Genomic DNA, 115,343 nt, shown 5'->3' on the forward strand with positions numbered 1-115,343 from the left:
TTAACCAGTTGATGGCCTGCTGCCACGACAATCTGGTTTACCTGGTCCAGTATTTCGGGCGTGAACAGGCTGATATTATCCTGCAATGTCTGGATATGATAAGAGTGCGTGCAGTAAGGACCGTGCCCAAGCATTTTCCGTAGCGTGCCGTGTTCATTGGCCAGCTCCTGAAGACGGTCATAATCACAGTTAGTGACCAGCCGCAGGGTGCCAAACACCAGTATGTTCCAGAGATCCATACCGGGACGACCATTATTACTGCTGGCAGGAATCATACTTTCAAGAACTTGAAAGACCTGCTCTCTCAGATCAGGTGTAACCCATATGTGCTGCAAGCCCCGCAAAAGCCGGGGAATATCATCTCTGGACTTGGGGTTGAATGTGATGGCGGAGATATCAACCTCGCCCAACTGCATTTGTGGATTAATGGTTTGACGCATAAACTCGAAAACAGCCTGTCTGGGAAAATCTTCGAGTATTATATTTGGCCTCAGGCTGTGTTTTTCAAGGGCTTGAGGGTTTTCGGACAGGCACTACTTATTGAGTTTTAAAGGGATTTTTAAGGAAGTATATGATTACTCATTCATCCTCACCTATTTCTACTGAAAGCAACTTCAGTCCTGAAACAGAACCGCAAGCTGGCTTGTCTGAGACCAGCAGTATTGCTCAGGTCCCACCCGGGAGTGCCTACATAGAGCAAAACCGTGATGGAGTGTCGTTGCCGACAATACCTCTCGGTGAGAGGTCACTAAAATCACTTGGCACAGGCCGGGAGCCTGCCTATCACTGCGGCACGGCTCAATTTTTCGAAGTGACTCAATCCCTTGTGCATCGCTTCCTGCAAAAACCACTGCCTGGTCAGACCGTTCTCCCGGATGAAATCGCCCGACCCGTACATGGTGCCATGCATGGAGCCAGGGCGGCTTTGTGGATCCCCATACTGCTTAACATCCGGCAGTCAATGAATGATCCTGAGGCAAAAGCCGTTTCTCCGGAGCAGGTTCACTGGCTGATGACCGCCAGTCTTTTTCACGATTCCGGACGGGAAGGAGAGGGGGAGGATACTCCTGAATGGGAAAGAACCAGTGCTGAGCAGTGTGAGGATCACCTGTTAGCCATGGGCTGCCCGCATTCTATGGTGGCGGCCTGTAAAAGCAGCATTATTAACAAGGATCGGTCCGACCGTTCCGCTAAGACTCTGGTTGAGAAACTTATCCACGACGCTGATTGCCTGGAGATTATGAGGACAAGCAGTGGTAACCGGTTCGATCTTGCCGAGCTGGACCTGTACCATGATTTTTCCGCTGAACCGGATATCGACTCACAGCTTTACAATCTGGCCAGTCAGGTCAGGGACGTTATTGCGCAACAGGGGGATTTATCCGGTACCACCCAGATCATTAACTCAAAATCCGGTTTTTCTGAGCAGAAGGAAAAGGCTGTCAGGCATCACTTTTCAACGGCCATTAAAGAGCGTGCTGAATTTGCGGATAATGCGCTGCTTTATCAGGTTGATTTCCTGAAAGAAAAAGCGCCGGAACTTTTTAAAATGTATCAGGATACTACCCCGCCTTTGCCTGACAGCGAGGAGTTATTGAGTCCGGTTAAGGCTGTTGAACTGAATAAAAACGGGAAAGCAGACAATGGTAAATACCTTGTCAGGGAGCGGAAAAACCCAGACAGCGCCCGGAATGAGGTGTTAATGGCTAATCTTGCCCGCGAGCTGGGACTGAGCGTGCCTGAAACCCGGCTGGTCAGAAAAGAGGGAAGGTTCTTTGTGGTTTCGTCTGAGGTTACCGGCAGCCCGATGACAAAAGAACTTGCGCAGGAAGCAGACCCGGCTGAGCTGGCAAAGCTTTATCTGGTAGCAGCCGTCACCGGCAACAGCAATATAATTGGCGCTGACCATGACCAAACAATAATGGACGAGAACGGTCAGTTAATACCGCTGTATTGGCAAGAGGCAGGAGAGTTTGGGTCAGCTGGTGGCGAGCAGCGCAAGGCAGGCACCTTTTGCAGTACGGTCTTTGAACTGGATACCCTGCTGAATCCCGGACATTCCCGGACAGAAAGCACTGTGCCCGAAGACTCTCGTGCCGCTCACCATAATGCAGCCACTCTGTTCAGCCAGCGTCTCAGTGAAGCGGACATCAAAAATGCGGTTCGTGATCTCCTGTCGAAAGATGTCACTGCCATCGCGCGACTGGTGGAAACAATGGGGCCGGATACTGCCATTGACCGGCAGCGGCTCAGCCGAACGCTGATGTTCCGGCTGGCCTGTCTTGCCCGCAGGTTTCCGGAATGCTGTCCTGAGCCGATTACTGCCGCCGAGCAAGGAGCCATTGCCGCTTCTGGTATGCAGGGCTATTCAAGGCCGGTGGCTGACTCAGGTATTGAAAATGGCGATTTACGCATTTATCAATTCATGGATGTTCAAAAAACGCCAGTGACCGCCTGCTGGCTGAAACTTGAGCCTCAGGCAGCCCGTCAACTGGCTGACCGGCTCGGTCTGCCTGATACCGGCATGAATGATCTCCACTACCTGCGTACCTGCCTTGATGAACTCAGTCAAAAGCCTGCCATGAACCCCTATTGGCGGGTAAAGCTTCAAACTATGGATCGACGTTGTCAGCACCTTATACAGACTGTTGAGGCGGGCCTGGTGCGCTACCGTCTTCCACAGGATCGCCGCCGTGCAGAGCAGGCGCTTGAATCGTTAAACGGGCTTCGTTGTCAGATAGCCGATGCCCTGGAGTGCGAAGATAAAAAAACTCTGGCTATTCGCCAGCAACTCCCTGCACAGCTGCCTGAAGGGTTGCCAATCCGGGTAACATCCATCGCTTTTACACCCGTTGAGGGAAGTACTCTGCCAGCCAGAGAGTTTCGGAATGGCCGTGGCTGGGAAAATGGCAAAGAGGTGGTGATAGACAGGGCGCATCATTATCAACTGGATCCTGAAGCGTTTCTGCCTCATGAGTGCCTGAAGGAACGTCCCGGCATTGAAATTGACTGGTTCAGTGATGACCTGGCCGATAATTTTTCCATGGCGGGTACGCTGCATTTACGTACCAGTGGTAATGATTGTCAGGCAACGAAGACACTCCTTGATGCCGTCGCTCAGCTTGGCATTGATATCGAGAGGCCGGACAGTGAGGCTATGCAGGCGCAATACGTTGATTCGCTCATAAACCATTATCAGCTCAACCTGCTGTGGGAGCAGACAGAACCGGAATCTTTGGTCTCAGAAAGTCTTGAAGAAAACAAATCCAACTGGTTGAAATCTCAACTGAAATGGCCAGAGACTCCCCGTTGGGAAGACCATCACCGCATTCTGAACGGGCAGTGCATTTTTTATCTGCCCAATCATGTGCAAAAAAAGAGCAAGGATGGAAAAACTGAGCCTGCTTACGAGATCCTCCACGAATTAAATTTTCTGGCTTCAGGTTCTCAAGAGCGCGAGAGCGTTATAGAACGAATCATTCATAGTGGTGGCAACTGTGTCTCCATTACTGAAAGATTCCGGCTCGGTGTGAACCAGGATGCCTATGCCTCAAAGCTTCCTGACCTGAAATCCGGAAGTGGTGCGCAGGTTTTCGCTGCGGTCAGGGAGTCCGGAGGTCACAAACCTGACAATTTTCTAAAACTCAAACAGGATCACCTGCTGAGAACCGATATTAACAGCAAGGGGCTGGATATGTTTGGTGAGCCAATTCCTGAACTTCAGCATCATGGTCTTCCTGCTCAAAGTCCATCGGCATTAGAGGCTGGTTTTGCTTCTGCCGAAATCAGCAGTCGGTTTATCAGCCTTGAAGAGGTGGAAGAAATCGCTGTTCCGGAGGGTGAAAAGATAACCGGGAAAATGAAAGCGACGTTCGATGGTGGAGAAATAGCGCAGTTCATACGCTGTGGAAATGACTTTCCGGATATGGCTAAGAATAAACTGCCTGGTGTCGCTGTATTCGGGACGAACATGGAGATAACTGACGGTTCAGGTATACACACCCTGAAGCTCCCGGAGGAGCTGCGCTTTGTCTATGAAGCCGAGGTAACGATTGACTCAGACTCAGTGCTTGTAAGGGCCTTTAACTATGACCGTAATGAATATGTGTCCGCTACCTTCGTTAAAGGTGTTGAAGGCTGGAAGCAGGAGACCTGATCACAACAAGTCTCACTTCCTGCTTCTACTCTCCCACCACCAGGTATCCAGCCCGCTGGCGTAATCCGGTGCAGTCTTTGGGTGTTTTAATCCCTTCTTATAGATGAAGGGCCAGTAAGGCAGATACCACTGGGGAATAACGGCGTGGTGCCACAACACCACGCGGTCAAGGGCTCGGGCAATATCCACCAGTTCAGATCGGGACTGAGTCTTCACGGATTTCTCTATGAGTGCGTCCAGTACCGGCAGGCTGATCCCGGAGATGTTTTTACCGGACCGGGCTCTCGCGCTCTCGCTGCCCCAGAAACTTTTTAACTCGGTACTGGGTGAGATTCCGGGGTAGAAGCCGTGAATGACCATGTCGAAATCAAACTCTCTCAAACGGTTGATGTATTGAGAGGTGTCAATAGTGCTGACCCGGGCATGGATACCCAGAGCTTTCAGATTGTTAGCAAAGGGAAGCACAAAACGTTCGAATTCAGGTTGAGACAGCAGTATTTCAAACTCCATCGGTTCGCCCGTTTTCTGGTGAACCAGTTTGCCATTTCGCAACTGCCAGCCAGCTTCTTTTAAGAGTTTCAGTGCCTGACGTTGATTGTTGCGCCAGTTGCCGCTGCCGTCCGTGGTCGGGGGCTGGTAGACCCGTGTGAACACCTCTTCAGGCAGATCTTTACGCCAGGGGGATAACAGCTCGATTTCTTTTGCAGAGGGCAGGGTATCGGCAGCCAGTTCAGAGTTAGAGAACAGGCTGTAGGCCTGTTTGTAAATATCAAAGAACAGGTGTTTGTTAATCCACTGAAAATCCAGTGCCAGGCTGATGGCCTGACGCAACCGCCTGTCTGCAAACCTGGCTTTACGCAGGTTGAAAACAAAGGCACGCATACCAAGCGTTTTATTAGGCACCGCTTCCTGAATAATATCGCCGTTTTTCAGGCGATTGCCCTTATAGCCTTCCGCCCAGTTTTTTGGATTGCCATCCACTCTGAGGTCATAGGCTCCCTGCTTGAAAGCTTCCAGCGCGATCTGGCCATCACGGTAATAATCAACACGTATTTCATCGAAGTTGTGCCGGCCTTTGTTGACGGGTAAATCTTTTGCCCAGTAATGTTTCACGCGTTCATAAGTAACATGACGTCCTGCTTCAAAGTCTTTGATTTTAAAGGGGCCACTGGCCAGAGGAACGGTCAGGTCGGCGTTGCCAATATCATGCTTTGGTCTAGTCCAGAAATGTTTGGGTAGCACTCTTAGCTGGGAAAGTCTCAGGAGAAGATGTTTGCCCTGGGGACGTGAAAAACGGAATTCGACTCTCAGGCGGCTGGTGGCTTTGACAGAAGTGACATCCGCATACAGATGACGGTAATGAGGAGGGCCTTTTTCTTTCAGAGCCTTAAAGGTGTAAACAACGTCTTCTGCTGTTATAGGGGCATTGTCGTGAAATCGGGCTTCAGGGTGAATGTTGTAGGCCACCCATGTCAGATCCTTTGGGTACTCAATGGACTGGGCGATCAGTCCGTAAACGGTGTAGGGCTCATCACCCGCCCTGACCATCAGGGTATCGTAAAGGATGTAGCTCTCTGCTGCCCAGTTGCCTTTGGGCGCAAAGGTATTGAAGGTGTCGAATGAGCCGGTAGCGGCCTTGCGGAGAGTTCCGCCTTTAGGTGCCTGGGGGTTGGCATAGTCAAAATGAGTAAAGTGTTCAGGGTGCTTGAACTGGTCATAAACACTCAGGGCGTGGGAGCGGGTCACACTGTCATCTGCTCTTAGTGGGGTAAATAGTGGGGTAGATAGTGGGGTAAATAGTGGGTTGGACAGAAACAGGGTACTGGCGCATAAGATACACAGGTAACAGAGAGCCGTTTTCATTGAGAAAGTCCTGACTTGGCAGCATTCAGGCATTACATCGGCTTCTTGCAGTGAATCTTGTGATGCGCAGGAATAAGGGTTATTGCGAAATTATTGGAGAGGGAAATGTTCATTCCGAAGTTGGAGAGGGACATGTTCATCACCGACTTTACTGGCTCGCTTTAGCCACAATGGGGAAGTGGCTAACACAATAATAATGCCTGCAAAGACAGTCGCTCCTATACCTATTCCTGCTTTCTGACCCGTTCCTAAACCACTTTTTTGGTCCTGGTATTGTTTGTCGCTGGATGAATTCAGGTGGATTATCTGAGAAACCGTTGATGAAATAATCGTAAGGTTGCCGGTTTGTTGTGGTGTTGAAGAAGGTGGTAGCAGCACCGGAGTTACGGTTTTCTGGACTGAGTACTCTGTACTTTTCCGGATACTCGTTCGAAGTGACGGGCTATTAATGGCGACCAGTGTAGAGGATGGGCCAACACTGTTTTTGAGCGTTGGTGTGCCAGGAAGCACTGTCGTCGCTTCAGACTCAGACAATTTTAATGGTGAAGCGAGCCTGAGTGTGGTGTGGGAGAGTGTGGTGTGGGAAGGTGTAGCCTGACTTGAACGGAAAGACTCGAACTGTTTTGTCAGCGAAGAGGTTGGTGCAGGCAATGAGAACGGTCTGGTACTGGTGGACTCAGGCATTGTCTGATGAAGCGTTGAAGAAAACTCCGTTGTTACCGGCACAGATGAAGTGCCAGGTTCAGGCGTTATCTGAAGTGTTGATGACGACTCCGGTGTAGACGACTCCGGTATAGACGACACAGGCGATGAGGTGAGTGCAGGTGTCGTCGGGAGAGTCGGTGTCCAGCCAGACGGGCAGTGGGTGCCATCAGAAAATACGATACCGCCCTGAATATTCCCCTGGTCAAGGTTGCCACAGGGAAAGTCTGCAGACGGTAAGTATTCGTTGTTCTGATCTCCGGCCAGTGTGACAGGGTAAGTCTGTAGTTGATTGAGCTCAATAGGGGCCGATGTACCAAGAAGCCGGTTCGACGTAAGCTGAAGTACCAGTTTGGCGTTTAATGCCAAAGCGACCCGAACGTTGTTGATCTGATTATCAGCCAGACTGAATGAGGCGGTTACGGAGGATAATGCGGCCCTGTTGGTGTCGGTAATGCCGGTCAGCATGATGCCGTATAAACTGTTGCTGGAATCGGTAGTATTGAGTTGAGTGGTATCGAGCTGGTTGTTATTAATGGTTCCTCTGGCATTTGAGGACAGTTTAATGTTGACCGCCATGTTGCCGTCGGTTAAAAAATGGTTCTGTTGCAACGATAGCGCCTGGACTGGCTCTGGGCTGGATGACGCGTCATGAAAATCAATGTTAACCCGTAGCGCTGGCTCCATTGTTTTCTCTACACCTGAAACCTGACAGGCATAAAAACGATTGTCATGGATGCCCGCCAGTGTTTTTTCAGCGAGTCGATCTGAGACGATCTCTCCCTGAGCTGTTCCCTCCTCGCTGGCTTTGATAGAAATATCAATCACGGGCTTTTCATACTGGAAAAACTGGTTGTTAAAGATGTCAATGATGTTGCTGTTGGTATTGACTGGCAAGACCATAGGGTTGAACCGGGCTTTTATCACTTCAAAGTGGACTTCTTGTGGATTGAGTGTTTTTTTGTGGGTTTTTTTTGACCAGGTTCCACAGATCTTTGTAAAAGTTTTTATCTGATTGGAGTGGCCAATATTCGTCAGCCCGGTGATGGTATTTCCAGCCCCTTCGAGAGTGATCAGACTGTCCCGGGTATGATTAAAAGAGGCCGATTCTCCCCGACACTTTGCGGTTGCCGTGATACGTCTTTGAAGATTCACATAGTAACCGTCGGCGAATTGTGAATGGTTGCCATCCAGCGGTATACCGACCAGCTTCTGTCCGGACTCAAGGTTAATGGTATTCCTGATCCAGAATGTGTCTTCCCAGTTTGCCGGTAAAGCGTCCCCTGGCGTTTTTTCTGCTTCCCAGTCACAGGTTTTCTGCGGGTCTTTGCGATGCGGTCTGATGCCTTTTCCAAACAATAAGAAGGCGGTGTTGTATTTTTCCTCCCAATGCTTGTCTGCATTGAACCGTTTGATTTGTTCATCAAGGTTGCCTCCCCCGGGTACGCTGATGACACACCGGGAAATGGTTTCATTCGGATTGTTTCTGGCCAGAGTTTCCAGTACTTCAACCGCTGCTGATTTCATGTGAACGGTTAAAGCGATATCCCCCGTGAGGGGGGGATTCTGGCCGCACAGTCGATTTAACGCATCATCAGGGGTTTCGGTTGAGTGGAGAGTCGTCACTCTGTCTGTTGGGCCGGTGGAAATCCCTTTTATTGTTGTCGTGGATGACATAGTGGAAGGTGTAGAGGGAAACGCCATGGAAAGGGATGGCACTGTACAGACAGTTAACATTGCCGTAATCACTATGGAATGCAGGTTGATTGATTGAATCATAAAAAAACTCTCAGGCCGCCTGTCAGAAATGGTTTTTATGGTGCGTCGCAGTTACTGGATAAAGCCAACAGTTACAGTCATCCGCCTCAATGATAATCGGGCAGTCGTGTCGTGGATGGTGTGGGGTCGTTGCCTGTGTCAGGACACGAAGTGCCATCCTGGAAGGTAATGCTGCCTGTTACAGCCTCACTATCGAGATTCTGGCAGGGATGCTGAACGCCTTTTTGATAGGTGTTATGGCTGTCACCGGACAGGGCTACGGGGTAAAGTTTCCATTCGCCACGCTCAATAGCCCGTTGTAACCCCAGCAAGTCATTGGAGTTCAGGGCTAGACGGAGGCTGCCATTGAGCAAAAGAGCGGTTCGGAAGCCTGATACCGTGTTGTCTTCAAGACGAAATGTGCGAGCAGGCGTGCCATCATGAGTTCCTCCGGTCAGGGCTACGCCGTACAAACTATCGCCAATAGCCTGCAGGTGGTTGCCTGTCAGTGTTGCATCAGCATGAGTCGAAAGCGTTATGTCAGCAGCGCTGTTCTTGTGAGTAATAATCAGGTTGTTCTGCAAATCCAGGGTATGGACCTTTCCTGGTTCTGGTGCATAGTCCACATAAGTAAAATCAGCAACAAACGCAGGCGCCAGAGGCTCTTTTCCGGCGACTGAGCGACAGGAATAAATGTGGTTGCCTTTGGTGCGCACAAAAGTCTGGTCAAAAAGCCAGTCGGACTGAATAGCTGCCGTTTCACCGTCTGATTTTTTCAGCGCAATGCTGATGGCGGGCTGTTGGATTTGAAACAGCTCATTATTGGAAATATCAATCATTGCTGTGCTGGTTGGGGTATGTAAAGAGGTCGGATCAATCTCTACCCGAATGATTTGCTGGTGTGCTTCCTGAGCGGTGACATCCCGAACTTTCTCTTTGAAGTACCCGCCACAGGTTTCGTAAACAGACAGGCTGTCATTGACGCCAAAGGCGTTGGTGATACCTGTAACAAAAATACCTTTGCCCTTCAGCGTGATAAAACTGTCTTTGGTAATTTTCATGCTCTTGTAGCGATAATTAAAGCAATTAATCTTGGTTGTGATCTTGCGTTTGATGCTGACATAGTAGCCTTCCGCCAGCCTTGAATGGCTGACATCAACGGGTACTCCGATGAGTTTTTGCCCCGGCTCAAGAACAATGGAGTGTTTAATGTTAAAGCTGTCCTGCCATGTAGCGGGAGGGGGGAGGACGGGCGGATTGTCTGATCCTGCAAACACAGGCTTTACCGTCGGGCAGGACTCGGGCTGCATAGGGTCAACCGGTGTTTTGACTCCTTTGCCGAGCAGCAGAAAAATGGTGTGAGTCTTGTTGTATGACGAAGTTTTGGTGTTGTAGGTTTTGATTTGCTCATCTACATTGCCACCTTCCGGTGTCAGCACAACACAGCGTTCAATTTTTTTCTCTTCGGGGTGTTTCTTTATAAAACGATCCAGCAACGTAGCCGCCGCTTTTGCCATGGAATAATCGATGTGTAAATTACCATGGGCTATTACGTGGCTACACTGCCTCTGCAGTGTTTGATTGGGTAACTCCAGTTCATCATCAACGCAGTCCGGCTTTACGGGCTGGCTGGTGGTCGGGGGTTCGGGCTGAGTCTTAGTCTCAAACATGCCCGGAGTAACCGGTGCTGCCGAAACGGAAGAACCAGCCATTAACAGGCAAAAATACAGCCAAAGACGTTTTTTTTGAAAGGGATATGAAAGGTTCATACATTACCTGTGCCTGATAGAATGTGGCCCATTATTATTTTGAAGGTGATGAGGTAGCAGGCGATGTTGACGCCTCTGTCGGAGAAGTAGCCGGAATGTAGTCTGCCGGGCAGGGAATGCCATCAGCCAATGTCAGACCACCTATGATCCAGCTGCTCTCAAGCGTTGCGCAGGCTTTCAACCCCATGTACAGATTCTGTTCATCGCCGGACAATTCAACAGGAAAGCCCCGCTGTTCCCCCACTCGTTTCAGGGCGTAATCCGTTCCCAGCAACTGGTTTGAGTTCAGCTTCAGCTTCATCGCTCCCTCAAATGCAATGGCGGATTTAAACCCTTTCATCTGGTTGTTGTTAAACAGAAAGGAAGGGGCGTCCTTTGCACTGTCTTTTTCGGTGGTAATTCCCGCGATGGTTATCCCTGCCGAGTCTTCAGCGGATGGATTGGTCACAATGCGGTTATTAGCAATAACAGAGCGGGAGCCCGGAGAGACATTCAGGCTAACAGCCGATTTATAGCGGGTATCAAACTGGTTTTCTTCCAGTTCAAGGACATGACTTATTTCAGGGTCAGGGGCGGCATCGTGATAACGGAGGTCGATATTGAGGGCTACCTCATTGCTGCTTTTACGCTCCCGGGTAAAACAGGAATAAATGTGGTTTTTGTGGAGACGGACGAAGGTTCTGCCCTGAATCCACTGAGAAAACAGCCCATGTCCGACCAGAGTGATATCAATGGCGCTGTTTTCATACTGGTAGAATTCATTATTGGAAATATCCACCATTCGTGAGCCATTCGGTAGATTAAACGACATGACATCAAGTTCAATGTTGAGCAGTGTCGTGTACATCTGGTCCGTATAAATTCTTGGGTAGTGTGTTCGGTAAGAACAGCGCTTGGTGTAGCCCCGACTGTCGTTAATCCCGTCAACATTGGTGATGCCGGAAACAACGGAGCCGGGCTGGCGAATAGTGATCAAATGGTCACGGGTATAGCTGACAGAACCGAGGTTGCTAAAATGACAGCCGTAACTGGCCTGAAGCTTCCGCTTAATGTTCGCATGGTAACCACTGGCTAATGCGGCAGTGCGTGTATCGAGTGGTATGCCAATCAGCTTTTGTCCCAGTTCAAGCTCTATAGGCTCTTCTATGAGGAAGCTGTTTTGCCAGGTTGAAGGCAGTTGTGATGGAAGCTCTTTGTTACTGTCATCAACGCCTGCAACAATGGGTACCAGGGATTCACAGGGGGCGGCATCGTTAATGGATGACATTTTTATTCCCCTGGCGAGCAATAGAAAAGCCGTATGCTGTTTCTGACTGTTCGATTTGTTTTCGTTATAGCGTTTAATCTCAGCATCCAGCTCGTTCCCATCCGGCACTTTTACCACGCAATGCTCTATGGGGTTGTTGGGATGCTCTGCTTTAAACTGCTCAAGCCCCGCAGCGATGCTGCTTATAAGAACATCATCCAGAGGTGTGTTTTTGGGGTATTCAACATCGTGGTTACAGAGCGTGCTTAATTGCTCCATAACCTGTGAGGGTTTTGCCGTTGTTGATAGCGTCGTTGATAGCGTCGTGCTGGACAGGGTGCTGTTTAGCAGGGTCGCGGAAGTTGTTGAGTTAACGGGTGTCGCTGTAGCTGATTGAAAGCCCATCCACACATGGCAGAACAATATCAGGGGCGTTGCAGAATAAAAATTTGTTTTGCTCACGGACAACCTCATTATTCAATGTATACGCTGAACGAATCCCTGCATGCAGGAAAAACAGGAGGCAGGCTCTGGCTGATCAGGGTGAGGTTCCTGGAGGGGAGTCGTCACCCGGAGAGTCGTCACCTGGAGAGTCGCCATCTGGAGAGTAGCTAGCCGGGCAGGGCGTCCCGTCGGAAAAAAGAAAGCCGCCTTCAATGGTCGATAAATCAAGACCTGCACAGGGCGATGTCACGCTGCCTGAATAGGTGTTTTTTTGATTACCGGATAACTGAATGGGGTCAGTTAGCTGACCGGGGGCTCGGGCGATGGCACTTTTCTTTCCGGTCAGGCGGTTTGAGTTGAGTGTCAGGCTAAGGGTGCCATCCAGTAATAAGCCATCCTGAAAGCCTGTAATCGAATTATCTTCAAGCGTAAATTCAGGTCTGGGTCTCGCTGTGTCTTTCAGATGGTTGGTGCCGGTAAGGCTGATACCCCGGGAGTCACTGAGGGACTGTGCGGAGGTGGTGAGCTTATTCTTTTTAATGACCGAGCTGGTGTTGGGCGTTGCTACGAACCGGACAGCCGTATCGCCTTTGGTCATCAACTGGTTGTCGGTGAGTTCCAGTGCATGGACTAAGCCGGGGTTTTGTGCGTTGTCGTTGTAGTATGTATTGATGTTCAGAACCGGCTCTACTCTTGCCATGCTGACCCCGTCAATGTCTGCATGGCAAGAGTAGAGCCGGTTGTTGCTGATACGAACAAAGGTCATGTTGTCCATTCGGTTTGAATCAATGGTGTCACTGCCTTGTTTGAACGAGATATGGATCGCAGATTCCTGAGCCTGAAAGAGTTCGTTATCGCTAATGTCATAGAGATGAGCGTCATCAGGAGACAGTGACCTGGGATCTATTTCTGCCTTGATCAAATTCTGATACCCCATATAAGAAGGCTTCTGTCTTGTATATGATTTAAGAAAATATCGGTACGGTTCGTAGGTTTCGCACTTGCCAGTAAAGGTAGCCTTCTGGTTTATATCAAGGGCATTAGTCACCCCGGATACAACAACACCCGGTTGAGACAGCCTGATCAAACTATTTTTTTCAACCAAAAAATCGTCTAACCCTTCGCTATCAGGCTTACAACGGATTTTTGCGGAAATAAGACGCCTGAGGTTGACATAAAAGCCCTCAGCCAGAGTGTCATTGTTAATATTGAGTGGGATTCCAATCAGCTTCTGACCTGCTGCCAGGGTAATGGACTCTGTTACCTGATAGGAATTCTCCCAGTTATCCTGAACAGCGGACAGCTGCGAAGTCGTATCTCCGGCAAAACGATAGGGTCTTAAATGGCAGGATTCTGCCGGGTTTTTATCAGATATTCTGATGCCTTTGCCCAGTAGTAAAAAGGCGGTGTTGTACACTGCGCTTTGCAGCTTGCCCTCATTAAACGACAAAATGGCTTCATCAACAGGGTGACCGTCAGGTGTTTTGATGATGCATCGTGATATCTTGTCAGCAGGGTGTTTTTTTTGGTACTGCTCCAGTGCCGAGCTAATAGAAGCCAAAATGGTGTCGTTTAGATTAAGACCGCCATAATCAACCTCACCACCACAGAAACGGGATACATCGTTTTGTGTGGTTGGCTGTGTTACTGGTTGTGTTGTTGCGGATGCAACAGTGGCAGGGGCAGCGGTTGAAGAAATATTTTGCGATGGCTCGTTGAATGAAGAGTGTGAGGGAGCTGCATTGCCTGCACCCGGATACAGATGCATGAGTAACAAGGCTGGCAGAAAAAGAGCAAGACAGGATTTCAGACCCAGGTGTTTTTTAGCTGTTATTTTCTGGTTTTGGTCTGCCCGGGTCCAACTGGCAACCCTGAACGAATAGTGTTTCAGTAAGACATTTATGACCTGCTTCACCCGATACCTCACATCATGATAACGATTTAGGTTGAGTAGGACGCATACCGTTATGTAAATAGTAACGATTATTAATTAGATTAAAGTTAATAGTACAAGGTTGTGTCTGGTGCAAGAAAACAACCACAAGAACAGCGGAGCAAGCCGATAATAACTCTGGTTTATTTATGAACTTATTAAGAATCCGAATTACTTTTTATCTGATACCAGCCAGATCAAAAAACAAGATGACCTGGCTGAACTGAGTCGGCAACGCTTCCTACCGTTAAATTACTGATTAATTAACAGCCTTTTTCTGAGCCTCATCAAGCCACCAGGTGCTGATATCCAGCGCGTAGGGCGGTGTCTGCTGCGGGTGCTTCAGGTAGGCCCGGTGTACGAGAGGCCAGTCGGGCTGGTACCACAATGGCATGCTGTAATGTTCCCACAGCAGTATCCGGTCCAGCGCATGCAGCAGAGACAGAAGCTGTTGACGGCTGGTGGCTGTCGGTATACGCCCGACAATATCATCCACCGCCGGGTTCTTTATACCGGCAAGATTGCGGCTGCCATGCAGGTCGGCAACAGCTGAACTGAAATGATCTTTTTGTTCGGTTCCGGGTGAAGGTGTGTGCCGGAACACGTTTGTGACCATATCAAAGTCAAGATTACGAATCCGTTCTATGTACTGTGCCCTGTCTACTGTACGTATAGACAGTTCTACCCCCAATGCTTTTAAGCTTCTTCGATAATCCAGGGTATAACGTTCATTCTCCGGGTTGGTAAGGAGCAGCGTCAGCGTCAGGGGCTTGCCTTTGCTGTTTACCTGCTGGTTATCCTTGATACGCCAGCCTGCCTCTTTCAGCAGTTCCAGTGCTTTGGCTCGTTGAGATCGTTCATTGTTATCGTTATGACCGGGCGGAATATAGATCTGTGTAAATAATGGTTTGGGTAGCTGGTTGCGCCAGGGTTCCAGCCATTTGAGTTCCTCTGGAGAGGGCAGGCCTTTTGCACCCAGGTCGGTGCCGGAGAAATAGCTGTCTGCCCGGCGAAGCAAGTCATGGAAATAGTTTCGATTGAGTCGGTCAAAATCCATTGCTGAGCCCAAGGCTTCCCTGACCCGGCGATCTTTCAGGAATGCCTTGCGGGTGTTGTAAGTCAGCATGACAGTCTGGGGGTTACTGTTAGGCAGGGTTTCAGTCACCAGTCCTGTTTTTTTCAAAAGCGTCTGACTTTTACGGGAAAACAGTTTTTGCCAGTGCTTTGGGTCGGATACCATTAACCAGTCGTATTCACCGGCCAGCAAAGCCTGTAGGGCAACGCTGGTATCCAGAAAGTAGATGTAGTGAAGCTGGTCAAAATTAAACCGTCCCCGGCAGACGGGCAGGTCTTTTGCCCAGTAATTCGGATCACGCTGATAGGTAATAGTACGGCCCGGTTGTATTTCACTGACTTTATAAGGGCCACTGGTGACTGGGATTGTCAATCCGGGAGAGCTGAAATCACGGTCTTTCCAGTAGTGTTTGGGAACTATTGGCATCTGTCCGAGATTAGTCACCAGCTCGCGGTTTTTATTGTGTTTGAACTTGAATAGTGCTCTGTCTGGTGAGGTCACGGTCACCTTGTCGACATCCACATAAAAGTTACGATAGAAGGTGGAACCTTTTTCCCTCAGCAGGTCAAATGAAAACTTGATATCTTCAGCCGTTACCGGTTTGCCATCATTGAATCGTGCTTTGGGATTGACGTAGAAAGCTACCCAGTAGTTATCCGGGTCCCGTTCAATTTTTTCTGCGATCAGCCCGTATTTGGTGAGCGGTTCATCCCATGAACGAGCCAGCAGTGAGTCGTATTGCAAATCGGCTCCTGCTGCTGCCACCCCCCGGTCGACATAAGGGTTGAGACTGTCAAAGTGGCCGAGTGCCGATTGCCGGAGTGTTCCGCCCTTGGGGGCGTTGGGATTAACGTAGTTAAAGTGGCTGAAACCTTCCGGGTAGGCGGGTTTGCCAAACAAACTGACGGCGTGTTCAAGAGGAGCCGCTGAAGTGGTAGCACAGAGAGCAGTCAGAGTGAACAGAAGGAGTAGTGTCGGTATTGCAGGGTGATTAGTCATTTTGCGGCTTCTCCCACCATGTGGTGAAATCCAGGTAACCGTTTAATGCAGTTCCGGAGGGATAGCCTAGTCTACTTCTGTGCGCAACGCGCCATTGTCCGGCCTGCAGTTGTGGAATAACGTAGTATTCCCATAACAGAATACGATCAAGGGCTCGTGTGACGGTTATCAGTTCTTCCAGTGTTTTGGCGGTGCGAACATAAGGCAGTATGGCATCAACGACCGGGTTGCTGACATTGGCGACATTCTGTGACCCCTGTTCATTGGCATACTGGCTGTGCCAGTACTGCTGCAGCTCATTACCGGGTGTTGTTCCGTGACTTATGGTGCGTAACAACATATCGTAATCCTTATTTCTTACCCGCTGGATATACTGGGCAAGATCAACCGTTTTCACCCGCATCTCTATCCCCAGCTGTTCCAGGTTTCGCTGAAAAGGCAGTACGATACGTTCCTGCTCAGGTGTGGTGAGCAGCAGCTCAAAGCTCAGCACCTGACCGTTTTCCCTGTTGACGCGCTGCTGCTTTTTCACGACCCAGCCAGACTGCTGCAGGAGGGAATGTGCCAGTTGCAGCTTTGCCCGGATATTTCCGTCGCCTGATGTTTTAACGGGTTGCCACTGCTGTGTGAACAGTTCAACAGGGAGCTTGTGCCGAAAAGGTTGGAGCAGTTTAAGTTCCCCGGAGTTTGGAGCTGAACGCTGCCCGAACTCTGAGTTCGCAAACAGGCTGTGGGGTTGCTGGTAGTTGCTATACATCAGTGTCCGGTTCGTCCACTGGAAATCATAGCCCTGGCTGACGGCCTGACGAACCCGTCTGTCTTTGAAGACAGCACTTGAAGTATTGAATACAAATGCCTGAATCTGATTGGTTTTTCTGGGTAAAAGGGTCTGGATGATTTTGCCGCTTTCAACGGCTTTGCCGGTGTAACCGTGGCTCCAGTTTTTAGCGATGGTTTCCAGCCGTATATCATAACCGCCGGCAAGGAATGCCTGTAGGGAAACCGTGGCGTTACGAAAATAGTCGTACTGGATCTGGCGAAAATTATTATGCCCCACTCTGACCGGATGATTTTTTGCCCAGTAGTTTTCCACCTCCCTGAGAATGACTTGTTTTCCCGGTTCATAGCTTTTGATGGTGTAAGCCCCTGAGCTTAATGGCAGGGTGAAATCAGCCCGGCTGAAGTCGTAACGTTCCCGGTCATGGGAGGGCAGAATGGGCAGTTGGGCAATCTGGAAGGGCAGCAGGCGGTTCTCTTCATGGCTGGCATTCAGGTAAAAGATAATCTGCTGTGCCGATTCCACTTTAACCGATTCCACATTGTCCAGTGCTGAGCGGTAGATGGGGGCATCCTTGCTGTTGAACTGATCGAATGTGAATTTGACATCTGCCGCTGTAATGGGCTTGCCATCAGCGAACCGTGCTTTGGGGTTGAGGTAGAACCTGACCCAGCGGTTGCTGGCGGGGTACTCAACGGCTTCAGCAATCAGCCCATAAAGGGTGTAAGGTTCATCCCTGCTCCGTACCATCAGACTGTCATAAAGATGTCCACTGAGACTGGCAGGCACACCTTTCGTGGTAAAGGCATTGAATGTATCGAACGTTCCCTGCGCCCCGAGTCGAAGCGTACCACTGTCGGGTGCATTCGGGTTGATGTAATTAAAATGCTTAAAGTCCGCCGGATAGAAGGGTTGACCATACAGTGCGCGGGCATGGCTTCTGGTAATCTGCCCGTCAGGGGCTGGGGAGTCCGCAGCATGAGACTGAGAAGCAGTCAATAACACAGTCAATAACACAGTCAGTAACGAGCCCCCGGCTAACAGCCAGTGGGCAATTCGGTTGAAGGGGCGACTCACAGCTTTTTTTTCCTTTTTGTCAATGAGTCCGGGTCATACCACCAACTGCTCAGCCGAAAACCGAACTGGTTCGGGGTAGCCGGTGGTACCAGGTGTTTCCAGTGTGCCACGCGGATAACGCTGTTGTGCCAGGTGGGAATCGTGTAATGCTGCCAGAGCAGAACCCGGTCAAGTGCGCTGATATGGGTGCGGATCTGGTCAGGATCGTCGCTGGTGGCAATGGTTTCTATCAGTTTATCGACAGCCGGGTCCTGAATACCAGCCATATTATGGCTGCCTTCGCGGTCTGCGCTTTCAGAGTGGAAATAGTCGTAGAGCCGCTCATCCGGAAACGCCATCAGGGGAACGGATGTCAGAATCATATCGAACTGGTGTTGCTTGATACGGCGCTGGTACTGGCTCATATCAATGGGCTTGAAGTCCATTTGAATGCCCACCGTCGACAGGTTTTTAGCAAAGGGCATAATAAAGCGCTCGATGACCCTGGAATAATGCAGGAACTCAAACCGGAAGGGTTCACCTTTGTCGTTTACCAGCTGGTTGTTTTGGTATTTCCAGCCAGCCTGTTTCAGAAGGGGCAATGCCATCCGGCGTTCTCTGTCTACGGAGCCGTTACCTTTTGGCTCAGTGTGTGCAAATGCCTTATAAAACAAGTCACTGGGAAGGTTTTTTGAGAAAGGTTCGAGAATTTTTGTCTCGGCGGGTGTAATGACTCCAGCGGATTCAGAACCCGCAGCCGGAAAGAAGCTGCGGTTCCTGACGTAGGCACTGTGAAAGAGAATCCGGTTGGTCCATTTCCAGTCGAACAGCATGCTGATGGCTTGCCGGGTTTTTCGGTTCCTGAACAAAGGGTTTCGCTGGTTGAAGGCATAGAAGAGCCTGTGACCCGGTAAAGTGTAAGGCACTTCACGTTTAATGATCTCGCCGGAATGGAAGGCTGGCAGGTCGTAGCCTTTTGCCCAGTTCTTGGCTTCTGTTTCAATAAAGGCGTCGGCGTCTTTTGAGCGGAAAGACTCAAAGGCAACCCGCCGGTCCCGGAAAAAATTCAGGGTGACTCTGTCAAAGTTATAAAAGCCACGGCTGACGGGAAGGTCTTTGCCCCAGTAATCGTTTACCCGTTCAAAAGTGACTGAGGTGCCGGGCTTAACTTTTGTGATTCGGTAGGGGCCACTGAGCAGGGGCGGCTCCAGTGTTGTCTGTGAGAAATTATGTTTTTCCCAGTAGTGTTTGGGCAACACGGGCAGTTCAGCGATATGCAGGGGCAGGGTTCTGGATACCGGGGGCTTCAGGGTATAACGCACATGGTGTGGCGTGGGGGCTTCCAGCTTGTCTACCTGTTCCAGCAACATCTGGTATTGAGGCGCGCCGTGTTCTTTTAACAATTTGAAGGTGTACAGAACATCGTCGCTGGTGATCGGCTGCCGGTCATGGAAACGGGCTTCAGGGCGCAGCCTGAACTCAAGGGTTTGTCTGTCTCTGGACAGGGCAACGGAGTGGGCGATCAGGCCGTAGAGTGTCCCCAGTTCTTCCCGGGCGGGCGCATAGGCATTCATTCCAACCATCAACGGCTCATTCAGCTCCAGCGCACCATATCGAAAGACATTCGGCGCAGCAGAGGGTGTTGAGCCCTTGATGATGTATGGGTTCAGGCTGTCAAAGCTGCCATGGATAGCAAAGTTTACATGGCCGCCTTTAGGGGCGTCAGGATTGACGGATTTGAACCAGGGAAAGTCCTTTGAATAGAAGGGTTTGTCGCCAAGGCTGAGAGCGTGTTGCCAGTCCGGCTCCTGAGAAGTAACAGAATTCTGAGCCTGAATGAACAGAGGTGCAAAGGCCAGTAGCAGAACCAGGGAAAACGAACAGCCTTTATTGTTCTTTCTAAAAATGTTCTTTCTATAAATGTTCTGTTTATAAAACAAGGGAGGAATCCGCAGAACCAGTCAAAATAGTTATAGCACTGATTCTGCGAACAAACAGCTTAATCGTAAGCGCGGGTAACGTCCACATAGAGGGTCAGAAGCTGACCGGGGTGGATGTATTTGCTTTCAAAGCTGTTCCAGTTTTCAATCTGCTGTACCTGAACATTAAAGCGGTCAGCAATACGGGACAGGGAGTCACCGGAACGAACGGTATAGTTCACCTTGCGGATAATGCTGTCACTGTTGCCGGAGCCTTTGCTCCATACGGCCAGTTTCTGACCAACCCGCAGAGTGTCCCGTGGCGCCATATTGTTCCAGCGGGCCAGCTCGTTGATGCCGACTTTGAACTGGCGGGAGATGGTCCAGAAGCTGTCACCGGATTTAACGGTATAGCTGACCTTGTAGCGACCGGATACACTGCTGTTCTGCTGAGCCTTACGACGCTGGCTGGCAGTCAGAGTGTAGTTTTCCTTGCCGTTGGCAGGTACCGGAATCAACAGGCTCTGACCAATGCGTATCATGTCGCCATTCATCTTGTTGACTTCACGGATCAGTTGGCTGCGGGTATCGTAGCGTCTGGCGATGGTACTGAGGCTGTCACCGGACTTAACGGTGTAGCGTTTCCAGCGCAGTCGGTCTTCTGTGGGTAATTTGGCCAGTTTTTTCCGGAACGGCTCCGCTTTGGCCAGCGGCACCAACAGATGGTTCGGACCTTCTGGCGGAGTAGACCAGCGGTTCAGGCCGGGGTTCAGGCGATAGAGTTCGTTCAGAGGAACTCCGGACAGTTCTGCGGCTTTTGCCATATCGAGTTGTCCACCGGTTTTCACCCTGGCGAAATAAGGCTTGTTGGGGACAGGTTTCAGGCTGATGCCGTATTTTTCAGGATTGCGGACAATCTTGCCCAGTGCAATCAGCTTGGGAACGTAGGCTGTGGTCTCCCTGGGGAGTCCCAGATGCCAGAATGTGGTTGGCTTGCCTTTTTTGCGGTTTTTGTCAATTGCTCGCTGTACCCGGCCCGGACCAGAGTTAAAGGCAGCCAGTGCCAGCTCCCAGTCGCCAAATGATTTATGCAGGCGAGCCATGTAATCCAGTGCAGCACGGGTAGCGGCAACCACATCACGACGACCGTCGTACCACCAGTTCTGCTCAAGACCATAGTCAGCACCTGTCGCGGGCATAAACTGCCACAGTCCGGACGCGCCGGCATGGGAGTAGGCAAAAGGGTCATAAGCACTTTCCACCACAGGCATCAGAGCCAGTTCCAGCGGCATACCACGTTCTTCTGCTTCTTTGATGATGAAATAGAGGTAAGGTGCTGAACGGTCAGCTACACGGTTAAAGTAACCCTGATTTTTGGCATACCAGCGTAACTCGGTCATCACCCAGGGGTGATTATTGTCCAGTTCCAGGGCCAGCCCCCGGCGAATGCGTTCCCACAGATCCTGTGGTCGCTTATCTACCACGCGTTTTACGGTGGGAACTTTGGTTTTTTTGGCTCTGGCAGCGGGTTGATGAACCGCTTTTTTCTGCACCACCGGAGTACTGCCTGTCTCCATTTTATTAACGCTCTGGCAGCCGGTTAATACGAGCATCATGGCAGCAGTGCCTGCCAGTCTGGCGATCGATTTTTTTTCCGGCCTGGAATCTGTCTGATTAACAGGCATATTTTTGTTGCAGCTCGATTGCGATAGAGACATAAATCAGGTTCTGAAATCCGGGTAGTTCATCATTGTACCATTACTGGAAATTATCCTTCCATTCACGGATTACCCTTAGTACTTCGGGTTCGGGTATTTTCTGGTCAGGTGCATTAACGTTCAGTCGGTTTCCTGCACAGAGAATAACGGTGTTATCGCTGGTTCTCAGGAAAGGGTTAATGCGTTTTTCCAGTCCAATAGAAGTCGGTATCGTCGGGATGTCCTGACGCCTGAGCTGTTCAACACGGACGATATAATCGGCAATATCCTGATTATCGGGCTCTACTGCAATAGCAAACTTGAGGTTGCTGGCTGTGTATTCATGAGCACAGAACACCCGGGTAGAATCAGGTAGCTGTCTGAACTTGTGAAGTGAATCGTACATTTGCTGCGGCGTTCCTTCAAAAAGTCGCCCGCATCCGCCTGAAAACAGTGTGTCGCCACAAAACAGGGTAAACTGCTGCGGACTGAAGTAGGCAATGTGATCGAGAGTGTGGCCGGGAACGCTGAGTACCTGAAACGGGTGACCGAGTACATCGGCAGCGTCACCGTCCTTCAAAATATCAGTAAGAAAACGGATTGAAGAGTTGGCTGGTCCATAGATTCTGGCGTCGAAGTGCTGCAGCAGTTCAGGAATACCGCCAGTATGGTCGGCGTGATGATGCGTGACAAGAATGCCGGCAAGGTTCAGGTTTCTGGCTTCAAGGGTTTCCATTACAGGGCTGGCGTCACCGGGATCAACCACGAAGCAGTCATTATTCCCGGCGGCAGTAATGAGCCAGATATAATTGTCTGAAAATGCTTTTATGGCTTCTATCTGAAGTGGAGAATCTGTCATTTACAACCATGCTTTATGTTTGTCAGAAAATTGCAATTTTACTCTTGACCATGACCGGGAGCATTTATTTTTTACCAAAAAAATGTAATTTTTCATCACCGTGGACGACGGAAATCGCATTTTTCGCTCAGGGCTGTTTGCTGTAATAATGTAAATTTTGTGATCTGGTCGATATGATGGTCTCAGGATGCATTAGTGGTAATGGATCACTTCTCTGTATGGATAATGGATAATGCCTGATGCTTAGGTTTAAACGTGCAGAAAAAACAAGCTTTATTGAACGGTTACTGGCACTGCATCGTTGGCTGCAAAGTGGTGAAGGGGATTATCTGCTCAAGGCGGAAAGACGACAACTTGAACAGGAACTCCACTATATCTTCGGGTATCATGCCTGCCAGATGACCATAGCGCCCGGCGCAGGCCTGCTCAATACCAGTCAGGTCAGTCATATCAGCCTGTTGAATCCTTCCATGGCATTAACCCGGGTTCTGGACAATGTCAGCTGTCGTGATTGTGACAGCCTTGTAATTACTGACCCGTTTCATTGGCCTGTAAGCCCCGGAACTCTGGATCTGGTGTTATTGCATCATGTGGTGGAGTTTTCCGAACGGCCACACCGGCTGCTCAGTGAAGCGGCACGCACCATTATTCCCGGTGGAAAACTGCTGGTTATCGGTTTCAACCCCAAAAGCCTGCTCAACTACTGGCGCTGGGTTTCACCAAAACATCGTCAGCTGTTTCAGGGTTCACACCTTATCAGCCCCGGGCGAATGCGGGACTGGCTGACTCTGCTGGGTTTCAATGTAGAGAAAATCAACTACGGTGCTTATATGCACCCACTGGACCGGCACTCCAAAGGGTTGACCCGGGAGCTGGTTGAACAGCGCTGCCGACAGTGGAACCTGTCTATGGGTGGGTTTTATATGATGGTAGCGACTCAGGAAACGCCTGGTATGACGCCGGTTCGTCCGGCCTGGGCAGAAGTGAAACGTCGTTTTGCCAGTAACCCGATTGCCGGTACCAGCTCCTGTGTTGGTGGGAGTGCAGGTAGAGAACGCAGTAGAGAATAACAGCTGCATCAGCCGTTGTTTTCCGGTAAATTCGGAACAGCGCCTTGCCTGTTACCCAGTAGTCTGTGTATTGCCTCGGCAGCTGAAAAGCCAAGGCCAAAACCGAACATACTGCTGGCAGTCGTTTGTGATAAAGCAATCAAAGGGCGATCCGGTATCGCCTGTCTCTGATGTGCCACATCCAAAAGAGCCCCCATGCCAGCATACCCCGTAGCCAGTCTGGACAGGAGCTCAACATGCGGAAGAACTCTGATAACGGGCAAATGATTAAGCCTGAGCACTCCTCCCACAATGGAACCTGCAGTAGCAGCATTAAACACGGTAGTTAAGGTATCAGTATCTTCTTCTGACATACCTGAAGCCATCATCAACGACCAGGCAGACCCTCCAAAAAGGACAATATTCACCAAGGGGTCCCTCAAGGCGGTCTCCAGGCTATCAAAGATACTAAGACCAGCATTGGTAGCTGCGTCGATTATTCTTTGATAAAAGCTTCTATTTTCTACTCTGTTGCTCACGCCTGCAGCAAACTCATCCGATACTCTTTGTCGGCATATAGGACACGTCTGATGTCGTCCATTGTCAAACCACAGAGCAAGGCAGGACCTTCCGAAGACATGCGTTTCGAAGCAAGGTAGAGTAATTTTCTCATGCGCCAACCCCTCCACGACTTCGTTATTAAAAGGTTCTTGACAAATTACACATACATCATCACTCATAAATCAGTACTCCTGTATGCAGGTGACAAAGCACAAACCTGACTTTTCGAGTGCATACTCTGGAAGTAAACAGAGCAAGTCTAGTATATGGTTTCAATAAGCGTGATAAGGCTGATCAGAAGACCCTGAGGTTGCCGTTGAGAGTAAAACTGAAAAACATGTTCAAGAATCATTGCCTTGGGCGATTCATTTGGTGAAGATAGGCTCGTGGTTTGCGTCCTGAGAAGTCGGAAGCCCCCACGTTGGTGTGGAGAGCAGTCACTGCTGGTCATATTCTGTTAATTAATCTGGAGAGATAGTTTGAGTAAGCTCGTTGAGCTGTTTACCGATGGAGCCTGTAAGGGTAATCCCGGTCCGGGTGGCTGGGGAGTGGTATTGCGCTATGGCAGTGCAGAAAAAGGCTTATACGGTGGTGAAGACAATACCACGAATAACCGTATGGAATTAATGGCAGCCATTGTGGGTCTGGAAACCCTGACCCGTCCCTGCAAAGTGCGTATTACCACCGACTCGATTTATGTCCGGGATGGTATTACCAAATGGATAGATGGCTGGAAACGCAAGAACTGGAAAACCGCTGCGGGCAAGCCGGTAAAAAATCAGGATCTGTGGCAGCGGCTTGATGCCCAGAATCAGCGCCACGACGTAGACTGGCAGTGGGTTAAAGGGCATGCCGGTCACCGTGAAAACGAAATGGCCGATGAGCTGGCGTGTCGTGGTGCTGAGGAAATAAAGAATCAGACGGGTTCCTGAACGAGGGTTATTGAGGAGTTTCAGAATTGTGATGATGAACGATATAGTTATTGAAGGCTGTTGAGACTCGCTCATTACACGATAGTTCATTAAACAATGGAAACTCCTTATGGATATCGACCCTAAAGGTCAGCCGACCCCACCTCAGCCACAATCCGATACTACCGATACTACCGAACCTGCATCCACGGCTAAAGAAACGGCTACAAGCCTGAACCGGCAGCTTGAAAAGACATCGGAAACAACGGTTTCAACAAGCCTTTCCCCGTCAGACCCCGACCGTCCGGACTCCCCTGCCATAGAGGCTCGACTGGTTGCAGTTTATCCATCCACTTCCGGGATACCACAAGAGACTGTCGTGCAATTCATGGATTTTATTCGTGAACAGGCGAAGCGCTGTTTAAGACCCGATGTAGATGCGCTGATGAATCGCCTGTTTGAGTGGTTTAAGCCTGAGCTTTCGATCCACGATGATCTTACCGATTCGGCGATAGACAGTTTTATTCAGCAGAGCCCGGAACACGCCAGGGCTCTGCTCTTTCTGGCAACCACGATATTGCCTGATGATGAGGAAAAAGCCCTCCGGCTGGTGACGAGAGTGGCTGAGTCTGCTCCTGAAGCGGTCAGCGAATTACTGTTTCGCTGGCAGACCATACAGGGGGTGGTTAATGCTGGCAGTGATGAAAATGTCGATGTGCTTCGCATTTTTGATGACAGCATGAAGCTTGCAGCTCTGGATGATGATATGGGTGTCTGGTTGTTGCATCTGATAAGACAGGGTTTCGTAAAAGGCATGGAATATTCGGTAAACCCAATCCAGCTGACGGATAGTGACGGACAATACATTCTGATCTACAGAATGTGCCGGGGGCCTTATCTGGATGAAAAAAACTCGACAATTGAAGAAAAAGCCAGAGACTGCATATTGCTGATGATGTGTGACCCGCTTTCTTTCGGGTTACTGGACCTGCTTCCGAAACTGAAAGAGCCTACACCTGAACTTATTCAGATAACCAGAAATATAAGTAGCGACCGTGATGATGAGTTTCGGTACCTCCTGCTGCCCTGGTTTATAACGAAGTGCAGCAGCCTTTTTTCTGCCGATTCTGGTTATGACACTTCCTTCCCTTCCTTTGTCAGCCGTCTGGGAGGAGATTGTACCGCCACTGATCTGATTAAACCCTTATGGGGGGTCTATGAGGCTGTAGTGGTTGATATTATAAAATCCATCGTCAGGCGCGGCAACATTCATGAGGCCACAACAGAAATCAGGGAGCATGCCAAAGTCAAGCCGAAAAACGTTTCCGACAGAATTCATGAGCTTCGGACCCGTAGAAAAATAGCGGCTGAGATAAAGCGCATTAATGAAGAAGAAACGAATTACGATGAACAGTGGTTAGAAAAGATCAAAGTGTTAAAGAAGACGCTGACTGAGCTGCTTGCTTCTGAAACATCTTTTTCACCCTATTATCAGGGATTGCTGTGGTACTACAAAGGCCTCATGCATAAGATACAGCTTTTTTCCGATATTTTCCCCGGAGATCAGGCAACCGAGTGTTACCTGGAAGCCGCCAGCCGGTCAACAGGCGATTTTTATATGCTCTTTCATTTTGTTGCTGACGCTTATTGTGCAAGGGGTAACTATGCTGCAGCCGCTGAAGCAGCCTCCCATTTGGTTGAGTTTTTTCGTACTTTTCCACCGAACGAAGCTCTGGACATCGCAGAAGCGTCCCTGCGCGCCTATCAGGCTAAAAGTGAAGAGATAAAAAATTTAGAGACCCTGTCTTTACTTCCCCCTGAGGTGACAGCCAGACTTAACGCTCAGGGGGTTGACCCTGACTGGCTGCCGGAAGGGCAGTTGAAACCGACAAAGGAGCCGGTGAAAACAAAAAAGAAAACCAGAAAAAAATCTCATAAAACTCATCGAAGTAAACAGACTGTCCCTACTGCTACCACTCCTGTTAAGACAACTAAAGAACCGTCAAGCCTTGCAGAAATATCCACTCCTTCCACTGCGGAAGTGGCTGCAACACCACAATCATCCCCACGTCCGTCGTCTGAATCCCGTAAACAGGCAGAAGAAAGCGCTGTCAGGGCACCAGGACGCCTGACTGCATTGCTGCCCCAATACTGGCCTGATGAAATTCATAGAGAGATGAAGAATATTGCAATGTCTCTCTATGATCCTTTTGAAGAGCTGGAGATACTGGAAAAACTGCAAATTAAGTACGATAAACAGGCTGGGATTGAGCGAATTTATGAAGAGTCTGCATGGTCGTTGATCCGGATACAGAAACAACCTGATACAGCTTGCGTCTACACCGGGCATGATATCTATGCCAGAGCATCACTGGAGATAATGGATGAAGCTGAGAGTTTTTTAAACCGGGCGTTATGCAGGAAGCTGGGAGTTGGTTTATCAGAACTTCCGAAAGAGCCTGCCGCCTGTACGATACTGGCTGATCAGCGTGCCAGTCTTTTTGATAATGAGAAAGACCGAACCAGTTATCTGACCGGGTTCAGCTGCATTATGCAGTCACTTGGGCATGTTCGTTATCAGAGGGAAGAATTCGTCAGTCGGGGAGGGCGTCATGCCGTTCAGTCATTAACCCGGGCTTCCTATGGGCAGAAAATTTCGATTCGATCCAGAGGGAATCCTACATAGATGCCGGGTCAGGAAGTGGTTTTCCCGCCATCCTCAGAAATCCTGAGACAAACACTGACGAATTCTATGGCGTTGGTTGATATAATCAGAACACTTATATTCAGGGAGCTATCGCTCACAGGACTTTATCGTGGCAGCAAGACAGATTGTTATGGATACGGAAACCACGGGTATTGATCCCAAAAGTGGTCACCGGATCGTTGAAATCGGTTGTGTCGAAATGATCGACCGTAAACTGACGGGCAATACTTTCCATGTTTACATCAACCCTGAAAGAGAGATGGATGCGGAAGTTATTGCCGTACACGGTATCACCAATGAGTTTGTAAAAGACAAACCCTTGTTCAATGAAGTGGCGGATGACTTTTTGGCCTTCATCAAAGACTCAGAGATGATCGCCCATAACGCCACCTTTGACGTTAACTTCCTCAACCATGAATTCAAACGGCTCAGGCGGGGTCTGGGCAAGGTTGAAGACTACTGCACTATTACTGACAGTCTGGAACTGGCGCGCAAAAAACACCCGGGGCAGAAGAACAACCTGGATGCCCTGTGCAAACGTTATTTTATTGATAACTCTTCCCGGGTATTTCATGGGGCATTGCTTGACTCCGAGATTCTTGCGGAAGTCTATCTTGCCATGACCGGCGGACAGACATCGCTGTTGCTGGGAGGAATCGGTGGTGAAGACGTCGATGGGTCGACCATTCGCCGTCTGCCGGAAGGACGACCTCTGACCCGGGTGATCAGACCAACGGCTGATGAGATGCAGCTGCACCGGGAGAAACAGGAAAAAATTGGTCAGGACACCTCTTTGCTATAACTGCCCCTTTCTGCTCTGCTCCCGTACTCATTGCAACCTGGTACGGGATGCTTCCTCTGCTCAGGATAATCACCATTAAACCAATCAGGCCCACTTCGGCGAGATGCAGCGACAGGGAAATAACCAGTCTACATTCTCCGGCTGCCACGCACTGCAAACATACCAGCAAGCCTCCCTGGGTAGTACTAGTCTGTTAGAGCTGCATCCTGATAGTTCTGAATACTCAATAACCCCACCCTTTGAACAAGGGAATATTCATTCTTTCTGATTAGTGATGGTTTTCATGATCGATTTAATTAAAATCCAATATTTTTTGCCCTTAAAAACGCTGACTACTTTGATTGTGTTGTTCACTTGTGCAGCAAGGGCTGATGTGAGTCCTGAATGCAAGCGCTACGATAGCAAGTCAGAATATTATAAAATCTGTGCCAGTTATGCGCCGGAAAAGGTTAAGGTGGAAAAGTCTGGTATTGATTTAAACCAGAGTGTTTCTGAAATGCAGGACGGTGATTTACTGCTGGTTCATGGCGGCTCTTATCTGGTGGATAAGCCGGTCAAATTGACAAACGGCAAAGGTCTGATTCCTGCCAGCCAGAATGCGTTTATTGAACTGTCTCCTGATAAAGGGTTTGATACTTCTGGTGAAAAGGTTTCCTGCCTGGTCTTCCTTGGTAATAAAAGCGCGCTATCAGGGCTGAAGGTGGATGGTGCCAAACTGGCAGACAGTGACTTTCTTTCTGACAGTGATGGCTTAAAAAAAGTTCTGGTTTATTCATCGGGTACTCATGGCTTCCGATTATCCTGGTCTGACTTGACGGGCGTGGATGGGCTGTATGCTCTGATTCTGTCTGAGTCAGGCAGCGAAGGGGAGGGCATTGAAGACGATACCTATTATCAGGTTCATAAAAACTGGATGGAAACCAATGGTTCAGCCTTCGGAATGTCATTGACAGCAAGACCAGATGATTCAGGCAATGGGGTAAATGAATATTTTAATGTACACAATAACACCATAATCCTTAATGGCGGAGAAGCTAAAGGCAGTCCTGATCAGTGCGGTGTGAGTGTGACAAATGGTGACGGCAATATCCATAATAATTACCTGGTTTTCCGGGGGCAGAATCCGCCATCAATGCAAAAACGATTTGGTGTCAGGCTGAACTGGGTAGAAGGCACTGTCGTTGAAGCAAACAGCTTTATTTCAGAGATGCCCAAAAAACGCATCCGGGATATTCATTTTAATCTGTATGAGTGGCAGCCATTCGGGGGCTTATTGCAGGCAGAAATCCTGAGTAACTCACTGGACAGCAAGGCGACACTATGGACAGGTGATTTTGGTGGCTCCAGGATTGAGTCAAGAAACCTCTATGAATCAAATCGTATTCCGTATTTCCAGACCCGAGAACAGTTTTTTGGGCTGGGAGCGTTAGGCGGCACCTGCCTTGTGAATCGCTACCTGCTGGATAATATAGGCAAAACACAGCATAAGCTGCCAGTTAACAGCAGTTTGAGCCAACAGGTTTGCGGTACTGAAACGGAACTTGCTTTTTTGAAACCTTTTGAGCGCTGCCCTGTTTGTGACCCTTTTGAAGTAGAAGGTGACGGTAAGGCGATTTCGATAATTTTGGGGACTTTTTTGGCTATTTCTGTAGTAATAAACATTGCTCAATCTTTTATAGCTCGACTAGGGCGTCACTCCACAGGTGGTAGAAACATTCCGATGGGAAACCTTCCGCTGAGCGGTACAGCTGATGGGTATACATCTCTGTAGCATGGCGGGGCAATGAACATAAGGCTCCTGCTTTGAGTAAAAACTGGTTTATCATCGAAGTTGATAAACCAGTTTGAAAGAATCATGGCTAGTTATGACGCAAATGTATAAACCCCTTATGGGTCGCAACCCTGACCTGCAACCTGAACTGTGGCTGGTGGTGGGCAAAGGTTGTGTGTTTCATCCCGAACCTGACCAGTGGCTCTGGCGCGATAACCAGCGTTTCAGTGAATGTCATGATGCAGTGATCGGGCATTATGACGGTAAGCCAGTGGCAGTAACGTTTCAAAAAGATGTTCCTGAAGCCGACCAGACGCCGGTCAGATCGGTACTTGCTCTGCAGGATGAGGGGCTGACACTTTTACTCAGTCACGGCCTGCAGATTCTTACCGCCGAAAGGGATCATCGCTATTGTGGCCGCTGCGGAAGCTCTTGCGAAGGCAAGACAGGGGAGTGGGCAATGGTCTGCAGTCGTTGCAGAGCCCATTACTATCCAAGAATCTCCCCTTGCATTATTGTGCTTGTCCATCGTGAGACAGAAGTACTACTGGTCATGCATAACCGCCATGTCCGTGAAAATCCTGTGTTTACCACCGTTGCTGGTTTTATTGAGCCTGGTGAGAGTGCAGAAGAGGGGGTGATCAGGGAGGTTCTGGAAGAGACGGGAATCAAGGTTAAGAATCCTGAATACTGTTTCAGCCAGAACTGGCCATTCCCGCACTCCCTGATGCTGGGGTTCCATGCAGAGTACGAATCGGGTGAGATTCAGCTCGACAGTAAAGAGTTGTGCGAAGGCGACTGGTTTGAACTCGACAAGCTGCCTCCTATCCCGCCAGGGTTTACCATTGCCCGAAAACTAATCAATAAATTTATACAATCATAATTAGTAACTACGAAAATTCCCAGGCTTACTTCCGAGTCAGCTGACAGTTCAAAAATATTGTTGGCTGCTAACGCAGCCGCTTTCAGTGTTTCAGAAATTTAATAGCTGCAGGCGTCATTCTTTACATCTGCCGTTAATTATCAGGAAGACAGCGGTTAAATCGGTTATGCTATGCCCCTGTAACTGCTTTTATTGAATGGAGGCTCACTTGGAGTATCTGGCAGAGTACGGTTTGTTTCTGGCTAAAGCATTAACGGTCATTGCAGCACTGGTGATTCTGATTGTAATTGTCACGGCCGTTGGCTCAAAGGCCAAAAAGGCCAGAAAGGGACATCTTGAAATTGACAAACTTAATGATCACTACAATGAACTCAGAGAGGGACTTGAGCACTCTCTGCTAACTGCCGAACAGCTGAAACAGCAGGAAAAAGATAAAAAGAAGAAAGCCAAAGCTGAAAAAGCTGCTGAAAAGAAATCCAGGCAGAAAGAAGAGAAAGAAGTGGCCAGGCCACGACTGTTTGTTCTGGATTTTCATGGAGATATTAAAGCAAGCGCCACCTCTTCGCTGCGCGAAGAAATCACCGCTGTGCTTGGCATTGCCAGAGCGGAAGATGAAGTATTAATTCGTCTCGAAAGCGGAGGAGGGATGGTCCATTCCTATGGCCTTGCCGCTTCTCAGCTTCAGCGAATTCGCGACAAAGGCATCAGGTTGACCATTGCTGTCGATAAAGTCGCCGCGAGTGGTGGCTATATGATGGCATGCACAGCTGATAAAATTCTGGCTGCCCCATTCGCCGTTATTGGCTCCATTGGCGTAATGGCTCAACTGCCCAATGTTCACCGGCTTCTCAAAAAGCACGATGTCGATATTGAACTTCATACTGCCGGTGAGTACAAACGCACACTGACCGTTCTGGGTGAAAACACAGAAAAGGGCAGGCAAAAGTTCAAACAGGACATGGAAGACACCCATGAACTGTTCAAGGATTTTGTTAAGTCTGCCCGGGATCAGGTCACTATTGAAGAGGTAGCGACCGGTGAAATCTGGTACGGCCAGAAGGCCATCGATAAAAATCTGGTCGATGATATCAAAACCAGTGATCAGTATATTTATGACCAGGTTGACAGTGCAGATATTATCCATGTTGCTTACAGCATGAAGAAAGGCTTAACGGAAAAGTTCGGACTTGCTGCTCATCATGCGCTGGACAATACCCTGCTGAAATGGTGGGAGCGCCTCTCTTCTGAACGGTTCCACTGATCGTGTTGTCGTTCATTTCGAGCCATTTTAGCAATGGCTCGTTTTCCTTTTCAGAAAATTTTAACGATCACCGGGTCATCAGTCTCTTCTCAGTTTTTCATTGATCGCTATGGGCGACTCAAAGCGTAATACGACGACATAAGAAGATAAGATCAACGTCAGAATGGCAGTCGCCTGAATAACATGAGAAGCAATTTCCCCCAGTAGCAGTTGTCCTGTGGCCAATACAGCGATAAGAATCGAAAATTCACTGGTTTGCCCCAGCCGGAACCCCACTTCCCAGGCGGTGGATTTCTTTTCACTGACCCGCTTGAGAAGCAGGCCGAAGACCCCCGGTTTCATCAGCATACAGATCAGACTCATCGCCAGTGCCGGTATAAACACATCGCCCAGAAGGCTCAGGTTGAAGCTGGCACCGATGGAGAAAAAGAACAGAACAAGAAAGAAGTCCCGAAGGGGTTTAAGGTTAATGGCAATGTATTGAGCAATAGGGCTGGTTGCAATACTGATTCCGGCAATAAATGCACCAATTTCGTAAGACAGATTAAGGACATGAGCCAGTTCTGCAAAGCCAAGACACCAGCCGATTGCCAGCAGAAAAAGGTACTCGTGGAAACGATCAAATTTTGCCATCAAGGGCAACAGTATCAGCTTCACTGCAAGAAATGCCGAAACAATCAGAAGGGGCAGGGCAGCCAGTGCTATCAAAATATCGAGTCGACTGTTACTGAATCCACTATCAAAGTTATAAAGCAGCAGTAACACCAAAATTGCTATCAAGTCCTGCAACAGCAACAGACTAACCAGCAGTTCACCGGTATGTTTATGGTGCAGCACCGTGGTGGGTAACAGCTTAATACCGATAATGGTGCTGGAAAACATCATCGTGGCACCACAGATAATTGCTTCTGTCTGATTAAAGCCAAACAGACATCCCATAAAATACCCGACGGCGGCAAAAACCACCGAACTGATCAAGCCAACGGTGGCGGTCTTTTTCAATAAGTGTCCAAGATGGCTGGGTTGCATATCCAGTCCCAGCAGGAACAGAAGAAAGATAATGCCAACATGAGATATATCATTCAGCAGGCCTGTATCGGTAACCAGTTTGGCACCATAAGGGCCAAAAACTGCACCAAGTACTATGTAAGCTACAATCAGTGGCTGTCGTGTAAACAACGCAGCAGAGGCAAGGACAGCAGCGCCACTGAAAATCAGAAAAAAGGAAAAGAGCAGAGAACCACTTTCCATCTATACTTGCCCGCAAAAACTATGATCAAACTATTACTTATACAAGCAGTGTCGGATAAATGACTGCCACGAATAAGCCGAAATAATTTGCAGTATACACGTACGCCGGCATACGTGAGATAAAAATCACCTTTGTAACCTATTTATCAGCAATTAAAAACCCGCAAGCCGGAGAAGCCCAACCGCCGCTACCTGCACTAACGACTCTGGCAATAGCTCAGTAAACGCCATTACCCTTAAAGACACTTCCGGATATGGTGCAGCGGCATCTGTGAATCACTGCCTTGCTGGTAGCTGAACTGGAAGGTGTTAAGCGCTTTCACAGCGGCATCAGGGTTCTGCCCCGGTTTCAATACAAAGCTGCTGAAACCGCAGCGCTTCATAAAAAACAGCTGATCCACCAGCACATCACCGACAGCCCTGATTTCTCCACGGTAATTCAGATGGTCGCGCAGGGTTCTGGCATGGGAATACCCCCTACCATCAAGGAAACCGGGGAATTCGATGGCTATACCGTTGAACTCACTTAAATCCGCTTCTGTCTCTGTCAGTTCGTCATCCGGCAATATATACAGCAGCTTCCGTAAACTTAGAGGACGGATGTCTTCTTTGTGTGACAGCCAGAGAGAGAGTGGTACCAGAATGTCCTGCACATCGTCAGTTATAATCAGATCCGGGTGCCAAACAATACTGTTATCAGGGCAAAACTCGCCATCTTTAAGCAGCTTTCTGTCCATACACCTTCTCCTTAAAGGGTTCCAGCCCCAGCCTCAGACTGGTATCAATAAAACGTTCACCGTCATGTCTCTGTTCAAGATAAACCGAGATAAGCTGTCTGATAACATCAGGCACTTCTTCCCGTTTGAATGAGGGGCCTATGATTTTACCCAGAGTGGTTTCTCTGGTAGCTGAACCCCCTATCTGGATCTGGTAGTATTCTTCACCTTTTCGATCAACCCCCAGAATACCAATGTGTCCGACATGATGATGGGCGCAGGCATTCATGCAGCCAGATATATTCAAATCAAGTTCACCGATATCATGCAGGTAATCCAGGTCTTCGAAATATCGCTGAATTTCTTCCGCCAGAGGAATAGAGCGGGCATTAGCTAAAGCACAGTAATCGCCGCCCGGACAGCAGATAACATCTGTCAGCAAACCACGATTGGGGGTTGCCAGCCCAATACGATCCAGTGCCTGCCAGAGCTCTGGCAGTTTCGTCTGAGGAACATCAGCAAAAATAAGATTCTGTTCATGGCTGACGCGCAGTTCGCCAAAACTGAATCGGTCGGCAAGGTCGGCCACTTCATCCAGTTGTTCGGCAGAAACATCGCCAGGGGCGTCAGCAGTGGCTTTGAGCGTTAAAGTCACAGCGCTGTAACCAGCCTGCTGGTGTGCCGAGACATTTTGCTTCAGCCAGCGCTGGAATTGCGGTGAACCTTGCAGGGCAAGGTCATTAAAATCGAGATCAGCAAGCGCTTCATAGTCTGGCCTGGTAAAATTCCTGGCAATTCGTTCAATCTCACCCGGCCCCAGTGGCTGGCTTATCTTTTTGATCCGGTTCCACTCGTCTTCAACTTCACGGGCAAATACTTCTGGCGTCATCGCTTTAACAAGAATCTTGATTCGAGCCTTGTATTTATTGTCACGTCTGCCATAGCGGTTATAGATACGCAGAGCCGCATCCAGATAATTGAGCAGCTGTTCTGGTTCAAGGTCTTCCTTGATCAAAGCCCCTATGACCGGTGTGCGTCCCAGTCCGCCACCAGCGAGAATATTGATTCGGACTTTACCCTGATAGTCTTTTCGGAGATGTACACCAATGTCGTGTACCAGCGTGGCTGCACGATCTTCGTCGGCACCACAAACGGCAATTTTGAACTTTCTGGGTAAGAATGCGAACTCAGGATGGAAAGTTGACCACTGCCGGATAAGTTCACACCATGGACGAGGATCAACCACTTCATCGGCTGCGACTCCGGCAAACTGATCTGTTGTAGTATTGCGTATGCACGCACCGCTGGTCTGGATCGCATGCATTTGAACAGTAGCCAGCTCTGCAAGAATATCAGGCACTTCCTCAAGGCTGGGCCAGTTCAGCTGAACGTTCTGCCGGGTTGTGAAATGCACATAACCTTTGTCATAGCGACGGGAGATGTCAGCCAGTTTTCGTACCTGCCGGGTACTGAGCAACCCATAGGGAATAGCAATCCGCATCATGGGGGCAAAGCGCTGAATATACAGGCCATTCTGTAATCTCAGTGGCAGGAATTCATCTTCAGAGATTTCACCGGCGAGATAGCGACGGGTCTGATCCCGGAACTGATCGACTCGCTCATCCACTATACGCTGGTCGTAGTCGTCGTATATGTACATGATGTTATTTTTTTAATTCTGATGCAGTAGTCAGAGAGTAAAGAGAGTAAGCTGCGGGAGAGGCTACCTTATCAGTTTTCCCTAAGGAGTTATAAAAACATTTATTTATATAACTATATTTAAACGGCTATAACAGTTTAGTGCTGCACAACCTTCGCCCTGCACGATTGCATCTGCTGTTGCTTCGTTTGTTGAGATAAGCTAGCTTGAATGGATAAAACATAAACGGGAGCAAAAATTATGGCGAGTCATAAAACAATGAAAGACAGTACCGTTGACGCCATCGCGGCAGTTGCCGTTATTATGGTCATAGTGGTAACAGCGGTTTTCTGGGTCAGCCATCAGTAACCTGATGCACCCAGTACCATGTTTACGATGACCACCAGCACTGTGATAAACAACAGAGTTCCTACAATACCGGCAATAACGAAGTCCGCCGGTCTTCCTTTTTGAAAATCCCTGTCCTGGTTTTTTCTGCTCTGCACTCCGAAGGCTGATGCAAGCGCACTTTGCAGGATAGCTCTGATGCCTGTTCCTTTCGGTAGTGAATTTTTCGACACTGCTTTTTTCGACGCTGTTTTTTTAGACACTAGTTTTTTAGACATAAGGTAAACACCTGGTCTGGTCAGGATACTCTTAAGGTCGCTCTTCAGCAGTACACTATCGTCGGATATTTTAATATCAGATTCAATTATTGTTGCCACGCAGTTTTTGCAGCATGTAAATGACGATCACAGCAACCATGCTACGAGGCAACTCATTCGTACTCTTGATGGATGGCTGAGACGGACACACAATTCGGTGCAGTTCAGTTGCAATGCCGGGTACAGGAACCGTACTGCACTTTTCGCTGAGTTCAGACATCTGGACATAAGGGGAGGGGTAGCTGTACTGCGGTTCAATCGCCGTGCTGACGATAAATTTGAACAGACTGGCACAAACCAGCAACTTTAACTCAATGGCTGCCAGTGCCGTTCGTACAGTCAGCCCTCTTTTTAAACTGCCCGTGACATACGAATAAGGACCAGCACTGTGGGCAAAGTTGTGAGCAAAGTTGTGGGCAAAGTCCGTTGCCCGGGTAAGACTAAGAAGCAGGACAACGCTGGTACCGTAATAGATGAAAGGATCAGAGATTTCACTGGCTGCTATTTCTGTTAATCCATCAGCCATTCCATAACCAGCCAGTTTACCGATTTTATCGGTAAGCGATGCACTCAGGCCGTCCAGCTTCGGTAAATAGTCCTGACCTTTCAAAGCATCCAAAAACAGCCCTGTACTGAGAAATACAATGCCGCTGGTGACATAACGGCAGGCTTCGCTCTTACAGGCAGGGATTTTTTCAGCGGTCCCTTTATATAAATGGGTCAACATGGATGACATGAATATTTTTGGTACCGCCAGCCAGAAATAGGGAGTACTGCCCGCTTCCATGCCACTGTGTCGAAACCATAAAGCGATCACTAACGGTACATAGAAAACTGCAGATGAATAGTGAGAAAGACCTGAAGCTTTCATATCAATATCCAGTAATTTGCTACTGGTTTTTATTGAGTAGATGGTCAGAATTGTTGGCAGGTCTGCTTTCTCATAGTTAAAGCTCTGATTATGCTGGTAAGCAGAAGGCATCAGGAAAAAAAATGCCATCGCTGTCCGTAGCCCGGGATCATTTTCTGAAGCGAACAGGCAGGCAATATAACGGGATGCGTAGATCATTGCGCCACAAAACTGTTTACTGTCAATCAGTTCGTCCAGGCTGCCTTTGCCCAGATCCATTTCAATGTTTCGCCATTCAGGGAGTAAGGAATATTCACTCTGTATTTCCGTAGACTGCACTAGCTCCGGCGGCGCGTACCGGTTAGAAACATCATCCATCATGTCAAAAAAAACATAGACACCGGCTACGGCATTGGCAACGTTATTAAGATTCTCACTGGAGGCGGTCTTAGTGCTGGTAAAGAGCGATAAAACCAGCGAGAACCAGAACAGGGGGGAATAATTGCCACGCAGTTGTTTCAGACTGTCACAGCAGGCAGTGAAAGGCATTGTTAATTTTATAACCCTATATTCAAATTGTTTGATTGAATAGTGTAGGGCTTAAAAAAGCAGTAGCCTGACTCTTTCAGGCTACTGCAGGATTTAAGGCGCAATTAATAGCAGTTGTGATTTGTCTGATAGGATTCCGTTGTTGTACCAACAGTGTTCGTCACTATGCATCTATTAAATATGGGTACTTTATAGTTACCATTGTCCAGGTCAGATTGCATATTCAGTTGTTTGTTGTCTTTCTGTGGCAGCACGTGGGATGGGTTGCTCAGGGTGTAGAGTGCCTGGTAAGCAATATCAAAGGCTAACTCAGGGGCAACCAGTGCAAACGGAATCGAGTGTGACATGACTATCTGTGTACCATCCAGTACCAGGGAAAGGTGGGCTCCATTTCTGGCGTTCATTGCAACAGCGCTATTGGGTAAAGCACGATTGGCGGCATAAAAAACCGAGAACGACAGAGTGCCAGCTCCCATTTTTAAAAGGTCTTTGACCGTTGGACTGTTTGCGTATGATTCTGCGGCGAGCATTACAGCATCTGTCATGTGCATGCCGTCTGATTCGTGGACATTATCGATGTAGACACCGGAAAAGCCTCCGGTTACCCACTTGTCACTATTCAGGCCAAGCCATGCAGCCGTGAGACTGATACTGGACACGATGGCCAGACACAAAGGATCTCGATATTGCATGGTGTTTTCGCCCATATCAAGCTCACTTACCAGTTTCTTACAGGCGCTAACTGCCAGACCTTTGGTAACATAAGCTGCTGTCACTGTTGATGCGCGGGGAAATTGTTCTCGCGCATACCGTAAAGCCTTTTGACTGGCATCCATTTCCGGATAGGCGTAGTTTGCCTGTTTGAGTTCTTTAACATAATCAGCCGCTACTTTGTCAGTTACTGACTTCAGCTTGCCAGCTCTTATGCCATCCGTAATTTTCATACTCGTCAAACCTGTTACTGCACCAGCGCTTATCAATGCTCCCAGAAATGCTGCCGCTGAACCCTGAGAGAGTATTTCGCAGTCATCGGGTGTATAGCCAGCACTAATACAGTTTTTCTCGATCTTGCTGATCAGGGACTTTGTTAATTGCCCGGTAATGGCAACCGATTTGCTAAATGCTGAAACAGTCTGACTGAAAGTGAGGGCCTCTATGTTCGGAGTATTATGGTTAAAAAAGGCTTCCAGGGTCATATCAACAGCCAGCACGCTCAAGCCACCAGCCAGCCTGCCTTGTGCGGTGGGATAGGTGACAGGAGAGGTAGAAGTGCCTATGGCAGTTAATGCGCTTTTTTCGTTTAACCGGCTATATTCAAGGCTTGCATCTTCACCAAGGTTAAATACAGAGCCGATTGTGGAGGACAGAGCAAGCATCTCCAGCTGGTTCATGCTTAACAAACTTACTGTCTGAAACAGGCCATACAAATGGAAGCTGGCTCCAAGAGGGATTACTTTCTTGAGATAATGAAACCAGACCTGATTGTTGTAGTAATCGTAGTTAGCATTGTATTTATCAAGATAGTAATCCAGTCCTGGCTGTTCCGGTGAGGTGGGAATAGCAGGGGGTTTATGGTTATCCTGATAATCATGCCTGCCATCATAAGTGTATTTAAAGCTCAGAATACCCGAATCAACAAATTCATCTTTATCGACGCAATCAAAAAAGCTCTGGGTGGATTTTAACGGATCAACATGTGTTTTTAACGAGCATGGCTGTGCATAGACCGATTGACTACAAGAGAGCAGTACCGCAGCTAACAGAAAAAGCAGATACAAAAAACCATAACTGATATATCGTAAACTATACGGAACCGATCGAGTAATCATTATTTCTATACCGCCGAATTGATTAATTGTTTATTGGATACAAGCGTCCTGACTCTTTTGTTCTTCCGACACGTAGAGATGCAGTATAGATAGAGATTTAAAGCTCCGATGAGAAAATTAATTTCCGAATGCAGTCAATTAACTAAAAATGCATTAAAAACAAACAATTAGTCGATTATAAAAATTCCTGCTGACTCAATAAAACGTTAAATAAGGTTCTTTTCGCTCTGTTTCAGGCTCGCCATGGGACCAGCCATAATAACAATATCATCCGCTGCCATTCGGGTAACCTGTCCAGGCTCATAGGTGATTCCACTGCGTTTGATTCCCATAACCGAGACATCACCCTCTACAGGCAGATCGGCAGGGCGCAACCCTTCGCAGGGCGACCCTTTGCAGAGGGTGACCGCATGACGAACTGGCACATCATCCGTTTCGGCTTGTATATCGGTTACTCCGGGGTAGTAGCCACTGAGGATATCGTACTGCTGTTCACGGGCCTGATGAATTTTATGCCTGACAACGTCCCGATCCATGCCCAGCATCAGGAATACCTGCTTCACAATGAGCAGGCTCGATTCCAGTACCTCAGGCACAACAGCGGTTGCCCCCGCCTGTTTCAGCTCATCACATTGCGACAGGTCACGGGTTCGGACCAGAATAGGCAAATGGCGGTACTCCGAGCGGATGGTTTTGACCACAGACAGGGCATTGTCGGTATTGTCAATACAGATAATGATCTGTCTGGCACGGTTCAAACCTGCGGCCTCCAGCAGTTCAAGCCTGCGGCAGTCACCATAAAACACGGGCTCCCCTGCCAGACCGGCTTCATGGACATGCAGGGCATCATCATCAAGTGCCACATAGAGGAGATTTTCGCGGGACAGGAAACGACTGATGGTCTGACCAACACGACCATAACCACAAATTAGCGTATGGCCTGATATATGAGCCGTCTGCTGCTTGATATCAACGCTGTGTTCAGAGTCGACACTGGTCTCTGCTTCCCTGAAAAAGAGTTCCACTATTTTTGAACTGTTACGAATCAGTAGTGGCGCCACCAGCATGGAAAGAATGGTGGTAGAGAATACCAGCGAGGCTTTTTCACCACCGGTTTCTCCATACTGGGTGGCCAGGGCGATCAGCGCAAAGCAGAACTCTCCTCCCTGACACAAAACAAGACCGGTTTTCAGGGCTATGCGCCGGTCTTCACCAAAGGTTCTGGCAAGCACTGAAATGACGGAAAGCTTGAAAACCAGCAAAGCAGCCGTAGCTGCCAGTATTACGGGCCAGTGATCCCTGAGAATAGTGAGGTCCAGCATCAGGCCGACTGAGACAAAAAACAGTCCCAGCAGAATATCCCTGAAAGGGCGGATATCAGCTTCCACCTGATGCTTGTAATTTGAATCACCCAACATCATACCTGCGATAAACCCCCCCAGCGCCATGGACAGACCCAGCATGTGTGTCAACCAGGCAGCCATCAGGGCAGTCATCAGAGCGATCAGAACAAACAGCTCATCTGAGCGAGCCCTGGCAATTTCATTAAAGACAACAGGTAATACCCATTTTCCGGCAGCCAGCATCACCGCTACGAACAGGGCGCCTTTCAGCAGGGCGATGCTGATAGCTGGCAAAACCGCCTGACCGCCCGAACCGGCAATGGCTGGCACCAGTATCAGGAACAGCACGGCAGCAATATCCTGAAACAGTAATACGCCAATGCTTAGCTGTCCCTGGCGGGCGCGAATCTCATTGCTCTGGGTCAGCTCCTTGGAAACGATGGCCGTTGAAGAGAGTGCCAGTGCTGCTGCTATGATCAGACTCTCTTTGACAGGTACCCCCAGCATATTAAGGATGCCAAAAATGCCAGTGGCACACAGCAGTACCTGCAAGCCCCCCAGCCCAAATACTTCCTGTTTCATGGTTTTCATGCGACTGACGGAGAATTCCAGCCCGAGGGTAAACAGCAGGAAGACGACACCGATTTCTGCCAGCAGGCTGATATCGAAATCTTCATGGATCAAACCGGTTGCTGTAGGTCCGAGGACGATGCCAACGCTCAGATAACCCAGACTTTCCGGAAGATTAAGGCGATGAAACAGTGATATGGCGCAGACAGACAGTCCCAGAATCATCATTAACTGGTTGAAAAACGTAAAGTCCATGCAGGAGGCATCCCGAAATAGTTATTTTTTTCTGTGAAAATACAATTTTCATCATCAATGATGGTGAAAGCCACATTTTTTCGCCCATGGCTATTTTATCGGTACAATTGTAACTTAGTTTGACAGATATACTGAGCCAGTTGCGTGAAAGTACTCTATTTATACACCACATCCGGTTGTCATTTGTGTGAAGAAGCAGAAAAATTGCTGAATTCGTTGCAAGAGTCTGAACGGACTCAGTGGCAGCCGGTTGAAATTAGTGACAGTGATGAACTGATTGATCGTTATGGCATTCGTATACCCGTTGTGAAAGAGCAGGGCAGTGAACGGGAAATCAGCTGGCCATTCAGCCTTGAGGAGTTGCGTTGCTGGGTAAGAAAAGGTTTTATTATTAAATAACGTTCTGACTCTCCCCGCCCGATTGGGCGAGGCTTTACGGCGAAACTGGTAAACAGGCTGTATAACCGTTCATTAATCAGGGACACCATTGCCATGGATCTGGCGCAACGTAGTCGACTGATGACTTATGCAACCATCGCTTCTGTAGCGACGGCTTTTTTGCTGATTGTTGTCAAGATCATTGCCTGGAATATGACGGGTTCACTCAGTTTGCTCGCCACTCTGGTCGACTCGGTGATGGACGCCGTCGCTTCACTCATTACTCTGGTTGCGGTTCGAATTTCCCTGACGCCTGCTGACGATGAACATCGCTTTGGTCACGGCAAAGCAGAATATCTGTCAGTGTTAATGCAGGCGGCGTTTATTTCCGGCTCCGCGATTGTCCTGTTTTTACAGGCCATTAATCGGCTGGCTTCAGACAATACACTGCTGGTGAATGAAGAAATTGGCATAGCCGTAATGGTGATCTCTATTTCAGCCACTATCGCATTATTGGCATTTCAGCGTTATGTCGTCCGTTGTACAGATTCAACCGCCATCGCAGCCGATGCCATGCACTATAAGGTTGACCTTCTGACCAATACAGCGGTTATTGTTGCACTGGTGGCATCGGTCTATGGTTATTCTTCCATGGACAGTTTCCTGACCATTGCGATTTCCGTTTATATGCTGGTCGGTGTTGTACGGCTGGTGTGGGAAGCGATACAACACCTGATGGATCATTCCCTGCCGCTGGAACAGTTACAGGAAATTGAACGTCGATGTCTGTCCGTGGAGGGTGTGATCAGTGTCCACGAAATCCGCACTCGCGTATCCGGGCAGGTTCTGTTTATTCAGATGCATCTGGATCTGAGCGGTGACCTGACGCTCAGAGAAGCCCATGAAATCGGTTATCAGGCAAAACAGTCTGTGCTGGAATGGCTGCCAAACGCCGACATTATTATTCACCTTGATCCAGATTAAAGAATGCTCTGGCTGTGTTGCTGGTTTCTCTCTCCACCTGTTCAGGGGTTTTACCGGTATGTTCTGCAATCGTTCTGGCGATCCAGGGTAGGAACGCAGGCTCATTACGGCGATTTTTAGGTTTTTTATCCAGAGTTCTTGGCAACAGCCAGGGCGAGTCGGTTTCAATCATCAGCCGGTTTTGAGGAATATCTTTCAGCAACGGGTGTAAATGCGTTCCCCGTCGTTCATCACAGACCCAGCCGGTGATGCCAATGTGCAAATCCAGATCCAGATAACGGTACAGTGCCTCTTTGTCGGCAGTAAAACAGTGGACCACCAGCGCGCTGAGATTATCCCGAACTTCCCGGACAATGTCGTAAAAGCGCTGTGATGCATCCCGTTCATGACAGAAGGCAGGCATATTATGCTGTATCGCCAGTTCCAGCTGCTGTTCAAAGACACTTTCCTGAATCGGCCGGGGAGAAAAGTCACGGTTAAAGTCCAGTCCCATCTCTCCGGCAGCCACGACTTTATCTTCCTGAAACAGGGCGGCCAGCTCTTGAAAACTGCCACCTGTTGCCGACTTCGCACTGTGTGGGTGAATCCCTGCTGTTGAATAGCAGTGGGGGGCAAATTCCTGTGCCATTTGTACTGCCGCTACCGATTCGTCAATGTCGGTGCCGGTGAGAATCAGTGTGTTGACCCCCGCTTCAATGGCTCGTTCAACAACCGCTTCACGGTCACGGTTAAACTGTTTATCGGTCAGGTTAACACCAATATCAATCATCAAACTGGTTTACCAAGGGTTTATAAGTTTCTGTAAGGTAAGAATATTATGGTATTCTGAGGCGACTACAACAATGGTGCAAGCAACCTTCAGGCAAGCGGCACCAGAAAACCTTTACCAGGAACATTTCTGTAAGGAACAAGTGTGACCTCTGATCAACACTCACTCTTTGTCACAGAGCTGGCTATCTACCCTGTCAAATCGACTCGCAGACTTCCGATGCAGCAGGCAAAAGTCGTGACTACCGGCTTTGCTCATGACCGTCGCTGGATGCTGGTTGACCCGGAAGGGAAGTTTATTACCCAGCGTCAACATCCGAAAATGGTTCATATCGTTGCACAACCTGATGAAAAGGGCATGGTTGTTAGCGCACCAGGGATGGAAACGATACAGATTTTTCAACCAGAGCCACGCCACCGTTTTGAAGTGACTGTCTGGAAGGATGTGTGTGCTGCACTGGATGCCGGTGATCAGGCTGCGCAGTGGTTCAGTGAATATATGGGTTTTAACTGTCGTCTTGTTTATATGGATGAAGGCTGCCAGCGCCCGGTTGACCAGCGCTATGCGCTGACCAGTGACCTGACTAGTTTTGCTGATGGTTTTCCGTTTCTTCTGACTTCAGAAGCCTCGCTGGCAGACCTGAATGGGCGGCTTGACCAGCCTGTGCCAATGGAACGCTTTCGCCCCAATATTGTTATTAATGGTCTGGATGCGTTTGCGGAGGATCACTGGCAGCGTATTCGCATAGGCTCTGTCGAATTCAGGGTGTCCAAAGCCTGTACCCGCTGCATCATGACAACCGTAGATACCCGAACAGGAATAAAGGGCAAAGAGCCTCTGCAGACTCTGGCTAACTATCGGAGAGGGGAGAAGGGCGTACTGTTTGGTATGAACCTTAATCACGACAATGAAGGTGTTATATCGGTGGGTGATCCGGTAGAGATTCTGGATAGCCTGCAGAGTACCGTTTAAAAGTACCGTTTAAAAATCGAAGTCCACCCATAGTGGTGCATGATCTGAAGGTTTCTCCATGCTGCGGATGTCGTAATCAATGCCCGTACCCAGGCATTTTTGCATCATGGAGTCTGTAGCCAGAATGCCATCAATCCTCAGCCCACGTTTTGGCTCACGTTCGAAGCCACGGCTCCGGTAATCAAACCAACTATAGAGTTCGTTGGTCGCTTCCGGTGGAATCTCCCTGTAGCAATCCTGCAGCCCCCAGTTTAACAGCGTTTGAAACCATTCCCGTTCTTCCGGCAGAAAGCTGCATTTACCAGTTCGCAGCCAGCGTTTGGCATTGTCCGCACCTATGCCAATATCAGCATCAGTGGGTGAAATGTTGAAATCTCCCAGCACAACAACATTGGAAACCGGTTTACAGGATGTATTCAGGGTTGTCATCAAATCCCGGTAAAACTGTTTCTTGGCTGGAAATTTGACGGGATGTTCCCGGCTTTCACCTTGTGGGAAGTAGCCATTGATCACGGTATAAAGGTTGCCGCTGGGCGTTTCATAGTCAGCAATAATCATTCGCCGCTGCGCATCTGCGTCATCCGAAAGATAACCTTTCTGTACCTGCACAGGCTTGCGTTTGCTCATCAGGCCAACACCATAATGAGTCTTCTGACCAAAATGCTCTATGTGATAACCAAGGGATTCAATGGCTTCAACTGGAAAATTTTCATCGGCGACTTTAATTTCCTGCAGGCCAATCACTTCAGGTTCGTGCTTCTGAATCAGGGCTTCCAGTTGGTGTAGTCGGGCACGAATACCATTGACATTAAATGTGATGATCTTCATTCCAGGTCTATCTCTTTTTGTGGTCGCTGGAGGGGCATCATACCCAACCCGACAGAGGGAGGGAACCAGTAGTCGCGAGGCGGAGGCTTATGTCAGCTGCATTCCCGAAACTTTAGTGGTCATCAGGTCAAACTCAGGATCAGCCAGTTCTTTCAGGTTATAAAACGCTCTGTAGCGCTCCGTCAGTTTTTGATGATATGACCAGCTGTATCGATGACCCGATATATAAGCAGACAGGATGGAATAAAGGTGTCCTCTTGAAGAGCAGATGCCTCGTATTCTTTTACGATACTCAGGATTCTGTTGCCAGTCAGGATGACTGGAGTAGGTGTTGACAATAAGCTCTCTCAATTCATCCGGGCTATTGCCGGTGCCTCTGGTTGTCTTAAAATAGCAGGCTTCTGTGCGGCTAAGCCACTGCTCTGCCAGTTTTGCCATGTCGGTTCGCTTGTTGACGGTTTCTCCATCCAGGGCGTATAAGTTGGGGAAGGGTGACTCCATCTGGCGAATATAAAACCATGCGGCTTCTTCACAGATTCGGCCATAAATGGGCTGTCCCCGCGTGTTACTTAACCAGCGGCTGATAGTCTTTGCTTCCAGCTTCAGGTCGCAGTTGTCGCGGGCCAGATGAATATCCCTTTGAAATTTGGATACTTCCCGATGCCCATCCGGTAACCACTCACCTTCTGGTTGCCAGGATTTTTGAGCCCTGGGTTCTTTTTCTGAACTGACGGGGACAGAAACTTCAGGTGCCGCTGACGTTGAAGGTCGTTCTGGCTGGCTGGCTTCAGTGGCTTTTGCTGTCTGCTTCGGGCTAATCTCATGGGCAGCAGCCTCAGGAACAGCCTCAGGAACAGGAAGTTGGCTTGAACCCTTAACCGCATCAGAGCCTGCCTCTTGACCCTTTTCAGCCTTTTGGACTGATTGGTTATCTTTTGTTCTTTTACCCTTGCCCTTACTTTTGCCTTTTTTCCCCTTTCCTTTTGCGGTGGTTTTTTTCCGGGCTCCGGTTGGCCCGGCGGCCATCGTCCCTTCCAGCCATTCATTTTCATCTGCAGTACTTGAGACAGCCTTGCTCAAGACAGCTGCCTGCCGAGCCAGAGAATAACTTTCATACTGGTGCCTGATCGTTTCCTGATGCCCTGTTGGCAACGGGTTGCGCAATAATTCATCAAGGCACCCCAGAGCTTCGTCGTAATGGCCAAAACTCGCGAATATTTTCGCAGCATCCATGTAAACCAGTTTGAAATTTTCACGTCTGCCAATTCTGCGCAGAATAATGGCGCATTGTAGCGGGTTGGCTTCACGCAGAAGGAATTTTTGTCTGGAATGCCAGGCGAGAATCAGGCCGGAAATATCTCTCTGATAGCTGCTAAGCTCAGAATCTCTTTCTGCAGCTTTAGCATCGTCAACGCCATAATGGGATTTCAATGCACTTTCTACCTTGAGCAGTTTCTTTTTATCTTTTTTCTTGTCGATCTGCTCGAGACTCATTGCTTCTTCCAACACCTGAGTGAACTTATTGCCACTTGTTTCAAGCACTGATTGTCTTAAGCACGAAGCAAGGGATTTCTGAAGCTTGTCCGGAAAACCACCGGGATTTCCTGGCCAGTACTCTTTTTTACTTAGATTAAAGAGGCAGGCAAAAATCCAGAGTGCCTGATGGTACTCTGTACGATTGTGTGGGGTATCCAGTTCTATGATGAGCTCAACATCATCCGGGCTAAGCAAAAAAGAAGAAAGTACCATACCGTGTAATTTTTCAGTTGCCTCAAGGGAACTCAGCAGATCAATAATCAACCCTGGTGAAATGGGACCGCCCGGTTTAAGAGCCAGCCTTGTCATCAACCAGACCGATGGCATAAAGTGTGATTTTTTTGCCAGCTCACAAAAAAAGTTCAGTTTATCTTCATTCTCAAAAGCAGCGGGGTTGAAATTGTACTCATGATTCAGATGGAGAAGTTCAATAAAGTCGGGTAGCACATCGGCGTATTTATCCAGCAAACAATTTGTTACCTCCTTCAACCCTCTGCCATCCTTAAGCTTCAGTTTCGTCATGGCGGCAGACAGTAACAGGCTGCAACCTATGTTTGTAGACATGGTGTGCTTCAGTTCTTGTCGTATTTCAGTCAGACTTTGATCATCCACTTCCAACGCACGCTCTGACTGGTAATGGTATATAATACCCAACCTTTCGAAGAACGCCTGAAGAGTTTCCCCCTTGGCAGGCTTATCATTCTTATATAAAGAAAGAGCTTCCATCAGCTTCAGCAGTAGCTCTGTTCTCGATAACGTTATGTCGTATGAAGGTATGCCTGATGCCGCTAAATGACTGGAAGCCTTAGCGGGTCTGGCTGCCCGGTGCGAGACTTTTACAGCTCCTGAATCTGTTGTTGGTGCGGCTGTTGACTCCGGTAATTCTGGCTGGTTGCCGGTTTCACCAGAGTCTTCCGGATTCTTGCGATCAGAGGGAGAGGGTCGTGGTTGCCCTGCATCAGGAATCATAGCGTTGTCTTTTGATGATGGCTCTTTCTATAGATTCGACCAAATTCGGAATAGCCTGAATAGCTGTCCGTTTTTACTTGACGACTCCCCCCTTTGCTGGCAGGCTTTTCTGCAAAAGAATTAGTGTGTCTGCAGATAATAATAAGAACGCGGTAACATGGACTGTAATCAACATAATGCTCAATACAAACCTTCCCGGTAGATCCTGGCTGGCAGCGGTTTTCACAGCCATCGTTTTAGGGGTATATCTGCTGACGGCTGATATTACCGACATTAATGATCCCAATAAGAACCAGACGCCATCAAACTCCGGTCAGGCTTCAACAGCTGAAGCTAACCTGCCGACGGTTACTGCCCGACAGTTCGATCATGAACAGATTCCAAGAACTTTGACATTATATGGCCGAACCAGACCTGACCGGATTATTACCGTCAGTTCCGAACTGGCTGCACGCATTGTTGGTGTAGAGGCTGAGCGGGGTTCCCTGGTCAGGGTAGGGGAGACCCTGATAACCCTGCGGGAAGAAAACCTCCGGGCAGAGCTGAAGTCCGCCAGGGCTCAGGTGAAAAAAGCCAGACTGGATCTGGACTCAGCCCTGGCTCTGCAAAAGAAAAATCTGATTGCCGACAACCAGCTGCCCCAGCTGGAACTGGCTGTAGCTGAAGCGGAATCCCGTCTGCAGCGACTGCAGATAGACCTGGGCAACACCCGCATTGAGGCGCCCGTTACGGGTATTCTTCATCATCGACTGATTGAGCTCGGTGATTTTATCGACCGTGGCAACCCCGTTGCAGAAATTCTTGATCTGGACCCGCTGATTGTGTCCGTTGATGTGACTCAGGAGCTTATCGAGTCCCTGACTGCTGGTGACAAAGCAGAAATCCGATTGTTGGGTAAACGCTCAGCGACAGCGACCGTCCGTTACATCTCACGCAAAGCCAATGACGCAACGCGTACGTTTAATGTAGAACTGGCTATAGCCAATCCCGATATGAAGCTCCCCGCCGGTCTCAGTGTTGAGGCAGATCTGGTGATGGGGCAGGTCAGGGCAGTAGAGCTTAGCCCGGCATTGCTAAGCCTTGATGAGAGTGGGGTGCCAGGCATCAAGTGGGTAGATCGCAATAACATTGTACAGTTTACGCCTGCCGGGATTGTAAAAACCGGTAGCAACAGTCTCTGGCTCAGTGGCATTCCTGCCAATGTTCGCATCATTACCCGTGGACAGGGTTTTGTAAAAGAGGGCAGTCGTGTGAAAGTGGCTGCCAGTGACACAGCTCTGATCGTCGGAGAGTAACATCATGCACGGAGCCATCAAAGGCATACTGTCCCGCAGCCGAACCGTATTAATGATGTTTGTACTGTTATTGTCGCTGGGATCCCTGTCTTATATAACCCTTCCAAAAGAAGCGGCACCGGATGTTCCTATTCCCGTCGTGCTCGTTTCCGTCAACTATGAAGGGATTTCTCCGGAAGATTCTGAACGCCTGATGGTGCTTCCCCTTGAAAAGGAATTAAGAGGCATTGCCGGTATAAAAGAAATGACTTCAACGGCTTCCCAGTCCCATGCTTCCATTACAGTGGAGTTTATTGCCGGACTGGATATCAGCAAAGTCATGGCTGATGTCAGGGATAAGGTCAACCAGGCCAAAAGCAAACTGCCTGAAGGCAGTGACGAACCAGTGGTTAAACAGGTGACTATTGCCAGCATGGAACCGGTTATCACGGTCATCCTGTCGGGTGAAATGCCGGAAAGAGCCCTGATCCGGATAGCCAGAAAGGTCCGTGACGTTCTTGAAGGGCGCAAAGAGATTCTTGAAGTCACCATTGGCGGCGACCGTGAAGATGTTATTGATGTTGTTATTGACCCGTTAAAACTGGAAAGTTACGGCCTGATACCCGCCGATGTAGTGAACCTGGTGACCAGTAATAACAGACTGGTGGCTGCGGGTAATGTGGATAATGGTAATGGACGATTTTCTGTTAAGGTACCTGCCGTCTATAAAACACCTGCGGATATACTGGCGCAGCCGGTTAAGGCAGACGGCGATAAGGTGATAACCTTTGCAGACGTTGCCACGGTGCGCAGCACATTCAAGGATGGTGGCAGTTACGCCAGCATGAACGGCGAGCCCAGTGTCTCTCTGGAAGTCAAAAAACGACCGGGTGAAAACATCATCCAGACCATTGAAATCACCAAAGCTATTGTTGCCGAAGTGAAAAAACAGGCACCTGAAAACCTGCAGGTGGACTACAGCAAGGATCAGTCAAAAGACGTACGACTGATGTTGCTCGACCTGCAGAATAATGTCCTGTCAGCGGTTATTCTGGTGGTAATTGTTATCCTCGGGGCATTGGGGTTGCGCAGTTCGGTACTGGTTGGATTGGCCATTCCCGGAGCCTTTCTGACCGGCCTGTTGATGATCGGGATCTTTGGTCTGACTATTAATATGATTGTGCTGTTTGCCTTGATCATGTCCGTTGGCATGTTGGTTGATGGTGCTATTGTGGTAACTGAGTTTGCAGATCGGAAAATGAATGAAGGGCTGTCACGCAAAGAGGCTTATTTACAGGCTTCGTTGCGTATGTCATGGCCTATAACCGCTTCAACAGCGACAACGCTGGCAGCGTTTTTCCCCCTGATGTTCTGGCCGGGCATGATGGGAGAATTCATGATGTATCTGCCACTGACATTGATTGCCACATTATCGGCTTCACTGTTAATGGCATTGATCTTTATTCCCACCATCGGCGCGCTGATTGGCAAGCCGAGAAAACTGTCGCAGGCAGAAGCCATTAACGTTAAAGCCTCAGAAGCAGGGGAGTTAACGACAATGGTTGGCTTGTCAGGGGGTTATACCCGACTTCTCACCAAAACCCTGAGTCATCCCGGAAAAATCGTCTTGTCCGGTTTTCTGCTGGTGTGTGGTGTTTACTGGACCTTTGCCAGAATCGGCAATGGTGTTGAGTTCTTTCCCAACGTAGAAACCAACTATGCCCGGGTCAGTATACTGGCTAACTCCAGTAATTATTCCATCGATGAAAAGCACGAGATTATTCAGCTGGCAGAAGAGCGTCTGGTGAATATTCCTGCTATCCAGTCTGTCTACGCCAGAACCGGTGAAAAGCGGACAATAGGCACACTGTCGCTGACTCTGGTTGACTGGCAGTACCGGGAACCGGCTCCGGAAGTTATGACACAGATAAAAGAACAGCTGTCTGTTTTTTCCGGACTTGATATCCTGGTTAACCGGCAAAAAGACGGGCCACCTGCAGGTATACCATTAAGTCTGACCATCTTCTCTGAAAACCTTGCGCATCTTAATGACAGTTTGAGAACCGTAGAGCGCATTCTGAGAAAACACCCCAAGATCGTGAATATCGAACATAATGGTTCAACACCCGGTTATGAGTGGCAGATGAACATTGATCGCACTCAGGCAGCAAGGTTCGGTGCGGATGTCACTACGACGGGAAGCGTAATTCAGATGGTAACCTCCGGACTGACGGTTGGCAGCTATCGTCCGGATAACAGTAATGATGAAGTCGATATTCGTATACGTCTTCCTGAGCAGGACAGGCATCTGGAGAGTATCGACAGGCTGAGACTGATGACCGCAGCAGGACTGGTGCCTATCAGTCATTTTACTGAACGCAGTATTGCCAGCCAGCTGGATAATATCAACCACACCGATGGTCTGCGCAGTGTCAATATTGGGGGTGAACTGCTTGAAGGAGAGCAGCTGGGCAAGATTCTGCCTGATCTTTTTGCCGAAATAGAGGCTAGCGGTTTAGCGGATGGCGTCACCGTTGAAATTAAGGGTGAACAGGCTGATCAGCAGGAAAGCCAGACCTTCCTGATCAAGGCGTTTGCCGTGGCCCTGTTCGTTATGGCAATGATTCTCGTCAGTCAGTTCAACAGTTTTTACCAGGCCTTTTTAATCATGTCTGCAGTTGTGCTGTCTACCGGTGGGGTATTTATCGGGCTGCTGATTACCGGACAGCCTTTTGGCATTGTGATGAGTGGCATTGGCGTCATCTCACTGGCTGGTATCATCGTCAACAATAATATTGTACTGATTGATACCTATAATACTCTCAGGGCAAGAGGAATGGACGCTACCCAGGCAGTCCTGCGCACCGGAGCCCAGCGTTTAAGACCTGTTCTGCTGACTACCGTCACAACCGTTCTTGGCTTGCTGCCCATGGTGCTGTCAGTCAATCTTGATCTGTTTGCCCATAAGATTGATATTGGCGCGCCATCGACGCAGATGTGGAATCAGCTCTCAGTTGCCATTGTCAGTGGGCTGTCATTTGCCACGGTGCTGACACTCTTTATTACACCGTGCCTGCTGGTAATGGCAGGCAGGATAGAGGATCGCAGGGCAGCTCGTGGAACAGAGGTTACTGAAGACGTTTCAAACCTTTTATAAAGAAGGAAGAGAAAGAAGGAAGAGGCCGATGTAACGGGAGGGTAGGTTTGATATCGATAGCCCAGTCACGGTTATAGCTGCATAAGCTTGGGTTTACGTGAATGAAACCACCTCGAAACCCAGTCCTCACGCACCCACGCAGCCATTCAGGCACCTTGCCAGGCTAAGGCTGCCACTTTCCCTTAGTTTGAACCCAATCGGCCATATATGCCCTGTCAGCCCGTTCCTGGTGACGAATGGGTAAACAGCCGTTAAAGCCCTTTAAAACAGGTGTTACAGGCGGGTGGCTGGGCTGGTTTTGGAGATGGTTGGGTTCGTGAGAATCGGACACGTCGATATGGTTTGATATATAGTGTCCGATTCCTCGCAATCCCAACAAAATCAATAGGATCAATGAATATGGAACCGGACATGTCCGATTTAGAATCGGACAAGCTTTTTACTCTGCCTGTTTGGCTGGGTTGTATATGTTGATGGTGTTCTGTCCTCCCATGACAATGACTTGTCCGATTCCACTGGCTCTTATTGGCTCCTTCTCAGGTTCTTTTTTGTCTTTGTTAGTCTTGCTAACTATTTCCGAAAAAAGGTTAACAATTTTCTCTTTATCAGCCATGAGCTACTCCTTCATGCCACCGCTTTAACCAATTTAATTAGCTTTGTTCTGTCCCTTGGAACACCCTCATCCAAGCAGAATTCATATGCAGCAGCTATCAGTGCTGCTTTCTTATCTGCTGATGCTACTACTTCTACCTGCTCCAGCGCCCCCTCAACAACTTCAATTACTTCCTTTAATAAATCTTCGCGTAATGGCTCGTTTTCATTTTCCGAAACTTCTTCCCCTATTAGTAGCCACCGGAGGGAAACATCTGAAAACGACTTCGCCATACCGATAAAAATATCGAGAGATGGTTTGCTTTTTCCATTTTCAACCTCTGACAGATGGCTCTGAGATACCGATACAAGCTTGCAGAACTGATTTTGAGTCAAATTTCTCTCTTTTCTGACTTCCTTAATACGAAAATTAATATCGGACATGCGATTTTCCTATTGACAAATATCGTGTAAGCGATATTCTGTATCCGTGGAGTAGATAAAAAAGATTGATAAATATTTTTATCCATCACGGATATTACACGAAAAGTCCACGATTTTAAGGAGGCCGTATGGTAACTCAAACGATTGAGCTAGCAGCTGAGCCGGGAGCATTACTTTATCGTCAGGTCAAAGCTGGTTTTTGCTTGCAAGGTTTGACGTTTAAAGACGGCTGTGAAGCAGTTGGCGTTAATAGGGAAAACGCACGCAAAGCCCTTTTTGGCTTATGGAATGGTCCTAAAGCTGAACTGGTTCGGGTGCGTTTATATGAAGCAGCTGGCTTCAGTGCTGAGGGGTAGTGGTTATGTCCAACTCCAACCTATCAGCAGAATGGTACACAGCACAGGAGTTAGCAGGTCTACCACTAATGCCCTCTTCTGATCGCAGCATCAGGAGATTGGGGCTTGAGCCATGCAGAGCAAGAACAAAAGGCAAAGGCTACGAATACCACATAACCAGCCTCCCCAAAGAAACCCAGCGGGCGCTAAAAATCCGCCACACCAAGCGCCAGCAGGCTGAAGAAAAGCAGACCGAAAAGGTCAACAGCGCCAGCCTTATGGGCAGCCTGGCCGCTGGCAAGATGCTGGAAGAGCAGAAAGAACAAGAGCTGAAAAAAGCCGTTGCCTTCAACAACCTCAACCCCAAAGAACAGGCCAGGGTGCGGGCACGTTCTGAAGTGCTGGCCGCCTGGGAAGTCTTCATCACCGATCTGGAAAAGATTGAGCCAGCCACCCGTGCCTTTATAGAAGCCTTCAACAGCCACAGCCTGGAACTGCCCGAGATCGTCACCACCTTTGTACCCAAGGTCAGCCGTGCCACCCTGATGCGCTGGCGTGGTGCTTATGCTGAGCATGGCCCGGCGGGTCTGGCCTGTCATTACAAGGCGGTCAAGGTCAGCCTGATCGACAGCCAGCCGGAACTGCTGGACTTTGCTGAAGGCATTATGGCGAAGATGCCCCACACCTCACCCGCCAACATGCTGCGAGCCATGGAAGGGCAGTTTGACCAGCGGGACGATATCCGCCTGCCTGCCAAGCGAAGCATCGGCAGCTGGATGGCTGGCTGGAAAGTGAAGAACAAACGCCTGTTCACCGCCGTCGCCAACCCCGACGCCTATAAGAACAGCTACCTCACCGCCGCCGGTGACGCCGCCGAGAACGTCGTGCGCCTGAACCAACTCTGGGAAATGGACTCCTCCCCGGCAGACCTTATGTGTACCGATGGCCGGTTCACCATTATCTCCTGCATTGATGTCTACTCCCGCCGTGCCGTGTTCCAGGTGCGTAAAAGCTCCGACAGTTACGGCGTGGTACTCACTGCCCGTAAGGCACTGCTGGACTGGGGCGTCGACGGGCAGGGCGAGCAGCGTATCCGGGTGGACAACGGTTCCGACTACGCCAGCCACTACTTCCAGAAAGTCGCCGACACCCTGGACATCAAGCTGGTCTCCACCGATCCCTACGCCGGTGAGCAGAAGCCCTTTGTAGAAAGACTGTTCCGCACCTTTGCCCACGGCCTGGTGGAGTTGCTGCCCGGCTTTATCGGTCACAACGTCGCCGAACGCAAGGCGATAGAAGCACAGTTCAGCTTTGCCGACCGGCTCAAGCGCAAGGCAGGCAGCAGCAAGAACGTGATCGAAGTCACCCTGAGCAGTGACGACCTGCAAACGTTCTGTGACCGCTGGATTGACACCTTTTATATGCACAACAGCCACGACGGGCTGAACGGCAAAACCCCCAACCAGATGGTGCAGGAATGGATGGAACCCGTCCGCCGCATCGACAACGAACGGGTGCTTGACCTGCTGCTGGAACCGATCCCCGGCAACAAGGGCGAACGCACCGTCCAGAAAAAAGGCATCAAGCTGGATGGCGGCTGGTACGTGGCCGGTGAGCTGGGTTCCCGTGTCGGTGATCGCCTGATGGTGCGTTACGACAGCGCCGACATTGGCCGCATCTACCTGTTTGAACTCAGCGGTGCCTTTGTCTGCATGGCCGAGAACCCCGCCATTACCGGCATCAGCCGTGAAGAGCTGGCACGGGCCATGAAGAAAGAACAGAAGAAGATCGCTGAGCAGAAAGCCGAGCTGAAGAAGAAAGGGCGCAAGATCGACCAGAGCGAACTGGTGGAGAAAATCTTTGTCCGCCGTGAACGTGAGATCGCTGAACAACAGGCCAATGTCACCCAGCTGCCCCGCCGCAGCCAGGAACACACCACCGACTACCTGGCCGGAGCCAGCGAAGCCCTGAGTGCTGCCGACCAGGCCGCCGAACAGCGCGCCAAAGAAGAAAATCCCAGCCCCGAGCTGCAACGGGCGATGACGGACTTCATCAACCAGAACAAGCTCCCGCCGGACGCCACTCCGGCACAGAAGGCTGAAACCCCTTACGCCCGGTTCCGTCGCTGGTATCAGTTGCAGGAACGGCAGGAAGCCGGTGAAACCCTCAGCGAGTTTGAACTGCGCTGGAAAGAGGGGCAGGAAACCACCTCCGAATGGGAGGGACACAAGTTGATTCTCGATGAGTTCGGAATAGAGACGTTCAATGAAGGCTAGGCAGTTATCAGGAAGGGAATGGTAAAGGGCTGCGCCAACAACCCTTACCAAAAGCGGGTGAAGACACCCACACAACTTACCAATAAGGACCAATAATTATGAGAAACATTACCGCACCTGTCAAAAACGTGGCCAAACTGGCCGCCCAGGGCAAGGCTCTGCTCAATGCCCCCATGCGCCTGACCCACCGGCTGGGACTGATCCACGGTGAGACCGGTCTGGGCAAAACCACCGCCACCGCCTGGTTCGCCATCCAGCACAACGCCTATTACGTCCGTTCCATGGCGGCCTGGCGCACACCGTCCGCTTTGTTGCGCGCCATCTGCCGGGAGCTGGAAATTCCGCCTAAACGGTATATCGGCGACATGCTTGACACCATCACCAACACCCTGAGCCGGGAGAACCGCCCACTGTTTATTGATGAGGCCGACTACCTGGTGCGCTTTCCCGACCTGCGGGACACCATCATGGACCTTCAGGATATGTCCACCGTTCCCATCATCCTGGTGGGCATGAAAGAGATCAAAAAAGAGATCAAGAAAAGCGAGAAGTTCGATAACCGCTTCCTGATCGACGTGGAGTTCAAGCCACTGGACATGACCGACGCCCGGCTGCTGACCGACAAGCTCTGTGAAGTGATCGTCAGCGATGACCTGCTGGCAGACCTCTACAAATACGCCAGGGGCAACACCCGCCGTATTACCACCGGGTTGTTCCGCATCGAGCAGGTGGCGGCGCAACTGGCTGTGCAGAGTATGGACCTTGCCAACTTCCGGGCAGCTGAGGGTACGTACTTTCTTGGGGTTTCAGCGTAGCACGACCATCTAAACAGGGCAGGGGGGGAATAATAATGACAATAAAGGAAGGCAGACAGGCGATGTTCCGAAAGCCCACCCGGACATCACCAGCCCGACAGTCCATCTGGCAGCAGATGCGGCAACAGGATCAGTTCTCCATTGCCGGGCTGGCACGTTCTGCCGGGGTTGCAGCCCGCACCGTGCGCAACTATGTGCAACTGCTGATGCAGGCGGACTATGTGGAGCAGGGCAGGCGTCAGTACTGGCTGAACCGCAACACCGGCAGCCAGGCACCGGATCTGACACCCTCAAAAGAGTTTCTGTACGACCCGAACAAAGACCACTTTATCCCGGTATTTGTCAGCCCGGCAGCCAGGGCGCCGGAGCCAGACAGTGCGGAAGGCAAGCTATGGCTGGGGCTGCGCATCCTGCGGGTCAGCACCGCCGGGGAACTGAGCACCGTGACCGAACTGTCGTACCGCAAAGTGACCGGCTGGCTGCGCAGCCTGCACCGTTTTGATTACGTCCGGGAGGCAGGCGAAAGCGGCGGCGAAATGGCTTACCGCCTGGTGCAGTCCACCGGGCCAAGAGCCCCCAGTATTGATATGCACCGGGGGATGCTTCACGACCACAACACCCAGCAAATCATAAGCTTATAAAGGGTTATTAACATGGAAGATTACATCAACGAACAATGGCATCGGGAGCTTTGCAAGGTCGCCCAACGCCTGAGCCGCAAGCAGCTGGCTGAACGCCTGGACTGCTCATCCACCCAGGTCAGCCAGGTCGTCAACGGCAAGTACGCAGCCCACCGTATCCACACCTTTAAGGAGAAATTCGCAGGCGCATTCATGGGCTATTGCGTCAACTGCCCGGTGGCAGGCGAATTGCCCCGTGACCGTTGCATCGAGTTCCAGAACCGTCAGTTCTGCGCTACCAACCCAACCCGTGTGCAGTTGTACCACGCCTGCCGTTCAGGCTGTGAGCATTCGCGGATTCCTTTGAAAAACATAGAGAAGGATAACTCCAGGGAGGCCGTGTAATGACCATCGACATCCTGCACATCGACACCACCGAGCTGGCCGACATAAGCCCGCGCACCTACGACTCAACCCGGCACCTGTACACGGCTACCACCGGCTGCCCGTGCGATGCCTGCCCGAACCGCAGCCGCTGCCGTGACCAGGAAGAGGCATGCAAGATCTTCAATCTCTGGTGTCAGGCCAAAGAAGCCGACGGGCAGTCACGGGAGCCCAGTGGCACCATTTACCGCCGCATGTGGGAGGTGGCGTAACCGTAGGAAGTAAGCAGTAAAAGGCAGTTAACAACACATTAAAGACCTTTTAGGCAACCAGGGAAAAGACCATGACAGCGATGACACAACGACAACAAAAACAGTCCATCCACTTTCATGCCACCAACGGGGGAACACGCAATATGCAACAGGACTACATCAGCGACTCACTGGTCAAGGCGACACACGCCGTCAACCAGCTTCAGCGGGACGGGTTCACCGTCGAGAAAGTCGAACTGGGCAGCGGCCAGCCACGCATCAGGATCAGTTACCACTACAAGTGTGGTGTATTCGGTGAGCCAACTGTCTACAGCAAGGGCAACAACGGCATCGAGTACGAAGCGCATGTGGTGAATTACAAAGAGTGTCAGCTGCGCTGGGTAAGGCGCTAAACCATTGAACGACAGGAGCTGGACGCCCCCCAGGGATGGGGGAAGTGCCACAAAGTGCAGGAGCACGACTGGTATGCAGCAGCAAGACTTGAGCCTGTCCCATACAGCATGGCGTCGTATGCGACTGACCATCAAAGCAGAAAAAGCACAACCCATAACCACAACGAGGGATAACCCCATGGAAGAGAAAGCCACCACCACCGTACCGGCAGGCTACAAGAAAGACCATCAGGGTCGTCTGGTGCCTGAGAACCTGATCAAGCCCATCGACCGGGCTCGTGATGAGCTGGTGACGGAGATCATCGCCGCAGCACTGCCCCAGCGGGACATGCTGGTGCAGTTCAAGAAGAAGGTGCTGGGCGATATCCGGGCGTTTGTTGAGCTGTCCGCCGAGCAGTACGGTGCCAAGATCGGCGGCAAGAAGGGCAACATTATTCTGTTGTCGTTTGACGGACGTTACAAAGTGCAGCTCAGGAATCAGGATCACATCACCTTTGACGAGCGCATCGAGGCCGCCAAGGAGCTGATCGACAACTGCCTGAACCGCTGGACAGAAAACAGCCGTCCGGAGATCAAGGCACTGGTTGAACGGGCTTTCCGCACCAACCGCAAAGGACAGCTGCGCACTGCCGAGGTGCTGGGGCTGAAAGACCTGGACATTGATGATGAAGAGTGGCACCGGGCGATGGAGGCGCTGATGGACTCCATCACCGTGGCGGGTTCCACCAGTTACATCAACCTGTATGAGCGTATTGGTGACAGTGACCAGTGGCGGCATATTTCGCTGGATCTGGCGGCGGTTTAAGGAGGCGGTTATGTCAGATCAAAAAAACGCCACGATCTCGGACTTATATTGTTGTGCAGCCCCTATGATGCGCCTTCTTGAGCGGTTGGGTTTTGAGGCGGTGAGAGATGAGACTTCGATAAAGGTGTCTCCAGAGGATCATGCCTTTCTAACCAGCACAATACAAAATCTCGCGCAACTGATAGCTCGTGTTCCTCATGAGGGTAGTCGCCTTGGCGCTGATTGTTGTTCAAGCGGCGGAGCATCCGGTGAAGGAGGTGAGAGTCCGCTTCAGTGAGGGATTCACCGAAGACTCGAATGATATGGGAGTAAACAGCAAGGCGTAAAAATCTGCTTTGTTCGTCTTCCTGGATCATTTATCAGTTTCCTTTTTGGTTGTTGTTGGGGAATAACAACCATAAAGGAGAAACCGGAGGTGGGGGAACCCACCTCCACTCTTAGAGGACAATAACAATGACTAAGGACATCAAACCCATCATCCAGCCCATCGAAGAGCTGGGCATCAAAGACCACATGAATGTCTACTGTCTTGCCGATCTGCCCCAGCCGGAACCCGAACCGGAAGGCTTTGCCGGTGCCCGTGTTATCGCCCACAAGGACGAGCAGATCAGCACCCTGATCGACCTGTGCGCCCGTCAGGCTCAGCAGTTGCGGGATGAGCTGGACTTTGCCGAGGAACACGGCGAGGAACGCCCGGACTTGCAGGCGTTGCTGGCTGAGTGTGACCAGGTATTGAGTATTCAGGAGGCGGTATGAGCGACAAGAAGGTACTTGCAAAGATTAAAAAATGTTTGGCGTTGGCAAAATCGAGTAACGCTAATGAAGCAGCCACTGCTTTGCGTCAGGCTCAGGCTTTGATGGAGAAGCATAATGTTAATGACGAAACGATAGCCTTATCTGGCATTGAGACCGCCGAGTGTTCTGTTGGTACGGTTCGGAACCCACCGCAGTACCACCAGGCATTGGTTAGCTTGATGAAAAGAGCTTTCGGAGTAGAGCCTTTGTATCTCGTTGATTGGGAATGCACCAAGGTTAAGTTTATCGGTATGGAGTCTCAGGCTTTAGTGGCTTCCTATGCCTATGAAGTACTGTACCGCCAGCTGAAAAAGGATCGTTCTGCGTACATGAAGACGTTGAGGCGATACAGGAAAGTCAACAAGACTCGAAAGGCTGACCTGTTTGCTCTGCATTGGGTTATTGGTGTTTATGAGAAGGTGCAAGAGTTCGTTCAGAGTGAAGAAAACAAAGCGTTGATTAATAGGTATATGGACGCAGAGCACTCGAAAGTAGAGCCAACAAAACAACGGACTCATAAAGCGAAAGCGCAAGACAGGGATGCCATTTATTCAGGCTACCAGGCTGGCAAAAATGCAGATCTTCACAGGGGAATGTCTGGCGATGAGACTAAAAGGCTGGAGGCGGTATGACTGCTGAAGGTCGTCCACTCACCGCCCGCAAAATCGCCGAACTGCTGGCCATGCACATGGTCAGCCGGGACATAGCCTGTGTCTATCCCGATGAGTTCAACCAGGACGAAGTATTCAAACACGCCGACGAGCAGAGCCAGCGGCTGATCAGGCACTTTGAAGCCCATCGCCGTCACCTGCTGGAAGCCCTCGCCGTGGATCACCCGGAGGTGAAGCATGTCATCTGAACGGCACGACCACAAAGCGACCCCCAGGGATGGGGGAAGTGCCGCCAAGCGCCCGGAGCGCGACCGGTGCATTATTCGCATCCATGTAGCCAAGCGTGAGCTGGGCATGAGCGACAAGGATTACCGGGAAGCTCTGGAAGGCCAGACCGGCAAAACCAGCTGTAAGGACATGACCCTGAGCCAGCTATATACCGTAGAGGCTTATTTCAAAAAACTGGGCTTCAAACCCACCATTAAAAAAAGACCTTTTGCCAAACGCAAAAGTCCCGTAAGCCAAGGTCGGCAGGTGGACAAAATCCGCGCCCTGTGGATTGAGATGGCAAATAATGGCGATATTCGTGACGGCTCTGAAAACGCCCTTGAGGCATGGGTACAACGGATGAGCGCCAAATTTAACCACGGGCGCGGTATCCAGAAAGTGGACTGGCTGGAGCAGGAACCTTACGTCTGTAGCCGTCTGCTGGAAAGCCTCAAGCAGTGGCAGAAGCGTTGTATTAAAAACAGGGAGAAATGACCATGCCAATGAATGAAGCACTTGTAGCCAATATGACCCCTGACGAACTGGTGCAATATGCCAGCATTGAACCGTCCATCATTGAGAAGTTCGGGCAGGAGCGGTTTGTTGAGCAGATGTCTACTGAAGTGGCGACCTTGCAGGACGATGTTAGCTACCTGGAATCGGAAGTCAGATCCTATGTAGATACTCAGGACAGAAATATCGCCAAGCCTCTCTACTACGTGACCTGGCTGGAAGCCAAACAGGCGACTGATGAGGTAGTTGCTGCGCTCTACCAGTACTGTGAAGAGCAGAAGCTGGAAAACGGTCATCCACTCAAAGCCATTCTTGACGATCTTGAAGACGCCAGTCGTCAGGTGAGCGATCTTTATTAAGGGGGGGGTGATATGGAAGACCTGTTCGGCATCGACTCTGAAAACAACGACATCATGGCGCACCTGGATGATGACGTGTTGCACCAGAAAGACTACTGGCCGGGCGAGCTGGTGACACTGGCTGAGGCGATCCGTACCCAGATGCGGCGGGAAGGCGAGCAGGAGGACGCCACCTATAAGCAGATGGAGCGTGTGTTACTGGCGATGTCGTTCCTGTGTGGTGGCAGGAATTACTACCTGCCCAACGGTGACAGGATCAAACGGGCGTTACGCAACAAACGCATCTATGACTCCTTCACCGGCCACAACCACCGGGAGCTGTGCCAGCAGTTCCGGCTCAGCGAGCAGAAAATCTACGAGATTATCAAGGAACAGCGGCAGTTGCATCAGAACCGCATCCAGCATAATCTGTTTACCAACGGGCAGGCTTAACGGCCTGCCAGCCCTCCCCCCCCACCTCTGGGGATATCCCCTAAAACCCTTTAGTACCAACCCCTGAACCAGCTGCCGCACACTGGCGGCATGAACGCATCAACCTACTCATCCGCTTTTGAAACCGCCATTGCCTTTGTGCTGTCTGAGGAAGGTGGCTATGTCAACGACCCCAACGACAACGGGGGCGAAACCAACTATGGCATCAGCAAACGGGCTTACCCTGACCTTGATATCAAGAACCTGACCGTCGGCCAGGCGGAAGCCATTTATTACCAGGACTACTGGCTGAAATGCTGTTGTAATGAGCTACCGGTTGCTGTTGCCTGTGTCGTGCTGGATACCGCCGTCAATATGGGTCCCCGGACAGCTATCCGCTTCTTGCAGCAATCTCTGCGACTGAAGGTAGATGGCCTCATGGGTCCCCAAACTCTGAGACATGCCCATCACAACCCGCCGCTTTCTTACCTTAGTGATTATCTAAGCCGCCGCGCCAGACGCTATTTCGACATTGCCCAAACTGACAGCCAGCGTCGTTTTTACCGGGGCTGGCTGAAGCGCACCTACGAATTACAACAATACCTTTATGAGGAGCGTCTTTTATGAATATACCGTCATGGATGAACCCGTTTTCAAAAGTTCTAGACATCGCTGACAAGGCCATCACCGACAAGGACAAGCTCAACGAGTTTCGCCATGAGCTGGATATGGCGGGTGAAGAGCTGCGCCAGATGCTGGAAGAAACCTACCGCAAGGAACTGGACACTGCCACCGTCCCCTGGGTCGATGCCCTGCACAAGATGGGGCGGCAGGTCATGAGCTATCTCGGTTACGGGCTGGCCTTTTATATGGTGCATAAGGGTTACGACCCCATGGCCGCCATGGCCGCACTGGCACCGGGCGGGATTTACAACTACGTCAAGGGCAAAGGGCAGAAGTAGCCATGGACGACCTGGACCGCGCCAAGCTGCTGGAACAAAGCGAGCGGGAACAGTTGCTGCAACAGCACCGGCAACGCCTCAGGGAGAAACCTTTATATATAGAAGGCGTCGCCTGTTGCCGGGACTGCGAAACCTCGATTGAAGAACGACTGACGGCAGGCATTGACGCCTGTCGCTGTATGGAGTGTCAGCGCCTCAAGGAGCGCAGGGAGAAACACTATGCCGGTTGAGATGGATTATGGTGCGGCAAGGTTCTGGTGGGACGTGGTTCAGTCCCTGGCCTTATTGGCCTTGTTTATCTGGACAGCGCTGGATAAGCGACGCCAGAAGAATACACAGGGGATTGACGCGGTGCGGGAGAGTCAGAAGAAACAGGACAGGCGCATTCAAAGGCTTGAAGACAACCAGGAACGACTGGCGACCCACGAAGACCTGTCAGACATCAAAAGCGACCTGTCCGGCTTACAGGAAAAGATCACCGCCCAGAACAACCTGCTGCAAACCATCCACCAGTTCCTGCTGACGAACAAGAAGGGAGAGTAAGTCGTGAGCTATCAAACAGTACTCCACGCCGACCAGCGGCTGGTCATCCTCAGGACACTGGCTGAGATGAACGGCTACCAGGCCAACGAATCCATTTTGCAAACGGTGCTGGACCGTTACGGGCATAACATCAGCCGTGACTTAACGGTGTCCCATATGCAGTTCCTGAAAGAGCAGGGGCTTATCAGTTTGGAAGACGTTGGGGGGATACAGGTGGCCACCCTTAACAGTCGAGGTGAAGACGTGGCGGCAGGCCGTGCCAGTGTGGCGGGTGTGAAACGTCCCAGTGCCAAATGAAGAAACAGAGCAAATGCGCTCAATGCCCGCACCTGCCCCGGTGTCTGGAGGCAATACGCAAACGGCGGGAACAGCACCAGAAGGAATGGCGGGAGGTACAGGAAGATGAACGCAACCAGGGCAAAGCACACCCGTAACCGCAAAAGCCGGATTAAACGACTGCCGAAGCCGATCAAAACCGAGTTGGACCGGCTGATCCGTGAAGACCGGATGAGTCAGGCGGACATTCTCAAAGAGGTGAATACCCTCTGTGAGAAACACGGTGAGGATAAGGTCAGCCAGTCGAGTTTGAGCCGTTATCAGAAACAGGCTGACCGGATAATGGCCAAGACCCGTGAGCTAAAGGAAATATCTGCGGTATGGGTTGATCGCCTGGGTGATGAACCCGTCAGCAACATTGGCAGGATGCTCCAGCAGATCGTCCACACCCTGGCTATTGAAGTCGGGATGAAACTGGAAGAGCAGGAGGTGCCGGATCTTAAGGCCATCAACCAGCTGGCGCTGGTCACTCAGCGAGTGGAACGGGCAGCAAGGGACAGCCTGAAGCGTGAGCAGGAGATGCGGACAGCCTTTGCCGAGGAAGCCGCAGACAAAGCCGGGGAGGCACTGGCTAACCAGGGCATGACCGCCTCAACCATTGAAACCATTAAGAAAGAGATACTGGGGATTGCGTGATGACTAAGCCTGTTGACTTTGACCATGACCATATCAAATCACTGATCAGGGCTGAGGAGTATATTTTTCGGGGTATGACGACCATTTGCGTGATGACGTTGGTCACTGGTCATCAGTTGATAGGACAAGGGCACTGCTTGAATCCGGATCGCTACAGTGAGCAGATGGGAGAAGATGCAGCCAGAGCTGATGCAGTCAGCCAGCTGTACGAGAAGGAAGCCTATCGTCTTCAGTATGAGAGTGCCTGGAAGCAAGAAAATGAAAAGGCATTTGAACAGGCAAAAGGTATATCTTCCGAGCAACTGGAATCTATCAAAAAAGAGCTGCTAAACAGTGCTGACTTTAAAGCGGCAGTTATTGATATTGCGGTTCAGGCTGTGGCTGCGCAGGTGGCGACTCGATCCGGCCCTATTGGTAAAGCGTTAAAAAAATAGTTGCGTAGGCTGGATATCATTACAAAAGGTTATCAATGCAAGCTCCTGATTCCGTCCTCCTCCCCTACCAGCAACGCTGGATCGCCGACGACTCCCCGCTGAAGATTGCGGAGAAGTCCCGGCGAACCGGTATCACCTGGGCCGAAGCGGCTGACGCTACCCTGGCGGCGGGTGCGTCGAAAGAGGCAGGCGGCACCAACCACTTCTACGTAGGCTCCAACAAGGAGATGGCGCGGGAGTTTATCGACGCTGTCGCCATGTGGGCCAAAGCCTTTGACAAGGTATCCAGCACCGCCCAGGAAGAAATCTTTCTGGATGAAAACGGCGACAAGGAAATACTGACCTACGTCGTGTACTTCCCGAACTCCGGTTTCAAGGTACAGGCGCTGTCCTCCAGCCCCAAGAACCTGCGGGGTATGCAGGGCAATGTCACCATTGATGAAGCAGCTTTCCATGAACGTCTGGCGGAAGTACTCAAGGCAGCACTGGCGCTGACCATGTGGGGCGCAAAGGTGCGGCTGATCTCCACCCACAACGGCGTGGACAACCTGTTTAACGAACTCATCACCGACAGCCGCGCCGGTAAAAAGCGCTACAGTGTCCACCGCTTAACCCTTGATGATGCCCTGGCGGACGGCCTCTATAAGCGTATCTGCCTGGTAACGGGTCAGGAGTGGACGCCCCAGTCTCAGCAGCAGTGGCGGGACAACCTGCTGAAAGACACCGCCACCGAAGAAGACGCACTGGAAGAATACTTCTGTGTGCCTAAAGCTTCGGGCGGTAGTTATATGAGCCGGGTGCTGATTGAGTCCCGCATGATGGAAGCCCCGGTATTGCGTTATGAAGGCACAGCCGAGTTTAACGAGTGGGCAGAAGAGAAGCGCAGACCCATTATTGAAGACTGGTGTAACGACCATTTAAAACCCCTTTTAGATGCCCTTAACCCTGAGTTACAACACGCCTTTGGTGAGGATTTCGCCCGCAATGGAGACCTGACCGTGATTGCGCCGCTGATGGTTGAGCAAAACCTTAAGCGTCGCTGTCCGTTTATTGTTGAGTTGAAAAACGTGCCGTTTCGCAACCAGGAACAAATCTTGTTCTATATCGGGGATCGGCTCCCCAGGCTCTGCGGTGGCAAGCTCGATGCCAGGGGCAACGGTTCCTATCTGGCAGAAGAGGCCCGCTACCGTTACGGCTCGGGGCTGATTGATGAGGTGATGCTGACCCAGGGCTGGTATCTGGAAAACATGCCACCCTTCAAGGCGGCTTTTGAAGACGACAATATCGAGATACCCAAAGACGCTGACATCCTATCTGACCTGCGGGCTATCCAGGTGGTCAAAGGCATTCCCAAGATTCCCGACGGCAACACCAGTACAGGCTCAGCCTCTGCCAGGAGTCAGCAACGTCACGGCGACGCAGCCATTGCCTTATGCCTTGCGTGGTCGGCGTCCTGTATGGATGCGGTGGAATACGCCTACCACCCTGTAAAAAAACAAACACCGGACACAGACACCGGTGATCGAACCATCAGAGTCACCCGAGGACTCAAGGGACGAGGCTCGCTCCTATGAACGAAAGCATCATCATCAACCCTGATACTGGCAAAGGGTTCAAGAAAAAAGACCTGACCCGCCACATCACCCGCGCCACCCTGACCGGCGTAAGACAGGCGTCGCCCGGTCATTCAGTGGCGTCCTTCCTGACACCGGAACGGCTGGCCAGTGTGCTGCGCAATGCCATCGACGGCGATATGGAAGACTACCTGATACTGGCGGAAGAGATGGAGGAGCGTGACCTCCATTACTCCAGCCAGTTAAGAACCCGTAAGCTGGCGGTGTCTGGTATCGAGCCGGTGGTTGAGGCTGTCAGTGAAGATGCAAAGGATGTCGAGCTGGCGGACGAGATCCGCGCCCTGGTCAGCGAGCCAACCTTCAGCGATATGCTGTTCGACCTGCTGGACGGGCTGGGCAAAGGCTTTTCAGTGGTAGAAGTGGTTTGGAAAACGGATAAAGGTCACTGGCAGCCTTGCGACTACCGCTGGGCTGACCCCCGTTTCTTCACGTTCGACAACGAAACCGGCAGGGAGCTACGGCACCAGAACCACACTGTCGAAGGTGGACAACTGGAGCCGTACAAGTACCTGATCCATATGCCCCGCATCAAAAGCGGCTTGCCGGTGCGTAACGGGCTGGCGCGTTTGACGGCTGTGATGTACATGCTCAAGGGCTATACCCTGAAAGACTGGTGGGCGTTTGCGGAAGTGTTCGGGATGCCGATCCGGGTGGGCAAGTACGGGACAAACGCCACCGATGAGGAAATCGAAACACTGGTCAATGCCATCGCCAACATTGCCAGCGATGCCGGGGCCGCCATTCCCGAGAGCATGAAACTGGAACTGATCGAGACCAATAAAGGCACTGGCGGCGATACCCTGTTCCAGAACATGGCCGAATGGGCAGACCGGCAGATCAGTAAGGGCGTACTGGGTCAGACCATGACCGCAGACGACGGCAGCAGCCAGTCCCAGGCCAATGTTCATAATGACGTTCGCGGCGATATCCAGAAAGACGACGCCCGGCAGTTGGCGAATACCCTGCAAACCCTGGTGCAGTGGTACATCGACCTGAACCACGGGCCACAGGAAAAATACCCCCGCATTACACTGCCGATCATCGAGCCGGAAGACCTCAAGACACTGTCCGAAGCTCTGGGGCCAATGATTGACCGTGGTCTTAAAATCGAAAAATCCCAGCTGCTGGACCGGTTCGGGTTTGCTGATGCTGATGAAGGGGCTGAGTTGATGCACCCACAGGGGCAAGTGCAGCCAGTATCTGAACCTGCCCTGAATCACTCTTTAGCTCTGTCCCGTTCGCTTTCCGAAAGCTCTGCGGGATACACCCCATCCCTGGGGTTAAACCGTGAACAACCAGGCTCTGATGAGAAGATTCTGGAAGAACTGGAAAGCGAGATGCTGGAGGAATGGGAACCCGTCATGAAACCCATTCTTGACCCTGTCCAGACCCTGGCGGATGAATGCGAAGACCTTGAGGAGTTTCTGGCCCGTTTGCCTGAGCTGCTGGAAGACGGTGCAATGGATACCTCGAAGTTGATAACAAAACTGGCAGAAGGAACCTTTAAGGCTAGGGGGTTAGGTGATGGCTGAGTTCAAGTTTCCCAGTGAGCCACCACCAGAAGTATTAGAGTACTTCAAAAACAAAAAATTAAAACCGTCGTTTAGCTGGATGGATGTCTGGAAGTATGAACACCAGACCGTTTTTACCGTCGCCAAGGCCATGCAGCTGGATATTTTGCAGGACATCCGCGACGGCACATTAAAGGCGATTGCGGAAGGCCAGACCCTCCAGCAGTTCCGTAAGGAGCTGACTCCGCTGTTACAGAAAAAAGGGTGGTGGGGCATTAAGGACATGACCGACCCGGTAACAGGTAAGACCCAGCTGGCGCAGCTGGGCAGCCCTCACCGTTTAAGAATTATCTACGACACCAACCTGCGCACTGCCCGCGCTGCCGGTCAGTGGGACCGCATCCAGCGCACCAGGAAAACCCATCCTTACCTGCTGTACGAATTGGGCCCGTCCAAAGAGCACCGCAAAGAGCACACCCAATGGCAAGGGCTGCTGTTACCGGCTGATGACAGTTTCTGGAACACCCATTACCCCCAAAACGGGTGGGGCTGCAAGTGTCGTGTACGGCAGGTGTCACAGGTCGAGTACAACCGCATCAAGGGCAAACACGGTCTTAAGGCTCCTGACATCGAGACCAGGGAGTGGACGAACAAGCGCACCGGCGAAATTATGGACGTGCCCAAGGGGATTGATCCGGGGTGGGATTATAACCCCGGTAAAGGGCGTTTAACGCACCTTGAAACGGTGGTTAAGGGGAAGGAAAGGGCGTTTAAGAAGGAGGGCGAATGATGCTACTGATGGAGAGTCTTATATTTGGTGCTGTGTGTATGGTCGTTATACAGGTGCTAACGGCATTTACTGAACACCCGCATCATTTATTTATAGCGGGTGTTGCCACCGTTTTATTGTTTGACCTGGTAAAGGTACTGCTCAGTCATGGATAAACAGGAAAAGAAGCGTGAGGCTGCCAGGCTGCGCAAACGCAAGCAGCGCGAACGCCAGCGCGCCTGGAAACAGGCCAGGGGAGCGGAGAACCTTAACCTGGAAATCTACAAAGGCACCCGCGCCTGTCTTGAGGAACTGATGACCGGCCTGGATTACACCGAACAGGCCGAGGTTATCACGCGGCTGATTCATGGTGCGCACCGGTTAATGGAGCGTGACAAGTCACAGATTGAAGAATTTTTAAAAGTGTGACGCTGATTGAACATTATCAAATATAAGGAAATAGCTATGCAGGATATATTTACAACCTTTGGAATTATCTCGGCCTGTTTGGTAACAGGCACAGCTTTTGTATATGCAGTGAGTGTGCTGTTGTCTCTGGTGCAACATAACTACTATCGCTCTCTGCGTGGACAGATTGCTGATGCTATATCGGATATCTCGAAGTATTACGAAGCTGGCGAAGGTATGAGCGAGCAGGCCGTCAGGTCTTTGCTTGCAAAGTTGCATTCAAGGTATCTGGTCGATATCGACAGAATCAAGCGGGAGGATGACGAGCATGTAACGGTTCCGGCAGTCACGCTGCACCAGGTTATGAATGATCTGGCCTATGCAGATATCAAGAGTGATGACGCACCCTCCTCTGCGTCTGAGCATGCTGACAGGGCGGTAACGTATCTTGCCCGGTTGATCGATGTGGATGTTTTTTCTGACGAGCAGGTTAGAAACTATGTCAGGGAAACGGTTAATGATTTTGAGCAGCGTTACCCTTATCTGGTAAAGCTCGATAAAAAAGCCTCAGGTGCTCCCTGAGGCTTTTTTGTATCCGGGTGGTTAACGATAGCCCTGAAATGAGAACTCAGTGGCTACCCCCTTTAAGACCCCTTTAACGGCGATGTTTGTTTAAAACTTTGACCTGAGTTCTTGTACATTCGTACGCAAAAGTATCAGTATAGCTTTACTGTTGCCGATTATTTTAGGGATTAGGTCATGAGTTCAGTTGGTTTGGATGCCATGAGTTCAGCAAGAATACAACTTCACCTCGACATACATGAACCGATAGAGCTGGTTGATATGACATTGTCATTTCAGGCACTGGCTATGGAATACCGGAAGCACATACACAAGAAAGCAAGAGCGAAAGGCGGCAAGGCTTCCGACGATATAAAGCTTTATATCCGTCATTCACCACCCTATTCAGGAATAAATTTCTTGGTACGTTGAGCCCAAAATAAAAATGATCGTCGATTGCCTCTCCGATATTCCAACCATGTGTTTCTCCGTCCCGTTAACCGACAGCACATGAATCCCATCAAAGCACAGGAAAACCCATCTGCCCGTTGGGTTCTGGGCTGGTTTCTTCTTCATGTCCGGGAACGTTCGGCTCTGCCTTTTCAGTTCATAGCGGATTCGATGCTGAATTGCAGCATAGACCATAAGGCAGAGTGTCATCACCATTAACAGGGCCTCAATACGCTCAGGTTTTTTGAGATACAGTGAAGACACCAGAAAATCAGGGCTCTTCAGGAAGCGAAAACCTCTCTCAACCTGCTGCTGGGATTTATACGTCCTCAGTAGTTCGCCAGCGTCAAGCCGGGCTGTATCTGTATCGTTGGTTGCCAGAACAAAACAACCCAACGATGCTTCTGCATCACGACGAGTCTGTACAGCAACCGCGCAGGAGCCTGTCACATAATATTCATAGTGGTCGGGAACTGTCCCATCAGCAGGACGGCCTTTGGTTTTATAGCAGGGACTCTCGATGATCTCAGGTTCAGCCTGGCAGTATACGGACTGTTTTTGCCATAGCTTGAAAGCTTCCATGGCATCCGATTCGCAACAGAATGGCTTCTTGCCCAATTTCTCAAGTTCCTTGAATTCCTTCAGGGACTTTTTCTGCATACGCCTTGTCAGTGTCTTCTGTTCTGTTTTCTGGCTTTGATTATTTCGAAACAGTACCCAACGTTGTACGACACCTGCATAGTCAGACAGAGTCTCTACAGATTCGTAATGCTCAAACCCTTCAACCTCAACCATTGAGCGCAATGGCGCACTTTGAACCAGTTCTTTGGCTGCACCAATGTTGAGAGGAACTCTGGAGATAAACAACTGATCCTGCTGACTCAGTTCCTGAACGGTTTCAGCCACATACAATGCGGCATCACCGATGAAGTAACGGGCATTCAGTGCCGCTTTGAAGCTCTTTATATGCTCAGAAACCACTTGTTTGAAACTGGTCTTGTCCGTCACATTACCGCTGGCTGCTTTCATAAACATCGGAATGCCTGCCCGGTTTTCGGTCAGCAGGAGCAATATGGCCTGGTTCAGGTCAGGACGATGATCTCGGCTGTAGCCCTTGCAAAGCCTGATGCAATTGAGGTCTTCGTCACTGACTTCCTCCTCGCTGTTATAACGGCCATCGACGTGAAATCCTGTGCCATCAAGGTTGAGTGCATCACATGGCAATTTGAGATGCGTAGCCACCTTGATAGCCAGCTCAAAATAGACTTTACTGACACCCAGTTCAAACAGTTCATCCAGTGCTCTTCCAAGAACTTTGTCGTTTATGTGTTCGGGCTCAATCCCCTCTCTGATCAGTTTATCGAGGGGTTTATTGGAGAAGAACTGAGGGAACATGTGGAGAGACTGCCCCGTAAAGCCGAGGCCATTGATAATCATCGCGACAACGGCCTCACCGTGGGAGATGTTCCATTCGTCAGATACTTTGGGCGCGCGCCTGTCGATATGGTCGGCAATGCCCAGCTCTTTGCACATTCCAGCCACTAGACCGAGATGATCCATGACCTGAGAGCGGTATTGAATAGGAGGCATAACAAGGCTTCTTGATATTTGCTTATCTGATAATAGATAGCAGGTATTAGGAAAATGTCATGCTGGGTGGTGAATGTCGGTTATATAACGAAGATAGAAAATAACTGCATTCTCGCCGAGCTTGGCAGTGCCACCGATATACTCGGAGCTTTATTTCCAGCCCTCGATTCTATCAACATATTTATGGAGTTTATGAATAATATTGTTGATCGAATTAAGTACTTTAGAGGGGTAGGAAAAGAAGGGGGCGTAGAAGCATCAGAAGTTCCTTATACCAAAACAGAATGTGACCGGGCTGCGGATATCCTCAAAGCTGTAGCAGATAACAAAGACGGCCAGTTAGGCTTTTCGGTCATTGAGTATGAGGAAGAAAGGGCTGACGCAAAGGTAAAGTTCAATATTAAATTTACCAGTGATGAGGCGTTACAGGCTCGAAGGGGAGCCCTGCTTTCGAAACAGGCTTTGGAGCAAACCAGTGATGCTGACCATAAAAATGTACTGATGTACTTTCATCAGACGAACATTGACGACCCAAAGGCTGATGGGCGCACAGGGGACAAGGCAGTTGTTAAATCTCTTTCCATTGACCCTTTATCTGTTTTCTTTCTTTCAGAAATGGATCGGGAAAAAATCCGATACCTCATCCACGACAAAAACCAAAACCCTCTAAAAGTGTCGTTCAATGTGGATGTGAATGTCGAGACGGACAAGAATGACAAGCCAAGGTTTTACCGGGTTTCGAGAGTGCATGAGATTTACTTCGATGATGAGGATTAAGCTTTACCCGGATTTTTTGTTTCAATAGACTGCTAATGAGTCCGCCAAAACTCTTACCTTGAGCAAAGTTCCCCGGTAGCCCGCCGGAGAAAATCCCCTAAAACCCTTTAGAACCGATTCCCCGCCATAGCCTTTAACCTCAAAGGCTATGAACGCATTCTATCTCGCACTTAACTCCGAACAGGAACAAGACCATGTAGCCGTGGATCTTGCGCTGAACTTCCAGCTGACTGAATCAGGCCAGGCTCCCGAGTGGCTGCCGCTGATACCAGCCGGTCAGTTCTCCGGCCAGGACGGGCGCACCTGGCATAACTCCAACCCTGAAGCCGTTCTGGCAAGAACCCGCAATGTCGGTCGTGATGTTCCCTGGGACATCGAGCACGCCACTGAACTGAAAGGCCCAAAAGGCGAAGCAGCACCGGCTCAAGCCTGGATCAAACTCAGTGACCTTGAAGTTCGTGACGGTGCTATCTGGGGTCGTGTCGAGTGGAACGACAGTGGTCGTCAGCTGGTAGAGGGCAAGTCCTACAAGTATTACAGCCCGGCCTTCTACTGGAACGACCAGGGAGAAGTCGTCCGCATCAAAAGTGTCGGCCTGACCAACTCTCAAAATCTGCCGCAGCTTCCTGCGCTTAACCACGAAAAAAACAACCCCCAAAAAGGAGAAGCAGACATGCCATTGTCTGAAGCTATGCGCTCTGCCCTGAGCCTGAAGGAAGACGCCACCGAGGCGGAAGCTGTCCAGGCAATCGGCAAGCTGAAGAGTGACCATCAACTGGCACTGAACCGTGCTGAAACCCCGGACGCTGACAAGTTCGTGCCCAAGGCCGACTACGAACTGGCGCTGAACCGGGCCACTACTGCCGAAACCTCCCTGAAGTCTTTCCAGGACAAAGAAGTTGAAGCCGAAGTAGACGCAGCTATTAAAGCGGGCAAGGTGGCACCGGCCAGTAAAGACTATCACCTGGCCACCTGTCGGCAGGAAGGCGGACTGGAACGCTTCAAGTCCTTTGTTGAGTCTGCGCCGCAGATTGTCAGCACCGAAGCGGGCAAGGGCGGCAAGAAGCCGGAAGGCACCAGACACAGCAAGCTGACTGACGAGCAGCTGGCACTGTGTCGTCAGTCCGGTGTGTCAGAAGAAGAGTTCCTGAGCAGTCTGGACGACTGTCAGGCGTAACCTTGGGAATAAACCATCCACTCACCGTTTTTAGGGAAAAACAACAATGGCCATTATTACCGGGTCGCTGCTGACAAACCTTTTTGTCACCTTCAATGCAGCGTTTAAAAAGGGCTTTGGCAATGCCAAACCGATGTGGGACAAGATCGCCATGCGCGTGGCATCAGGCTCCCGATCCAATACCTACGGCTGGCTGGGTAACTGGCCCGGCTTCCGGGAGTGGGTGGGTGATCGTGTGGTCAAGGATATGAAGACCCACGAATATTCAATCACCAACAAGCACTGGGAAAGCACGGTCAGTGTCAACCGTGATGACATCAAGGATGACGAGATTGGTGTTTACAGCCCGATGTTTGAAGAGATGGGGCGAGCGTCCAACGTTTTTCCGGATGAACTGATTTTCAACCTTCTGGCTGGCGGCTTCAGTACCCTGTGCTACGACGGTCAGAACTTCTTCGACACCGATCACCCGGTGTATCCGGAAGTGGACGGCACCGGTACAGCTGTGACCGTCAGCAACACGCAGGCGGGTACAGAGCCAGCCTGGTACTTGCTGGACACCAGTCGTTCACTCAAGCCGCTGATCTTCCAGGAACGCGAAAAGCCGGTCTTCACCCGTCGTGACAAGGATACAGACGAGCCCAGCTTTACCCGGAATATGGCCGAGTATGGCGTGGACTGCCGCTCAAACGTCGGCTTTGGCCTCTGGCAGCTGGCCTTTGGTTCCAAGGCTGCCCTGACCGCCGCTAACTTCAACGCCGCCTACGCCAGTATGCAGAGCGTGAAAGCGGACGGTGGTCGTCCAATGGGCGTGAACCCGACCGTGCTGGTCGTGCCTCCCTCCCTGCGTGACAAGGCGTTCGAGATCGTCAAGGCAGAGCGTAACGCAGCCGGTGCCACCAACATCAACCGCAATGCTGTGGAAGTGCTGGTCACGCCGTACCTCTAACAGAAGCCTTTGCTGTGCCTGACCAGGTTGCCCCCCCATAGCAGCCTGGTCAATGAACCCCCCCCATCACAGAGACCAGAACCATGAGCACAGAAAAAGAACTCAAGGCCCTGAGAAAAGGCGAATTGCAAACCATGCTGAAAGGGCTGTCTGAGCAACTGGGCGAAGAGTTTCCAACCAGCGGCACCAATAACGAACTGATTGAACGTATTCTCAATACCCAGGACATGTTGGCACTGGACGAGGATGAGCAGGAAGAAACCGAAACTCTGACCGATTCCCGGGGCGAACAATCAACGGAATCCGAACCTGAAGCAACCTCTGACACTTACCACATCCGGGCGAAGTCAAAAACCGGCTTCTACCGCTGCGGCAAGTTCTGGCCCCACGAAGGCAGAACGATCAAGGCTGAAATGCTAAGCGATGACCAGATTAGCCAGCTTAAGGCTGAAACAAATCTCATTATTGAATAGGCAGTGAGCGACTATGGCAGCCTACATCACCCAGCAGGACCTGATCGAGCGCATCGGCAAAGACGAGCTGATTATCCTGTCAGACCGGGAAGGCACTGGCGAGATCAATACTGCCGTGGTGGACCGGGCCATTGCCGACGCCACGGACGAGATCAACATGCACCTGTCCAGCCGTTACCTGATGCCGTTGCCAAAAGTGCCGGAAACCATTAAACGACTGGCGGTCAGCCTGACCGTGTACTGGCTCAGCGAGACCGAGGTTACTATGTCCGACCTGGTGAAAGGGCGCTACCAGAATGCGGTTAAAACCCTTAAGGCGCTGGCTGACGGTTCCATGCGTCTTGGCTTGCCCGAAGCCAGTACGCCTGGTGAGAACACTGCGGGCGATGTGCAGCTGGTCAGTGGTAAACGGCTCCATACCCGCAAGACCCTGGGCGGCCTCCTGTAATGGCGGGCGTTACCCTTACCCAGGACACCAAAGGGTTGGAGGTGCTGGCCGAACGCCTGAACCAGCTGGCCTCAGCCGATTATGACGACCTGCTGGAGCAGATCGGCGGCACGGTGGAAAGCCAGACCCGGCGGCGTCTGTCCGAAGAGAAGGAAGCGCCGGACGGCTCTCCCTGGGAGCCGTTGAGCGATGACTGGGCAGCCCGCAAGTCAGGTCGTTCCTCCGGCGGCATGCTGGAGTATCAGGGGCATCTGCTGGACTCCATCGCTTACCAGGTGAATGGCGATGAGGTGCAGATCGGCACCGGGCTGATTTATGGCGCAATCCACCAGTTAGGCGGGGAGCCTGTCGGCAAGCCGATCCCTGCACGGCCTTATCTGGGTCTGTCGTCTGATAATGAAAACGAACTGAACGAGGTCATCGAGGCATGGCTGAACCAGCTCCTGTAACCCTGCTGAGCTTTTTAGAGGCGGTTATCGCGGGTGTTAAAAAGCGTTTACCCGCCCTTAAAGCCTGCGACCTGCACGGTGGCCGCTTTGACGCTTCGGAGCTGAAACGGCTGGGCAAAACAGCACCCGCTATCTACCTGGCGGCACTGGCTGTACCGGGTAACACGGCACTGGGCGACGGTCGGCGTCATGTGGAACTGCAACTGACGGCGTTTGTGGTGGCGAAGGATCTACCCGGATTACCCAGAGACCGGGCAGTGTTGAACCTGGTGGAAAGTCTAATGCTGCTGATTCCTGACAACCTGTGGGGCTTGCAGGGGCAGTGCAGCATTCCCCAACGGCTCGACGCCCGCAACCTCTACAGCGGCACGCTGGACAGTACCCGCACAGCGCTCTGGGGTGTCAGCTGGCGGCAGGTGGTTAACCTGGGTGACAGCATCTGGAATGAATCCGGGGTATTGCCCAAAGAGGTTTATGTGGGCATTGAGCCTGACACCGGAACCGGTAACGAGCATGAATATGAACGAGTCGTTTGAGTTGGTGGAGCTGGCCCGCAAGCTGGCTAACCTGGTTCGCCCTGGCCGGGTGCAGGCGGTGCGTTACGATCCGCCAGCGGTACGGGTGGAAATTGGCGACCTGGTTACGGCCTGGTTACCGCCACTGGTGGCCAGGGCAGGCAATAACCGCAGCTGGGATATGCCGGAAGTGGGCGAGCAGGTGGTGGTATTAAGCCCGTCCGGCAACTTTGCCCAGGGCTGGGTGCTGCCTGCCGGGTATACGGCCAGCAACCCGGCACCGTCCGTTGACCCGGATAAAAAAATCTACACCTTTCCTGATGGTGCCTGGCTGGAGTATGACCGCAAACGGCATCACCTCAAGGCGGTACTGCCAGATGGCGCTACCACAGAATTAAAAAGCACCGGTGGCATTGAGTTCACCGGCGACCTGAGGGTCAACGGCAATATCACCGCTACTCAGAACATTACCGCCACCGGCGACATCACCGACCAGACCCGGTCCATGCAGGCCGACCGGGCAATTTACAACAGCCATAAGCATTCCGGTGTCGCTTCTGGCCCGTCCACTACACAAACCACGGGGCAGCAACAATGAACGGCATTGATGCCCATACCGGGAAAATATTGTCAGGGCAGGCGCACCTGCGGCAGAGCATTGCGGACATTCTGCGCACACCCTTAGGCACCCGGCTGATGCGCCGTGACTACGGCTCAAGGCTGTTTGACCTGATTGACGCGCCGGTGAACAGCGTCTGGAAAAGTGAGTGTTACGCCGCCGTGGCAGAAGCCCTTGACCGTTGGGAGCCACGGCTGAAGCTGGACAAGGTGCAGGTGGTCAGTGTCAGCAGTGGACAGGTGACACTGGATCTGGAAGGCGAATATTTACCTGATGGTAAACCCGTCACTCTGGAAGGATTGATTATCTAATGGCTTTTACCGTTATCGACCTGTCACAGCTCCCGCCACCCAAGGTGGTTGAGGCGCTGGACTATGAGCAAACCCTCAGTGAGATTCTGGCCGAGCTGCAACAGCGTTACCCGGACTTTTCCGCACCACTGGAAAGCGACCCCGCTTATAAAATCTTTGAGGTCTGCGCCTACCGGGAAATGCTGCTACGGGCAAAGATCAACGACGAAGCCCAGGCGGTGATGCTGCCTTACGCCACCGATTCCGATTTGGATAACCTTGGCGCACTGTGGAACGTTAAACGACTGGTGATTGATGCCGGTGATCCTGACGCCATTCCTCCCCGTGAAAAAGTCATGGAAAAAGATGACCCCTACCGTTACCGAATCCAGCTCTCTATGGAAGGGCAGACCAACGCCGGAACCGAAGGGGCTTATATCTTCCAGAGTCTCAGCGCATCCGGTCAGGTGAAAGACGCCAAGCCCAAGCGGCAAAACGACGCGGACATTATCAACACCATCCTGTCTCATGAAGGGGATGGCACACCATCGGCTGACCTGCTGAAAACCGTCACGGATCATCTGATGCAGAAACACGTCCGGCAGTTGACCGACGACCTGACAGTACAGGGTGCCACCATCACCACCTACCGGGTTAAAGCTGACCTCTACACACAGGGTGGTTTGGGTGTTGAACAGGTAATGAACGCCGCCCGTGATGCGGTTCAACAGTTTGTTGAGTCACGACATAAACTCGGGGCTATTGTGCCGGTGTCGGGTATTTACGGGGCGCTGCAACAGGCGGGTGTCAGTCGTGTTGTGCTGCATGAGCCAGCGGCAGACATTACCCCCACGGATGTACAGGCGGCTTACTGTTCAGCTATTGAACTGACTCAGAAGCAGGAGGTGCTGAACAGTGTCTGACTTGCTTCCACCTTCAGCGACTAAACAGGAACGGGCATTAGCCAGCCTCAGCGAACGCATCGAGCAGTTGCCGGTGATCTATCGCAAACTCTGGAACCCAGACCTGTGTCCCGTTGAGTTCCTGCCCTATCTTGCCTGGGCGTTCAGTCTCGACGACTGGAACGACAACTGGCCGGAACATATCAAACGCCAGTCTTTAAAAGATGCCCTCTACCAGCACCGTATTAAAGGCAGTTTACAGGCGGTTGAAAACGCCATTGCCCGGTTCGGCACCACGGCGAATATTACCGAGTGGTGGCAGCAGTCGCCCAAGGGATTGCCGCACACATTCAGCGTGGATATTTCAGCGCAGGATAACGAACGGCAGTTGCCGGTGTTGGAGATTGGGACGGGGGATGATGTCTGGTTGTTTTGCGGTCAGGCGATTCCGGTACAGACCAGTCGTGTGTACAGGGTGCGGTTCAAGGTCAGGCAAACCGTTAACAGTGCCGGAAAAAGCTATGTTTATGCAGGTGTAGCCACGCTGGATAAAGACTTTAACGCCTTGGCCGGTAACCCCGGCGCCCATCGCTACTGCTGTGTAGATGGTCGTTCCATCACCACCGCCGATGGCTGGCAGATATTTGAGGGTGAAATTACCGGAGAAGGTAACGGCAGTCATAACCTGTTCCGTCACGGTACTGCCTACATTCGCCCGATGTTTATTGTTAATTACAACGGTGGAACCGGCACCGCCCAGGTCGCTGAACTGGAATGCTGGGACCTGTTTGAAAACAGACAACTGGTACCTAACCCCCGCTTTGAAAACGGCAAGCAGGGTTGGTCAACACGCTCCGCAGGCAAGACCGTCCCCGACAACGCCCCCGGCACTATCCAGGCCGCCGCCTTCCGCCCCGACGCTGACCTTCAGGACGACATCATCAACGCAATCAAACAGGCCAAGCCGTTACGCAGCGATTTTAATTTCAACGTGGGAACGGTTCACGCCGCACCGCTGGAGCTTAGTGCCCACGTTCATCAGGTCGTATTATCCAGGGAGACATGGGAATGAGTCTGACCATTCACCAGAGCGGCATCGATGCCGCCATTAACGCACAGGCCAGAGGCTTTGCCGGTGTCACGCTGAACCGTGTGGATTTGTACAACGGCAGCAGCAAAATAAAGCCGCTGACGCTGAAAGGGGTGCAGGTCATTGAGCCGTCCCGCATTTACGTGGTAGCGCAGGACAGTACCACCGACGTGTATGACGTGACCAAGATGCAGTTTTACACCGATGGCGGCGTACTGTTCGCCACGGCACAAAACGACGACGGTTCAATCATCCAGAGCAAGGCGGCTAACGCTACGCTGTTGCTGGCGCACCAGTTAAACCTCAGCGCCAACCCCGGCACGGTTGCCCCGTCTGGTGATGTGTCGATCTATGCGCCCCAGGCTACGGAGTCGCTGTTAGGGACGGCGGAGATTGCCACCCAGTCGGAAACCAATGACGGCACGGACGACCGCCGGATGGTAACGCCTAAAAAGCTCCGAGCATGGTGGGATACTGTGCGCTCCTGGGGAAATATTACCGGCAAGCCCTCAACATTTCCTCCCGCTACCCATAACCACGATAGCCGCTATTACACCGAGGCGGAAATGAACACCAAGCTGGCAGCTAAGCTGTCCCGGTCGGGTGGAACGTTGACAGGCAACGGTCAGATTACTTGGGGGGCAGGCAGTGAGGTAGGATATATCAGACAGCGGGGAAAGGGAGAGCTTCAGATTGGCTCGGACGATCTAATTGAGTTTATGGAAACCGACGATAATGAAGTTGCCGTGTCGATTTCCTGTAACCGAAAGAAATTGACCGTCTATGGCAAGGCGTATGTTGATAGCAACCAGCAAGTTTTCGCCGACAACTACCACCCTTACGCCGACAAACTGACAACAGCCCGAACCATCAGCCTGTCAGGCGATGCCACAGGCTCAGTCAGCTTTGACGGCTCAGCCAACAAAACACTCTCTGTCACCGTCAAAGACGACAGTCACAACCACACCATCGCCAACGTGGACGGCCTTCAGACAGCCTTGGACGCAGGCACCCGCCAGGCCACCGAAAACCAGCGGGGGCAGGCTGAGATTGCTACGCAGGCGAAAACGGATGCCGGTACAGATGACAGAGGGATAGTGACGCCGAAGACGTTGAAAAGTCGGTTAGCGTCCTGGGCTGCGGGGTTGTTTAAGTCTGCGGCTTATAAGGATGCGGGGCAGGCTGACGGGCAGGTGGCGTTGATTGGTGATCCGGCAACGAATGGGAATACGGCGGTGATTGTTTCATCGGGCAGTAATGCCAACGGTCATTACCGCGTCTATTCAGACGGTTTTACTGTACAAGAGGGCCAGGCATCAGCTGGTTCCAATGGAGTCGCTACTATAACGCTGCCCATTGAGATGAATAATAAACCTCGTTATGCCAGTGCTATCGTAAATGAATTTGCTATCCCATCTTCTGGTCAGCGCGACGCTCTGTCTAAAACGTACGCAGCTTACATTGTACCTAACTCCACCGGTTCCAGTGTGCAGTTTTTGTTTTTGCGAGCGGGTCAGCCTTTAACTGCATCATTTACATGGAAGGTGACAGGGTATTGATTATGAAATATTACAATCCAGCAACCCAAACAGAAGCTATTCCGGGTATACACGACGTAACCAGCGCAACCAAAAAAACAGACATGCCAGCAGAGGCTCAGGAGTGGTTCACCCGCCCAGCCCGTGACGGCTATGAGTGGAAATGCCTAAACGGTAAGTGGCCGGAAGAGGTTCCAATAGAACCAGCCCCAGCCGCCACCCGCCGCCAGTCAGCCTGCGCCGCCATCGACCACGCTGCCGGAAATGCCCGCAGCCACTTTGCCACCAGTTCGGCGTTCATTGAATCCGAATACCAGCGTGCCTACGACACCGCAGTGGCATGGATCAATTCCGGCTACCAGGGCGACGCCCCCAAGCCCGTCAAGAGCGACGCAGAAGCCTACGGAAGAAACGAGCAGGAAGCCGCCCAATACATCAAGGCGACAGGGGACTACTGGTTCGCGGCGCTGGACGACATCCGTGACATTCGCCTGAAAGGCAAGCAGGCGGTGAAAGCCTCGCCAGACGACGCCGACTTTATGGCCATTGCCCAGCCGTTTATTGATCGGCTGGAAGCACTTCAGCCGCACCAGTAATTGCTCCTGCATTACTGGCACTTCTGCCATCCATGGCAGTCGAAAGGGTGAATGCACTCTTTACCTGTAAACCGTCATTTCATACACTCATAAAACCTTTCTGATCCCTGCCGCCCGGCAGGGGTGCCGATCACGCTTCCGGCGCTCTCATGCCCTAAAACCCTTTAGAACCAGACTTCTTTCTTTGTTGGCACACTGAGATTCACCAAAGAGTTTCAGAACCAACCCAAGGAGAGATTATGGCCACGGACTTCCTTCATGGTCCCGAGGTGATCGAGATTGATTCCGGTCCGAGGCCGATACAGGTCGTTCGGTCTTCCGTGATCGGTCTGATCGGCACCGCCCCGGACGCCGACGCTAACCAGTTCCCCTACGATACTCCCGTCCTGATTGCCGGTAGCCGCAAGCAAGCCGCCGGTCTGGATACCAAAGGCAGCGGCGAAGGTACTCTGCCTGCTGCCATCGACGGCATCTTTGACCAGGTGGGTGCTGTGGTCATAGTAGTGCGGGTTCCGAAAGGTGCGGATGACGCAGCAACCCGGTCCAAAGTGATTGGCGGCACCACGGCGCAGGGTGAGAACACCGGTCTGAAGGTGTTTCTGGAAGCGCAGTCTGAGCTGGGTTTTACCCCTCGCCTGCTGTGCGCGCCGGGCTTCAGCCATGAAAAGGCAGTAGCGGTTGAGATGGAAGTGGTGGCCAACCGGCTGCGCGGCACCGCCATCATCGACGGCCCCAATAGCACCGACCAGGCGGCCATTGATTTTGTCAGTAATGTATCGACCCGCTGTTACCTGGTCGATCCCTGGGTACGGGTGTTTAATACCAAATCGTCCACCGAGGTGGTCGAGGCGGCTTCTGCCCGTGTGGCTGGGCTGATTGCCCGCACGGACAACGAGTTGGGCTTCTGGCATTCACCCTCTAACAAACAGATGTTCGGCATTCTGGGGGCAGCCCGACCTGTTGACTTCGTGCTGGGTGACAAGAACTGCCGCGCCAACCTGCTTAATGAAAAGCATGTTGCATCTATCATCCGGCAGGATGGCTTCCGGCTCTGGGGTAACCGCAACTGCAATACGTCTGATACCAAGTGGATGTACCTGAGCGTGCGACGCACAGCAGATATTATCAACGACTCCATTTTGCAGGCGCATATGTGGGCGACAGATCGTAACATCACCACCACGTATCTCGACGATGTGACCGAGGGGGTGAATGCCTTCCTCAGGTCCCTGCAAGCGCAGGGCGCCATTCTGGGCGGTAAGTGCTGGGCTGACCCGGACCTGAACAGCCCGGCAAATATCCAGCTGGGGCAAGGCTGGTTTAACTTTGACTTCACACCACCATTCCCGGCAGAGCACGTGATCTTCCGCTCGCACCTGGTGAATGACTACCTGGAGGAGCTGGTCTGATGATTAAGGACATCCTGACCGGCCTCAACGCTTATGTTGATGGTCGGGGCTATATGGGGCGGGTGGCTGAGCTGGTGCTGCCCAAGCTGACCCCGAAAATGCGGGAATACTCCGCCGGTGGGCTGGGGGCAACCATCGATATTCCCACCGGCGAGATTGAGAAGCTGGAAAGTGAAATCTCCCTGACCGGAGTGGACCCGGATGTGATCGGGCTGTTCGGTGTCACCATGGGTAACAATAAGTCGTTGATATTCCGTGGCAATACCCAGTCTGAGGATGGCAGCAAGGGGGAGGTCAAGGTTTACCAGCGCGGCATGATCAAGGAGCTGGACTGGGGCAGCTGGAAGCCCGGCGAGGCCAGCAACCTGAAGCTGGGCATGACCTTGCAGTATTACCGTTATGAGTACAATGGCCGGGTATTGATCGAAGCCGATCCGATGAACTACAAGCTGATTGTCAATGGTAAGGATCAGCTGGCCGAGATGCGCCAGGCGCTGGGCATTTAGGGAAAAGGCATATAAATGAAGAAAGAAGAAACCTTTAAGTTAGCACACCCCATCGAAGTCGATGGGGTTATGACCGACACCCTGAAGCTGCGCCGCCCCAAAGTGCGGGATATCAAGATGATGGATCAGTATCCGGGGGACGTTGAGAAGTCTATCTATCTCCTGTCCGCCCTGTGCGAGATCCCGCCAGACGCAGTGGAAGAGATGGATGCGGATGACTTCGGGAGGATCAGCGAAAAGGTGTCGGGGTTTATGCCATCCGCTGGCAGGATGTCCGGTTTCTGATGTGCCGCGTGGCGGCGATTCTGCACCAGCGGCTGGAGGATCTGGAAGAACGGGATCTGGAGGAGTTGCTGGAATTGCACAGCGACTCAAAGAAGTTAGCCGGGGAGCTTGCGGCGTTGAGACTGGTCTGAACGCTGCGGCTCATGAGAAAGTGGTTGCTGGAAGGCGTTCAGCTCAGGATCGACGGGTTCGGAAGTGTTAAGCCAGCTATCTACTGAACGCCCCAGCAGCTTATAAAGCAGTATAAAAGGCAGCGCCACCGCCAGAGCCATCCAGAACCCGTCCAGATACCAGACCAGCCCGATAACCCCCCAGAACCCGGTTAACATAAACAGTGCAGCGAATCCGAACATGACAGCTCCCTTATCTTCTTCCTTCTTTATTATAGAGAGTACATAACATGAGTGATCTGAAACTCTCTGTCATTATCAGCGCAGTAGACCGGCTGACGCAACCGGTGCGCAAGGTGGTGCAGACCACTGAGCAGCTGACCAGGAGCGTGAAGGAACAGCGTAACGAGCTGGGCAGACTGGGACGCAGTAACGACGACATTAACCATTTCCGGCAGCTGCGCCAGTCCACCACCGCATCGGGCAAGGCACTGGAAGCCGCCCGGCAGAAAGCCTCACAGTTAGGCAAGACCCTCAGCCAGACCACTAAACCCACCAAGACTATGCAGCGGGAGTTTGACCAGGCTCGCAAGAGTGTCAGGCAGTTGCAGACCCAGCACCAGTCCCAGCAGGTGCAGCTGCAACAGTTGCGCAGCCGGATGGGGCAGGCGGGTATCTCAACCCGGCGCATGAGCGAAGCCCAGCGGCGACTCAGGCAGGAAACGGAGCAGGCCAGTCGGGCACTCCGTCAGCAGACCCAACGGCTGGAAAATATGAAAACCGCCAGGGCAAACATCAGCAAAGGCATGGCAACGGGTGCCAATATGATGTTTGTGGGTCATGCTGCTGGGCAGGTGGGAAGGGCGGCAGCGGGGCTGTTAACATCCCCGATTCAGACTGCGGTGGGTTTTGAGGAAGCCATGAGCGGTGTTGGAGCCGTGGCCCGCTCTACTTCGGAAGAGATGGCAGCCCTGACCAGCAAGGCTAAGGAGCTGGGAGCCACCACCCGTTACTCTGCCGTTGAGTCGGCCCAGGGCATGAAGTACCTGGCCATGGCCGGTTTTTCCACCGAACAGATTATGTCCAGCCTGCCGGGTGTGATGAATATGGCCACGGCTGGAGCCACTGACCTTGGGCGGGCGTCGGATATTTCCTCGGATATTCTCAGTGCCTTCGGGCTGCAAGCCACTGACATGGGCAGGGTAGCTGATACTCTGACGGCAACGTTTACCCGCTCCAATACCACCCTGGAGATGCTGGGCGAGACCATGAAGTATGTGGGCCCTGTCGCCCGTGCTGCTGGTATGGGGCTGGAAGAAACATCGGCCATGGCGGGTTTGCTGGGTAACGTGGGCATAAAAGCCAGCCAGGCCGGTACAACTTTAAGGTCTATGCTGCAACGACTGGCAGCCCCTACCGGCGCGGCAGCTACCACCCTGCGCAGCCTTGGGGTTGAGGTTCAGGACTTGGACGGCAATGTCCGGGCAGTGCCGGATATTCTCGGTGAGCTGGCAGCGGCTACCGCAGAGATGGGCGGCGGTGAACGTCTGGCGGTGCTTAAGACACTGTTTGACGCTGAAGCGGCGGCAGGTGTTTCAGAACTGATTGCACAACAGGGTGCACAGGGTATCACCAAGTTCACTGACATTCTAAAAGGGGCCAAAGGGGAGGCAGGCCGGGTTGCGGGGCAGATGGGTGACAATGCCGCCGGTGGCTTCAAGGCTATGAACTCAGCGATAGAGGGGCTGAAAATCAGTTTCGGCGATCTGCTCATGCCTGCGGTTCGTTCTATTACGACCCTGATCACCGGTCTAACCCGCCGTCTGAACAGTTTTGTGGAAACCTGGCCGAACCTGTCCCGCTGGATCGGCTACGGCATCGCCGCCATTGCCGGTCTGGCGTTTGCCTTTTCCGGGTTAATGACGGTGCTGGCCGGTGCTATTGGTGCGATGGTCGTCACCCGTTACGGGTTGCAGGCTATGGGGTTAAGTGGGCTGTTCTCTTCAGTCTCTATCAAAACGTTGGGTGCCTCTTTGCTGACCTTTGCCAAGCGGGCGGTAGTGATGGCACTGGGTGGTATAAAGAAGCTAACGCTGTCGTTCATAGCCATGGCCGTTAAAGCGGTGCCTATGGTGGTAGCCGGGTTAAAGACGATGACCGTCGCCCTGATGACCAACCCAATAGGGTTAATTGTGGGTGGCATAGCCCTGGCGGCAGGTTTGATTGTTGCCAACTGGGGCAAGATCGGCCCCTGGTTCAGTGGGTTGTGGGAAGGCATTAAAACCACCTTTAGCGGTGGTTGGGAGTTGATTAAAAAGCTGTTTAGCTTCTCCCCGATGGGACTGGTGATGAAAGCATGGCAACCGATGCTGAACTGGGTCAGTGAAAAGATGGGCTGGATCAGTGACCTGGCCGGAGGCATTAAAAGCTTTTTCTCTGATGAACCGGAGACAAAGCAGCCCCAACCCAACAGTACGACCGGGCAGCAACTCGCTAAACAGGCCAGCATGGCGGCAGCTGTCAGCGCGGCGGTGGCCGTAACACCGGTTAGCGCAGTACCTGCACCAGCCGCACAGAACCAGACGACCGTTACCAACCAGTACACGTTGCAAATTACCCAGCAACCGGGGGAGTCCGGGGAAGATCTGGCCAGAAGGGTGATGGAAGAGATAAAGGCAACACAGGCCATGAACCAGCAGGGAGCCCAGTACGACCATGAGTAATATTATGCTGGCTTTAGGTGGCTACCGGTTCGGCATTAACACCGCTGCCCATAAGACACTTCAGCGTTCCAGTCGTTACCGCTGGCAGAGCCAGGCACGAACCGGGCGCAAACCGGCTTTTCAATATCTGGGGCCGGACAGTGACAGCATCACCCTGGATGGTGAGATTCTACCGCACTTCAAAGGCGGGTTAGGGCAGGTCAACCGAATGCGTGAACAGGCAGGTAAAGGCGAACCGTTAATACTGACTGACAGTGATGGTAACGTCTGGGGCAAGTGGTGCATTGCCAGTATTGAAGAGACCTGGTCTGACCTGATGGCGGATGGTAAGCCAAGGCGTATCAGCTTCCGGCTGACCTTGCAGGAATATGGTGATGATGATCAGACGACAGGGGGCGCATTATGAAGTACCGCACAAAAGAGGGCGATATGCTCGACCAGATCTGTCTTGCCTACTATGGGCGTGCCGACCTCTTTATAAAGGTGCTGGCGGCCAATCCCGGACTACCGGCGACAGGTGCCGTACTGCCTGCCGGGCTGGTCATTACCCTGCCTGACATTGAACAGCCTAAAGAGCAAGAGCAGACCGTGAGGCTATGGGACTGATGACACCGGACTTTCAGATTCTGGCCGACCGGCAGGATGTCACCCAGGCGATCCGCACCCGTTTTATTTCCCTCACTATCACTGATGAGGCAGGCTGGCAGTCAGACAACCTTGAAATAAAGATTGACGACCGTGGTTCAGCGGTTGAAATGCCCAGGCATGGGACGCAGCTTGACGTTAGGCTGGGCTATAAAGAGAGTGGACTGGTCAGGATGGGTATCTATACCGTGGACGAGGTCAGTCTGGAGGGGTCGCCGGATACCATGATCATCAGAGCCAGAGCTGCCAACTTCCGCAAAAGCTTCAAAGAGCAGAAAACCCGAGCCTGGGAGAACATCAGCCTTGATGCCCTGGTAAAAACCATTGCCAAAGAGCATGAGCTGGAGCCCGTCGTCAGTGAGACTCTGGCCGCTAAAGTCATTAACCATATCGACCAGACCGACGAATCAGACCTGCACTTCCTGACCCGGATCGCCAAAGAGCATGGAGCCATCAGTAAGCCAGTGGATAACCGCCTGATCTTCGTTCCCAGAGGCGAGGCTCGCACTGCAACCAGCAAACCCATGCCCGTCTTTACCCTCAGTAAGCCAGACCTGTCCCGCTACAGTTTCAGCTTTGCTGACCGTGGCAAGTACGAAGCTGTCATAGCCCACTGGCACAACAGCAATACCGGCCAGCAGGTTCCCGTCAAAGTCGGCAACCAGGACGCCAGACCCATCTTCACCCTTAAAGGCTTACACCCCGATGCGAATGCGGCAGAAGCCGCTGCCCGTGCTAAACTACAGGCGCTACAAAGAGGGCAGGCAACCGGCAACCTGACCTTACCGGGAAGAACAGGCATCACGGCCGAAGCCAAAGTAAAACTAAAAGGTATTAAGGATAAGGTAAACGGTGGCTGGGTTGTCACACGAGCAGAACACAGTTTATCGTCTTCAGGTCTGACCACTCGTTTAAATATCGAAACACCGAACCTTTAAACGGTCTTTAAAACTTTTTTAAAGAAACTTGAATCAGCAATCAGGCAACACGGTTTGAGATATAACAAGAAATCAGGCAACACGGTTTGAGACTAAATAAAAAGCTGCTAAGGTTACACGGCAGTAAACAAAAGCCATCTCAAAACCTGTGACAAAAAATCTCAAACCGTCCGGCTCGCTACACGATTTACTAAAGACTGTGGAACTCAACCATTAGCTCAGTTATATAATTTAACATAATATATATTATGCGAAATAATGAATAACAGGTCTCTAGCTCAATTGCCTGCTGTCTGTGAGTGGAAAAAGATCAGAATCGTCCGTGCTTATGGCTTGCCACATCTGCACTTCTGTTGTCGTTTGTGTAACAGCCTTATTGTTCTGCAAAAACTTTGATGTACGACAGTACAACAAAAAATCGGCAGCATTTCTTCAGCCTGAGAATCTTCAGATAGAGCTAATGTTGTAAGCTTAATAAGCGACCATGGTTGCCCCGGGCTTTGCATTTGACCTGAGAGGCGGGTTTTGATGATTTGATTATGAAAGACTGTCCTAAAGCCTTTCAATTTATTACATAAACCCTGTCTTCCTTTTTTCATTGCCTGTCGTCCTCTCTCTGGTTATTTAGTAATAACGTCTCAGTAATTTTTGAGCAAAGCCCACCTTACAGGTGTTCCGAAATGTAACAGCTGGAGCTTTCAAGGTATTAAAATGCGATAATCTTTTATTAAATTTGCCTAAACAGGCTAAAAGTGTCTAATATTTGTTCTTGTGGGTTGTTGTTGAAACATTAAGTTTTGCTGAATCATTTTTTGTTAATTCAGTGGCTAGACGACGGCTCCATTACAGTAAGCCCCCTTCAATTAACGACAAGAGAACTGAAAGATGACAATAAAAGGGTTAATCAAACTCACTCAGCTTCTTCAGGAATATCCTCTGACCATCATCCAGTGGCAGATCCTTTTGGTTGTCGCTGAAAATCCCGGAGAAACCATTACCGATCTGGTGAATGAAGAAAAACTGACCTGCGGGACTCCAAGCGATATTGCGGTAAGCGTCAAGCGTCTGGGAGAAGGTCGACATGACCGGCCGGGTCTTGGGCTGATCAAGAAAAGCCAGCATGAGGCAGATGGTCGTTATTTCAAGCTGGCTTTGACCGCTAAAGGTAAAAAACTGGTTGAGAAGATTAAAAACAAGTCCCGTACCATGAAGTAATACTTTGAGGCATGGGCTCAGTTATGCTGAGCGCTGGTTATTGGGTGAGTCCAGATCCCCAGCTTGAGCCCCTATCGCCTAATAACGTTTTACTCCACCTGCCCTCCTACTGTCTTAAGCTGCCAGACCAGGGATAAGCCTTTTGCAGGTTTGCCAGCTCCGTCGTTTACAGCCACAAGCTTTTACTGCATTGCAACCCAGCTCATGCACCAACCTTCTTTTTCTACCCTGCGGTTACTGAACAAAGCACATCCGTTGTTCTGGTCAGGTCTGAAAAACATACAGTTACCGCAAATCTGCCCTTCTGCATATTTAGCATGCCCTTTGGCTTTCTTGGCATCCTTCACGTAATTGAGCGATTTTGCCAGTGGTTCATCTTCTGACACGTCCGTCTGCTGTGCTGAAGCTGGTAATAATGGGATCAAACTGACAGCTGCGGCTGCCCTCAAAAATTGTCTGCGTTTCATCCACTTTCGCCTTTCGCTGTTAGAAAAGATGTGTCTTTTTTTTTTGCCTATTACACAGCAAAAACCTGTTTCGATCAATATTAACTAAATACTGACAATTACTACCGGTAAGTTCAGTTACCGGTAGTAATAAATAATTCTTGATACTATTAATACCAGTATTATAATACTGGTATTAATAGTTGGTTTTATTGAATTTACGGTGGAAATATCGCCATGTCAGAGACAAATAAGGATTTACAGCGTCGTGAACTGGTTTTCCGGGTACTGGATGATCTGAAGCAAAGTGGTGAGCGCATTAATGCCGATAAAGTAGCCAGACTTGCGCAGATGGGTAAACAGACTGTGTTGCCCTATTACAACGAGTGGCGCTTTCTGGATGATTCAGAAAAAGAGGTTGATACAGATCTGCCTGCCGATCTGGTAAGAGTCTTGAAGAGAGGGCTGGTTCAGTGGAAGCATGAGGCGACTGAAGAACAGAGAAGCCTTCAGGAAGAAGCCAATCAGGAAATCGACAATCTGCAGGAGATGAACCGACAGCTCTCGGAAGAGCGACTCACCTTCAAAGAGCGAAATGAGCATCTGACCGATGAAAACAAGAAACTGCAGGAAAGAATTACAGAGCTTCAGACAGCAAACACATCTTTAGAAAAGCAACAGATCGCACTGACAGAAAAGCTCAACAACGAGGCTCACAAGTCTGAAGCCCTGACAGAACAGATCGAACAGGCAAAGAAAGATCATGCTGATGCTCTGAAGGCACAGGAACGCCAGCTGGACAACAAGCACGATGCCCAGATGAACCACTGGATGAAAGTGGTTGATGATGAACGACGCTTGCGTGCTGATATTGAACTGCAACTGAAGCAGGAAAAAGAAAATCAGTACAAGCTGGAAAAGGAGCGCAATGAAATCCAGTATCGACTGGAGTCAAAGTCCCGGGCTCATTTAGAAGCCTGTGAAGAGCGTAACCATCTCAGGCAGCAGAACAATCAGCTTGCAGCCTCTCGACACCTGCTGGAAAGCGTTCAACAGTTAATTAACAGCAATGAAGGAGAGGTTCTATCCGACATCACCCGGTTAAAAGAGATCAGTGTCAACTCTGAACGGCAGGAATCAGAATTAAGTAGTGCCAACCTTCAGATACAGCAGTTGCAGGAAAAACTCGAACAGTCTGAACAGATCGCAATCCAGCTTCATCAGCTGGAGAAAGAGCTGGAGAAAGAGCGGGGGTTTTCTGAAGCTCTTAAACTGAGTCTCAGTCAGCAAGCCTCCCAGGATAGTAAAAATAAATAGCTCATTAAGCCCGATAAAAGTGTGACTGTTAATAATGACAGAGTTAATTAATCCGGAACACCTGCCACTGATGCGCTCAATACGCAGTGATGTGGCTGGTGCTGATAACCTGATGGGGGCCAGCAATGACAGCGAGGCCCTGACCCTGTTCCTGAATAAGTCCGGTTCCCGTTCGCAGGAAACCCGCAGGCGTTACGAACGGGAGATCATTCGATTTACTGCTTATATCTATCAGGAACTGGCAATAGACTACGCAGCGGTTCGTCTGAAGCATTTGCAAACCTATCTGCATTTTATTCAAAACTTGCCACCACACTGGTTGGCTCCCGGCGTTTTACCCGGAAAACCTGACAAGATACTCTTCAGGTCATCCATCAACCCGGGGAAAAGCACAGACCAGGTGATTGATGTGCTGTCCACATTCTTTGGTTTTCTTGAACGCAATCGCTACACCATGGGTAACCCGGCAGCTTCACTGGTTCGGTCAGGAGAAAAAACAGCCCGTGGCAGCAAGGTCATTCGCTATTTTCACGAGCCTGAATGGCAGCATGTGCGACAGTGTCTGGCATCTATGCCCTGCTCTACCCGTAAAGAGGTCATGGAATCAGTTCGCACCAATTTCATGATCAGGGTGACCTATGCATTAGCCCTGCGGGAGTCGGAGTTGACGGGACAGACCTGTAATGATATTCACCCGGATAATGAGGGAGGCTATTACCTCAGCGTACTGGGCAAAGGCAGAAAACGACGCAACCTGCCCATTAATCCGCAACTGCATGAAACCATCAAAGACTATCGCAGCTTTTATGGTTATACCGGCATTACAGGAAACGCCCTGCCCCTGGCTCCAAGGCGCCGAAAAAGCGCAGGTGTTGTTTCAGGGCTGACATCAAGAGGGCTGCGTTTCTGGTGGCAGGGTTTTATGCAGTTTTGTGCCGGAAGAACCGATGATATCAATCTACAGTACCGGCTTCAGGAAATGCCTTTTCATGCCCTGCGGCATACGGCATTAACGCACCTGGCTCAAAAAATGGATATTGAAGATCTGGCTATTTTCGCTGGTCACGATAGCATTAATACAACCAGTCAGTACTATCATGTTGAAGCACGCCGTCTGAAAACGCTGACTATGGATCATCAATTGTAGTACTACACAGGTAACACAATGTCCTCTACAACACTGACAATGACTGATTCACTTCGCCACTACGTTTATTCAACAGGATTGCGGGAACATCCTGTTCTGGAAGAACTGCGAGAAGTCACCCGTCAACACCCATACGGCGGTATGCAGATTTCCCCTGAACAGGGGCAGCTAATGGCTTTGCTGGCAAAACTGATGGCGGCAAATAAAACGATAGAGGTGGGTGTTTTTACAGGTTACAGTGCGCTGGCTGTCGCCCTGGCATTACCTGATGATGGCAACGTTATTGCCTGTGATATTAGTGAAGAATACACCCGGACTGCCAGAACATTCTGGGCCAAAGCCGGAGTTGAAGACAAAATAGACTTACGCCTTGCGCCAGCCACCGAAACGCTCAGGCACCTGCTTAACCAGCAGCAGGCAAACACCTTTGATATGGCATTTATTGATGCCGATAAAACCGGTTACGATGACTACTATGAACTGTGCCTGCAACTACTACGACCCGGAGGCCTGATTCTTATTGATAACACCTTATGGAATGGCAGCGTGGCCGATAAAGCAATTGATGATGACGATACAGTCGCTATCCGGGCCCTGAACAGAAAAGTTCACCAGGATGACCGGGTAGATATGGTGATGCTGCCTGTTTCAGACGGACTGACCATCGCTATCAAACGGACACTTTAAAGCACAGGGGCTCTTGCTCTGGCTACCGAATGCAAAAGTTGTCACAAAGCCATTCACGGCAATGCACTGAAAGCACTGGGGGCAGACTGGCACCCTCACTGCTTTACCTGCCGTACCTGTAAGCGGCCATTAATCAATGAAACATTTGTTGCTTTTAATGGTCGCCCCTTTCACCCTCGCTGTCTGCGTTGCCCGGGTTGCCGTAAAACGATCAAAAAACGGTACATTGAGCATGACGGTATGCCCTGGCATCTCGATTGTCACCGAAAACTGCACCGCCCATTATGCTCAGTCTGTCGCAAGCCTCTGACCCGTAACTACCTGGTTGACTTCTGGGGTAACGCTTTCTGCAACACCCACACAAATTATTCCAACTGTTCCAGTTGCGGCCGGATTGTCTGCAAACACCTGACGGATGGCGGCATGCTGCATCCCGATGGTTTGCTGATCTGCAATCTGTGTACGCTCAGGGCAGTCGATACACAGGAACGTGCCGAAAGTCTTTTAAACGAAATGCGTCTTGCACTGGCTTCTGTCGGGTTAAAACTGAACCAGACTCAAACCCCTGTTATATTGTGCGATAGAGACGAACTGAGAAAGGCGAGTCGTCACAACTTTCATAATGAACGACCGATTCTGGGATTGGCACAATGGACGACAACATTTTCTGGCGGGCGAATTATTGGCAGGCAGTTTGATCGCATTCTCATTCAAAGCAAATTACCTGAAGAACACTTTCGCACCATCGCCATACACGAGCTGACCCACGCCTGGCTTTTTTATAATCAATATCATGACTTACCTTTGCAGGTGGAAGAAGGTATGTGTGTATTGATGGAATATATCTGGCTGAAAAATCAGGATACGAAAGATGCGTCATATCGACGCACTCTCATAGAGCAAAGCCGCGATCCGATTTATGGCGAAGGATTTCAAAAGGCCAGGGCTGCACTGAAACTGATGCCGTTGCGGGTACTTCTGAGATATTTGCAAGAGAAGAACAGCTTTCCCAGTCGTTTCAGTGCTTTTTTTTATCACTGACAGATATTTGTCGGATAAGCCAGGAAGATTGGGGTGAGCTATGTTGTTCAGCATAGGTGTTAGGTGTCTCTGTGCCATTCTCTGCTATATTCATATCCCAACCAATAAAAACAGGCAGTAATTATGGGTTTAGAAGCGAGAGTTGACCGGCTTGAATCACACTTCGATGCACTGGATGGCTCAGTACGTAGCCTCATCAGCATCACTGGTGATACACACCAGGAGATACTTGCCACAAGGCAGGAAATGCGAGAATACCAACGAGAAAACCGCATCAGGTTTGACCAGCAGGAGCGTCGCATGGATAAGTTAGAATCCTCTATTAATGCTTTGACAGACGCTACGCTTGCGGGCTTTAAGCGTAGTGATGAACAACATGAAGAAACCCGTGAACGCTTTGACCAGCTTGAACTTCTCATCCGTCAATCCTTTCCAAAAAACTAACACGCCACCTGCCAACTTGTTCTGCCCGACTGCCTTCGGCAGCGGGTAAACTCCGGGATATGTGCTCTTTTTGTCATGGGCGGTGCAAAGCAGCCACTTCTATCAGCCTGATCTACTCCCCTGCCCCCTCACTCCGGGACGACTGGAAAGACGTCATGGACAGGGCATCCGGTAACAGGTAGGAAAGGACAGACTGCCGGCCGGCAACAATATTAACGTCCACGGTCATGCCTTGTATTAGAGGGTGTTCCTCGCTCTTGCCGGATGAATCAGTGGTTATAATAACCTGATAGTAAGGTTGTCCGGTGAGTTCATCGACAAAGGTATCGGCACTGATTTCCTTTATCGTTCCAGACAGGCTTCCGTACTCACTGTAATCGTAAGCAGTGACCCGGAGGTTGGCGTCCTCCCCCTGCCATACCCTGGCTCTGTCATAAGGGTCGATTCGGGCTTCAATCAGCAGAGGTTCATTTTCAGGAACGATCTCGGCAATAACTGTGCCGGGGGTGACCACTTCGCCTTCTGTGGAGGTGTAAAGACGATACACTGTTCCGTTGACCGGAGAACGGATTTCAGTACGCACCTGCCTTTGTTTGGATATCTGCCACTGTTCTTCAAGCAGCGCAATTTCAGCACTCTCCTGGTTGTACTCATCCTGCGCTGCTTCACGGAACTTCAGACGTAATTGCTGTTTCTGCAGTTCAAGCTCTTTCAGGCTGGCGGTAATGACCGGCAGTTTTGCCCGGGACTGGTTCATGCGGGTCTGGGTGCGTACCACTTCCATACGCTTTTCCAATAGAACAACTCTGGAGCCTGCCCGGTTCTTCATGCTTTCTTCAAGTATTTGCAGCTGTTCAGTGGCAACAGTCAGTTCAATGTCCAGATCTTTAATAGTTTGAGTGGTTTCCTCGAATCTCGCCTGCTCTTTTGCACGCTTTTGTTCGAGAATGCGTTCATCTTCAAGCAGATTATTTTTCCTTAACAGAAAAAGATGGCGTTCATTTTTGAGATAGGTTTCTGCCTGACGCTGCCAGAGTTGGGAACGGTCTGTCGATACGATAAAAGGTTTCTGCTGGTATTCTGCCTGCAACCGGGATGTTTTAGCTTTCTTTGCCAGCATCTGTTCATGGATGCGGCTGGCATTTTCCCGGACACCCGGGTTTTCAACGCTGAATAAAAGTGTACCTGCCTGTACCGCCTGCCCCTCGGCTATGTGTATGCCAGACAGAATCCCCCCTTCGAAATGCTCAATGACTTTATGGTCGCTAAAGGTTGTCACCTTGCCCTGACCATACACAAAGCGATCAATGGGCGTATGCCAGGACCAGATTAGCAGTAATGTGAGAGTCAGCAGGCACATGGCGGTGATACTGTGCCTGGTAAACAGCAGACGCAAAGAACGGGGTATTCTCATGGAGTGGATTCCAGAACCCACAGTTCAACTTTATTATGGTTTTCCTGGTCTGAATTATGAATCCTGACCTTTATGTTGTCACCGGGTACACCCAGTAACACCAGGCGTTTCCTGATATCCATCATGCGATTATACGACACGTAATAAGACGTACTGGTTGAAAGGGTCGGGCTGCCCAGATAGGCATTCAGCAGAATCTCGCTGGTGCGGAGAAGATCAACTCTGTCGTTAATCCACAGGTCTACCTGCTCGCTGTCTTCATTTTCGAGCAGTGTATGGAGCCCCTTGTAAACAATAGCGAGCTTGTCTTTAGTCGTCACCAGAGACGTGGGATTTTCTTTCTCTTTTACGACGCTTTGTTCAACGTTAGTGGATTTTTCCTTTATTTTAGCGATTTCAGTCTCAGTAATGGTCAGCGCTTTTGTTTCAGCTTCCTTAAGTAACTCCTCCATCATTTTTTCCGCCACTGTCTGGCTGATTTTCATACTGACGCCTGCAATAACCAGCAACTGTATGACCACCAGAAACACAAAAACCAGAAGTGTTGATGAAAGCACATCAACAAATCCGGGCCATGGGTTTTCCTGAGTATCTTTAGACATAGGAGCGCTGAAGCCTGTTATCGTCTTGTTCTTTCTATTTATCGTCCCCGTACGTCCTTTTTTAATATCTGACTCTATAAAAAATTAAAACAGTGCCGATGTTTCAGATTATTAACGGGGCTTCCTAACAACTAGCAGCCTATTAGCAACAAGCAGCCTAAACATGAATGTAAAAAATTTTATCTGTAAAAATCAGGATGCTGATGAAGAATCACTGACAGCCTGCTGTTACCAAACTGGATGCCGGCTGCTGGCAGCATGCTCTGTAGCGCTTGCGTCTCCGGTATGGTCTTTGACAATTAATGAATCAGTCAGGCTGGCGATGGAAACTAACCCTATCGCCAAAACCCTGAACATTGATGTTGAAGCCGGGGAAGCCAAACTAAAGCAAAAAGAGTCAGGCTATTACCCTCAGATATCTCTGTCTGCCGAAGGCGGTAGCTCTCGCTCAACCGGCAAAACCTGGACAAGCCACACTCGTTCGAGCCTTGATGTAAAACAGATGGTGTTTGATTTTTATAAAACCAGACACCAGATTGAATCCACAGAGTTCAAACTTAAAAACAAAGAGTTCCTGCGTAAAGAAGGACGGCAGAGGCTGGCGTTGCTGGTATCCAAGGCTTATCTGGAAGTGCTGAAACTCAGGCAGATTCTTGCTCTGATGGACGACAATATTGCTTTTTATGAAAGATTACTGGAGCAAATGCAGCAGCGGGAAAAGGCAGGTGCTTCAAGTTTTTCCGATGTACAACGTATTCAGAGCCTGTTGCAAAATGCCCGGACCATTCAGGTAGCCTATCAGGCTGATAATACTTTTGCCCGTGAAGCGTTTACCCTGATAGTCGGGCAGGCACCTGATAATCTGGTCATTCCTGCTCTGGAAAAGATGAACGTGTCGCTCAACTTGCCCGGGGTCATCACAAGAACCCTGGCCAGTTACTACGGGGTCATGGCTAAACGACAGAATATCGAGTCGGCACGTTCAAGTCTCGCAGAAAGTCGCAGTGAGCGTTATCCCGATATCTCCCTGAAGGCGAGCGTTTCCAGTGAACACTCCCTGCAAACCCAGAGCAAATGGAAAAGCGATAATAAAATGCTCGTGGTTCTGTCCTACAACCTCTGGGATGGTGGAAATCTTGAACAACGCATTTCTGAAAACCATTCCCTGTTTCTGCGCTCACAATATCAGCTGGATGACTACCTGAAAAATCTGGAGAAAGATGTCCGGGAAGCCTACAACTCAATGAAGCGCTTCAGGGAAGAGAAGCGGCTGAATTCAGAGGCTCTGGCTATCAATAAACAGATCGTACAGTTATACCGTGAAGAGTTTGACCTGGGTCAGAGAAACCTGATTGACATTACAACAGCACAGAATGATTACCATAAAAGTATGGTCGACAGTGTCTACTTTCACTACGAGTACTACAGCAGCATGATGAACATCATGTTTTATCTGAATAAAGTGACAGAATCTGTATCCAAACTCTGATACCGGGGAATCCTATGTCTGAAATCATGCATGCGGTTCGAGTCAAAAGCCCAGACTACATGAACCGTTATTACCGCAGGATGTTTACAGTTTTGACAGGCACCGGCGTTGTACTGTTTCTTGCCCGGGACACTGTCTACTACGTGCTGCAATCCAATCTTATTATGAACGGTATGATTGCTACCGTGCTTATGGTGGGAATCTCTATCTGCTTTCGCAATCTCTATCGCCTGAAGTGTGACCTCAGGGCATTATGCGACCTTGATACCATATTGTTTGAATCCCGTGATGCCCAGGCTTTGCTGAACTACAACAGTAAAATGTTCATCATGAGTGATTTGTATAAAAGCCTGGAAAACAGCACGAAAGAAACCGGTGAAATTCCAGAGATTCCAACACCTGTCGCCCGAAGTATGGTGAACATCGCCAACAATCGTTTTGATGAACGCCGCATTAGGATCAGTTACTTTGTCAACCTGCTTATCTACCTTGGACTTCTGGGTACGTTTATTGGTCTCTCTGCAACGGTAGGTTCTATTTCAGGAATGATCAGTAAACTGGCCATGGGTCTGACTGGCGAACAGGAGATTACCGATACACTGATTTTTCTGATCAGGCATCTGGAGCAGCCCCTGTCCGGAATGGGAACCGCCTTTGGCACCTCGCTGACCGGCCTGGCCAGTTCTGTAGTGCTTGGCGCTCTGGCTATGAGCGTCAACAAGGCTTCCACCCTTTTCAGCAACAGCTATTCAAACTGGATTTATGAATACGCCATGACATCGTTCACGGCTGGTATTGAAAAGCACAGTAATAAACTGAAGGGGAGTGATGAAACAGGTGCGGTTTCTCACTCTCCGGCTTACTCACCAAAATCAGAACAGGCGCTGGTTAATATTGAGCAGCATATGCAAAACCTGCTGTCCAGCCAGCAGACACTGCTTGAAAGTCATGAGAAACAACTCTCAACCCTGCTTAAAATTCATAAGCGCACCCAGTCTGATAATCAGGCAGTTCTTGAAAGCCTGGAAAAACAGAGTTCAACTCTGAGCGGGATTCACGACCATACAAATTCTCACAACCAGTCACTGGACTCTATTCAACAGACTCTGACACGCCATGAGCCAGAAGCCATGCAGACAACGGTAAAAGAAGCTTGTGGACAGCTGACTGATATGATGTCCAGCGCCAACGATGAATTACAGAAACAGACTCGCTTAATCAACGAACAGAACACACGACAGGATTCACAGAATAATGAATCCGGCGCCCAGCGGCAGAGAATGATTCAATCACAGCTTGCGTCTGTGAAACTGATGAAAAAGCAGGTAGAAAGCGCTGAGGCCCTGTATCAGCAGTCACAGCAGTTACCCGATGCCTTCGCAACAGCAGCCAGTAACCGGTTGAAAGAAACTGAGCAGGCGCTTGCTGAACAAATCCATGCTGGTCAGGATGAGCTGGGTAAAACCATAGAAAAAGCACAGTCTGTTCACAGAGACCTGCTGCTGCGGCTGTTCAAAGCATTACATCGGCTGTACCGTATCTGCCTGCCTGGCAACAGGTGATCAGACAAGACGATCGAAAAGGTTCGCATCAGCTGGTGCGAACTGCCTGCATCTTTTTCAGTATCTCATCCCTTGCCCCATCAGCCACCACCCTGCCATGCGCTAACACAATAATGCGGTCCACAAGCTGTAACAGGCTGGCCCGGTGGGTCACGAGCAATAACGTCTGATCTTCACCCAGATAGTCAGGTAGCCGCTGGCAGAACTGAGCCTCTGAGAGGTTATCCATAGCGCTGGTTGGCTCGTCCAGCACCAGCAAACTTCCATTGTGAAGCAAGGTACGGGACAGGCACAGCGCCTGTTTTTGTCCACCCGACAGATTACTGCCGCACTCCCCAATCGGGTGTTCATAGCCTTTACGACAGCGGCTCACCCATTGGTCAAGCCCGGTAATAAAGCAGGCCCGGTCAAGCTCCGCTGTATTCGCAGAGGCATTGCCCAGCAGTAAATTGCTGCGTACCGTACCACTGAACACAAAAGGCTGCTGATGCAATACACTCAAATGCTGTCGTACATCGGCCAGATTCAGGCCAGCCAGGTCATGACCGGAGACGGACATACGCCCACTGTCAGGTATAAGGTCACCGGATAAAAGCCTGATCAGCGTTGTCTTGCCACTGCCGGAAGCGCCGACAATCGCCACTCGTTCACCGGCAGAAATACTGAGATTAATGCCGTTCAGCGTATCCTGATTATCACTGGGATAACGAAAGCTCAGGTCTTTAAACTCTACAGAGGGTATCAAGTGGTAAAGCCGTTGCCTGGTTGTCTCAGGGTTTTCAGCCTCTGAGCGAGCAACCCCTGAGTTGGCAAAAAGAGGCTCAAGTTGTCTGAGCGCCTGTCTTGATAAATTAATCCGGCTTAACAGCTGGGTTAGATTCATCAACGGTGCCACCGCGCGGCTGCCCAGTATGATACAGGCAAACAGGCTGCCGGGGGCCAGCAGTCCTGACTGGATTAAAAACACCCCTATGACCAGCGTCGCGACCACCACAATCTGACTGGCTGAAATGACAAAAGCATTCAGTACCGACCCCACCCTTCGGTGGCTGAAATCATGCCGGTTACTGCTGTTCACCAGAACCCGCCAGCGGGACAACAGGCTCTGCCCTGCACCCATTGCCCTTATAGTCTCAAGCCCCTGGGTCAGTTCATGAAGACAGGCATTCTTTTCTGTCTGGGCGGTTGTCGCCACGGAAGAACGTTTACGAGTCAGACGATAGTTGATGATGGATGCCGGAATCAGAACCGCTGCAACCGCTATTGGCACCCACATTAGCGGGCCACCGATCAGCCCGATGACAGCGGTAAACAGTATAAAAAAGGGTATATCCAGAGCGGTTAAAAGAATGGAGCTGGACAGGGCTTCCTTTACCCGGGAAAACCCCTGAGCCTGTTGGGCAAGGCGTGCCGGAGACCGGTTGACCTGATAAGCTTCCTGGCGCAACAGGCTGTCAATCAATTGCAGTTCAGCCTGTCGGGAAATGTGCCGACAGGCATCATCGATATAAAAACTTCTGAGCCAGCGCAGGACAAAATCCGCCAGAATCACCAGACCAATGCCGATGGTGACAGCCACCAGCGTCTCTGTCGCATAGTTCGGCAATACCTTGTCAAATACAAAATGGGTAAAAATCGGCACGGCCAGCGTCAGACAATTAATCAGCAGAGTAGCAAGAATCACCTGGGCATAGTTTGCCCAGAGTTGGGTGACCTCTTTCTTTAGCCAGCCGGAAGCTGTTACGGGTCTCTGAACATCAGGTTCCCCGGCTTTTTGAATGGAATAGCAAACACCGGAAAAGTGATTGCTCAGAACGGTTTCCTTTATCCAAACCGGCTGGCTCTGTTTATCCAGAATCTGCAATTCACCTTGCCGGGCAGCCAGTGCCACAACAAAACGTTTGCCTTTCATTTGCAACAGGCATGGGAAAGCTGTTTCAGGCAGTTTACCCAGTGCAGACAGACTACGCTGGCAGATTAATCCAAACCGTTCACAGCGCTGGTGCAGTTGTCTGACATCCATTCCTTTTAAAATCAATTTATTGCTGACTTCGGCTGACAGCTCAATACCAGAAAGGCGTATAAGGGTTAAGAAAGCATCGGAAAGGCTGGAAGAATGGAAAGATTGTTCGGTGATTGGCATAGGTCATCCATGACGTAGGTTGGGTCGAGCGAAGCGTTTATGCCCTTGGGTAACACCCAACAAGAATTGAGTCTCCGTGTTGGGTGTCGCTTCGCTCGACCCAACCTACAACACCTGTTATACATAATAAATATGTACTGTCTCACCACTGCTGGTGTCAACGTCATAATTAGTTAAAGTTGACCCATCAAGACTAACTGAGTCCACACCCTTAACCTTAATCGTTAAATCATTGCTATCATCAGTCATCTGATTAATAGCATCTTGCGTGAGTTTTAAATCTAGGGTGCCATCATGATCACTCCATACAGGAAATCCCCACTTTCTCCGCCTTGGAGGTGGTTATCACTGCTGTTACCCCTCAAGGTATCTACTTCATCACTACCGATGAGGTTTTCTATATTCTTTATCACATCGGTATCGACACTGCCTGTATAAGTAGCCGATTCCGTAGAAAGATTGGCGGTTACTGCCAGGTTCAGAATTGAAAAGTCCAGGGTGTCTGTATTGTCTCCACCATCAAAAGTATCACTACCAGTTCCGGCATAAAAAATATCATCACCTATACCTCCTTCCAGTATGTCATCTCCAGCGTTATCCCAGAACTTGTCGTTGCCTATGCCGCCTTTTAATACATTTCCGTTGTCATCACCCGTAAGCTCATCGTTGTAACCCGTGCCAGTAATGTTTTCAATACTGTTTAATGTGAATTCACCTTTTGAATCTGCTTGCAGTGAAGCTGTTACTGATTCACTCAATCCGCTGTAATCAATTGTGTCGCTGCCAGCTGAACCAGTAATTAACACTGATAAACCCCCGGCTATGCCGGGGAGACTCTCATAGGTTTAACCGTAGCGACAGTAGCTAACCTTCAGTTTCCGACCAAGAAAATTGAAGGTAAAACCAATGAGAGACTACAAGAGTTTGGCTCATACGCGTTGGGATTGTAAGTACCATATTGTCTTTATCCCAAAGAGAAGACGAAAGGTAATCTATGGGAATTTGAGAAAGTTTCTCGGAGAAATATTTCATGAGCTTGCCAGAAGGAAAGGCTGCAAAATTCTCGAAGGGCATTTGATGTCTGATCATGTTCACATGTGCATCAGTATTCCACCCAAATATCCGGTATCTCATGTCGTTGGATATCTGAAAGGAAAGTGTGCAATAGAGATTGCGAAAAATTTCAAAGGCAAGCAGCGTAACTTTAACGGAGAGCATTTTTGGGCAAGAGGTTACTTTGTCTCAACAGTAGGACTTGATGAAGAAGTGGTTCGGGCATATATCCGAGATCAAGAAAAGAATGATGGAAATAGAGATCAGTATGATCTTGACTGGTAAGCGCCCTTGGGCGCAATAAAAGCCCTTAGAGGGCGTAATCTGATAAGCCTCCGGCTATGCCGGAGGTCAGTTAACTATTTCGATGCTCGTTAGAGTGTCTGTTGATCCACTGCCATCCAGAACGGATACTGACGTTTCATTCCGAAGAATGCTTATAGAGCCAGTTTCTGAAGAGTAATTCGCCGTATCAGTTCCTGCACCCCCATCCAGAGAGTCTGCTCCAGCACCTCCAGACAGAGAATCATCGCCTGCTTCACCATTCAGGGTATCGTTACCGATGCCTCCAGACAGAGTGTCACCGTCATCACCACCATTTAACGTATCATTACCTTCCTCACCATAGAGTTCGTCTTCACCCTTTCCTCCTTGTAGGTGATTAGTCTCATTGTTGCCGGTAAGACGGTCATCGAAACTGGTGCCGGTCAGGTTTTCTATATTTTTTACAGTGTCACGCTCATTATCACTATTGAGCTTTGTGACTACGCTTTCCCCGTCTCCGTCCGCTAGAGTTGCGATAACTCCATCATTGATGTAGTTGCTGTAGTCCGCAGTGTCAGCACCATCCCCACCGTCGAAATAATCATACCCGGAACTGCTTTTGAAAATATCGTTATCTTCATCACCTTCGAGCCTATCATCGCCAGCCCCGCCTTCGAGCGTGTCGTTGCCAGTTCCGCCTCGCAGAGTATCTTTTCCATCTCCGCCATAAAGCGTATCATTACCTTCACCACCGTTCAGAGTATCCTGCCCTGCTCCACCATAGAGTTCGTCGTCGCCCCCATTGCCATTGAGAGTATCATTGTAGGTAATATCATCATCAGCAACATCGACGTTGAATTCATCCTTATCATCCCCACCAATTAACGTATCATTACCTTCACCACCGTTCAGGGTATCCTTCCCAGCTCCACCGTAGAGTTCGTCGTCGCCCTCGTCGCCATTGAGAGTATCAATACCCGCTTCCCCATACAGTTTGTCATTTCCACCTGCGCCGTTGAGGGTATCGTTACCGTCCTGCCCGTAAAGCTGGTCGTTATTGGTGCTGCCGGTCAGTTCATCACCAAAAGCAGTCCCTTTAACAATTTCAATACTATTGATTTCAGTGTCATTATCTCCATAACCATCCGTAGCCGTGCCATTCGTCCCATCTCCAAGGTTCACAATAACCCCGCTGGACAAATCACCCGCCACACTGCCACTGTAATCAAGGGTGTCGGTGCCGGCTCCGCCATCAATAGTGTCTGCCCCTGGTCCGCCTTTTATGGTGTCATCGCCTGCGCCGGTGCGAATAATGTCATTACCAACCGAAGCATCCACCACATCATTACCAGCACCTAAATCAATCACGTCACCATTGTGTAACAAATTAAATACCAGTGCAGACTGACCATTGATTTCACCCTGCAAATCATCAGCCCCCGTGCCTTCTGTCACATAGGCGGGAACCAGAAAAACCTCGGGTTGGCGAGCCGCTTCTTCAACAAAGCTGACTTCAAAGCGGAGTTCGAATGTTGATACACCTTGTTGGATATTGGTTGGATGGGTAATGGTGAAGGACGATGTTCCTACCGACCAGGATGCGGGGATACCGTTATCAGGATCACCCGCATTAAAAATACCATTTTCAATGCTCCAGCCTTCAGGAAGGCTGTAAATGGTGACCCCCTGAACATCTGTTGCCAGGCCTCCGCTGTTAATAGACAACACTCGGCTAATGGTTGATGTGGTAAAGTAAGTGCCATTATCTCCGGTAACTGTGATGCCGTCGAAGCCGGAAATCTGGTCAGAATCCGGATAGCTGATGACCTCCCTGTCCAGTTGAATAGAGTAATCGCTGTTAGTCGCAGATTCTGCAGAGCCACCGCCGCCAATATGGGAGCCAGCTATTGTCTCGACCGAGCCATAGTTGGTCAGGGAAACGGTGAAATCAAAGCCAGCCCCTGAACCTGGTCCAATACCGGCAGTGGCGGTGACCTCGGGCAGCTCTACTTCCGGTGCGCTGGGAGTAGAAGCAGAAGAGGACGGTGTATCATTAGGAGATTCCGGACCACCCTGTGCATCCTGAATCGTGATTTTTTCCAGCTTGTTAAACTCGTTGGCAAGCAGCTTCTGGAACTCTGAAAGGGTATCAGCACCGGAACCCTGGACATTTTCTTTCAGTTTTCCGATTTCTTCGGCAAAGCTTTTATTAAACGCTGATTCACTGGCCGCTTCCGGTTGTTGTGCCAGTTCTGGCAATTCCTGAACAGGCTGCTGCTGTGTATCGGTTTCTGGTTTGTCAGGGTACTCTTCCAGCTCGGCCTCTGGTTCTGGCTCTGGCTGATGTTGTGCGACATGCTGCACATCGACATTCTTATGATGATTAGCTTTAGCGAGAAACTCATCACCATCCAGTACCGTACCATCGGCAAACCTGAAGCGAACGGGCTGGCCCGTTGCTGTCAATATTCCCCCCATTAATACAGTCAGCTCTGACCCGTCTTCATGGATAATGGCAAAGTCCGGCCCACGGACTTCCAGACGGACATTCTCCAGAGAGGTATCAATGATGTAATCCTTATTGGCAACAGCGGTTTCAACTCTGGAATCAGGCTTTTGAGGGGCGATCTCTGTAGCGGCTGACGATTCCGTATCAGGGGATGATTCAGTAGTGTTTTGTTCTTCCATGATGTTGCACAACCTTTAATTATCTGAAACTTTTATGAAACAGTGCCAATTCAGGTAGCCACAAAAGAAAGGACTAACCGGGTAACAGGCTTGTTTATTTGCATCGATATTATTCGCATAGTTATTATAGACAGGCGTTGCCCTACCCCACCTTGTCAGTAAAACCGGTTCCTCGCTGTTTGCTATGGATTTAGTACGGTTATCTGACTGATAATTACCCGCCAAATAAAGTACACAGGTTTCGCAATTGTTCATGGATGGTAACCAGATTTTCATGCTTGGTCTTGGTTTGCAGGCACCCTGGAAAATAGTTGATCAACACCTCGATACATCCCAGAAGCCCAACCAACTCAGACTCAGAGTCAGCGCTGATCGTGGCAGCCTGTTTCCCTGCCCCAAATGTGGTAAGGCTTGCCCGACGCATGACTTTAAGGAACTAACCTGGCAGCATCTGAACTTTTTTCAGCATCATTGCTATATCACCGCTAAAGTACCTCGGACAACCTGTGAAGAACACGGCACTCTTCGTGTAAATGTTCCCTGGGCCAGAGAGAACAGTAAGTTTACCCTTCTTTTTGAACAGGCGTTGCTGTCTCTGGTCAGGGAGATGCCGGTCAAAGCCTGTGCCAAACATATTGGAGTCAATGACAAGCGTATATGGCGGGTGATCAAGCATTACGTCAGTCAGGCATTACTGCAAATGGATCTGTCATCTCTGAAGGCTATAGGGCTGGACGAAACGGCCTCAAAACGAGGTCATAACTATGTTACCGTTTTCATTGATATGGACAGGCACGACAAGCCCGTAATCTTTGCCACCACAGGTAAGGGCAAAGGTACTATTAAGGAGTTCAGGGCGTTTCTGGAGAAGCATGGAGGCCAGGCAGATAATGTGCTTGAGGTGGTTTGCGATATGTCAAAAGCGTTCTTGGCCGCCGTGAAAGAAGAGCTGCCGCAAGCCAACGTCACTGTTGACTGGTTCCACGTTGTTCAGCTGTTTACCCGGGCTGTTGACGATGTCCGCAAAGAGGAGCGAAAACTGGGGCAGCATCCGAAAAGTTTGCGCTGGGCAGTGCTAAAGAAGGCAGATGGGCCACTTACTGAAAAACAGGTGGAAGCACTTGCCGAACTGGAAAGCAGTGACTTGAAAACTGGTATAGCATGGCGAATCAAGGAAAAGCTCCGCTGGATCCGGAAGGCCAAAACAGCGCAGGCGGCTCGCTGGAGGTTAACGCATTTCATCAAATATGCAAAATCTGAACTGGGAGAGTGTGAAATTCTGGTTCCGGTACGTAAGGCATTATCAACGGTAGAGAGTCACGCTGATAAGATAATACAACGATGGTCTTCAACCTATACCAATGCTCGCATGGAAGGGCTGAACAGCTTGTTTCAGGCAGCCAGAAGCAGAGCAAGGGGCTATCGAAATACAGGAACTTTTCTGATGATGATCTATATGATTGCCAGCCCTGTAGCGGATTTACTGAAATCCATATGAAACGGCGAAGAGCCGTAAAACCGTTCATGGTTTAGAGTTATATAAAAACCAGACATAATAAAAATGCTTGAAGAACTACAACAAATAGCACTTGATCAAAATCAAAAACTGATCACTGAGTACCCAAGACAGGAAGGACATGGTGGGCTGCTGTTTCTGGGGGAAAATTACGCTTCCAGCAATATTCTCTTTTTAGGTCTGGCTCCACTAATCGATGAAGACAGCCAGTTCAATGCCGATCTGTTAACCCAAAATTTACTGCTTGATGGCTTCTCTACACAGCGTTATTTCAGGAATGCTTCTTTTGCGTTTAAACAGAATAAGCATTTACGACAGCAACTGGAAAGTGCCACTTTCTGTTATTGCAGCCCGTTTAAAACAAAAAAATGGACAGAACTGCCATTATCAAGACAGAATCTGTTTCTGGAACATTCACGCCCGATCCTTAACACCGTTATGGAGCAGTGCCTTCCAGAATTCCTGATTGTCTCAGGGCAGGATACCGTCGATATTCTGTCAGGCTATTTTGGCGATATATTCACCGACTTTAAAGAGATTGACCATGTTGATCTGGATCGCTCTCACCGCTGGACTGAGTACCTTCTCAAGATTAATGGCCGCCCTTCCGTCCTGCTGAAAGCTCCTAATTTTTCTTATGCATCCAACAAGGAAAAGCTGTTTCATCTCAGCAACTGGCTGTTTGAAAAAATCAGTCGATCACCTTACCGCTGAATCCGGGTTAACAGCCTCATCCCGGTTTTCTGTTACCTCGGTTGCATTCTGATACCCCCATCGAGCCGAATGCATTCGCCATTAAGGTAATCATTCTCAACCATAAACTGAGCCAGGTGGGCGACTTCCTCAGGTTTCCCCAGTCGTTTTGGATTCAGCACACTGTCTGACAGTGATTCAATAAACTCCGGAGACAGGGAGTCAAACATGGGGGTTTTGATCAGGCCAGGCATAATGGTATTGCAGCGTATTCTCAGGCTGGCAAGATCACGGGCAACCGGCAGGGTCAGGCCGGCAACGCCTGCTTTGGACGCGCTATAGGCAGCCTGCCCCATCTGACCCTCAAATGCCGCAACAGACGCTGTATTTATAATCACGCCACGACCACTTTCCTCTGAGATCAGCTGATTAGCCGCCATTTTTACGGCGGCAAGCCGCATAACGTTAAACGTCCCGATCAGGTTAATATCAATCACTTTCCTGAACTGATCCAGGGGAAAAGGTCCCTGCTTACCAACCGTTCTGGCAGCATCCGCCACGCCGGCAAAATTACAGCAAATATGAATCTGTCCAAATTCCTTACTGGTGATGTCGATGCCTGACTGCACCGATGCCTCGTTCGTCACATCAACCGGGCAAAAAATAGCGGCACTGCCTAACTGCTCCAGTAACGCTTCCGCTTTTTGACGATTGATATCGAAAACCGCAACCTGTGCGCCGCCTGCAACAAAACGACGGGCGGTCGCTGCCCCAATGCCTGAAGCACCACCACTGATAATGGCTACTTTATTCTTGAGATCCACAACGCCACCTTTTTCATTGAAGAGTTTTTATTGAAGAGCTTTATTGAAGTGTCTATTTACGTGTCTATTTTAGTGCCTGAAGAATACTGGAAAAATCCAGTTTGCCATGACCTTTCTTTTTATGGGCCATATAAAGATTCCGGGCAGCGCTTCCCATAGGAACAGAAGAGCTGCTTTCTAACGCAGCGGATAGTGCAAGTCCAAGGTCTTTTACCATCAGATCCACCATAAAACCGGGCTGGTACTGATGGCTGGAAGGTGCTGCATCCATAACCCCCGGGTAAGGGTTATAGACTTCCAGCGCCCAGTTTCTGCCCGAACTGGCCAGCATAATGTCTGACAGAACACCGGGGTCAAGTCCGTTGTCAACGCCAAGCTGTAGTGCTTCAGCTGTGCCTGTCATCAATACTGACAGCAGCATGTTGTTACAGATTTTAGCGGTCTGACCTGCTCCACTGGAACCCGCATGAAACAGATTCTTCCCCATGCCTGCCAGAACCGGCTTTGCCCGGTTAAAGACTTTCTCTGCACCACCACACATAAAACTCAGGGTGCCAGCTTTCGCGGCAGCAACACCTCCCGACACAGGGGCGTCAATCATATCCAGACCCTGTTCTGATGCCGCGCTGGCAACCTTCTTTGCAGTCTGGGCATCAATAGTGCTGCAATCAATAATAAGAGGTGAACTTTCAAGACAGGCTAAAAGACCACTGTCCCCCAGGTAAACCATTTCCACATGCCGACCTGCAGGCAGCATGGTAATCACAAATTCGGCACCATCAGCAGCCGCCAGTGCACTGTCTGCTGCGTTTGCCCCCTGGTCAGTCAATTGCTGCATCAGATCGCTGACCAGGTCGAAAACGGTCACTTCGTGACCCGCTTCAAGAAGGTTGACAGCCATTGGACCACCCATATTTCCAAGGCCGATAAAAGCTACCTTTGCCATGATAATTATCCTTTTAGTTCGTTCCTGGTTCAGGGGTTAGGTTCAGGGATTAGGGGGATTCAGGCGTTTTTCCAGTTCGGCTTACGCTTATCAAGGAATGCCTTAACACCTTCTTGCTGATCCTCAGTATCAAACAGATCAAGGAAGCGTTCGCGCTCCTCTGGCAAAGCGGCTGCAATGGTTGCATCTCTGGCATGATGTATAAGTTGCTTGCAGTTCGCCACAGCTATCGGGCTCTGTTCTGCCACTTTCGCCGCCAGTGCAAGCGCACTGTCCTTTGCCTCACCCGTTGCAACCACCTCTTCAACCAGCCCGATTTGCTCTGCCTGTTGAGCTGCTATACGCTCACCGCACAATATCATGCGCTTTGCCCAACCCTCTCCAACAAGCCACGGCAGTCGTTGCGTTCCTCCTGCAGCGGGTAGCAACCCTACTTTTGCCTCTGGTAGTGCCAACTGGGCCTGTTCTTCAGCGATACGAATGTCACAGGCAAGCGCCACCTCCAGCCCCCCTCCCATAGCAAAGCCATTAATGGCGGCAATGGATACACCACGAAATGCTGCCAGTGTCTCAAAAGCTTTACCAAATGCCCTGGCCATATCCAGTGCAGCCTTCTTATCAGCAGAAGCAAACAGTTTCAGGTCAGCGCCTGCGGAAAAGAATTTCTCTCCGGCACCGGTGATAACCAGGGCATAAATGCTTCGGTCATTGTTGAGCTTTTCCACCAGCGTGCAAAGCCCGGAAAGGTTTTCCAGATCCCAGGTATTAGCACCGGGATTGTCCAGGGTAATCAGCGCAGTATGGTCAATGATGTCCAGTTTAAGCTTGGAAGTCGTACTCTCAATCATCGTATCACCTCGGCCACATCATCCATTAATAAACGACGGCTAATGATCATTCGCATGATTTCATTGGTGCCTTCAAGTATCTGGTGTACCCGGGTATCCCTGACAAACCGTTCCAGAGGATATTCACGGATATAGCCATAACCGCCATGAATCTGCAGTGCTTCATTGCAGATGTTGAAGCAGAGATCGGTTGCCAGCCGTTTAGCCATTGAGCAGTAAACACCGGCTTCTGCTTCACTGTTATCGAGTTTCCAGGCCGCCAGCCTGACCATCTGCCTTGCAGCCACCAGTTCCGTAGCCATATCAGCCAGCTTGAACTGCGTCACCTGAAATTCAGCTATCGACTGACCAAACTGTTCCCGATCTCTGCTGTAGCTAATGGAATTGTTCAGGGCAGCCTGAGCCGTGCCAACGGAACAGCTCGCAATGTTTATACGACCACCGTCCAGTGCCTCCATCGCCATTTTAAAACCCTGCCCCTCTGATCCCAGTCGGTGACTGACAGGCACTTTTACGCCATCAAAGGTTATCTGTCGTGTAGGCTGACAGTGCCAGCCCATTTTGTCTTCAGCCTTGCCGTAGTGAATATTAGCGCTGTCAGCCGGAATAGCCAGAGCCGTAATACCTTTAGCCCCCCTACCGCCGGTTCTGACCATCACGATCAGAATATCCGTTGCCCCGGCACCGCTGATAAAGACCTTGCTGCCATTAACCACGTAATGGTCACCAACTGCTTTGGCGGAAGTTATCAATGATGCTGCGTCTGAACCTGACCCTGGTTCTGTTAAGCAATAGGAAGCCAGTTTCTGGCCTGAGGTCAGATCTGCCCCCCACTGGTCGACTAATGCTTTACTGCCATAGCGACCGATCATATTGGTCGCCATATTGTGGATGGTCATATAAGCGGTCGTGGCCGTACATCCCTGTGCCAGTTCTTCGAATATCAGACTGGCATCAAGCCGCGACAGGTTCAGTCCACCCGCTTCTTCTGGTGCATACAGCGACATAAAACCAAGATCACCCGCCTGTCTGAATACCTCGACAGGAAAAATATGGTCTCTGTCCCAGAGCGCTGCACCCGGTGCCAGAACATCCTTCGAAAATGCTCTGGCGGTACTGATAAAAGCCTGTTGATCATCGCTGAGCGAAAAATCCATAGTCCCTCCCACATTAATTGATCTGGAAAGTCCTTCTTTATAGACCTTTTTGTGACTACTTAAGGTTAATAGTGAGATTAGGCTGGCCAGATGTTTCTTCGTCGTCGTATAACCAGCGTGTTGTGACCGTTTTGGTTTCGGTATAAAAGCGCACCGCTTGTTTGCCATAAGCGTGCAGGTCGCCCATAAAAGAACCTTTCCAGCCAGTGAAGGAGAAAAATGGCAGAGGCACAGGAATCGGTACATTGATACCCACCTGCCCCACTTCAATCTCATGCTGGTATTTCCGAGCTGCACCACCAGAACGGGTAAAAATGGACGTACCATTACCATAAGGGTTGCGGTTAACCAGTTGAATCGCCTCTTCCAGCGAGTCAACACAGACACAGCACAGCACCGGACCAAATATTTCCTGCTGATAAATAGCCATATCCGGTGTCACGTCAGTGAACAGTGTCGGCCCTACCCAGTTGCCATCGGGCAAGTTCTCTACTTTGCAATCAGTGCCATCAAGCAGGCAGGTTGCCTCCTGCTTTCCCTGTTGGATTAAACCAGTAATTCGTGTTTTTGCCGCTTTGCTGATCACCGGCCCAAAAGCGGCTCCGGTATCATCCCAGGCTCCAGGGCGCAGTGTACTGAGTTTGTCGGCTAATTCCGGAATCCATGCTTTGCTCTGCCCCACAAACACGGCAACGCTGATTGCCATGCAACGCTGACCTGCAGCCCCCACTGAAGCCCCAACAAGCTGATTCAGTGCCTGTTCTTTATCAGCGTCCGGCATAATCACACAGTGATTCTTGGCACCTGCCATGCATTGAACCCGCTTCATGTGAGAAGTGCCTGTTCTGTAAATAGACTGTGCAACGTTTGCAGAGCCTACAAAAGAAATCGCCCTGGTATCCGGATGTTCCAGCAGTCGCTCAACCTGAGCCTGCCCACCATGAACCAGTTGTACCACACCGTCCGGAATACCTGCTTTAACCAGCAGCTCCAGTAAGCGTACAGGCGTCAGCGGTACCTGCTCACTGGGTTTGAGAATAAATGTGTTACCGCAGGCGACTGCCAGTGGAAACATCCACAGCGGAATCATTGCCGGAAAGTTAAACGGGGTGATACCAACACAAACTCCCAGTGGCTGAAGGTAGCTGCTGGTATCAATACCTCCGGCTACATTCCCGACAGTTTCGCCCATCAGCAGGGCAGGAATATTGGCTGCCTGCTCGACCACTTCTATCCCTCGCCAGACATCGCCTTTAGCATCTTCAAAGGTCTTGCCGGTATCTTTTGCCAGCAGTTCCGCCAGCTCATCATGATGTTCTTTAAGCAGTGCCTGATAACGCATCATCAATCGGGCGCGTTCGGGAACCGGGACATCTTTCCAGGACTTAAAAGCCTGTCTGGCACCGGCTACCGCCTGATCTATTTCCACAACGGTTGCCATGGGCAACTCTGCCAGCACCTCCTGGGTAGCAGGGTTAATCACTGGTTGAGTAATCGTTGAAGCAGACGTTATAAACTGACCATTGATAAACAGAGGAACCTGATAAGTCATAACACACCCGACGTTATTAATTTTCTATCCCACAACATAGCAGACAGCTTCACTGTACTTCCATAGCTATCAAAAAAAGCCATTAAAAAAAACGTAAGCCTGTCTTAATAAGTAAAACTGATGACACATATAAGAAAAATGGAGAAGTAAGTCATCGTTGAATTGTGTAATGCTCAATGAAATCACAGACAAGTGTGATAATAGCGATACTAATTTTGTGAGAAGAAGGGAGTGCTGGTAATGACGCATCCTGAGCAATATGCTGAAGTTGATTTTATGCTGCACTCTCCAATCTATCACCACCCTGTTGAGCTTATAGAGTCCTGGCTCCTTCCCATACAGAACTCACATGCATTTAACTTCAGACTAAAGCCGGGACAGAGCTTCCATCATATTGAATTCAACTCAATGCTGGCGCTGATTGGCCAATGGTTTTCCAGTGAGCAGCTCTACTGCGTACACATTAAAATCAAATACCCCGATGACGACTCCGACCATGCAATCGACATCCGGGTTATGGATACACATTTCAGGCGTATGAAGTTCTATTCTGAAAATGGCGCCTATCTGCCAGATACCCTTCGTTACTATCAGGATGCCCATAAAAGTCAGGTGCTGGATCTGTATTTGCATAACAGTGGACATTTCTGGATTGAACTGCGTCCAGACGAATGACAAACCGCTGAGTTCAGGTTGGCTCAAATGAGCAAAATTCAAATGAGCAAAACCTTCTCCTGTGATTGTTTCCCCAGCTCTTTCTCAAGCCACTCCAGACCTGAATAAAGCAGTTTAATATCTCCACGGAAACGTTTGATAATAAAACCTTTTACTCTCTGCTGCTCCGATGGTGAGATCAGAGGTTGTTCCCTGAACCATCAGGCTGAGTGATGGCAGAGCCTGTGTTTGTGATGATGCTTGTGATGAGGATAACGACATGGAACCTGACCGTGGAGAAAAAGTATTTTCACGATAAACAAATCAGCGAATAATCCAACATCGTTACAACAACGGAAACAGGAAGAATGAAAGAAATCTTTGAGAAAGCGATTAAAAAAAAGCAGGAATAGAGTAGAAATGGAGGCGAGTACCGGAGTCGAACCGGTCTACGTGGATTTGCAATCCAGTGCATAACCGCTTTGCTAACTCGCCTTATAGAGGAGCAATTCGGACAAACTGTCAAAATTGCTGAAAACAGAAAGTGGAGGCGAGTACCGGAGTCGAACCGGTCTACGTGGATTTGCAATCCAGTGCATAACCGCTTTGCTAACTCGCCCTGTCATCTCTGACGCGCTTACAATGCTAACGATCTGCTTTAAAAAATCAATAACTTGTTTTAAAACAGCGCCTTGCGAACGCGCCGCTATAGTATTTAAAACCTGACCAGTATGCAAGTTTTTAA

Annotated in this window: 111 protein-coding genes and 2 tRNA genes (1 of these 113 only partly in view); 74 read left to right on the forward strand and 39 right to left on the reverse strand. The window is 50.4% G+C overall.

Annotated elements, in window-relative coordinates; all coding sequences use genetic code 11:
• The gene (locus NX722_RS07640) for an ISNCY family transposase (RefSeq protein WP_262563791.1) occupies positions 1 to 440 on the reverse strand (it extends 981 nt beyond the left edge of the window). Within the gene, positions 1 to 440 belong to an annotated coding region that runs on past the window's edge; the region does not span the whole gene.
• A gap of 131 nt (positions 441 to 571) precedes the next feature.
• On the opposite strand from NX722_RS07640, the gene NX722_RS07645 reads away from it, so the two are divergent.
• Positions 572 to 4,156: a SidE phosphodiesterase domain-containing protein gene (locus NX722_RS07645; RefSeq protein WP_262567474.1), complete on the forward strand. Its 3,585-nt coding sequence runs from the start codon at positions 572 to 574 to the stop codon at positions 4,154 to 4,156.
• 12 nt (positions 4,157 to 4,168) lie between these two features.
• Here NX722_RS07645 and NX722_RS07650 read toward each other — a convergent pair whose 3' ends face one another.
• The 10 genes from NX722_RS07650 to gloB all read right to left on the reverse strand — a co-directional run bounded on the left by NX722_RS07650 (position 4,169) and on the right by gloB (position 22,254).
• Complete coding sequence (locus tag NX722_RS07650) at positions 4,169 to 6,019, reverse strand: extracellular solute-binding protein (RefSeq protein ID WP_262567475.1); 1,851 nt, start codon at positions 6,017 to 6,019, stop codon at positions 4,169 to 4,171.
• 90 nt (positions 6,020 to 6,109) lie between these two features.
• Positions 6,110 to 8,500, reverse strand: coding sequence for a hypothetical protein (locus NX722_RS07655; RefSeq protein ID WP_262567476.1), 2,391 nt, complete (start codon positions 8,498 to 8,500; stop codon positions 6,110 to 6,112).
• An 86-nt stretch (positions 8,501 to 8,586) separates the two neighbouring features.
• Positions 8,587 to 10,248, reverse strand: coding sequence for a hypothetical protein (locus tag NX722_RS07660; protein WP_262567477.1), 1,662 nt, complete (start codon positions 10,246 to 10,248; stop codon positions 8,587 to 8,589).
• A 34-nt stretch (positions 10,249 to 10,282) separates the two neighbouring features.
• Positions 10,283 to 11,956, reverse strand: a complete 1,674-nt coding sequence (locus NX722_RS07665) for a hypothetical protein (RefSeq protein ID WP_262567478.1) — start codon at positions 11,954 to 11,956, stop codon at positions 10,283 to 10,285.
• A 76-nt stretch (positions 11,957 to 12,032) separates the two neighbouring features.
• Positions 12,033 to 13,853, reverse strand: a complete 1,821-nt coding sequence (locus tag NX722_RS07670; RefSeq protein WP_262567479.1) for a hypothetical protein — start codon at positions 13,851 to 13,853, stop codon at positions 12,033 to 12,035.
• 277 nt (positions 13,854 to 14,130) lie between these two features.
• Positions 14,131 to 15,945 carry an extracellular solute-binding protein gene (locus NX722_RS07675; RefSeq protein ID WP_262567480.1) on the reverse strand — a complete coding sequence of 605 codons (1,815 nt, stop codon included), beginning with the start codon at positions 15,943 to 15,945 and terminating at the stop codon, positions 14,131 to 14,133.
• The gene (locus NX722_RS07680) at positions 15,938 to 17,800 is read right to left on the reverse strand and encodes an extracellular solute-binding protein (protein ID WP_262567481.1); all 1,863 of its coding nucleotides are present in this window, start codon (positions 17,798 to 17,800) and stop codon (positions 15,938 to 15,940) included. Before NX722_RS07680 ends, NX722_RS07675 begins: the two co-directional genes overlap by 8 nt.
• Positions 17,797 to 19,719: an extracellular solute-binding protein gene (locus NX722_RS07685; protein ID WP_262567482.1), complete on the reverse strand. Its 1,923-nt coding sequence runs from the start codon at positions 19,717 to 19,719 to the stop codon at positions 17,797 to 17,799. The genes NX722_RS07680 and NX722_RS07685 overlap by 4 nt, the downstream gene beginning before the upstream one ends.
• 59 nt (positions 19,720 to 19,778) lie before the next feature.
• Positions 19,779 to 21,383 carry a lytic transglycosylase gene (locus NX722_RS07690; protein WP_262567483.1) on the reverse strand — a complete coding sequence of 535 codons (1,605 nt, stop codon included), beginning with the start codon at positions 21,381 to 21,383 and terminating at the stop codon, positions 19,779 to 19,781.
• A 73-nt stretch (positions 21,384 to 21,456) separates the two neighbouring features.
• Positions 21,457 to 22,254: a hydroxyacylglutathione hydrolase gene (gene gloB, locus NX722_RS07695; protein ID WP_262567484.1), complete on the reverse strand. Its 798-nt coding sequence runs from the start codon at positions 22,252 to 22,254 to the stop codon at positions 21,457 to 21,459.
• Between the two features lie 239 nt (positions 22,255 to 22,493).
• Between gloB and NX722_RS07700 the strand changes: the two genes are divergently transcribed.
• Positions 22,494 to 23,324 carry a class I SAM-dependent methyltransferase gene (locus NX722_RS07700; protein WP_262567485.1) on the forward strand — a complete coding sequence of 277 codons (831 nt, stop codon included), beginning with the start codon at positions 22,494 to 22,496 and terminating at the stop codon, positions 23,322 to 23,324.
• Positions 23,325 to 23,332: 8 nt separating this feature from the next.
• On the opposite strand, the gene NX722_RS07705 is transcribed toward NX722_RS07700, so the two are convergent.
• Complete coding sequence (locus tag NX722_RS07705; protein ID WP_262567486.1) at positions 23,333 to 24,043, reverse strand: RING finger domain-containing protein; 711 nt, start codon at positions 24,041 to 24,043, stop codon at positions 23,333 to 23,335.
• Between the two features lie 300 nt (positions 24,044 to 24,343).
• On the opposite strand from NX722_RS07705, the gene rnhA reads away from it, so the two are divergent.
• The 6 genes from rnhA to sohB all read left to right on the forward strand — a co-directional run bounded on the left by rnhA (position 24,344) and on the right by sohB (position 32,199).
• On the forward strand, positions 24,344 to 24,796 hold the full coding sequence (gene rnhA, locus NX722_RS07710) for a ribonuclease HI (protein ID WP_262567487.1): 453 nt from the start codon (positions 24,344 to 24,346) through the stop codon (positions 24,794 to 24,796).
• 109 nt (positions 24,797 to 24,905) lie between these two features.
• Positions 24,906 to 27,461, forward strand: a complete 2,556-nt coding sequence (locus tag NX722_RS07715; protein WP_262567488.1) for a hypothetical protein — start codon at positions 24,906 to 24,908, stop codon at positions 27,459 to 27,461.
• Between the two features lie 130 nt (positions 27,462 to 27,591).
• Positions 27,592 to 28,284, forward strand: coding sequence for a DNA polymerase III subunit epsilon (gene dnaQ, locus NX722_RS07720; RefSeq protein WP_262567489.1), 693 nt, complete (start codon positions 27,592 to 27,594; stop codon positions 28,282 to 28,284).
• 373 nt (positions 28,285 to 28,657) lie between these two features.
• Positions 28,658 to 30,055: a hypothetical protein gene (locus tag NX722_RS07725; protein WP_262567490.1), complete on the forward strand. Its 1,398-nt coding sequence runs from the start codon at positions 28,658 to 28,660 to the stop codon at positions 30,053 to 30,055.
• A 94-nt stretch (positions 30,056 to 30,149) separates the two neighbouring features.
• Positions 30,150 to 30,938, forward strand: coding sequence for an NAD(+) diphosphatase (nudC, locus tag NX722_RS07730; RefSeq protein ID WP_262567491.1), 789 nt, complete (start codon positions 30,150 to 30,152; stop codon positions 30,936 to 30,938).
• A gap of 208 nt (positions 30,939 to 31,146) precedes the next feature.
• On the forward strand, positions 31,147 to 32,199 hold the full coding sequence (sohB, locus tag NX722_RS07735) for a protease SohB (protein ID WP_262567492.1): 1,053 nt from the start codon (positions 31,147 to 31,149) through the stop codon (positions 32,197 to 32,199).
• Between the two features lie 78 nt (positions 32,200 to 32,277).
• Here sohB and NX722_RS07740 read toward each other — a convergent pair whose 3' ends face one another.
• The 7 genes from NX722_RS07740 to NX722_RS07770 all read right to left on the reverse strand — a co-directional run bounded on the left by NX722_RS07740 (position 32,278) and on the right by NX722_RS07770 (position 41,866).
• A complete protein-coding gene (locus tag NX722_RS07740) occupies positions 32,278 to 33,450 on the reverse strand; it encodes a cation:proton antiporter (RefSeq protein WP_262567493.1) in 1,173 nt (390 codons plus the stop codon).
• A 236-nt stretch (positions 33,451 to 33,686) separates the two neighbouring features.
• On the reverse strand, positions 33,687 to 34,187 hold the full coding sequence (locus NX722_RS07745; RefSeq protein ID WP_262567494.1) for a DUF934 domain-containing protein: 501 nt from the start codon (positions 34,185 to 34,187) through the stop codon (positions 33,687 to 33,689).
• Entirely contained in the window at positions 34,168 to 35,826 is a 1,659-nt protein-coding gene (locus tag NX722_RS07750; protein ID WP_262567495.1) for a nitrite/sulfite reductase, read from the reverse strand. Before NX722_RS07750 ends, NX722_RS07745 begins: the two co-directional genes overlap by 20 nt.
• 341 nt (positions 35,827 to 36,167) lie before the next feature.
• On the reverse strand, positions 36,168 to 36,431 hold the full coding sequence (locus NX722_RS07755; RefSeq protein WP_262567496.1) for a DUF2970 domain-containing protein: 264 nt from the start codon (positions 36,429 to 36,431) through the stop codon (positions 36,168 to 36,170).
• Between the two features lie 82 nt (positions 36,432 to 36,513).
• Positions 36,514 to 37,869: a hypothetical protein gene (locus NX722_RS07760; RefSeq protein WP_262567497.1), complete on the reverse strand. Its 1,356-nt coding sequence runs from the start codon at positions 37,867 to 37,869 to the stop codon at positions 36,514 to 36,516.
• 104 nt (positions 37,870 to 37,973) lie between these two features.
• Complete coding sequence (locus NX722_RS07765; protein ID WP_262567498.1) at positions 37,974 to 39,698, reverse strand: hypothetical protein; 1,725 nt, start codon at positions 39,696 to 39,698, stop codon at positions 37,974 to 37,976.
• A 206-nt stretch (positions 39,699 to 39,904) separates the two neighbouring features.
• Entirely contained in the window at positions 39,905 to 41,866 is a 1,962-nt protein-coding gene (locus NX722_RS07770) for a monovalent cation:proton antiporter family protein (RefSeq protein ID WP_262567499.1), read from the reverse strand.
• 144 nt (positions 41,867 to 42,010) lie between these two features.
• Between NX722_RS07770 and NX722_RS07775 the strand changes: the two genes are divergently transcribed.
• Together NX722_RS07775 and NX722_RS07780 are read left to right on the forward strand one after the other, a co-directional pair.
• Positions 42,011 to 42,265 carry a glutaredoxin family protein gene (locus NX722_RS07775; protein ID WP_262567500.1) on the forward strand — a complete coding sequence of 85 codons (255 nt, stop codon included), beginning with the start codon at positions 42,011 to 42,013 and terminating at the stop codon, positions 42,263 to 42,265.
• Positions 42,266 to 42,358: 93 nt separating this feature from the next.
• Entirely contained in the window at positions 42,359 to 43,228 is an 870-nt protein-coding gene (locus tag NX722_RS07780; protein ID WP_262567501.1) for a cation diffusion facilitator family transporter, read from the forward strand.
• On the opposite strand, the gene NX722_RS07785 is transcribed toward NX722_RS07780, so the two are convergent.
• On the reverse strand, positions 43,206 to 43,997 hold the full coding sequence (locus NX722_RS07785; protein ID WP_262567502.1) for a TatD family hydrolase: 792 nt from the start codon (positions 43,995 to 43,997) through the stop codon (positions 43,206 to 43,208). The two genes, NX722_RS07780 and NX722_RS07785, sit on opposite strands and share 23 nt — an antisense overlap.
• Before the next feature lie 144 nt (positions 43,998 to 44,141).
• Here NX722_RS07785 and NX722_RS07790 point away from each other — a divergent pair, with 144 nt between their 5' ends.
• Positions 44,142 to 44,969 carry an MOSC domain-containing protein gene (locus NX722_RS07790; RefSeq protein ID WP_262567503.1) on the forward strand — a complete coding sequence of 276 codons (828 nt, stop codon included), beginning with the start codon at positions 44,142 to 44,144 and terminating at the stop codon, positions 44,967 to 44,969.
• A gap of 9 nt (positions 44,970 to 44,978) precedes the next feature.
• On the opposite strand, the gene xthA is transcribed toward NX722_RS07790, so the two are convergent.
• Positions 44,979 to 45,797: an exodeoxyribonuclease III gene (gene xthA / locus NX722_RS07795; protein ID WP_262567504.1), complete on the reverse strand. Its 819-nt coding sequence runs from the start codon at positions 45,795 to 45,797 to the stop codon at positions 44,979 to 44,981.
• An 87-nt stretch (positions 45,798 to 45,884) separates the two neighbouring features.
• Positions 45,885 to 48,302, reverse strand: a complete 2,418-nt coding sequence (locus NX722_RS07800) for a hypothetical protein (RefSeq protein ID WP_262567505.1) — start codon at positions 48,300 to 48,302, stop codon at positions 45,885 to 45,887.
• 176 nt (positions 48,303 to 48,478) lie between these two features.
• On the opposite strand from NX722_RS07800, the gene NX722_RS07805 reads away from it, so the two are divergent.
• Positions 48,479 to 49,597 (forward strand): efflux RND transporter periplasmic adaptor subunit, encoded by a 1,119-nt coding sequence (locus NX722_RS07805; RefSeq protein WP_262567506.1) that lies wholly within the window; start codon positions 48,479 to 48,481, stop codon positions 49,595 to 49,597.
• A 4-nt stretch (positions 49,598 to 49,601) separates the two neighbouring features.
• Positions 49,602 to 52,733 (forward strand): efflux RND transporter permease subunit, encoded by a 3,132-nt coding sequence (locus NX722_RS07810; protein ID WP_262567507.1) that lies wholly within the window; start codon positions 49,602 to 49,604, stop codon positions 52,731 to 52,733.
• A 439-nt stretch (positions 52,734 to 53,172) separates the two neighbouring features.
• On the opposite strand, the gene NX722_RS07815 is transcribed toward NX722_RS07810, so the two are convergent.
• The gene (locus NX722_RS07815) at positions 53,173 to 53,346 is read right to left on the reverse strand and encodes a hypothetical protein (RefSeq protein ID WP_262567508.1); all 174 of its coding nucleotides are present in this window, start codon (positions 53,344 to 53,346) and stop codon (positions 53,173 to 53,175) included.
• A gap of 11 nt (positions 53,347 to 53,357) precedes the next feature.
• On the reverse strand, positions 53,358 to 53,768 hold the full coding sequence (locus NX722_RS07820) for a helix-turn-helix domain-containing protein (protein ID WP_262567509.1): 411 nt from the start codon (positions 53,766 to 53,768) through the stop codon (positions 53,358 to 53,360).
• A gap of 128 nt (positions 53,769 to 53,896) precedes the next feature.
• Here NX722_RS07820 and NX722_RS07825 point away from each other — a divergent pair, with 128 nt between their 5' ends.
• The 29 genes from NX722_RS07825 to NX722_RS07965 all read left to right on the forward strand — a co-directional run bounded on the left by NX722_RS07825 (position 53,897) and on the right by NX722_RS07965 (position 70,849).
• Positions 53,897 to 54,124, forward strand: a complete 228-nt coding sequence (locus tag NX722_RS07825; RefSeq protein WP_262567510.1) for a hypothetical protein — start codon at positions 53,897 to 53,899, stop codon at positions 54,122 to 54,124.
• A gap of 5 nt (positions 54,125 to 54,129) precedes the next feature.
• A complete protein-coding gene (locus NX722_RS07830; protein WP_262567511.1) occupies positions 54,130 to 56,379 on the forward strand; it encodes a Mu transposase C-terminal domain-containing protein in 2,250 nt (749 codons plus the stop codon).
• Between the two features lie 98 nt (positions 56,380 to 56,477).
• Entirely contained in the window at positions 56,478 to 57,194 is a 717-nt protein-coding gene (locus NX722_RS07835) for an AAA family ATPase (protein ID WP_262567512.1), read from the forward strand.
• Positions 57,195 to 57,229: 35 nt separating this feature from the next.
• Complete coding sequence (locus NX722_RS07840) at positions 57,230 to 57,835, forward strand: hypothetical protein (protein WP_262567513.1); 606 nt, start codon at positions 57,230 to 57,232, stop codon at positions 57,833 to 57,835.
• Between the two features lie 12 nt (positions 57,836 to 57,847).
• Positions 57,848 to 58,219 (forward strand): helix-turn-helix domain-containing protein, encoded by a 372-nt coding sequence (locus tag NX722_RS07845; protein WP_262567514.1) that lies wholly within the window; start codon positions 57,848 to 57,850, stop codon positions 58,217 to 58,219.
• Positions 58,219 to 58,470, forward strand: a complete 252-nt coding sequence (locus NX722_RS07850) for a hypothetical protein (protein WP_262567515.1) — start codon at positions 58,219 to 58,221, stop codon at positions 58,468 to 58,470. Before NX722_RS07845 ends, NX722_RS07850 begins: the two co-directional genes overlap by 1 nt.
• A 71-nt stretch (positions 58,471 to 58,541) precedes the next feature.
• Positions 58,542 to 58,862, forward strand: coding sequence for a hypothetical protein (locus NX722_RS07855; protein ID WP_262567516.1), 321 nt, complete (start codon positions 58,542 to 58,544; stop codon positions 58,860 to 58,862).
• 73 nt (positions 58,863 to 58,935) lie between these two features.
• A complete protein-coding gene (locus tag NX722_RS07860; RefSeq protein WP_262567517.1) occupies positions 58,936 to 59,667 on the forward strand; it encodes a DUF3164 family protein in 732 nt (243 codons plus the stop codon).
• A 10-nt stretch (positions 59,668 to 59,677) separates the two neighbouring features.
• A complete protein-coding gene (locus tag NX722_RS07865; RefSeq protein WP_262567518.1) occupies positions 59,678 to 59,944 on the forward strand; it encodes a hypothetical protein in 267 nt (88 codons plus the stop codon).
• A gap of 176 nt (positions 59,945 to 60,120) precedes the next feature.
• Positions 60,121 to 60,423, forward strand: a complete 303-nt coding sequence (locus NX722_RS07870; protein ID WP_262567519.1) for a hypothetical protein — start codon at positions 60,121 to 60,123, stop codon at positions 60,421 to 60,423.
• Complete coding sequence (locus NX722_RS07875; protein ID WP_262567520.1) at positions 60,420 to 61,094, forward strand: DUF2786 domain-containing protein; 675 nt, start codon at positions 60,420 to 60,422, stop codon at positions 61,092 to 61,094. Before NX722_RS07870 ends, NX722_RS07875 begins: the two co-directional genes overlap by 4 nt.
• Positions 61,091 to 61,321, forward strand: coding sequence for a hypothetical protein (locus NX722_RS07880; protein WP_262567521.1), 231 nt, complete (start codon positions 61,091 to 61,093; stop codon positions 61,319 to 61,321). The genes NX722_RS07875 and NX722_RS07880 overlap by 4 nt, the downstream gene beginning before the upstream one ends.
• Positions 61,311 to 61,835 (forward strand): gp16 family protein, encoded by a 525-nt coding sequence (locus NX722_RS07885; RefSeq protein ID WP_262567522.1) that lies wholly within the window; start codon positions 61,311 to 61,313, stop codon positions 61,833 to 61,835. The genes NX722_RS07880 and NX722_RS07885 overlap by 11 nt, the downstream gene beginning before the upstream one ends.
• Positions 61,836 to 61,843: 8 nt before the next feature.
• Positions 61,844 to 62,212 carry a hypothetical protein gene (locus tag NX722_RS07890; RefSeq protein WP_265442342.1) on the forward strand — a complete coding sequence of 123 codons (369 nt, stop codon included), beginning with the start codon at positions 61,844 to 61,846 and terminating at the stop codon, positions 62,210 to 62,212.
• A gap of 12 nt (positions 62,213 to 62,224) precedes the next feature.
• Positions 62,225 to 62,644 (forward strand): Mor transcription activator family protein, encoded by a 420-nt coding sequence (locus NX722_RS07895; RefSeq protein ID WP_262567524.1) that lies wholly within the window; start codon positions 62,225 to 62,227, stop codon positions 62,642 to 62,644.
• 90 nt (positions 62,645 to 62,734) lie between these two features.
• The gene (locus tag NX722_RS07900) at positions 62,735 to 63,250 is read left to right on the forward strand and encodes a glycoside hydrolase family 108 protein (RefSeq protein WP_262567525.1); all 516 of its coding nucleotides are present in this window, start codon (positions 62,735 to 62,737) and stop codon (positions 63,248 to 63,250) included.
• Positions 63,247 to 63,585, forward strand: a complete 339-nt coding sequence (locus tag NX722_RS07905) for a hypothetical protein (protein WP_262567526.1) — start codon at positions 63,247 to 63,249, stop codon at positions 63,583 to 63,585. The genes NX722_RS07900 and NX722_RS07905 overlap by 4 nt, the downstream gene beginning before the upstream one ends.
• Positions 63,586 to 63,587: 2 nt before the next feature.
• Positions 63,588 to 63,815, forward strand: a complete 228-nt coding sequence (locus tag NX722_RS07910) for a hypothetical protein (RefSeq protein ID WP_262567527.1) — start codon at positions 63,588 to 63,590, stop codon at positions 63,813 to 63,815.
• Complete coding sequence (locus NX722_RS07915; RefSeq protein ID WP_262567528.1) at positions 63,805 to 64,128, forward strand: DUF2730 domain-containing protein; 324 nt, start codon at positions 63,805 to 63,807, stop codon at positions 64,126 to 64,128. The genes NX722_RS07910 and NX722_RS07915 overlap by 11 nt, the downstream gene beginning before the upstream one ends.
• Before the next feature lie 3 nt (positions 64,129 to 64,131).
• Complete coding sequence (locus tag NX722_RS07920; protein ID WP_262567529.1) at positions 64,132 to 64,425, forward strand: VpaChn25_0724 family phage protein; 294 nt, start codon at positions 64,132 to 64,134, stop codon at positions 64,423 to 64,425.
• Positions 64,426 to 64,530: 105 nt separating this feature from the next.
• Entirely contained in the window at positions 64,531 to 65,100 is a 570-nt protein-coding gene (locus tag NX722_RS07925; protein ID WP_262567530.1) for a DUF3486 family protein, read from the forward strand.
• Entirely contained in the window at positions 65,100 to 65,534 is a 435-nt protein-coding gene (locus tag NX722_RS07930; RefSeq protein ID WP_262567531.1) for a Gp49 family protein, read from the forward strand. The genes NX722_RS07925 and NX722_RS07930 overlap by 1 nt, the downstream gene beginning before the upstream one ends.
• Before the next feature lie 35 nt (positions 65,535 to 65,569).
• Complete coding sequence (locus tag NX722_RS07935; RefSeq protein ID WP_262567532.1) at positions 65,570 to 67,108, forward strand: hypothetical protein; 1,539 nt, start codon at positions 65,570 to 65,572, stop codon at positions 67,106 to 67,108.
• A complete protein-coding gene (locus tag NX722_RS07940) occupies positions 67,105 to 68,700 on the forward strand; it encodes a DUF935 domain-containing protein (RefSeq protein WP_262567533.1) in 1,596 nt (531 codons plus the stop codon). Before NX722_RS07935 ends, NX722_RS07940 begins: the two co-directional genes overlap by 4 nt.
• Entirely contained in the window at positions 68,693 to 69,469 is a 777-nt protein-coding gene (locus NX722_RS07945; RefSeq protein WP_262567534.1) for a phage head morphogenesis protein, read from the forward strand. Before NX722_RS07940 ends, NX722_RS07945 begins: the two co-directional genes overlap by 8 nt.
• Positions 69,466 to 69,624, forward strand: coding sequence for a hypothetical protein (locus tag NX722_RS07950; protein ID WP_262567535.1), 159 nt, complete (start codon positions 69,466 to 69,468; stop codon positions 69,622 to 69,624). The genes NX722_RS07945 and NX722_RS07950 overlap by 4 nt, the downstream gene beginning before the upstream one ends.
• Entirely contained in the window at positions 69,617 to 69,877 is a 261-nt protein-coding gene (locus NX722_RS07955) for a hypothetical protein (protein ID WP_262567536.1), read from the forward strand. Before NX722_RS07950 ends, NX722_RS07955 begins: the two co-directional genes overlap by 8 nt.
• A 36-nt stretch (positions 69,878 to 69,913) precedes the next feature.
• Positions 69,914 to 70,438, forward strand: coding sequence for a hypothetical protein (locus tag NX722_RS07960; RefSeq protein ID WP_262567537.1), 525 nt, complete (start codon positions 69,914 to 69,916; stop codon positions 70,436 to 70,438).
• 177 nt (positions 70,439 to 70,615) lie between these two features.
• Positions 70,616 to 70,849 carry a hypothetical protein gene (locus NX722_RS07965; RefSeq protein WP_262567538.1) on the forward strand — a complete coding sequence of 78 codons (234 nt, stop codon included), beginning with the start codon at positions 70,616 to 70,618 and terminating at the stop codon, positions 70,847 to 70,849.
• Here the strand turns inward: NX722_RS07965 and NX722_RS07970 are convergent.
• Positions 70,823 to 72,457 (reverse strand): IS1634 family transposase, encoded by a 1,635-nt coding sequence (locus NX722_RS07970; RefSeq protein ID WP_262563709.1) that lies wholly within the window; start codon positions 72,455 to 72,457, stop codon positions 70,823 to 70,825. The genes NX722_RS07965 and NX722_RS07970 overlap by 27 nt on opposite strands.
• 54 nt (positions 72,458 to 72,511) lie before the next feature.
• Here NX722_RS07970 and NX722_RS07975 point away from each other — a divergent pair, with 54 nt between their 5' ends.
• From NX722_RS07975 to NX722_RS08050, 16 genes are all read left to right on the forward strand, one after another.
• Entirely contained in the window at positions 72,512 to 73,234 is a 723-nt protein-coding gene (locus tag NX722_RS07975; RefSeq protein ID WP_262567539.1) for a hypothetical protein, read from the forward strand.
• Between the two features lie 148 nt (positions 73,235 to 73,382).
• Positions 73,383 to 74,411, forward strand: a complete 1,029-nt coding sequence (locus NX722_RS07980) for a phage protease (RefSeq protein ID WP_262567540.1) — start codon at positions 73,383 to 73,385, stop codon at positions 74,409 to 74,411.
• Between the two features lie 46 nt (positions 74,412 to 74,457).
• Positions 74,458 to 75,360, forward strand: a complete 903-nt coding sequence (locus NX722_RS07985) for a Mu-like prophage major head subunit gpT family protein (RefSeq protein ID WP_262567541.1) — start codon at positions 74,458 to 74,460, stop codon at positions 75,358 to 75,360.
• A gap of 83 nt (positions 75,361 to 75,443) precedes the next feature.
• A complete protein-coding gene (locus NX722_RS07990; RefSeq protein WP_262567542.1) occupies positions 75,444 to 75,833 on the forward strand; it encodes a hypothetical protein in 390 nt (129 codons plus the stop codon).
• Between the two features lie 13 nt (positions 75,834 to 75,846).
• Positions 75,847 to 76,281, forward strand: a complete 435-nt coding sequence (locus NX722_RS07995) for a gp436 family protein (protein ID WP_262567543.1) — start codon at positions 75,847 to 75,849, stop codon at positions 76,279 to 76,281.
• Positions 76,281 to 76,730, forward strand: a complete 450-nt coding sequence (locus NX722_RS08000; RefSeq protein ID WP_262567544.1) for a phage virion morphogenesis protein — start codon at positions 76,281 to 76,283, stop codon at positions 76,728 to 76,730. The genes NX722_RS07995 and NX722_RS08000 overlap by 1 nt, the downstream gene beginning before the upstream one ends.
• Positions 76,709 to 77,266 carry a hypothetical protein gene (locus NX722_RS08005; protein WP_262567545.1) on the forward strand — a complete coding sequence of 186 codons (558 nt, stop codon included), beginning with the start codon at positions 76,709 to 76,711 and terminating at the stop codon, positions 77,264 to 77,266. Before NX722_RS08000 ends, NX722_RS08005 begins: the two co-directional genes overlap by 22 nt.
• Complete coding sequence (locus tag NX722_RS08010; protein WP_262567546.1) at positions 77,244 to 77,843, forward strand: phage baseplate assembly protein V; 600 nt, start codon at positions 77,244 to 77,246, stop codon at positions 77,841 to 77,843. The genes NX722_RS08005 and NX722_RS08010 overlap by 23 nt, the downstream gene beginning before the upstream one ends.
• Positions 77,840 to 78,175, forward strand: a complete 336-nt coding sequence (locus NX722_RS08015; RefSeq protein ID WP_262567547.1) for a GPW/gp25 family protein — start codon at positions 77,840 to 77,842, stop codon at positions 78,173 to 78,175. Before NX722_RS08010 ends, NX722_RS08015 begins: the two co-directional genes overlap by 4 nt.
• Positions 78,175 to 79,077: a baseplate assembly protein gene (locus NX722_RS08020; RefSeq protein WP_262567548.1), complete on the forward strand. Its 903-nt coding sequence runs from the start codon at positions 78,175 to 78,177 to the stop codon at positions 79,075 to 79,077. Before NX722_RS08015 ends, NX722_RS08020 begins: the two co-directional genes overlap by 1 nt.
• The gene (locus NX722_RS08025) at positions 79,070 to 80,128 is read left to right on the forward strand and encodes a phage tail protein I (protein ID WP_262567549.1); all 1,059 of its coding nucleotides are present in this window, start codon (positions 79,070 to 79,072) and stop codon (positions 80,126 to 80,128) included. The genes NX722_RS08020 and NX722_RS08025 overlap by 8 nt, the downstream gene beginning before the upstream one ends.
• Positions 80,125 to 81,705, forward strand: a complete 1,581-nt coding sequence (locus NX722_RS08030; protein WP_262567550.1) for a tail fiber protein — start codon at positions 80,125 to 80,127, stop codon at positions 81,703 to 81,705. The genes NX722_RS08025 and NX722_RS08030 overlap by 4 nt, the downstream gene beginning before the upstream one ends.
• 2 nt (positions 81,706 to 81,707) lie before the next feature.
• Positions 81,708 to 82,280, forward strand: a complete 573-nt coding sequence (locus NX722_RS08035) for a hypothetical protein (protein ID WP_262567551.1) — start codon at positions 81,708 to 81,710, stop codon at positions 82,278 to 82,280.
• Between the two features lie 239 nt (positions 82,281 to 82,519).
• Entirely contained in the window at positions 82,520 to 83,689 is a 1,170-nt protein-coding gene (locus NX722_RS08040; RefSeq protein WP_262567552.1) for a phage tail sheath C-terminal domain-containing protein, read from the forward strand.
• Positions 83,689 to 84,195: a phage major tail tube protein gene (locus tag NX722_RS08045; protein ID WP_262567553.1), complete on the forward strand. Its 507-nt coding sequence runs from the start codon at positions 83,689 to 83,691 to the stop codon at positions 84,193 to 84,195. Before NX722_RS08040 ends, NX722_RS08045 begins: the two co-directional genes overlap by 1 nt.
• 15 nt (positions 84,196 to 84,210) lie before the next feature.
• Positions 84,211 to 84,480: a phage tail assembly protein gene (locus tag NX722_RS08050; RefSeq protein WP_262567554.1), complete on the forward strand. Its 270-nt coding sequence runs from the start codon at positions 84,211 to 84,213 to the stop codon at positions 84,478 to 84,480.
• A 95-nt stretch (positions 84,481 to 84,575) separates the two neighbouring features.
• Here the strand turns inward: NX722_RS08050 and NX722_RS08055 are convergent, their stop codons facing one another.
• On the reverse strand, positions 84,576 to 84,833 hold the full coding sequence (locus tag NX722_RS08055) for a hypothetical protein (RefSeq protein ID WP_262567555.1): 258 nt from the start codon (positions 84,831 to 84,833) through the stop codon (positions 84,576 to 84,578).
• Between the two features lie 47 nt (positions 84,834 to 84,880).
• Here NX722_RS08055 and NX722_RS08060 point away from each other — a divergent pair, with 47 nt between their 5' ends.
• From NX722_RS08060 to NX722_RS08080, 5 genes are all read left to right on the forward strand, one after another.
• Positions 84,881 to 87,313: a phage tail tape measure protein gene (locus NX722_RS08060; RefSeq protein ID WP_262567556.1), complete on the forward strand. Its 2,433-nt coding sequence runs from the start codon at positions 84,881 to 84,883 to the stop codon at positions 87,311 to 87,313.
• Positions 87,306 to 87,719, forward strand: coding sequence for a phage tail protein (locus tag NX722_RS08065; protein WP_262567557.1), 414 nt, complete (start codon positions 87,306 to 87,308; stop codon positions 87,717 to 87,719). The genes NX722_RS08060 and NX722_RS08065 overlap by 8 nt, the downstream gene beginning before the upstream one ends.
• The gene (locus tag NX722_RS08070) at positions 87,716 to 87,919 is read left to right on the forward strand and encodes a tail protein X (protein WP_262567558.1); all 204 of its coding nucleotides are present in this window, start codon (positions 87,716 to 87,718) and stop codon (positions 87,917 to 87,919) included. The genes NX722_RS08065 and NX722_RS08070 overlap by 4 nt, the downstream gene beginning before the upstream one ends.
• Positions 87,919 to 88,896 (forward strand): contractile injection system protein, VgrG/Pvc8 family, encoded by a 978-nt coding sequence (locus NX722_RS08075; RefSeq protein WP_262567559.1) that lies wholly within the window; start codon positions 87,919 to 87,921, stop codon positions 88,894 to 88,896. The genes NX722_RS08070 and NX722_RS08075 overlap by 1 nt, the downstream gene beginning before the upstream one ends.
• 885 nt (positions 88,897 to 89,781) lie before the next feature.
• Positions 89,782 to 90,111, forward strand: coding sequence for a MarR family winged helix-turn-helix transcriptional regulator (locus tag NX722_RS08080; protein ID WP_262567560.1), 330 nt, complete (start codon positions 89,782 to 89,784; stop codon positions 90,109 to 90,111).
• A gap of 182 nt (positions 90,112 to 90,293) precedes the next feature.
• Here NX722_RS08080 and NX722_RS08085 read toward each other — a convergent pair whose 3' ends face one another.
• On the reverse strand, positions 90,294 to 90,656 hold the full coding sequence (locus tag NX722_RS08085) for a high-potential iron-sulfur protein (RefSeq protein WP_262567561.1): 363 nt from the start codon (positions 90,654 to 90,656) through the stop codon (positions 90,294 to 90,296).
• Between the two features lie 138 nt (positions 90,657 to 90,794).
• Here NX722_RS08085 and NX722_RS08090 point away from each other — a divergent pair, with 138 nt between their 5' ends.
• The 5 genes from NX722_RS08090 (at position 90,795) to NX722_RS08110 (ending at position 95,193) form a co-directional block, all read left to right on the forward strand.
• Entirely contained in the window at positions 90,795 to 91,874 is a 1,080-nt protein-coding gene (locus tag NX722_RS08090) for a DNA-binding protein (protein WP_262567562.1), read from the forward strand.
• Between the two features lie 34 nt (positions 91,875 to 91,908).
• Positions 91,909 to 93,021, forward strand: coding sequence for a tyrosine-type recombinase/integrase (locus NX722_RS08095; protein WP_262567563.1), 1,113 nt, complete (start codon positions 91,909 to 91,911; stop codon positions 93,019 to 93,021).
• Between the two features lie 18 nt (positions 93,022 to 93,039).
• The gene (locus NX722_RS08100; RefSeq protein WP_262567564.1) at positions 93,040 to 93,708 is read left to right on the forward strand and encodes a class I SAM-dependent methyltransferase; all 669 of its coding nucleotides are present in this window, start codon (positions 93,040 to 93,042) and stop codon (positions 93,706 to 93,708) included.
• 18 nt (positions 93,709 to 93,726) lie between these two features.
• A complete protein-coding gene (locus tag NX722_RS08105; RefSeq protein WP_407648063.1) occupies positions 93,727 to 94,749 on the forward strand; it encodes a protein DA1 in 1,023 nt (340 codons plus the stop codon).
• A 123-nt stretch (positions 94,750 to 94,872) separates the two neighbouring features.
• A complete protein-coding gene (locus NX722_RS08110; protein WP_262567566.1) occupies positions 94,873 to 95,193 on the forward strand; it encodes a hypothetical protein in 321 nt (106 codons plus the stop codon).
• 112 nt (positions 95,194 to 95,305) lie between these two features.
• Here NX722_RS08110 and NX722_RS08115 read toward each other — a convergent pair whose 3' ends face one another.
• Both NX722_RS08115 and NX722_RS08120 read right to left on the reverse strand, forming a co-directional pair.
• The gene (locus tag NX722_RS08115) at positions 95,306 to 96,607 is read right to left on the reverse strand and encodes an HlyD family type I secretion periplasmic adaptor subunit (RefSeq protein ID WP_262567567.1); all 1,302 of its coding nucleotides are present in this window, start codon (positions 96,605 to 96,607) and stop codon (positions 95,306 to 95,308) included.
• Positions 96,604 to 97,209: a hypothetical protein gene (locus NX722_RS08120; protein ID WP_262567568.1), complete on the reverse strand. Its 606-nt coding sequence runs from the start codon at positions 97,207 to 97,209 to the stop codon at positions 96,604 to 96,606. The genes NX722_RS08115 and NX722_RS08120 overlap by 4 nt, the downstream gene beginning before the upstream one ends.
• A 163-nt stretch (positions 97,210 to 97,372) precedes the next feature.
• Between NX722_RS08120 and NX722_RS08125 the strand changes: the two genes are divergently transcribed.
• Together NX722_RS08125 and NX722_RS08130 are read left to right on the forward strand one after the other, a co-directional pair.
• Positions 97,373 to 98,698, forward strand: a complete 1,326-nt coding sequence (locus tag NX722_RS08125; protein WP_262567569.1) for a TolC family protein — start codon at positions 97,373 to 97,375, stop codon at positions 98,696 to 98,698.
• 14 nt (positions 98,699 to 98,712) lie between these two features.
• The gene (locus tag NX722_RS08130; RefSeq protein ID WP_262567570.1) at positions 98,713 to 100,260 is read left to right on the forward strand and encodes a hypothetical protein; all 1,548 of its coding nucleotides are present in this window, start codon (positions 98,713 to 98,715) and stop codon (positions 100,258 to 100,260) included.
• A 28-nt stretch (positions 100,261 to 100,288) separates the two neighbouring features.
• Here NX722_RS08130 and NX722_RS08135 read toward each other — a convergent pair whose 3' ends face one another.
• A complete protein-coding gene (locus NX722_RS08135; protein WP_262567571.1) occupies positions 100,289 to 102,403 on the reverse strand; it encodes a peptidase domain-containing ABC transporter in 2,115 nt (704 codons plus the stop codon).
• A gap of 281 nt (positions 102,404 to 102,684) precedes the next feature.
• The gene (locus NX722_RS08140) at positions 102,685 to 103,209 is read right to left on the reverse strand and encodes a calcium-binding protein (RefSeq protein WP_262567572.1); all 525 of its coding nucleotides are present in this window, start codon (positions 103,207 to 103,209) and stop codon (positions 102,685 to 102,687) included.
• Positions 103,210 to 103,309: 100 nt separating this feature from the next.
• Here NX722_RS08140 and tnpA point away from each other — a divergent pair, with 100 nt between their 5' ends.
• Positions 103,310 to 103,741: an IS200/IS605 family transposase gene (gene tnpA / locus NX722_RS08145; RefSeq protein ID WP_262563698.1), complete on the forward strand. Its 432-nt coding sequence runs from the start codon at positions 103,310 to 103,312 to the stop codon at positions 103,739 to 103,741.
• Between the two features lie 66 nt (positions 103,742 to 103,807).
• Here tnpA and NX722_RS08155 read toward each other — a convergent pair whose 3' ends face one another.
• Entirely contained in the window at positions 103,808 to 106,408 is a 2,601-nt protein-coding gene (locus tag NX722_RS08155) for a calcium-binding protein (protein WP_322740919.1), read from the reverse strand.
• Positions 106,409 to 106,661: 253 nt separating this feature from the next.
• Between NX722_RS08155 and NX722_RS08160 the strand changes: the two genes are divergently transcribed.
• Both NX722_RS08160 and NX722_RS08165 read left to right on the forward strand, forming a co-directional pair.
• Entirely contained in the window at positions 106,662 to 107,906 is a 1,245-nt protein-coding gene (locus NX722_RS08160; RefSeq protein ID WP_262566676.1) for an ISL3 family transposase, read from the forward strand.
• Positions 107,907 to 107,969: 63 nt separating this feature from the next.
• Complete coding sequence (locus tag NX722_RS08165; RefSeq protein WP_262567573.1) at positions 107,970 to 108,638, forward strand: hypothetical protein; 669 nt, start codon at positions 107,970 to 107,972, stop codon at positions 108,636 to 108,638.
• A gap of 32 nt (positions 108,639 to 108,670) precedes the next feature.
• Here NX722_RS08165 and NX722_RS08170 read toward each other — a convergent pair whose 3' ends face one another.
• From NX722_RS08170 to NX722_RS08190, 5 genes are all read right to left on the reverse strand, one after another.
• On the reverse strand, positions 108,671 to 109,441 hold the full coding sequence (locus NX722_RS08170) for an SDR family oxidoreductase (protein WP_262567574.1): 771 nt from the start codon (positions 109,439 to 109,441) through the stop codon (positions 108,671 to 108,673).
• Positions 109,442 to 109,505: 64 nt separating this feature from the next.
• Complete coding sequence (mmsB, locus tag NX722_RS08175) at positions 109,506 to 110,387, reverse strand: 3-hydroxyisobutyrate dehydrogenase (protein ID WP_262567575.1); 882 nt, start codon at positions 110,385 to 110,387, stop codon at positions 109,506 to 109,508.
• A 59-nt stretch (positions 110,388 to 110,446) separates the two neighbouring features.
• A complete protein-coding gene (locus NX722_RS08180) occupies positions 110,447 to 111,235 on the reverse strand; it encodes an enoyl-CoA hydratase (protein ID WP_262567576.1) in 789 nt (262 codons plus the stop codon).
• The gene (locus NX722_RS08185) at positions 111,232 to 112,392 is read right to left on the reverse strand and encodes an acyl-CoA dehydrogenase family protein (RefSeq protein ID WP_262567577.1); all 1,161 of its coding nucleotides are present in this window, start codon (positions 112,390 to 112,392) and stop codon (positions 111,232 to 111,234) included. Before NX722_RS08185 ends, NX722_RS08180 begins: the two co-directional genes overlap by 4 nt.
• A 55-nt stretch (positions 112,393 to 112,447) precedes the next feature.
• A complete protein-coding gene (locus NX722_RS08190) occupies positions 112,448 to 113,944 on the reverse strand; it encodes a CoA-acylating methylmalonate-semialdehyde dehydrogenase (RefSeq protein ID WP_262567578.1) in 1,497 nt (498 codons plus the stop codon).
• A gap of 240 nt (positions 113,945 to 114,184) precedes the next feature.
• On the opposite strand from NX722_RS08190, the gene NX722_RS08195 reads away from it, so the two are divergent.
• Complete coding sequence (locus NX722_RS08195; protein WP_262567579.1) at positions 114,185 to 114,619, forward strand: hypothetical protein; 435 nt, start codon at positions 114,185 to 114,187, stop codon at positions 114,617 to 114,619.
• A gap of 400 nt (positions 114,620 to 115,019) precedes the next feature.
• On the opposite strand, the gene NX722_RS08200 is transcribed toward NX722_RS08195, so the two are convergent.
• Positions 115,020 to 115,093: transfer RNA gene (locus NX722_RS08200), tRNA-Cys, on the reverse strand.
• 50 nt (positions 115,094 to 115,143) lie between these two features.
• A tRNA-Cys gene (locus NX722_RS08205) sits at positions 115,144 to 115,217 on the reverse strand.
• Positions 115,218 to 115,343 lie beyond the last annotated feature (126 nt).

The sequence above is a fragment of the Endozoicomonas gorgoniicola genome (assembly GCF_025562715.2).
Lineage (GTDB): Bacteria > Pseudomonadota > Gammaproteobacteria > Pseudomonadales > Endozoicomonadaceae > Endozoicomonas_A > Endozoicomonas_A gorgoniicola.

Coding starts and splice junctions, on each gene's coding strand:
- NX722_RS07645 (WP_262567474.1), top strand. CDS start 572: ATGATTACTCATTCATCCTCACCTATTTCTACTGAAAGCAACTTCAGT.
- NX722_RS07650 (WP_262567475.1), bottom strand. CDS start 6,019: ATGAAAACGGCTCTCTGTTACCTGTGTATCTTATGCGCCAGTACCCTG.
- NX722_RS07655 (WP_262567476.1), bottom strand. CDS start 8,500: ATGATTCAATCAATCAACCTGCATTCCATAGTGATTACGGCAATGTTA.
- NX722_RS07660 (WP_262567477.1), bottom strand. CDS start 10,248: ATGAACCTTTCATATCCCTTTCAAAAAAAACGTCTTTGGCTGTATTTT.
- NX722_RS07675 (WP_262567480.1), bottom strand. CDS start 15,945: ATGACTAATCACCCTGCAATACCGACACTACTCCTTCTGTTCACTCTG.
- NX722_RS07690 (WP_262567483.1), bottom strand. CDS start 21,383: ATGCCTGTTAATCAGACAGATTCCAGGCCGGAAAAAAAATCGATCGCC.
- gloB (WP_262567484.1), bottom strand. CDS start 22,254: ATGACAGATTCTCCACTTCAGATAGAAGCCATAAAAGCATTTTCAGAC.
- NX722_RS07700 (WP_262567485.1), top strand. CDS start 22,494: ATGCTTAGGTTTAAACGTGCAGAAAAAACAAGCTTTATTGAACGGTTA.
- NX722_RS07705 (WP_262567486.1), bottom strand. CDS start 24,043: ATGAGTGATGATGTATGTGTAATTTGTCAAGAACCTTTTAATAACGAA.
- NX722_RS07715 (WP_262567488.1), top strand. CDS start 24,906: ATGGATATCGACCCTAAAGGTCAGCCGACCCCACCTCAGCCACAATCC.
- nudC (WP_262567491.1), top strand. CDS start 30,150: ATGACGCAAATGTATAAACCCCTTATGGGTCGCAACCCTGACCTGCAA.
- NX722_RS07740 (WP_262567493.1), bottom strand. CDS start 33,450: ATGGAAAGTGGTTCTCTGCTCTTTTCCTTTTTTCTGATTTTCAGTGGC.
- NX722_RS07745 (WP_262567494.1), bottom strand. CDS start 34,187: ATGGACAGAAAGCTGCTTAAAGATGGCGAGTTTTGCCCTGATAACAGT.
- NX722_RS07750 (WP_262567495.1), bottom strand. CDS start 35,826: ATGTACATATACGACGACTACGACCAGCGTATAGTGGATGAGCGAGTC.
- NX722_RS07755 (WP_262567496.1), bottom strand. CDS start 36,431: ATGTCTAAAAAACTAGTGTCTAAAAAAACAGCGTCGAAAAAAGCAGTG.
- NX722_RS07760 (WP_262567497.1), bottom strand. CDS start 37,869: ATGCCTTTCACTGCCTGCTGTGACAGTCTGAAACAACTGCGTGGCAAT.
- NX722_RS07765 (WP_262567498.1), bottom strand. CDS start 39,698: ATGATTACTCGATCGGTTCCGTATAGTTTACGATATATCAGTTATGGT.
- NX722_RS07770 (WP_262567499.1), bottom strand. CDS start 41,866: ATGGACTTTACGTTTTTCAACCAGTTAATGATGATTCTGGGACTGTCT.
- NX722_RS07780 (WP_262567501.1), top strand. CDS start 42,359: ATGGATCTGGCGCAACGTAGTCGACTGATGACTTATGCAACCATCGCT.
- NX722_RS07785 (WP_262567502.1), bottom strand. CDS start 43,997: ATGATTGATATTGGTGTTAACCTGACCGATAAACAGTTTAACCGTGAC.
- xthA (WP_262567504.1), bottom strand. CDS start 45,797: ATGAAGATCATCACATTTAATGTCAATGGTATTCGTGCCCGACTACAC.
- NX722_RS07800 (WP_262567505.1), bottom strand. CDS start 48,302: ATGATTCCTGATGCAGGGCAACCACGACCCTCTCCCTCTGATCGCAAG.
- NX722_RS07805 (WP_262567506.1), top strand. CDS start 48,479: ATGCTCAATACAAACCTTCCCGGTAGATCCTGGCTGGCAGCGGTTTTC.
- NX722_RS07810 (WP_262567507.1), top strand. CDS start 49,602: ATGCACGGAGCCATCAAAGGCATACTGTCCCGCAGCCGAACCGTATTA.
- NX722_RS07815 (WP_262567508.1), bottom strand. CDS start 53,346: ATGGCTGATAAAGAGAAAATTGTTAACCTTTTTTCGGAAATAGTTAGC.
- NX722_RS07820 (WP_262567509.1), bottom strand. CDS start 53,768: ATGTCCGATATTAATTTTCGTATTAAGGAAGTCAGAAAAGAGAGAAAT.
- NX722_RS07825 (WP_262567510.1), top strand. CDS start 53,897: ATGGTAACTCAAACGATTGAGCTAGCAGCTGAGCCGGGAGCATTACTT.
- NX722_RS07830 (WP_262567511.1), top strand. CDS start 54,130: ATGTCCAACTCCAACCTATCAGCAGAATGGTACACAGCACAGGAGTTA.
- NX722_RS07835 (WP_262567512.1), top strand. CDS start 56,478: ATGAGAAACATTACCGCACCTGTCAAAAACGTGGCCAAACTGGCCGCC.
- NX722_RS07840 (WP_262567513.1), top strand. CDS start 57,230: ATGACAATAAAGGAAGGCAGACAGGCGATGTTCCGAAAGCCCACCCGG.
- NX722_RS07845 (WP_262567514.1), top strand. CDS start 57,848: ATGGAAGATTACATCAACGAACAATGGCATCGGGAGCTTTGCAAGGTC.
- NX722_RS07850 (WP_262567515.1), top strand. CDS start 58,219: ATGACCATCGACATCCTGCACATCGACACCACCGAGCTGGCCGACATA.
- NX722_RS07855 (WP_262567516.1), top strand. CDS start 58,542: ATGACAGCGATGACACAACGACAACAAAAACAGTCCATCCACTTTCAT.
- NX722_RS07860 (WP_262567517.1), top strand. CDS start 58,936: ATGCAGCAGCAAGACTTGAGCCTGTCCCATACAGCATGGCGTCGTATG.
- NX722_RS07865 (WP_262567518.1), top strand. CDS start 59,678: ATGTCAGATCAAAAAAACGCCACGATCTCGGACTTATATTGTTGTGCA.
- NX722_RS07870 (WP_262567519.1), top strand. CDS start 60,121: ATGACTAAGGACATCAAACCCATCATCCAGCCCATCGAAGAGCTGGGC.
- NX722_RS07875 (WP_262567520.1), top strand. CDS start 60,420: ATGAGCGACAAGAAGGTACTTGCAAAGATTAAAAAATGTTTGGCGTTG.
- NX722_RS07880 (WP_262567521.1), top strand. CDS start 61,091: ATGACTGCTGAAGGTCGTCCACTCACCGCCCGCAAAATCGCCGAACTG.
- NX722_RS07885 (WP_262567522.1), top strand. CDS start 61,311: ATGTCATCTGAACGGCACGACCACAAAGCGACCCCCAGGGATGGGGGA.
- NX722_RS07890 (WP_265442342.1), top strand. CDS start 61,844: ATGAATGAAGCACTTGTAGCCAATATGACCCCTGACGAACTGGTGCAA.
- NX722_RS07895 (WP_262567524.1), top strand. CDS start 62,225: ATGGAAGACCTGTTCGGCATCGACTCTGAAAACAACGACATCATGGCG.
- NX722_RS07900 (WP_262567525.1), top strand. CDS start 62,735: ATGAACGCATCAACCTACTCATCCGCTTTTGAAACCGCCATTGCCTTT.
- NX722_RS07905 (WP_262567526.1), top strand. CDS start 63,247: ATGAATATACCGTCATGGATGAACCCGTTTTCAAAAGTTCTAGACATC.
- NX722_RS07910 (WP_262567527.1), top strand. CDS start 63,588: ATGGACGACCTGGACCGCGCCAAGCTGCTGGAACAAAGCGAGCGGGAA.
- NX722_RS07915 (WP_262567528.1), top strand. CDS start 63,805: ATGCCGGTTGAGATGGATTATGGTGCGGCAAGGTTCTGGTGGGACGTG.
- NX722_RS07925 (WP_262567530.1), top strand. CDS start 64,531: ATGAACGCAACCAGGGCAAAGCACACCCGTAACCGCAAAAGCCGGATT.
- NX722_RS07930 (WP_262567531.1), top strand. CDS start 65,100: ATGACTAAGCCTGTTGACTTTGACCATGACCATATCAAATCACTGATC.
- NX722_RS07935 (WP_262567532.1), top strand. CDS start 65,570: ATGCAAGCTCCTGATTCCGTCCTCCTCCCCTACCAGCAACGCTGGATC.
- NX722_RS07940 (WP_262567533.1), top strand. CDS start 67,105: ATGAACGAAAGCATCATCATCAACCCTGATACTGGCAAAGGGTTCAAG.
- NX722_RS07945 (WP_262567534.1), top strand. CDS start 68,693: ATGGCTGAGTTCAAGTTTCCCAGTGAGCCACCACCAGAAGTATTAGAG.
- NX722_RS07950 (WP_262567535.1), top strand. CDS start 69,466: ATGATGCTACTGATGGAGAGTCTTATATTTGGTGCTGTGTGTATGGTC.
- NX722_RS07955 (WP_262567536.1), top strand. CDS start 69,617: ATGGATAAACAGGAAAAGAAGCGTGAGGCTGCCAGGCTGCGCAAACGC.
- NX722_RS07960 (WP_262567537.1), top strand. CDS start 69,914: ATGCAGGATATATTTACAACCTTTGGAATTATCTCGGCCTGTTTGGTA.
- NX722_RS07965 (WP_262567538.1), top strand. CDS start 70,616: ATGAGTTCAGTTGGTTTGGATGCCATGAGTTCAGCAAGAATACAACTT.
- NX722_RS07970 (WP_262563709.1), bottom strand. CDS start 72,457: ATGCCTCCTATTCAATACCGCTCTCAGGTCATGGATCATCTCGGTCTA.
- NX722_RS07975 (WP_262567539.1), top strand. CDS start 72,512: ATGTCATGCTGGGTGGTGAATGTCGGTTATATAACGAAGATAGAAAAT.
- NX722_RS07980 (WP_262567540.1), top strand. CDS start 73,383: ATGAACGCATTCTATCTCGCACTTAACTCCGAACAGGAACAAGACCAT.
- NX722_RS07985 (WP_262567541.1), top strand. CDS start 74,458: ATGGCCATTATTACCGGGTCGCTGCTGACAAACCTTTTTGTCACCTTC.
- NX722_RS07990 (WP_262567542.1), top strand. CDS start 75,444: ATGAGCACAGAAAAAGAACTCAAGGCCCTGAGAAAAGGCGAATTGCAA.
- NX722_RS07995 (WP_262567543.1), top strand. CDS start 75,847: ATGGCAGCCTACATCACCCAGCAGGACCTGATCGAGCGCATCGGCAAA.
- NX722_RS08000 (WP_262567544.1), top strand. CDS start 76,281: ATGGCGGGCGTTACCCTTACCCAGGACACCAAAGGGTTGGAGGTGCTG.
- NX722_RS08005 (WP_262567545.1), top strand. CDS start 76,709: ATGGCTGAACCAGCTCCTGTAACCCTGCTGAGCTTTTTAGAGGCGGTT.
- NX722_RS08010 (WP_262567546.1), top strand. CDS start 77,244: ATGAATATGAACGAGTCGTTTGAGTTGGTGGAGCTGGCCCGCAAGCTG.
- NX722_RS08015 (WP_262567547.1), top strand. CDS start 77,840: ATGAACGGCATTGATGCCCATACCGGGAAAATATTGTCAGGGCAGGCG.
- NX722_RS08020 (WP_262567548.1), top strand. CDS start 78,175: ATGGCTTTTACCGTTATCGACCTGTCACAGCTCCCGCCACCCAAGGTG.
- NX722_RS08030 (WP_262567550.1), top strand. CDS start 80,125: ATGAGTCTGACCATTCACCAGAGCGGCATCGATGCCGCCATTAACGCA.
- NX722_RS08035 (WP_262567551.1), top strand. CDS start 81,708: ATGAAATATTACAATCCAGCAACCCAAACAGAAGCTATTCCGGGTATA.
- NX722_RS08040 (WP_262567552.1), top strand. CDS start 82,520: ATGGCCACGGACTTCCTTCATGGTCCCGAGGTGATCGAGATTGATTCC.
- NX722_RS08045 (WP_262567553.1), top strand. CDS start 83,689: ATGATTAAGGACATCCTGACCGGCCTCAACGCTTATGTTGATGGTCGG.
- NX722_RS08050 (WP_262567554.1), top strand. CDS start 84,211: ATGAAGAAAGAAGAAACCTTTAAGTTAGCACACCCCATCGAAGTCGAT.
- NX722_RS08055 (WP_262567555.1), bottom strand. CDS start 84,833: ATGTTCGGATTCGCTGCACTGTTTATGTTAACCGGGTTCTGGGGGGTT.
- NX722_RS08060 (WP_262567556.1), top strand. CDS start 84,881: ATGAGTGATCTGAAACTCTCTGTCATTATCAGCGCAGTAGACCGGCTG.
- NX722_RS08065 (WP_262567557.1), top strand. CDS start 87,306: ATGAGTAATATTATGCTGGCTTTAGGTGGCTACCGGTTCGGCATTAAC.
- NX722_RS08070 (WP_262567558.1), top strand. CDS start 87,716: ATGAAGTACCGCACAAAAGAGGGCGATATGCTCGACCAGATCTGTCTT.
- NX722_RS08075 (WP_262567559.1), top strand. CDS start 87,919: ATGACACCGGACTTTCAGATTCTGGCCGACCGGCAGGATGTCACCCAG.
- NX722_RS08080 (WP_262567560.1), top strand. CDS start 89,782: ATGACAATAAAAGGGTTAATCAAACTCACTCAGCTTCTTCAGGAATAT.
- NX722_RS08090 (WP_262567562.1), top strand. CDS start 90,795: ATGTCAGAGACAAATAAGGATTTACAGCGTCGTGAACTGGTTTTCCGG.
- NX722_RS08095 (WP_262567563.1), top strand. CDS start 91,909: ATGACAGAGTTAATTAATCCGGAACACCTGCCACTGATGCGCTCAATA.
- NX722_RS08100 (WP_262567564.1), top strand. CDS start 93,040: ATGTCCTCTACAACACTGACAATGACTGATTCACTTCGCCACTACGTT.
- NX722_RS08110 (WP_262567566.1), top strand. CDS start 94,873: ATGGGTTTAGAAGCGAGAGTTGACCGGCTTGAATCACACTTCGATGCA.
- NX722_RS08115 (WP_262567567.1), bottom strand. CDS start 96,607: ATGAGAATACCCCGTTCTTTGCGTCTGCTGTTTACCAGGCACAGTATC.
- NX722_RS08120 (WP_262567568.1), bottom strand. CDS start 97,209: ATGTCTAAAGATACTCAGGAAAACCCATGGCCCGGATTTGTTGATGTG.
- NX722_RS08125 (WP_262567569.1), top strand. CDS start 97,373: ATGAATGTAAAAAATTTTATCTGTAAAAATCAGGATGCTGATGAAGAA.
- NX722_RS08130 (WP_262567570.1), top strand. CDS start 98,713: ATGTCTGAAATCATGCATGCGGTTCGAGTCAAAAGCCCAGACTACATG.
- NX722_RS08135 (WP_262567571.1), bottom strand. CDS start 102,403: ATGCCAATCACCGAACAATCTTTCCATTCTTCCAGCCTTTCCGATGCT.
- tnpA (WP_262563698.1), top strand. CDS start 103,310: ATGAGAGACTACAAGAGTTTGGCTCATACGCGTTGGGATTGTAAGTAC.
- NX722_RS08155 (WP_322740919.1), bottom strand. CDS start 106,408: ATGGAAGAACAAAACACTACTGAATCATCCCCTGATACGGAATCGTCA.
- NX722_RS08160 (WP_262566676.1), top strand. CDS start 106,662: ATGGATGGTAACCAGATTTTCATGCTTGGTCTTGGTTTGCAGGCACCC.
- NX722_RS08165 (WP_262567573.1), top strand. CDS start 107,970: ATGCTTGAAGAACTACAACAAATAGCACTTGATCAAAATCAAAAACTG.
- mmsB (WP_262567575.1), bottom strand. CDS start 110,387: ATGGCAAAGGTAGCTTTTATCGGCCTTGGAAATATGGGTGGTCCAATG.
- NX722_RS08180 (WP_262567576.1), bottom strand. CDS start 111,235: ATGATTGAGAGTACGACTTCCAAGCTTAAACTGGACATCATTGACCAT.
- NX722_RS08185 (WP_262567577.1), bottom strand. CDS start 112,392: ATGGATTTTTCGCTCAGCGATGATCAACAGGCTTTTATCAGTACCGCC.
- NX722_RS08190 (WP_262567578.1), bottom strand. CDS start 113,944: ATGACTTATCAGGTTCCTCTGTTTATCAATGGTCAGTTTATAACGTCT.
- NX722_RS08195 (WP_262567579.1), top strand. CDS start 114,185: ATGACGCATCCTGAGCAATATGCTGAAGTTGATTTTATGCTGCACTCT.